Genomic DNA, 112,943 nt, shown 5'->3' on the forward strand with positions numbered 1-112,943 from the left:
CCGCGAGCGTGCCGTCCCGCAGCATGGCTTCCATCGCGGCCACCAACTGGGCGCGATGGACGACCTTGACCTCGGGGTCGAGCACTGGCTTGGGCAGCTGGTCGAGGCCGGTGGTGAGGGCCAACATGCGGCCCCGTTCGGTCTGTTCCGCTGCCGGGGCCGGTGCCGATCCCTCGGGCTGCTCGGCCGCCGTGCCCCGGTCGGACAGCTCCTCCAGGGCCTGGGCGAAGGCGTTCGCCCGCCGGTGCGCCGATACGTTCGCGATCACTGGCGGCACCTCCTCTCGTCATGACGGTCGACTCCCCAGGGGGTCCTGAGGGTTGCACGTCCCCGACCGTGCCACACGATCGAGTGATCGGTGTCGGCCAGGCGCGACCACAGGGAGCCTGTATCCCGCACAACGAGCGGCGCGGCACTTGGGTTACGGACGGCGGATGATCGGACGAGGAAGTCAACAGACTTCGACGCAGGGTGAGTTGAGCGTCGCGGAACGTATGTGATCGATGCGCTCGGCGAGCCGGTGGCTCAGCTGTGGTGGTCCCGGTGGGCGGGGCCTCAGCGGGCGTCGTCCGGGAGGAGGCGGGCGAGGGTGCGGACCGCGCGGTACTGGAGGGTCTTGATCGCGCCCTCGTTCTTGCCCATGACCCGGGCGGTCTCGGCGACGGAGAGGCCCTGGAGGAAGCGGAGGGTGACGCACTCCTGCTGCTGCGGGTTGAGCCGGCGTACGGCTTCCAGCAGGGCGGCGTTGGAGAGGGACTCCAGGACGGAGTCCTCGGGGGAGCGCTCGACCTCGTTGGCGTCGAGCATCTCGCCGGTGGTGACCTCCAGCCGGAACCGGCTGGACTTGAAGTGGTCGGCCACCAGGTTGCGGGCGATGGTGACCAGCCAGGCGCCGAAGTCGCGGCCCTGCCAGGTGAACGTGCCGATGCGGCGCAGGGCGCGCAGGAAGGTCTCGCTGGTGAGGTCCTCGGCGGTCGCCTTGCCGCCGACGCGGTAGTAGATGTAGCGGTAGACGGTGTCGCTGTACTGGTCGTACAGGCGGCCGAAGGCGTCGGCCTCGCCGGACTGGGCGCGTTCGACGAGGTCCATCATGCGGGCGCTGTCGCTGTCCGCTGCGGGACGGCGGGTGGTCGTGGCGGTGGATTCCGAACGGCCTCGTCTGCCCGCCCGCCCGTCCCCCGTCCGCCGCCCCTCGACGACAGCGCTTCGCGCCGGCCCCTGCTCGACGCCGTCGGCCAGTGCGTAGCACGGGCCGACGGGCGCGGCGGAGGTGGCGAGGGCGGGGACGGCGTACGCGGTGGGGACGAAGCCGCGCAACAGTTGGTTGACCGTCGCGCGCAGCGTAGCCAGGCCCGAGGCGTCAACCCCGACGTGTGGGTACACGGGACTCCCAGAGGCAGAGCTTCCATCACGTGCAGTGCGGAACCTTTCACCCGTCGTAGCGACGGAGGGGCACCGGTTTGCGTTTGAGGAGAATAACGCTTCGTGCAGGCACTGCTACACCCAGTTGCTCAAATCATCGATTACGTCGCTTCTGTTACCGATTGACGGCTGCTCAAGTACTGCCGCGTGATCGGTTGTTGATCGATTGAGTTCGTGTTCCGTCTGGGTGCGGGGCGTGTTGTGGTCGGGTGCGGACGGTGTGACTGAGGGGGGCGCGGTGGGGGTATGACGGCCCGAATGCCGGGGTGACGGGGGCGGACGCGTCCGGACGCGCGAACGCCGGAGGGGCTGGGAGACCCAGCCCCTCCGGCGTTCGAGGAACGATCAGCCGTTCAGCGGCGGCGGCGGTGCAGCGCGATCGCGGCCGCCGTGCCGCCGGCCACGGCGCCGACGCCCGCGGCCGCGGGGAGGCCGACCTTGGCGGCCTTGCGGGCGGTGCGGTAGTCGCGCAGCCGCCAGTCCATGTCGCGGGCGTGCTTGCGGAGTTTGCTGTCGGGGTTGATGGCGTACGGGTGACCCACCAGCGACAGCATCGGGATGTCGTTGTGGGAGTCGCTGTACGCGGCGCAGCGCGAGAGGTCCAGCCCCTCGGCGGCGGCCAGGGCACGGACGGCCTCGGCCTTGGCCGGACCGTGCAGCGGTTCGCCGACCAGCTTGCCGGTGTAGACGCCGTCGACGGACTCGGCGACCGTGCCCAACGCGCCGGTCAGGCCGAGTCGGCGGGCGATGACCTGGGCGATCTCGACGGGCGCGGCCGTGACGAGCCAGACCTTCTGGCCGGCGTCGAGGTGGGCCTGGGCCAGGGCGCGGGTGCCGGGCCAGATGCGCTCGGCCATGTACTCGTCGTAGATCTCCTCGCCGATGATCGTCAGTTCGGCGACACGGTGGCCCTGGACGATGGAGAGCGCGGAGTTCTGGGCGTCCTGCATGTGCTCGGGGTCCTCGGAGCCCGCCAGCCTGAACCACGCCTGCTGCCAGGCGAATCGGGCGAGGTCCCGGGTCTCGAAGAACTTCCGTTTGTACAGGCCGCGGCCGAAGTGGAAGAGCGAGGCGCCCTGCATGACGGTGTTGTCGAGGTCGAAGAACGCGGCGGCCTTGTCGTCACCGAGAACCGGGAACTCCGGTTCCTTGACGGCGTCGGGCGCGGGGGAGATGTCCTCCAACTCCTGGGAGGACTTGCGCGCTGCCTCCGCAGAGGCCTCGCCTGCCAAAACGCTCCGCGCCGTGGCGGAGCGCCTACGGGGAGTGAGCCATCCGAGAGCGGCCATGTCGTGAGCATAGCCAGTCTGTTCGGTACTTCCGGAGTCGAGAGGTTTGCGGGCTGTGAACTCTCCGCGGCCGTGTCGTTAAAGAAGGGGTCCCGGTGGTGTGTCCGCGTGCGGAAGACGGCGGAACCGGTGAGGAAAAGGGCAGGTCGTGCGCTTGGTGGTGAGGAAGAGGTGTGGACATCCCGTGCGGAGCGACAATGGCCGCCATGAGTGCCTTGTTCCGGCGGACGCCGAAGAACCCCGGTGAGCGAATCGTCACACTGATCGGCAAGCCGGGGTGCCATCTGTGCGACGACGCGGAGGCGGTGATCAGGAAGGTCTGCGGTGAGCTGGGCGTTCCCTGGGAGAAGAAGGACATCACCGAGGACGAGGAGTTGCACCGGCAGTACTGGGAGCAGATCCCCGTGGTGCTCGTGGACGGCGCGCAGCACACCTTCTGGCGTGTGAACGAGGAGCGCCTTCGCAAAGCGCTCTCGTAGAGGTGCTCGAGATGTGACCTGACCGACCAGTCCAAGTGGTCCCAAAAGTCGCTTAGGATCGATGGGCTGGTTGGTCTCGGGGGCGGGATTCGTGAGGAGAGTGTGCGGTTTTGCCCCCGTCGTGCAAGGCGTCAGCCGAGGAACGAAGGTACGCGTGTGCCGGTTCCATGTGCGTGCGGCGAGTGTGCGTGACCCCGGTCACGTTGGCCGGGCAAATCGGACACCATCTTTGTGCACGCGTTCACAAAGACATAGCCTGCTGTCGACGGGGCGGTCTGGGGACGCATGACCGCCCGCAGCCCCGCTCTACCCGCAGGAGCACCGTGGCAACTGGCCGAACTCACCGACCGGCGACCCGTAGCCGAGGGATTCCCGAGGCCACCGTCGCCAGGCTTCCGCTGTACCTCCGTGCCCTGACCGCGCTGTCGGAGCGCTCGGTACCCACCGTTTCATCCGAGGAACTGGCGGCCGCGGCGGGGGTCAACTCCGCCAAGCTGCGCAAGGACTTCTCGTACCTGGGCTCGTACGGGACGCGGGGCGTGGGCTACGACGTCGAGTACCTCGTCTACCAGATCTCGCGTGAGCTGGGGCTGACCCAGGACTGGCCGGTCGTGATCGTCGGTATCGGTAACCTCGGCGCCGCGCTCGCCAATTACGGCGGGTTCGCCTCGCGCGGGTTCCGGGTGGCGGCGTTGATAGACGCCGATCCGGCGATGGCGGGCAAGCCCGTCGCGGGGATCCCGGTCCAGCACACGGACGAGCTGGAGAAGATCATCGATGACAACGGCGTCTCCATCGGGGTGATCGCCACCCCCGCCGGTGCCGCCCAGCAGGTGTGCGACCGGCTGGTCGCCGCCGGGGTCACCTCCATCCTGAACTTCGCGCCCACCGTCCTGTCCGTGCCGGACGGTGTCGACGTGCGCAAGGTGGACCTCTCCATCGAGCTGCAGATCCTCGCGTTCCACGAGCAGCGCAAGGCCGGCGAGGAGGCCGCCGCCGAGGCCGGTGCCGTACCGATGGCTCCGAAGGAGTCCGGGAAAGGGCCCGACGGGGATGTCCCCGCCGTGATGCCGGCATGAGTCTTCTGGTCGTCGGGCTGAGTCACCGCAGCGCTCCGGTGAGCGTGCTGGAGCGGGCCGCGCTGTCCCTGGACGCGCAGATCAAGTTGCTTCAGGACACGGTCGCCGCCGAGCCGGCCGCGGAGGCCGCCCTCCTCGCCACGTGCAACCGCATCGAGCTGTACGCCGACGTGGACAAGTTCCACGCGGGCGTCGCCGAGCTGTCCACGCTGCTCGCCCAGCACAGCGGGGTGGGCCTCGACGAGATCACTCCCTATCTGTACGTGCACTACGAGGACCGGGCCGTCCACCACCTGTTCTCCGTGGCCTGCGGACTCGACTCCATGGTCGTCGGCGAGGGGCAGATCCTCGGGCAGATCAAGGACTCGCTGGCCCGCGCGCAGGAGCTGCACACCGCCGGGCGGCTGCTGAACGACCTGTTCCAGCAGAGCCTCAGGGTCGGCAAGCGGGCCCACTCCGAGACCGGGATCGACCGGGCCGGACAGTCGCTGGTGACCTTCGGCCTGGAGCAGTTCACCGCCGGTACGGACGTCGCGACCTGGGCCCGGGGCAAGCGGGCCGTCGTGATCGGCGCCGGATCGATGTCCTCGCTGGCCGCCGCGACCCTCGCACGGGCCGGCGTCGGCGAGATCGTGATCGCCAACCGGACGCACGACCGGGCCGAGCGCCTCGCGCACCTGCTCGAAGAGCAGTACGGACAGGGCACGACGGATGTGCTGGCCCGCGCGGTCCCGATGGAATCGGTGCCGGACGAGCTGACACGTGCGGACGTCGCCATCTCCTGCACGGGCGCCACGGGCCTGGTCCTGACCGCCGAGATGGTCGCCGCGGCCGTCGAGGGCCGGGTGCCCGAGGGCACGCTCCCCGCGGGGGCCGGGCCGCGCACCGACGACGTACGGCCGGTGCTGCCGCCGACCTCCATCGGCAGCGACGACGACTGCCCCCTCGACCTGCCCGCCGTGCAGGGCGGCGGCTTCTCCGTGCTCGGGGAGGCCGCGGTGGCCGGGATGGACGCGGCCACCCTGGAACAGCACGCGGCCTGGGTCGACAACGCCACCGTGGACCGGCGCGCGAGCCGCCGTACGCCGGAGCGTGAGACCGCGCGTACGCCCGACGCCGAGGCCGAGCTGATCGCCGCGCTCGTCGCGACCGTCGCCGTCACCGGGCGCATCACCGAGCTGCGCCGGCCCGAGCCCGTCGTCGACGTGCCCCGGCCCGCGCCCGTGCTCGCGTTGCTGGACCTGGCGATGCCCCGGGACATCGACGCCGCCGCGCACCGGCTGGCCGGCGTACGGCTGGTCGACATCGAGTCGCTCGCCGAGGTCTCCGCCGACGCGCCGATGGCCTCCGACGTCGACATGGTGCGGAGGATCGTTTCGGACGAGGTGGCCGCCTTCGGCGCCGCTCAGCGGGCCGCGCACATCACACCGACCGTCGTCGCGCTGCGCGCCATGGCCGCCGATGTCGTCGCGACCGAGATCGCCCGCCTGGAGGGCCGGCTGCCGGGCCTCGACGACAAGCACCGCGGCGAGATCACGCAGACCGTGCGGCGCGTCGTCGACAAGCTGCTGCACGCCCCGACCGTACGGGTCAAGCAGCTCGCGGCCGAGCCGGGCGGCGCCGGGTACGCGGACGCGCTGCGCACCCTGTTCGACCTGGACCAGGAGACGGTCGCGGCCGTGTCCCGGGCCGAGGACAGCAGCAGTTCCAGAACGACGCCGAGAACCGAGGGCGATCATGAGTGACCAGGCACTGAGGCTGGGGACCAGGCGGAGCAAACTCGCCATGGCCCAGTCCGGGCAGGTGGCGGAGGCGGTCCGCCGGCTGACCGGGCGGCCCGTCGAACTCGTGGAGATCACGACGTACGGCGACGTCTCCCGGGAGCAGCTGGCGCAGATCGGCGGCACGGGCGTGTTCGTCACCGCGCTGCGCGAGGCGCTGCTGCGCGGTGAGGTCGACTTCGCGGTGCACTCGCTCAAGGACCTGCCCACCACGCACCCGGACGACCTGGCGCTGGCCGCCGTGCCGGTGCGCGAGGACGTCCGCGACGTCCTGGTCGCCCGGGACGGGCTCACCTTCGAGCAGTTGCCCGCGGGCGCCCGCGTCGGCACCGGTTCGCCCCGGCGCATGTCCCAGCTGAACGCGTACGCGCGCAGCCACGGGCTCACGATCGAGACGGTGCCGATCCGCGGGAACGTCGACACGCGGATCGGATACGTACGGAAGGGCGAGCTGGACGCAGTGGTCCTGGCCGCCGCCGGACTGAACCGGATCGGACGGAGCGACGAAGTGACCGACTTCCTCTCGGTCGACACTGTTTTGCCCGCCCCCGGCCAGGGGGCACTGGCGATCGAATGCAGGGCGGGGCACACCGCCCAAGACGCTGCGCTGATCGCCGCGCTCGGTGGGCTCGACGACCCGCACACCCGGGTCGCCGTGACCGCCGAACGGTCCCTGCTCGCCGCCCTGGAGGCCGGTTGCAGCGCACCTGTGGGTGCGTTCGCCGACCTTCTGGCCGACGGGCAGATTGTCAAGGAGATGCGCCTGCGCGGCGTCGTCGGTACGACCGACGGCTCGACGCTGGTGCAGCTGTCCACCACCGGTCCCGTGCCCGAGACGTACGACCAAGCAATGGCGCTCGGCCGTGAACTCGCCGCCGAGATGCTCGCTAAGGGCGCGGCCGGTCTGATGGGGGAGCGAGCACATTGAGCCCCACCACCCTTCCCGCCGGTCCGGACCACGGTCACGTCACCTTCCTCGGTGCCGGACCCGGGGATCCGGGACTGCTGACACTGCGCGCCGTCGAAGCGCTGGCGAACGCGGACGTTCTCATCGCCGAGCACGATGTGCTCGACGTGGTGCGTACGCATGCCCGCGCCGGCGTCGCCCTACTGGACACCGACTCGAGCCCGCCGCCTGCCCTGGCTGCGGCGTCCTCTGCCTCTTCCGCGGCTACTTCAGCGGATACGTTTCCGGGCACAGGCACGCCTCAGCTGACGGTTGTTGACGGCGCGTCAACAACCGTTGGTGCACCCGCTGTGCGGGATGCGGCACATCTTGTCATGGAGGCCGCGCGGGGCGGCAAGCGGGTCGTGCGTGCGGTGTCCGGGGACCCCGGGCTCGACACGTACGCCACCGAGGAGATGCTGGCGTGCGCCGCCGCGGGCGTGCCGTTCGAGGTGGTCCCGGGCGTGGCGGCGGCCGTGGGCGTGCCCGCGTACGCCGGTGTGCCGCTGCGCGACGCGCAGGGCGCGGACGTCCGGTTCGTCGACGCGCGCACGGCGTCCGACCGCTGCTGGGCGGAGGTCGGGGCGTCCGACGGGACGGTCGTGGTCTCGGCGACGCTGGAGACCGTGGCCGCGGCGGCGGGTGAACTGGTCGCCGCCGGCCGGAAGCCGGACACCCCCATGACCGTGACCGTCGCGGGTACGACGACGCGGCAGCGGACCTGGACCGCGACGCTCGGCGGAATCGCGCAGACGCTGAAGCAGGCCAAGGTGCTGCCCTCGCCGGAGGGCGGGCGGCCGGTGATAGCCGTGGTCGGTGAGCGTTCCGCCGCGGCCCAGCGCGACCAGCTGTCGTGGTTCGAGAGCAAGCCGCTCTTCGGGTGGCGGGTCCTCGTGCCGCGCACGAAGGAGCAGGCCGCCTCGCTCTCCGACCAACTGCGCTCGTACGGGGCCGTACCGCACGAGGTGCCGACGATCGCGGTCGAACCGCCGCGTACGCCGCAGCAGATGGAACGGGCCGTGAAGGGCCTGGTCACCGGCCGCTACGAGTGGATCGCGTTCACCTCGGTCAACGCCGTCAAGGCGGTGCGGGAGAAGTTCGAGGAGTACGGGCTCGACGCCCGTGCCTTTGCCGGGATCAAGGTCGCTGCGGTCGGCGAGCAGACCGCCAAGGCGCTCATCGCGTTCGGGGTGAAGCCGGACCTGGTGCCGAGCGGTGAGCAGAGTGCCGCCGGGCTGCTGGAGGACTGGCCGCCGTACGACCCGGTCTTCGACCCGATCGACCGGGTGTTCCTGCCCCGGGCCGACATCGCCACGGAGACGCTGGTCGCCGGGCTGATCGAGCTCGGGTGGGAGGTGGACGACGTCACGGCGTACCGGACCGTGCGCGCGTCGCCGCCGCCGGCGGAGACCCGTGAGGCCATCAAGGGCGGCGGTTTCGACGCCGTGCTGTTCACCTCGTCCTCCACCGTGCGGAACCTGGTGGGCATCGCGGGGAAGCCGCACAACGTGACGGTGATCGCCTGTATCGGGCCCGCGACGGCCAAGACCGCCGAGGAACACGGGCTGCGGGTGGACGTGATGGCCCCGGAGCCGTCCGTGCACAAGCTGGCCGAGGCGCTGGCGGACTTCGGCATGCGGCGGCGGGCTGCCGCCGTGGAGGCCGGGGATCCCGTGACACGGCCGAGCGAGCGGCGGCCGGGGGCGCGGCGGAGGCGGACGACGACGTAGGCGGTGGGCCGACGTGAGGGGCGGTGCCCCTCGACCCCCTGAGTGCCTTCGCGCTCGGGGGGTTCTGTCGTGGTGCGGGTGCGGGTGCGGGTGCGCGTGGTGGTGGTTGCTCGCGCAGTTTCCCGCGCCCCTTAAAGGAAGGCCTGCGGCCCTTTCAGCAGTGCGGTCCGCGCCGACGGATCGTCGGCAAAGGGACTGTCGGGCCGGGCGTAGCGTAGGTGTATGTCGAAGTACGGATCGTTTCCCGGTACGCGGCCCCGCCGGCTTCGTACGACGCCTGTGATGCGACGGATGGTCGCGGAGACCCGGCTGCACCCGGCCGACTTCATCCTGCCCGCGTTCGTGCGGGAGGGAGTAAGCGAGCCGGTGCCGATCACGGCGATGCCGGGGGTCGTGCAGCACACGCGGGACAGTCTGAAGAAGGCCGCCGTGGAGGCCGTGGAGGCCGGGGTCTCCGGGATCATGCTCTTCGGTGTGCCGGAGGACGCGAAGAAGGACGCGCTCGGTACCCCAGGGACCGATCCCGACGGGATTCTGCAGGTCGCGCTGCGGGACGTGCGGGCCGAGGTCGGGGACGAGCTGCTCGTCATGTCCGATCTGTGTCTCGACGAGACCACCGACCACGGGCACTGCGGGGTCCTCGACGACCAGGGCCGCGTCGACAACGACGCGACCCTGGAGCGGTATGCCGAGATGGCCCAGGTGCAGGCCGACGCCGGCGCTCATGTGGTCGGGCCCAGCGGAATGATGGACGGTCAGATCGGGGTCGTCAGGGACGCCCTCGACCAGATCGGGCGTGAGGACGTCGCGATCCTCGCCTACACCGCCAAGTACGCGTCCGCCTTCTACGGCCCCTTCCGGGAGGCCGTCGGTTCCTCGCTGCGGGGGGACCGGAAGACCTACCAGCAGGACCCCGCCAACGCCCGCGAGTCGCTGCGCGAGCTCGCCCTCGATCTGGAGGAGGGTGCCGACCTGGTGATGGTCAAGCCGGCCGGGCCCTACCTGGACATCCTCGCCCGGGTCGCGGACAGCGTCGACGTGCCGGTGGTCGCCTACCAGATCTCCGGCGAGTACTCGATGGTCGAGGCCGCCGCCGAGAAGGGCTGGATCGACCGGGACCGGGCCATCCTGGAGACGCTGACGGGGATCAAGCGGGCCGGTGCGCAGAACATCCTGACGTACTGGGCCGTCGAGGCCGCTCGCATGCTGCGCTGATACCTGTGGGGCCCTGGCCCCGGTGGCGCTCGGCTCAGTACTGCAGGGCGTCCTCCATGGTCGACTGCCAGTACGTGACGGCCACGGAGTTGTCGACGTGGACGCCCTTGGCCGGGAGCGCGGGGGACGCGGGGGAGCCGGCGTCGCTGCCGGCCTCGGCGCCCTGGAAGTGGATGACGACCTTCTTCTCCGTGGTGCCCTTGCCGCCGCTGCCGTCGGCGGCGGAGAGGACGACACCGGCGTAGCCGGACTCGCCGGGGGCCAGGGTCACCACGGCCTGCGGCTGCGACTCCTCGATCACACGCGGCGCCGACTGGGCCTCGCCGAACCGGACCGTCGGGTTGAAGAAGAGGTCGCAGTACTTCGAACCGGTGTTCTTGACCGTGATCAGCATGTGGTTGAGCGGGCGTGACACCGGCTGCGCGGTGACGGTGGTGTTGGAGCCGTTGCAGGTGGCACGGTTCTCGGGATCGGAGGGGTCCGAGGTCCCGCCCTTGGAGGAGGCCTTGTCGGCCGCGGTGCCGCCGGTGGCCGCCGATCCGCCGCCGCTGCTCGTGCCCGTGGAGCCCCCGGTCGTCGAGCCGCCCGTGCTCGTGGAACCTCCGGTGGTCGAGCCGCCGGTCGTGCCGGTGCCGCCCGTGCTCCGGGCGGACGTGGAACCGCCCGCCGCACCCTCGTCCCTCGTACCCGTGCCGCTGTCGCACGCGGTGAGGGCGAGGGCGGCGAGCGCCGCACCCGTCACGGCGAGCAGACGGGCGGGGCGGGCGGTACGGGCGGAGCGAGCAGTGCGAAGCGTGCGCATGAGAGGTCCCTTTCGGACAAAGCAAGTGGAGAAGGCTGAGAACAAGTGCTCGAAGCCGTGCCGCTCGACCGGTCTGCCGGGAGCGGCGTGCTTGGATGACCCAAGCTTGTGGGGTGATTCGTCCCGGCCGCCACAGCCGACGGACGATCAGGGACGCTGGAACGCTCGCGAGGGCGCTGACCTGCGAGAACGCCCCTTCCCTGGAACGCGGAACGGGACGCGCGGGACATGAGGGGACGGAGGAAGACGTGTCGGGGAGCGGTACCGCGGGCGGCCTGGGGGCCGATTTCGCCGAGCTGCTGCGGGAGTTGAAGGAGCGCTCCGGGCTGAGTTACGGGGTGCTCGCCAAGCGGCTCCACATGAGTACGTCGACGCTGCACCGCTACTGCAACGGGGACGCCGTACCGACGGACTACGCCCCCGTCGAGCGTTTGGCCCGTCTCTGCAAGGCGTCCCCGGAGGAGTTGGTCGAGCTCCACCGGAGGTGGGTGCTCGCGGACGCGACGCGTCGGCGCAAGGGGGGTGACTCCGTCGGGGCGGCGGCGGAGGAGGAGCGTGCGCGTGATGCGGGCGCCAGTTCCGCTCCGGAGGGGTCCGGTTCGGCGGTCGAGGAGCCCGGGGGCGCCGACGCGGAGACGGTGATCGGGGGTGCCGTTTCCGGTGGGCCCCGCGAACGAGGGCCGGCCCGGCGGCGTACGCGGGTCGCTCTGGTCGCCGGGGTGGCCGTGGCCGCCGTGCTCGGGGCGGTGACGCTCGCCCTGAGTCTGCCCTCCGAGGGGAAGGAGGACGGGGCCGGGCGTACGGCCGGGGCCGCGTCCGTCGGCAGCGGCGGTGCGGAGGAGGCCGACGGCGGCTCCGCCTCGCCGAGCGGAGCCTCGCCCTCCGGGGCCTCGAGTCAGCCGGACGGCAAGAAGGGCAAAGAGGCTGGCAAAGGGGCGGGGGCCTCGGCCACCGAGACTCCGACGGGCGGTGCGGGCGCGGGCGGGGCGGACGCGTCCCTTCCGGCACCGCTGAACGTGAAGGTCGAGCCGTACACCTGGGAGGACCCCTGCTCGCAGCGGTACCTGGCCGACCGAGAGCCGGCGGAGGTGGGGCCGCCGCCGCTGGAGCAGGACGCGCCGGCCTGGGTGTCCTCGGAGGGCGCTGTGGCCTCGGGGCAGCAGTTCCTGACGCTGACCGTGCAGGGCACCGGCGAGGAGACCGTCGTCGTACGGAGTCTCAAGGTCCGGATGACCGACAAGCGGTCGCCCCTCGCCTGGAACGACTACGCCATGGGCTACCCGGGTGTCGGCTGCGGGGCCGGTGTCCCGACCCGCTCGTTCACGATCGCCCTCGACGCCGCGCGTCCCGACGTGAAGCCCAAGGCGGGCAGCAAGAACTTCCCCTACTCGGTCAGTCAGTCCGATCCGGAGGTGTACTACATCACCGCCGACGCCTCCGCGTACTACGTCAGCTGGTACCTGGAGCTGGAGTGGACCGCCGGATCCCGCAGCGGCATCCTGACCCTGAACGACGACGGGCGGCCGTTCCGTACGAGCGGCAACAACGCGCGACCGGCGTACGAGTACCCGCTCGGCGGCCCGAAGTGGGTCCCGGAGGGGACGACGCTGGGGGAGAGCGAGGACGAGGGCGGGGGTGAATGAGGACGAGGGCGCTAACTGATTGACGAGTTCTCATCAATCGGCATAGGTTCTGCGCCTGCCCCCGATTCCCGGGGTGGACCTATGCCGATTTTCGGGGGAAGCCATGAACTGGTTCGTCGAGGTGCTCAAGAAGTACGCGGTCTTCAGCGGGCGTGCGCGTCGCCAGGAGTACTGGATGTTCACGCTGATCAGCTCGCTCATCTATGTCGCTCTGTACGTCCTCGGTCTCGCCCTGGACTCGCAGGCGCCCCAGCTCCTCCTCAGCCTCGCCTTCTTCCTGCCGTCCCTGGCGGTCAGCGTCCGGCGGCTGCACGACACCGGCAAGAGCGGCTGGTGGGTCCTCATAGGGCTCGTTCCCTGTGTCGGATTCATCTTCATGATCGTCTTCATGGCCACCGAGGGCCAGCGGGGCGACAACCAGTACGGTCCCGACCCGAAGGCCTATCCGGTGCAAGCCTGACGCGGCAACTCCCCTGGGGCGTTAGGTTGTTGGTCATTCAATGACCAACCCCCAGGGAGAGCCCGATGGCCGGTGACGCACTCAGCCAGGACCCCGCCGCGTTGCGGAAGAGGATCGACACCACCCATGCGCACCCGGCGCGGGTCTACGACGTCTTCCTGGGCGGCAAGGACCACTACCCGGTGGACCGGGATGCGGCCGGCGCGGCGCTGGCCGCCAATCCGCGCGGCTATCTGGACGTCCGGCACAACCGTGACTTCATGCGCCGCGCGGTGACCACGCTCGCCCGGGACGAGGGCATCCGGCAGTTCCTCGACATCGGCACCGGCCTGCCGACCGCCGAGAACGTCCACCAGATCGCCCAGGCGGTCGTCCCCGATTCACGGGTCGTGTACGTCGACAACGACCCGGTGGTGCTCGCGCACGCGCGCGCGTTGCTCACGAGCGGGCCCGAGGGGGCCACGGACTACATCGACGCCGACCTCAAGTCGCCGGCGAGCATCCTCGAAGAGGCCGCGAAGACACTCGACTTCGACCAGCCGGTCGCGCTGTGCCTGGTGGCGATCCTGCACTTCGTGGAGGACGACGAGGCCTACCCGGTGGTGCGGGAGCTGGTGGAGGCGCTGCCCGCCGGGAGCCGGCTGGTGCTCAGCCATCTGACCGAGGACCTCAACCCCGCGAAGATCCGCGCGGTCCAGGAGACCTACACCAAGCGCGGGTTCACCTTCGTGCTGCGTTCCAAGAGCGAGGTGGCACGGTTCTTCGAGGAGAGCGGGCTCGTGGTGGAAGAGCCCGGGGTGGTGCCGGCGCACCACTGGCGGTTCTCCGAGGGTGCGCCGGTGCCGCCGGAGGTGGAGCCGCATGTGTTGGCCGGGATGGACGACATCGAGCGGGTCCGGTATCGAGACATCAATGATGTGACCGACGCGGACATCAATGTGTATGCGGCGATGGGGCGTAAGGGGTAGGGGGTTCTGGGTTCGTCGTCTGATGCGGATGGGGGGCTTGTCGCGCAGTTCCCCGCGCCCCTGAAGGACGGGGCTGCGCCCCCTGTCCTTCATCCCCCCGTTCCGAACCACGTCTCCGCCAGCGAGTCCAGTGTCTTGCTGGGTGGGGCCGGCAGCATCCGCAGGTACCAGTTCAGGTCGCTGTAGACGTGCAGGAGCGTGTAGGCCATCAGTTCGCGGGGGTCGAACGGGGGTTGGCCGTAGGCCTCGTAGAAGAGTTTCAGGAGGGCGGGGTCGGCCCGGGTGAGGTAGAGGCCGACGCTGACGAAGTCGTAGGCGGGGTCGCCGACCATGGCCGGCTCGAAGTCGAAGAGGCCCGTCAGGCGCCAGCCGTCGTGGGGGTCCACGGTGAGGTGCTCACGCATGAACTCCGTGTGCAGCAGCACCGGGCGGCGCGCGGCGGTCAGGGGCACCGAGCGCAGGAAGTCCGGGATCTGTTCGAGCCACGGCTCCGTGAGGCCGCCGCTCCGATGCTGCTCGACCGCCTCCGCGCGCTGGGCGGCGATGAACCGGCCCCAGTCCGGCGGCCCGGTGAGCGGGACGACCGGCGAGGCGTCCAGGGCGTGCAGGGCGGCCAGTCCCTCGGCGGCCTCGGCGACGATACGTTCCTGGTCGGGCCGGGGGATCCGGGGCCAGACCTCGTTGAGGTCCTCGCCGGGCAGCCGGGACATCAGCACATAGCGCCAGCCGTTCTTGTACTGGTCCGCCGAGTGCAACCTCGGTGTGGGGATGGGGAGTTTGCCCCACAGTATCGACAACAGGCGGGCCTCGCGGACCGCTTGCGCGGCTTCGAAACCCGGATACAGCTTGAGGACGAGGGAGTCGCCGACGGCGTACACCGGCAGCGAGCCCTCGGGAAACCGTACGATCCGCGCGCCTGCGAGGCCGAGCGAGCCGCAGAGATCCTGGGCAGCCGGACGCAGCAGCGCCTCGTCACCGACGACTTCTTGCAACTCGTCGTTTGTGTCCACGCTGGGCAGCATGCGCGCAGCCTAGGGGGTGAGGGGGGCCGTCCGCATCGCGAAAATGGTGGATGTAGGGGGCATGTACCTGGCTAGGGTGCGGGCAGGGGCGGGACCGTGCCGTCCCGGAGTGGCGAAGGAGCCGTGGGATGGGTGCCGTGGATGCCGAGCGGGCCGCGTATGACGTGGGGTTTGTCGCGAAGACGGGGGCCGAGGACGGTTTTGGGGACGAGAGCGGGGCGGGCGCCGGTGCGGACGTGCCCGGCTTGGCCCGGCGGGTCGCGGTCGTCGGGGGTTCCCCCGTTCGTGACATCCTCGCCGTCACCTCGCGTCCCGAAGTCGTCAACTTCGCGGGTGGGCTGCCCGCGCCCGAGCTGTTCGACACGGAGGGGATAGCGGCCGCGTACCGCGATGTGCTCGCCGAGTCCGCGGGGCGCGCCCTGCAGTACGCGACGACCGAGGGCGAGCCGGTGCTCCGGGAGGCGCTCGCGGCGCGGTACGGGGCGCGCGGACTGCCGACCGGCGCGGACGGAGTGCTCGTCACCACGGGGTCGCAGCAGGGGCTGTCGCTGCTCGCCACCGCGCTGCTGGAGCCGGGGGACGTCGTCCTGGTCGAGGACCCTTGCTATCTCGCGGCCCTTCAGGCGTTCCGGTTCGCGGGGGCGCGGGTGGTGGCCGTGCAGGGCGACGCGCACGGGGTGGATCCGGTGGCGCTGGAGGAGTCGGTGGTACGGCACCGGCCCAAGCTCTTCTACACCGTGCCCACGTTCCAGAACCCCACCGGGCGCACACTCCCCGCCGAGCGGCGGGCGGCCGTCGCCTCCGTCGCCGCCCGGCGCGGCCTGTGGATCGTCGAGGACGACCCGTACGGCGAACTCCGCTTCGAGGGCGACCGGGTGCCGTGGATCGCCTCGTACCCGGGCGCCGAGGACCGTACGGCGCTGCTGGGTTCCTTCTCCAAGGTCATGGCCCCCGGGATGCGGCTGGGCTGGCTGCGCGCGCCGGCGGGGCTGCGGCGGGCGTGCGCGGTGGCCAAGCAGGCGGCCGATCTGCACACGCCGACCGTCAACCAGCTCGCGGCGGCGCGGTATCTGGCCGACCGTGATCTGGACGCCCACGTCGCCCGGGTCGCCGGCGCGTACCGGGAGCGGCGCGACGCGATGCTCACGGGTCTCGCCGAAGCGCTCCCGGAGGGCTCCACCTGGAACCGCCCCGAGGGCGGCATGTTCCTGTGGGCCCGCCTCCCCTCCTCCCACGACACCGGCGCGCTGCTCCCGCGCGTCGTCGCGCGGAACGTGGCGTACGTGCCCGGGGCTCCCTTCTACGCCGGTGAGCCCGACCGGTCGACGCTGCGGCTGTGCTTCGTGACGCAGACACCGGAGGAGATCCGGGAGGGGCTGCGGCGGTTGGGAGCGGGGTTGCGGGGGTGAGGAGAAGGAGGACCGGCCCGCCCCTGCTCGTCAGGGACGCGGGGCCTTCTCGCCGTGCACGGCTGTGTATTCGGCCGCGAGCCACGGGCCGAGGTCGTCGATGAGCGTCCCGAGGACCGCCGGGTCGGGTGAGGGCGCGCGCCCGGCGGACGCGGCGACACGCATCTGCTCGGCGTGCTCCGGGTAGTAGCTGCCGAAGATCGCGGCGGACCGGTCGAGGTCGCTGGTCCAGCCGCCCCAACGGGGCATGACCAGGGTGAAGCCGGTGCGGACGAGGCGGCGGCCGACGAGACGGCCGAGGAGCCGGAGATCGGCGTCCGTGGTGGCTTCGGCTGCTTTGGCACGCCAGCGGGGAAGCACGCGGGCGAGGTCACCGTTGGTCTCCCGCGCGAGCAGGGATGTGGGGCGGTAGCGGGGCAGCTGTGCCGCGAGGTCGGGGCCGAGCAACGGGGTGCAGAGGCAGGCGATGAAGAAGCCGCCGTCGTGACGTTCGACGTCGCTGAGGAGAACCCGGGTGCTCGTCAGCAGGATCCCGACGCCGTCGATCTGAGGGAACGCGCGGTCGAGCGCGGCCTCGATCGCTGCGGCGTCGGCCCGGTCGGCTTCGGTGGGCTCGTGGTGGAGGGCGAGTTGGAGGTCGAGGTCGGAGACACCGGGGGTGGCGGTGCCTCGGGGGACGCTGCCGTAGAGGTAGGCGCTGTGCAGGCGAGGTCCGCCGAACGTCTCGGTGAGGTGCGCGCGGGCGGCATCGACGACGGGGACGAACGCCGCCGGCACGCGGTCCAGCGCGCCTTCGCGTGCGATCGTTCCGTCGCGGTCCAGCCCTCGCTCATCCATGCTCACCATGGGGCCACTGTGCCTTGTACGGCTCTTGCGTGGCGGTGTGTGTCCGTACGGCCCTTGCGTGGCGGTGTGTGTCCGTACGGCCTCAGTCCCACCAGAAGGACCAGACGGGCTCGCCGAGGAGGGTGCGGGCGTAGGAGGCGCGGGTGCCGTCGGGTGTGCCCTGCCAGATGTTGTCGGGGCAGAAGGCGAAGTGTTCGGCGGCCACGGCTTCGGCCTCGGCCTCGGTGGTGGGCGGGGCGGCGACCGAGAGGACGAGCTGGTCGAAGGTCAGGGCGACGACGCGTATGCCGAAGCGGTCCTCCCAGGAGCGCAGCACCGCGCAGAGCCTCGCCACGTCGTTCTCGTGGTTCGTCGGGCCGGTCCAGCCGATGGCCGCCGGGATGTCGGCGCTGCGGCGGGCGAAGACAAGGGCGAGGCGCAGGTCCTTCAGCCGGGAGGGGTCCTTGACGAGGGCGTCGGCCGTCTCGACGGCCAGGGCGTCGGGGTCGGGCGCCGTGTCCGGGGCGGTGTCCGGGGCTTCGGCGAGGCCCGGCCAGTCGGGGTCCTCGGCGGTGGCGGACTCGTCCCAGAACTCGGCCAGGACCTCGTCGGCGTCGTGGTCCCCGGGGTAGGACATCTCGCCCGGACGCAACTCCCATTCCTCCGGCCCGCCCTGGCCGTCCCCGACGTCCAGGAGCACCGGGAGGAGGCCGGCGCTGCGACGGGCGGGCTGGACGGCTGCCCAGGCGCCCGGCGCGGCCGTCTCGTCCGCGCACCACAGCAGTGGCTCGTGCCACGGGCCGTCGTCCGTCGTGTCGATCAACCTCCCCTGCGGGAGCGGGATCTCAAGCCCGAGCACACGCCCGCTCGGGTCGGCCGCCAGCTGGGGCAGCGGGTTGGGAAGTGTCGCCATGGGGGCGACTGTAGGCGCCGCCTCTGACAACGGCCCGACCGGTGGTGACGCGACGGACATCGCCGCCTCCCGGACGGCTGAGCGGTACCGCGAACGGAACAGAGAGCGGGCCGCCGGTGTACGGCGGCCCGCTCTCCCCGTTCTCGCGCTCTTGCCGGTCGAGGTCAGAGCTTGTCGGGCGTCCTGATGCCCAGCAGGGCCATGCCCCGGTGCAGGGTGCGGGCCGTCAGGTCGACCAGGAACAGACGGTTCTCCACCTGCGCCGGGGTGTCGGCCTTCAGGACCGGGCACTGGTCGTAGAACGCGGTCAGCAGGGTCGCCAGCTTGAAGAGGTACGCGGCCAGCTTGTGCGGCTCGTACGACTCCGCGACCTCGGCCACGGTCTCGCCGAACTGGTCCAGGTGCAGGCCCAGCGCACGCTCGGCCGGGGCCAGTTCGAGCTCCGGGTGGGCGGCCGGGCGGGCCTCGCCCGCCTTGCGGAGGATCGACTGGATCCGGGCGTACGCGTACTGCAGGTAGACGGACGTGTCGCCGTTCAGCGAGACCATCTGGTCCAGGTCGAACTTGTAGTCCCGGACGGCGGAGGTGGAGAGGTCCGCGTACTTGACGGCGCCGACACCGACGTAGCGGCCGTTCTCGACGATCTCCTGCTCGGTCAGGCCCACCTTCTCGGCCTTCTCCCGGACGACGGTCGTGGCACGGTCGATCGCCTCGTCGAGCAGGTCGACCAGGCGGACCGTCTCGCCCTCACGGGTCTTGAACGGCTTGCCGTCCTTGCCGAGGACCGTGCCGAAGGCGAGCTGGAACGCCTTGACGTCCTCGTCGTTGAGCCAGCCCGCCCTGCGCGCGGTCTCGAAGACCATCTTGAAGTGCAGGGACTGGCGGGCGTCGACGACGTACAGCAGGGAGTTGGCCTTCAGGTTGAAGACGCGGTCCCTGATGGCGGACAGGTCGGTGGCCGCGTAGCCGTAGCCGCCGTCGGACTTCTGCACGATCAGGGGGACCGGGTTGCCGTCCGGACCCTTGATGTCGTCGAAGAAGACGCACAGCGCGCCCTCCGAGCGGCCGGCCACACCCTGCTCCTCCAGCAGGCGGCAGGTCTCCGCGAGCATGTCGTTGTAACCCGACTCGCCGACGATGTCGGCGTCCCGGATGTCCATGTCGAGCTTCTCGAAGACGGAGAAGAAGTAGATCTTCGACTCGTCCACGAACTTCTGCCAGGTGGCGAGGGTGTGCGGGTCGCCGGCCTGGAGGTCCACGACCCTGCGCCGGGCCCGCGTCTTGAACTCCTCGTCGGAGTCGAAGAGCTTCCTGGCCGTCTTGTACAGCCGGTCCAGGTTGGACATCGCGGCCTCGCCGGACGCCTGGAGGTCGCCGTCGGACTCCTTGTGGTCCAGCTCGTGCGGGTGCTCGTCCAGATACTGGATGAGCATGCCGAACTGGGTGCCCCAGTCGCCGATGTGGTGCCTGCGGACCACGTTCTCGCCGGTGAACTCCAGGATCTGCACGACCGCGTCACCGATCACGGCGGACCGGAGGTGACCGACGTGCATCTCCTTCGCCACGTTCGGCTGGGCGTAGTCGATGACCGTGGTGCCGGGGCGCTCCGCCGTGGGGACGCCGAGCCGGCCGGTGTCGTCCGCGTACCGCGCGGCGAGGTTCTCGGTGATCGCGCCGTCGGTGAGGGTGATGTTGAGGAAGCCGGGGCCGGAGACCTCGATCTCCTCGATCAGCTCGCCGGACTCCACCTGGGCGACGACCTGGGTCGCCAGCTCCCTGGGGTTGGCCTTGGCCTTCTTGGCCAGTGCGAGGATCCCGTTCGCCTGGTAGTCCGCCCGGTCGCTGCGTCGCAGCAGCGGGTCCGCGTCCGCGGTCGGCAGGGTGGCCGAGAGGGCGGTCGCGAGGCGCTGGTGGACGGAGGCGGTGAGGGACGTGACCGAAGCCATCAGGGGGAGCCGTTCTCCTCGGGGTACGGGTGGATGTCGTTCAGTATCCCACGGGGGTAAAGGGGTTTTTCTGTGGTGCCTCGGGGGGAGGGAGTGCGGGTCTCGTCGGCGGGCGCGGGTGCGTGGGGCGTCTCGCGCAGTTCCCCGCGCCCCTGAAGGATCAGCCCCACCGGAGCCACACCCGCCCACGCACCCGTACCCCCGAGTTATTGGGCGCCCGGTTCGACCCACGGAGTGAAAGGCTGGGAGAATGGCGCGGTCGCCCGGGACCGTAACCGGCGGCCATGGAAACTCCAGGAAAAAGAGGACGTGCCGATCGTGGCTCAGAGCACCGAGACCACCGACTGGGTCTCCCGTTTCGCGGATGAGGTCATCGAGGAGTCGGAGCGTCGGGCCCCGGGCAAACCCGTCGTCGTCGCGTCCGGGCTGTCGCCGTCCGGCCCGATCCACCTCGGCAACCTCCGCGAGGTCATGACCCCGCACCTCGTCGCCGACGAGATCCGCCGCCGCGGCCACCAGGTCCGGCACCTCATCTCCTGGGACGACTACGACCGCTACCGCAAGGTCCCGAACGGCGTCGAAGGCGTCGACGAATCCTGGGCCGAGCACATCGGCAAGCCGCTCACCTCCGTGCCCGCCCCCCGGGGCTCCGCCCACCCCAACTGGGCCGAGCACTTCAAGGCGGCGATGGTCGACGCGCTCGCCGAGATGGGCGTCGAGTTCGACGGGATCAGCCAGACCGCGCAGTACACCTCCGGGGTCTACCGCGAGCAGATCCTGCACGCCATGAAGCACCGCGGGGACATCGACGCGATCCTCGACCAGTACCGCACCAAGAAGGCCCCGGCGGGCTCGGCGAAGAAGCAGTCGCAGAAGCCGGTCGACGAGGCCGAGCTGGAGGCCGCGGAGGGTTCCGGCGCCGCCGGCGAGGACGACGGCAGCTCCGGCACCGCCGGGTACTTCCCGTACAAGCCCTACTGCGGCGAGTGCGGCAAGGACCTGACCACCGTCACCGCCTACGACGACGACACCACCGAGCTGACCTACACCTGCACCGCCTGCGGCTTCTCCGAGACCGTCGCGCTGAACGAGTTCAACCGCGGCAAGCTGGTCTGGAAGGTCGACTGGCCGATGCGGTGGGCGTACGAGGGCGTCGTCTTCGAGCCCAGCGGCGTCGACCACTCGTCCCCGGGTTCGTCCTTCCAGGTCGGCGGGCAGATCGTCGGGATCTTCGGCGGCGAGCAGCCCATCGGGCCGATGTACGCCTTCGTCGGCATCAGCGGCATGGCCAAGATGTCGTCGTCCAAGGGCGGCGTGCCCACGCCCGCCGACGCGCTGAAGATCATGGAGCCGCAGCTGCTGCGCTGGCTCTACGCCCGCCGCCGGCCCAACCAGTCCTTCAAGATCGCCTTCGACCAGGAGATCCAGCGGCTCTACGACGAGTGGGACAAGCTCGACGCCAAGGTCGCGGACGGGTCCGCCCTGCCGGCCGACGTCGCCGCGCACTCCCGCGCGGTGCGCACGGCCGCCGGTGAGCTGCCTCGCACGCCCCGCCCGATGCCGTACCGGACCCTCGCGTCCGTCGCCGACATCACCGCGGGCGCCGAGGACCAGACGCTGCGCATCCTCAGCGAACTCGACCCCACCGACCCGCTCGCCGGCCTCGACGAGGTGCGGCCGCGGCTCGACAGGGCCGAGGCCTGGATCAACACCCAGGTGCCCGCCGACCAGCGGACCATCGTGCGCGAGGAGGCCGACGCCGAGCTGCTGAAGTCGCTCGACGAGGCGTCCCAGCAGTCGCTGCGGCTGCTGCTCGACGGGCTCGCCGAGCACTGGTCGCTGGACGGGCTGACGCACCTCGTCTACGGCGTGCCCAAGGTGCAGGCCGGGTTCTCCGCGGACGCCACGCCCAAGGAGCTGCCGCCGGAGATCAAGACCGCCCAGCGGTCGTTCTTCGCCCTGCTGTACCACCTGCTCGTCGGGCGGGACACGGGGCCGCGACTGCCCACGCTGCTGCTGGCGGTGGGGCAGGAGCGGGTGCGGGCCCTGCTCGGCGGATAAGGCCGCGTCGCGCACACGCACACGAGGGAGGGGCCCCGGTGATCATCACCGGGGCCCCTCCCTCGTGTACGCGGGTAAGTACGCCGGTTACGCGATGTGCTCGTCGGTCAGTTCCGCGTTGAGGCGGTTGGAGAAGCGATTCACCATGCGCTTGGCCTCGGCCTCTTCGAGCGTGACGCCGTACGTCGACTCGATGTCGCCGATGAGGGCGCGGGGGGTGGGGGCTCCGTTGCCGCCCTTCGTGATCTCGCGGAAGACCTGGTAGTAGTCCTCCTCCGTCGGCTCCGGGGCGCCGCCGCCCTCGCCCAGTTCACGGGTGCGGTTCGGGCCGGAGGGGACGGGGAAGCTGCCGGTCTCCTCCGACTCCGAGGAGGGGCCGGGGGAGGGGGCGGCGGGGCCCTGGAAGTCGGGGCCCTGGAGTTCCGGTGCCTCGAACTGCTGCTGCTGGAAGCGGGGGTCCCGGGGGTCCGGCTGGAAGCGGCGGTACTGCTCGTCCTGCGCGTACTGCTCGTACTGCTGCGGGTCCTGCTCCTGCTCCTCGTACCACTCCCCGTACTGTTCCTCCGGCTCGTACGACGGGTCGTAGCCGCCCTGGTAGGGGACTTCCATGGGGTGGCGGGCGTGGAGCCAGGGGCTTTCGTCGACCGGGGGTGCTTGGTCGGCGTAGCTCTGTTCCTGCTGCCCGGTGTTTTCCGGCCGCTGCTGGGTGGGGGTGCTCTCCAGCTGGGGGCGCTGCTCGCTGGGAGGTGCCACTGCGCCCACCTGTGCCGGCCCCGCGGCACGACTGCCCGCGGCTGAGGTGATCTCCGCCGGTGGCAGGACCGCCGGTTCTATGCCTGCCGCGGCCAGGCCCGCCGGGGCCGTTTCCGCGAGGGGGACGCCGTAGCGGGCCAGGCGCAGCGGCATCAGGGACTCGACCGGGGCCTTGCGGCGCCAGGCGCGGCCGAAGCGGGAGCGCAGGCGGGCCTGGTAGACGAGACGTTCCTGCTCCAGCTTGATGACCTGGTCGTAGGAGCGGAGCTCCCACAGCTTCATCCGGCGCCAGAGCAGGAAGGTGGGGACCGGGGAGAGCAGCCAGCGGGTGAGGCGGACGCCCTCCATGTGCTTGTCGGCGGTGATGTCGGCGATCCGGCCGACCGCGTGCCGGGCCGCCTCGACCGCGACGACGAACAGGATCGGGATCACCGAGTGCATGCCGACGCCCAGCGGGTCCGGCCAGGCCGCCGCGCCGTTGAACGCGATCGTCGCCGCCGTCAGCAGCCACGCCGTCTGGCGCAGCAGCGGGAAGGGGATGCGGATCCAGGTCAGCAGGAGGTCCAGGGCGAGCAGGACACAGATGCCCGCGTCGATACCGATCGGGAAGACGTAGGAGAAGTTCCCGAAGCCCTTCTTGACCGCCAGTTCCCGGACCGCCGCGTACGAACCCGCGAAGCCGATCCCGGCGATGATGACAGCGCCGAACACGACCACGCCGATGAGAACGCGGTGCATTCGAGTCAGCTGCATTGGCGCGGCCACCCGTACTCCCCTCCCCTTGCGTGTTGTTGCGCGCAACAGAGTGGCACATGTGTACGGCAAACGGGTTGCCGGATGGCAACGAGCCCGGCCCCCGAGGGGACCGGGCTCCGGCGAACAACCAGGTGAACGGCGGCTACGACTTGCTCTTCCGGCTGCCGGAGGTGGACGAACCCGAGTCCGAATCGGAATCCGAGCCACCGCCCCCGTCCGAACTGATGTCCGCTCCGGAACCGCCCGACGACGACGCCTTCGTCGCCTCGCCCGACGGTGCCTTGGAAGCGCTCTTCGACGGCGACGACGACGGCGACGACGAGGCGTCCGAACCGTCGTTCGCGTCCTCGACCGCCTCCACGACGTCCTCGGCGGCGGACTTCGCGGACTTCAGCAGCGCGGCCGCGTCCGGTGTCTTCTCACCGGCCAGACCGGCGCCGTTGTAGTCGAGCGTGATGACCACGTTCTCCGTGCGCACCACGACCGTCTGCTGCTTGAAGGTGTCGCCGTCCTTCTTCAGGTCGTACTTGACCACCGTCGCCTGGTCGCCCAGGCCCGTCGCCGGCTCCGTCTTGACGTTCTTCGCCCCGTCCACGGCCTTCGCCGCGGTCACCTTGGATTCCAGCGCCTTGGCCGCGCGGTCCTCACCCGGGCCGTTCGCCTCGTCCGAGGCCAGCAGGTGCAGGGAGACGCTCAGCCAGCGGTACTGGGAGCCGTCCACGCCGTTGTTGTCGAGGCTGATCCAGCGGCAGTCGCCGCTCACGTTCGCCTCGGCCTTGTTGATCGCCTTGCCGGACTTCACGCCCTGCGGCACCAACGACTTCAGCGTCTTGGCGGGGAACACCTCGCACGCGTCCGGCAGCGTCGCGTACTTCGCCGCGACGACCTCCGGCGTGGCGCTCTCCTCCACCGACTGCTTCGCGCCCGCCGGCGTCTCGTCACCGGAGGCGCCGTCGGAGCCGGAGTCCGACGAACAGCCGACCGCCAGCAGCATCACCGGCACGACCGCCGCGCCCGCGAGGACCCGGGCCCGGCCGGGACGCCCACGCCGTCCGACTCGCGTCACCCGCACCGAAGGCGCGACGCGCGGCGACTGATGCTGATCTGACTCTGCGGCTCGTTGCATGGTTCCTTCACAATCGGACACATTCGGACACCTTCGGAGTGGTTCTCCGAGAGGCCACCGTACGCGGTGAAGAAGAAGTGCGGTTCTGGTTCGGGTGGTTCACGTGTGGGCCCGAACCACCCCCGAACGCCGCTCAGTCGTCGAACGCCTCCGCCAGCCGCTCCGCCAGATTCCGGGCCCTGTCCTGCAATTCCTCACTGTCCGGCACCGTCGTCGTGGTCGCCGGCTGCTCCTCGTACTCCACCGTCACGATCACGTTCGACGTGCGGAACACCACAGTCACCGTCCGCTGCCCACTCGTGCCGAGCGCGTCGTCGAGGAAGGCCTCGTCGCCGAGACCGTCCAGCGTGCGTGGCTGGAGGGAGGCGGGGGTCCCGGAGGGGGAGGGGGTGGTGGATCCGGTGGTTCCGGATGAACCCGGCGAACCCGACGAACCGGCGGTGTTCGATGTGTTCGAGGATCCGGCGGAAGGGGACGCCGAGCGGGACACGGAGGCCGAGGGGTTCGCCGACGCCTTCTCGGCGTCGTCCCCCGTGGTCCCCGTCTCCTCCGGCTCGTCCGTCTCCTCGTCGGTCCCGTCGTCGTCCCCGGCCGAGACGGTCGGCGTCGGCTCCGGCAGGTCGGCCGCCTCGACCTTCCCGCCGTACACCTCCTGCGCCTTGCTGTCGTCGCTGACCGTGTTCTGGTACGACCCGATCCGCTCGAAGTCGACGAAGAGATAGTGGGTGGCGTCCGCGGACTCCACCTTCCAGCGGCAGCCGGCCTTGCGGTCCGTGTCGTACGTCTGGGTCGCGTCGCCCTCGTACGCCTGCTCGCGCTGGGCGGCGTCGGGGAGTTGCCCGATGCCGGGCAGGAGGGTGTCGAGGGTGTCCTGGTCGACCGAGCCGCAGGGTTCGGGGAGCGTGTCGTAGCGGCCGGGCTGGGCGACGGTGGCCGAGGTGGTGGCCTCGCCCGGGCGGGGGTCGTCGGGGGAGGCGTCGTCGCTCGATCCCGTGCACGCGGCCAGCACTGCCGCGAGGAGCACGGCGACGCCGGGTACGTACGCCTTCCGCTGCACGGTGGGGCTCCTCTCGACGGGGTCCCTCGGGACGCCTGCGCAGTTCTGCCTGTGGTTATTCACTTGCCGCCCGGGGGTGACCCCCGGGCACCATGTGTATCGCACGCACTGCTGTGAACGCCGGTCCGGCATCCCTTTCGTAGACCTTGGCGACGGTTTTGCGTTCCGCGAACTTGAATGGCTTTCCGGGGGAATGAGGGCGAAATGTCGTACGTCGAGATACCGGGTGCGAAGGTGCCCATCCGTATGTGGACCGACCCCGCGTCGGTGGAGGAGGGTGCGCTCCAGCAGCTGCGGAACGTCGCCACGCTCCCCTGGATCAAGGGCCTCGCCGTCATGCCGGACGTGCACTACGGCAAGGGCGCGACGGTCGGGTCCGTCATCGCCATGCGGGGGGCCGTGTGTCCGGCGGCGGTGGGGGTCGACATCGGCTGCGGGATGTCGGCGGTGAAGACGTCGCTGACGGCGAACGACCTGCCGGGCGACCTGTCCCGACTGCGGTCGAAGATCGAGCAGGCGATCCCGGTGGGCCGGGGGATGCACGACGACCCCGTCGATCCGGGCGACCTGCACGGCTTCGCCGTCGGGGGATGGGACGGGTTCTGGGGGCGGTTCGACGGGGTGGCGGAAGCGGTCAAGTTCCGTCATGACCGTGCGGAGAAGCAGATGGGAACGTTGGGTGGAGGAAACCACTTTGTCGAAGTCTGCACAGATTCGACTGGTTCTGTCTGGCTGATGCTGCACTCCGGCTCCCGGAACATCGGCAAGGAGCTGGCGGAGCATCACATCGGCATCGCCCACAAGCTTCCGCACAACCAGGGCCTGGTCGACCGTGACCTCGCCGTCTTCGTCGCGGACACCCCGCAGATGGCGGCGTACCGCAACGACCTGTTCTGGGCGCAGGAGTACGCGAGGTACAACCGCTCCATCATGATGGCGCTCCTCAAGAACGTCGTCCGCAAGGAGTTCAAGAAGGCGAGGCCGACCTTCGAGCCCGAGATCAGCGCCCACCACAACTACGTGGCCGAGGAGCGCTACGACGGCATGGACCTGCTGGTGACCCGTAAGGGCGCGATCCGCGCGGGCTCCGGCGAGTACGGGATCATCCCGGGCTCGATGGGCACCGGTTCGTACATCGTGAAGGGCCTCGGCAACGAGAAGGCGTTCAACTCGGCCTCGCACGGCGCAGGTCGGCGGATGAGCCGGATGGCGGCGAAGCGGCGCTTCTCGACCAAGGACCTGGAGGAGCAGACGCGGGGCGTGGAGTGCCGCAAGGACTCCGGTGTCGTCGACGAGATCCCGGGCGCCTACAAGCCGATCGAGCAGGTCATCGACCAGCAGCGGGATCTGGTGCAGGTGGTGGCGAAGCTGAAGCAGGTCGTGTGCGTGAAGGGCTGACTCGGAGCGCGGCGGTGGTCCGGATCCGCTGAGCGCCTTCGCCGCGCGGCGCGGCGCACGCGCCGTGCGACGCTGGCCGCATGGTGATCGTGCGGTCCGTCGTGCTGTTCGTGCTTGCCGCGTTGTTCGAGATCGGTGGGGCCTGGCTGGTGTGGCAAGGGGTGCGGGAGCACCGGGGGTGGGTGTGGGTCGGGGCCGGGGCCGTGGCGCTGGGGGCGTACGGGTTCGTGGCGACGTTCCAGCCGGACGCGCACTTCGGGCGGATCCTCGCCGCGTACGGGGGGATCTTCGTCGCCGGGTCGATCGCCTGGGGGATGGTCGCGGACGGCTACCGGCCCGACCGCTGGGACGTGACGGGCGCGCTGATCTGCCTCGCGGGCATGGCCGTGATCATGTACGCGCCGCGCGGGGGGTGACGGCGGCCGCCGGCTGCGACGGCTGTCGCCCCGGGACGGCTGCCGGCTACGACGGCTGTGCCGGCTCCTCCGGCAGGAGGCCGAGCTGGTTCAGGAAGTCCAGCTGGTCGAAGTAGAGCCGGTAGCTGGTGATCTGTCCGTCCCGGACGGTGGCGAAGTCCACGCCGCGCATCCTGACGTTCCTGTGGGTGGCGGGGACGGACGTGCCGTCGGGGAACGCCAGCGGGCCGGTGTTGGTGCCGCTGAAGATGCCCTCGTCGATGGCGGTGTCGCCGACCTCGAAGGAGGAGAGCGACTCGTACCTCGCCTCGGGCATGGCGTCCGTCATCTGCCGCCAGTACTCGGCGATGGCGTCCCGGCCGTGGAGTTCTCCACCGTCGGGCGTGTGGGCGACCGCGTCCTCCGCGAAGAGGTTCGCGACGGTCTTGGGGTCCTGATGTGTGGTGAGCGCCTCGGTGAGCTGGTCCATCAGCTCGCGCGCCTGTCCCATGATCCACCTCCTGTACCGGGGATCACCTCTCTCATTGTCCCACCGCCCGCCTATCCTGGCCGGGCAGAACCGACGTCCGATTCGCACCGCCCAGGAGCAGCTCATGGCCACCGCCGTACCGTCCGCCGCCTCCCGCATCGCCGTCGTCACCGGGGCGAGCAGCGGGATCGGCGCCGCCACGGCCCGGCAGCTCGCGGCGGCCGGGTACCGGGTCGTGCTCACCGCGCGGCGCAAGGACCGCATCGAGGCGCTGGCCGAGGAGATCAACCGGGGCGGCGGGCAGGCCACGGCGTACGCCCTGGACGTCACGGACCGCGCGGCGGTGGACGAGTTCGCGACCGCGTTCAAGACGATCGGCGTGCTGGTCAACAACGCGGGTGGCGCGCTCGGCGCCGACCCGGTGGCCACCGGTGACCCGGCCGACTGGCGCACGATGTACGAGACGAACGTCATCGGCACCCTCCATGTCACCCAGGCCCTGCTGCCCGCGCTCACCGCGAGCGGTGACGGCACGGTGGTCGTGGTGTCGTCGACGGCGGGGCACGGGACGTACGAGGGCGGTGCGGGCTATGTCGCCGCCAAGCACGGCGCGCACGTCCTCGCGGAGACGCTGCGGCTGGAGATCGTGGGGACGCCGGTGCGGGTGATCGAGATCGCGCCCGGCATGGTCAAGACGGACGAGTTCGCGCTGACCCGCTTCGGCGGCGACGAGGCGAAGGCGGCGCGCGTCTACGAGGGCGTCGCCGAGCCCCTGACCGCCGACGACGTCGCCGACACGATCACCTGGGCGGTCACCCGGCCCAGCCATGTCAATGTCGACCTGCTCGTCCTGCGCCCGCGCGCGCAGGCCTCCAACACCAAGGTCCACCGGGAGCTGTGATGGCGATCGAGGGTGCCCCGACTCCCGACGGCGACCTGACGCCCGAGAAGCGCCGGCTCGCCGAGGAGAAGAAGAACGAGCGGTACGTGTGGTGGTACCTCGCGTACTTCCTCTTCGGCATCCACCTCGTCGCCTTCGTGATGATCTACGCGGTCATGCACGCCAAGTAGCGACAGGACCGCCACCGACAGCGCGGGAATAGAGGAGAGAGGGCCCTCGTTCACGGGTATAGTTGAATCGTAAACAACCTGGAGAGGGTGGCAGCGATGATGCAGTTCGGGATCTTCAGCGTCGGTGACGTGACGCCGGACCCCACCACGGGCCGGACGCCGACCGAGCGCGAGCGCATCAAGGCGATGGTCGAGATCGCGCTGAAGGCGGAGGAGGTCGGCCTCGACGTCTTCGCCACCGGTGAGCACCACAACCCGCCGTTCGTGCCGTCCTCGCCGACCACGATGCTCGGCTATGTCGCCGCGCGCACCGAGAACCTGATCCTCTCCACCTCCACGACCCTCATCACCACCAACGACCCGGTGAAGATCGCCGAGGACTTCGCGATGCTCCAGCACCTGGCCGACGGGCGCGTGGACCTGATGATGGGGCGCGGGAACACCGGGCCGGTCTACCCGTGGTTCGGACAGGACATCCGGCAGGGCATCAACCTCGCCGTCGAGAACTACGCGCTGCTGCGCCGACTGTGGCGCGAGGACGTCGTCACCTGGGAGGGCAAGTTCCGCACGCCGCTCCAGGGCTTCACCTCCACGCCCCGCCCGCTGGACGACGTACCGCCGTTCGTCTGGCACGGCTCCATCCGCTCGCCCGAGATCGCCGAGCAGGCCGCGTACTACGGCGACGGCTTCTTCCACAACAACATCTTCTGGCCGGCCGACCACACCAAGCGGATGGTCGAGCTGTACCGGCAGCGGTACGCCCACTACGGGCACGGCACGCCCGAGCAGGCGATCGTCGGTCTCGGCGGACACATCTTCATGCGGAAGAACTCGCAGGACGCGGTACGGGAGTTCCGGCCGTACTTCGACGTCGCGCCGGTCTACGGCAACGGGCCCTCCCTGGAGGACTTCGCCGACCAGACGCCGCTCACCGTCGGCTCGCCGCAGCAGGTGATCGAGAAGACGCTGGCGTTCCGCGAGTACGCCGGTGACTACCAGCGGCAGCTGTTCCTGATCGACCACGCGGGGCTGCCCCTGAAGACGGTCCTGGAGCAGCTCGACATGCTCGGCGAGGAGGTCGTGCCGGTGCTGCGGGAGGAGTTCGCGAAGGGGCGGCCGGCGGACGTGCCGGACGCGCCGACCCACGGGTCGCTGCTGGCCGCGGCGGGGAAGCGGGACGCCGACCGGCGGGACGCGGAGAACAAGGACGCGGAGAAGAAGGAGAGTGTGTCGTGAAGCTCGTCGTCGTCTCGGCGGGGCTGAGCGTGCCCTCGTCCACGCGGCTGTTGGGCGACCGGCTCGCCGCCGCCGTGGTCGGGCAGGACGCGTCCGTCGAGGTCCAGGTCGTCGAACTGCGGGACCTCGCGGTCGAGATCGCCCACAACTTCACCAACGGGTTCCCGGGCCGGAAGCTCGCCGCCGCGTCGGACGCGGTGGCGGGGGCGGACGGGCTCGTGGTGGTGACGCCGGTGTTCTCGGCGTCGTACAGCGGGCTGTTCAAGTCCTTCTTCGATGTGCTGGATCGCGACGCGCTGGCCGGGAAGCCGGTGCTGATCGCCGCGACCGGGGGGTCGGCCCGGCATTCGCTGGTGCTGGAGCACGCGTTGCGGCCGTTGTTCGCGTATCTGCGGGCCGTCGTGGTCCCGACCGGGGTGTACGCCGCGTCCGAGGACTGGGGCGCGCAGGGGTTGGCCGGGCGGATCGAGCGGGCGGCGTCCGAGCTGGCCGGGTTGATGGCTGGGCTCTCCCGGCGGGGGGCTCCGCCGGTCGAGCGTGGGACCGGCCCCGCCGAGACCGAGGGGTTCGTTGTTGTTCCCTTCGAGGAGCAGTTGGCGGCGCTTCGGGGCTGAGATGCGCCGTGGGGGTGCTGTGAGAGTCAGGCCGCGCGTTGTGTGCGGTTGCTCGCGCAGTTCCCCGCGCCCCTGAGGGGCGCGAGTACCCGGCGGCGCAGCCAGCCCTTCGCCCTCGTCGATTCCCGTTCCCAGGTGCGCCGGAGCTTCGTTTCGCGTAGCTCTGCGAACAGGTATTCGTACTTGGTGACGATGGGAGCCGGGTCGTAGCGGTGGGCGCTCGCCAACGCTGCTCGGCCCATGGCGCGGCGCAGGGACGGGTCCGCGGCGAGGTCGAGGATGGCTTCGGCCAGGGCGTGCGGGTCGTCGACCGGGACGAGGCGGCCGTCGACGCCGTCGGTGATGATCTCGGCGGGGCCCAGCGGGCAGTCGGTGCTGACGACCGGGACCCCGCAGCGCATGGCCTCGACGAGCGTCATGCCGAAGGACTCCGCGTCGGAGGCGCTGACCACGATGGAGGCCCGCGCGAACTCCTCCTCGATGGGGGTGTGCGGGCCCATCAGATGGGCCCGGTCGGTGAGGTGGAGCTCCTGGACGAGGCTCTCCAGCCGCTCCTGCTGCTTGCCGCCGCCGTAGATGCGCAGCTGCCAGTCCGGTTCCTTCGCGGCGACCCTCGCGAACGCCTCCAGCAGCAGGTCGAAGCGTTTGCCGCGGGCGAGGCGGCCGGCGGCCGCGATGACGGGGGCCGTGACGTCCGACGGGGCGACCTGGGCCTCCGGGACGATGTTGGGCACCGACATCACCCGTACGCCGGGCAGTTTCATCCGTGCGCGGTACACCGCCGCGTCCGCCCGCGTGGTCGTGACGACCGCGTCCAGGGTGCGGTAGTGGCGGGCGAGGACCTTGCGGAGCTGCTTGGTGTGGGCGTCGTGGCGCAGGTGTTCCTGGGCGATGCGCAGGGCGCGGCGGGGCGCGAAACGGGAGACGTAGACGTTGATCCCGGGACGGGTGCCGATGACGACGTCCGCGTCGCAGCGCGCCAGGTACTCGCGGACCCGGAGGTCGGTGAGGCGGCTGTACTGGCGGTGCCGCTTGTCCTCGGCCGGGAAGTCCGTCGCGGGCTGTGCCTGGGCCGGATCGCGCAGGTCGGGGCTGTAGGGGCGGATGTCCACCAGGGGGACGAGCGTGACCCGCGGATCGACCGTGAAGCGGGGCTCCTCCAAGTGGCGGGCCATCGAGGCGATCTCCACGTCGTGGTGGTCGGCGAGCGCCGACGCCACGTTCAGCGTCGTACGGACGGTGCCGCCGATGGCGTACGCGTTGTGCAGCAGGAACACGATCTTCATGCGGCGGCTCAAGGCCCTACCTTCCCGACGGAGTGAGCGGTGCGGTGATGCAGTTGTGCAGAGATGGTGTTGTTATCCGATGTTGTGGTTGGTGGTGCTTGTTTGAGTGGTTCGGACCCTTTGTACTCCATCTGCTCGCTCTGCCCGGGTTCCCGTGCGGCGGGGTGTCACACGGACACGCTGCTCCCGGGGAGTAAGCCGGACGCGCGGGCGGGGTGAGAGGCCGGTAAGAAGGGCGGTCCGGCGCCTGCGACGAGGTGGTGGGGGCCCGTGACCTTGGCAGACTGGTGGGGTGCCCCAGAACGTGCTGCTCGCCGAGGACGACCGCGCCATCCGTCATGCCCTGGAACGCGCGCTGACCCTGGAGGGGTACGAGGTCACGGCGGTCGCCGACGGCGTCGAGGCGCTCGCCCAGGCGCACCGCAACCGGCCCGACGTGCTCGTGCTCGATGTGATGATGCCCGGCATAGACGGCCTCCAGGTCTGCCGGGTGCTGCGCGCGGAGGGGGACAGGACGCCGATCCTGATGCTCACCGCGCTCGTGGAGACCGCCGACCGGATCGCCGGCCTCGACGCCGGGGCGGACGACTACGTCGTCAAACCGTTCGACGTGGAAGAGGTGTTCGCGCGGTTGCGGGCGCTGCTGCGGCGGACGGGCGGTTCGGACGGGTTCGCGGCTGCGGCCCCGTCATCGACGGCGGCGGGCCAGGCCCCTGCCGCGGCCCCGGACTCCGGCGGGCTCCTCACGGCCGCCGGGCTGCGCATGGACGTGCAGGCGCGGCGGGCGTGGCGCGGGGCGCGGGAACTGGAGCTGACCCGGACCGAGTTCGACCTGCTCGAACTGCTGGTCCGCAACGTCGGCATCGTCCTCGACCACGCGACCATCTACGACCGGATCTGGGGCTACGACTTCGGTCCCGGTTCCAAGAACCTCGCCGTCTACGTCGGTTATCTGCGCCGCAAGCTCGACGAGCCCGGGGCGCCGGCGCTGATCCACACCGTGCGGGGTGTGGGGTACGCGCTGCGGGAAGACTGAGGACGGCGCGCGATGTCGCCGCCCCGTGGCGTCCGGCTGTCCCGGCTGCTCTCCCGGCTGCGTCCGGTCCCCTCGCTGCGGGCCACGTTCACCGTGTCGTTCGTGGCGGTGGCGTGTGTCGTCACCGTCCTCGTCGGGATCCTCAGCTACAGCGCGGCGGCGCGGCTGGTGCGGGTGGACGAGCAGACCGTGTTCGCCGAGGTCGTACGGGATCTGCGGGAGCTGGTGGAGCAGGACCCGCTGACGCCGGAGGACTTCGCGCCGAGCGACAGCGGCGGTCCGCGCGACGACCTGATCCGCTCCGGGCGGACGGACGTCCAGGTGCTCGGCCCGCACGGGGAGATCCTCGACGAGGGCGCCCCCGGCCTGCCCGTCCGTGACGCCGACCGTCGTACGGCCGACGCGGACCTGGCGGGGGTGACGGTGGAGCACGGCGAGGTCGAGGTCGGCAACGACCGCTACCGGGTGGTGACCGTCGCCCTCGGCGGCGGGCGGGGCGCGGTGCAGGTCGCGCAGGAGTTCAGCGACACGGAGGACCTGCTCCGGGAGTTGCAGCAGCGGACCCTGCTGTTCGTCTCCGGTGTCGTCGTCTCGGCCGGGCTGTTCGGGTGGTGGCTGGCGCGGCGGCAGACCCGGCGGCTGGTGCAGCTGGCGGGGGCGGCGGAGGACGTGGCCCGGACCGGGCACCTCGGCATCCAGGTGCCGGTCGCGGGCCGGGACGAGGTGGGGCGGCTGGGCCGCTCCTTCGACCGCATGCTGGTTCGGCTCGCGCAGTCGGAGGAGGACCAGCGGCGCCTGGTCCAGGACGCGGGACACGAACTGCGCACCCCCCTCACCTCCCTGCGCACCAACATCTCCCTGCTCCGGCGCATCGACGAGCTGCCGCCGCGGGTGCGGGAGGAACTCGTCGACGACCTCTCCCAGGAAGCCCTGGAACTGACGGACCTGGTCAACGAGTTGGTCGACCTCGCGGCCGGGCAGTCGAGCACCGAGCCGGTGCAGCGGGTGCAGTTGGCCGACCTGGCGGAGGACGTCGCCGGGACCGCGCGGCGGCGCACCGGGCGCGAGATCGTCGTCCGGGTGGCCGGGGACACGACCGTCGAGGGCAGGGCCGGGGCGCTGCAGAGGGCCATCTCCAACCTGGTGGAGAACGCGGCCAAGTTCGACCGCGGCGGCTCGGGGGCGATCGAGGTCGTGGTCGCCCGGGGGGCGGCGGACCGTGGCGAGCTGGGCGGACCGGGTGAGCGGGGGGACCACGGCGACCTGGGCGGGCTCGCCGGTCCGGGCGGACCCGGCCACGACCTGGACGTGGTCCGCGTCGAGGTCCTCGACCGGGGCCCCGGTGTCCCCGACTGCGACCTCGAACGCATCTTCGACCGCTTCTACCGGGCCCCGGACGCCCGCAGCCTGCCCGGTTCGGGCCTCGGCCTGTCGATCGTCCGAGCCGTCTCCTCCGCACACGAGGGCGCCCCGTTCGCCTTCCGTCGCGAGGGCGGGGGTCTGGTGACCGGCTTCACGGTACGGGGGGTCGCCGACGGCGGAGGGGCCGACGGCGGAGGGGCCGACGGCGGCGCCGGGCGACGGGGCGGTTGACGGTACGTGCCGGTGTGCGACGGTCGATGAGGTGGACGAGGTCGACGAGGTGGACGGGGCGCGCGCGGCTCGGGCGGAGTGGGTGGGTCAGGGCGTCGGGCGGGTCGCCCCCGCGCTCCAGCGGCCGAGCACCGGCTCGCTGAGGGTGCGGGCCGTCCAGCACAGGGTCTGGCCGTGGCGGGTGAAGAGTTCGTCGCGGTCGTCGAAGTGGCCGAGGTCGGCGACGACCCGGGCGGAGAGGTCGCAGGCGGGACCGGATCCGGTGCCGGCCTCGGTGCCACAGGCGTCCCAGTTGACGCCCGTACGGGCCACCGCGTCGAAGAGGGTCTCCCCGCCCTTGTTGGCGAAGCCCGGGCTGTCGCCGCCCGGGGCGGGAGAGCCGAAGAGTTCGCCGATGGGGACCCAGGCGCCGCTGATCCTGAACTCCGGCCAGGCCAGCAGAACCTGCTCCGGCACGAACGGCTTCAGCCGAGGGAACCGCGGATACCAGAAGGTCCCGTCCACCAGCAGCCCGCGCACCCGCGTCCGTACCCGGACCGCCCGTGCGACCGCCTCCAGCGCCGCCATCCGCTGACTGCACGAGCCGCGCCGCAACCGCAGCGTCCGCGACACCCGCCGGCGGTCCTCCACCGAGTACACGGGCCGTACGTCCCGGGCGATGATCCGGTGCGCGGCCCGCAGCGCGTCACGCGGAGTGGCCTCGCTCAGCACCCGGCGCGCGACCGCCGCGACCAGCGGATCGTCGTGGTCCAGGATCTGCGTGGCCCGGGTGGAGCCGAGCACGCCCGCGGGCTCCCGCACCGTCATCGCTGACCGTTCGACCTGGGCGTTGTACGACATGAGCAACCGACTGGTCATGACAGTTCCGTCCCCGTACCCGTTGTGTTCGCGCCCCTCGGAGGAACGCCGCCCGCCCCCTGCGGGCACCCTCCCGCCCATCATCACACGCCCCTCCGGCCGGCTCGCGAACCACTCAGGGTGAGGGTCGGGCCGGGGCTCCCGGGCCTAGGGCGACGCGCTTTCGTAGTACTTCCACCGACCCCATTGCGGCGGCGTGAACGGGCCGACTACGGTCATTCCTGCGCTCACGGAGAGTGCTCGAAAGATTACTCATCTGTGGCGCAGGGTTACTTACTTGTGTCGCCAGTCGTCAGCGCACCCCGGGCCGTCGACACCCGAGGAGGAGCCAGAGACGCGGTAGGGAGGCGAGCAATCCCTTCTCGTCGCAATGGAGTTGATCACCCGTGACCGAAACCGCCCGTAGTCATCGCGCCCCGTTCCCCAGTGCCACCCCCTGGCTCTCGCCCGCGGCGACCACCTACACCCTGTTCTGTCCGTCCCTCGACACCTCCCCGCTCATCGCCCGCGACTTCGTCGCCACCGTCCTGCGCGCCCTCGGCCTCGACACCCTCGTCGACACGGCCGCCCTGTGCACGTCCGAGCTGGTCACGAACGCCTGTGTGCACGCCAAGGGTGGAGGATCGGTTCTCTGGGTGTCGGTGGAGACCTGGCGTGTGCGCGTGATCGTCTTCGACGGGGACGAGAGTCCGCCGGTCATGCGGGAGTTGACGCCGGGCGGCTGGGAGGAGGGCGGACGCGGGCTCTACCTCGTGGACGCCCTCACCGAAGGGCACTGGGGCACCGCCGCCGCGCTCCCGGACGGCGGCAACCTCGTCCACCCCGACGGCAAGGCGGTCTGGTTCGACCTGGCGGCACCGAGAGCGTCCCTGGCCAGATGAGCGCCCGCACGGGCCCACATCCGTTTGTGACCGGTCCCGTTCGCGTATTCCATGCCGGCCGCGGGATCCGGCAGTCTGCCCCCGCTATGAACCCGGCCCTCCCGAGTGATGGCCGCCCCTCCGTGACGGTGGGCGGCGCTCACGTCCGGTCGATGTGGACGTTCGTGGACTTCACCCGGGCCGTGGCCTCCATGCCGACCTCCAGGCCCAGTTCCTCCACGGCCTCCCGGGTGAGCAGGGAGACCAGGCGGTGCGGACCCGCCTGGATCTCGACCTGGGCCGCCACGTCACCGAGCTTCACGGCGGTGACGATGCCGGAGAAGGCGTTGCGCGCCGACGTGTACGGGACCTCGGCCTCGTCGGCCGCGTCCCGGGCCAGGCGGACGGAGAAGGCCGCGAGGTCCTTCCCGTCGATGAGCCGACGCCCGCTCTCGTCGCGTCGCGTTGCCACCCGGCCCGCGTCCGCCCAGCGCCGCGCGGTGTCGGGGCTGACCCCGAGCAGCCGCGCGGCCTGCCCGATCGTGTAGGACTGCATGGGCGCCAAGATACGGGCCGGCGCGGGCACGCCGCCTCAGCGCGCCCCGGCGCCGCCCGCCACCGGTGTCGTACGCCGTCGGCCCGCCCGGCCGACGAACACCGCCACCACGACCAGCAGCAGCCCGACCGCCGCCGCGCCGCCCCCGATCGTCACCAGCTCCGAGTCCAGCTCGGGGTGCTTGGTCTTCGACGTGCCGTCCGGGGTGCCGAGGTGCTCCTCGCCCTTGTACGCCACCGGCGCCGTGCGGTCCTCAGGCGGCTTCCCCGCGGCCTCGACGGCGGCGGGCGCGTCGACGATGCCGTACCCGTCCAGCGGGCTGTGCCCCTGGGCGGCGTGCCCGGCGGTCGTGGTCAGGATCGTCCTGACCTGGGCCGGGGTCAGCTTGTCGTTGCGGGAGAGCATCAGGGCGACGACACCGGAGGCGAGCGCCGTGGCGGGCGAGGTGCCGTCGATCGTCGCGTAGCCGCCGCCGTTGCTCGCGCTCATGATGTCCACGCCGGGTGCCGCGACCGCGTTGTACGTCCGCACGGTGGAGAACGCGGCCCGGGTGCCGTCCTGCTGGAGCGCGGCGACCGCGATCACACCCGGGTAACCCGCCGGGTACTGGGCGTCGTTGAAGAGGTCGCCGTTGTTGCCCGCCGAGGCGAGGACCGGCACGCCCGCCAGGGCCGCGCGGCCCAGGGCGTCGGTCTCGTCCTCGTCGTAGCTGTTGCCGAGCATCTGGTCGCCGATCGACATGGAGATCACGTCGGCGCCGTGCTCGATCGCGTAGTCGATCCCCTGTGCGATGGGGTTGCCGCCCTTGGTGTACCCCGGCTCGCCGCTCCCGTCGGTCACCCGCAGGGAGAGGATCTTCGCCTTCGGGGCGACCTTGAGGACGTCCGAGGCCATCGCCGTGCCGTGCCGGCCCTCGTTGTCCGCCTCCTCGGAGTCGGAGCCCTCCCCGAGGTAGTCGGGGCCCGTGGTCACCTTCCCCTTCAGCGCGGGATGGTCGGCGTCCACGCCGGTGTCGAGGACCGCGACGGTGACGCCCTCGCCCTGGGCGACCTGCTGTGCCGCGCCCAGCTTCAGCGCCTGGTACTCCCAGGACCGAGGGGTCGCCTCGGCCGCGCTCGCCGTGCCCGTGGTCGCCGTGGCGAGCAGCAGCGCCGCCGTGGACGCGAGGACTCCGGTCCGCCGTAGGGTCGTGCCGCTCATGAGGTCTCCAGCAACAGGTCACCGAGGTGGTAGCTGACGTCTTCGCACAGGGCCTTCGCCGCGCCCCGCCACGGGGCGCGGTCGTCGCCCGCGTCCCAGTTGTGGCTGCCGTACTCGCCCGGCAGACGGCCCGCCTCGCGGCCGTCGACCGCGCCGGTGGAGGCCACGACGACATACGGCAACGACGATTCCGGAACGGCGACCCCCGCCCCGCCGTTGCTGCGCGCGTCGCTCCACTTCGCCGCGATGGTGCCGGGCACGGTGAACGCCTTCACCCCGACCTCGGGGTCGAGCTTGTCCTCGTCCTTCTCGAAGAACGCGGTCATCTCCGCCTTCGCGGACTCCCCGGCCGGCAGCACGATCAGCGCGACCGTGCCGACGGTGTTCCCCGTGGGGTCCACGTACGTGGCGCGCAGCACCGCCTCGCAGTCGAGCTTCGCGACGGCGGCCGAGGTGACCTTGTTCAGGCCCTTCGTGCAGTCGGTTTCCTCGGATATGCCGATCCGGTGCCAGGTGGCCCGCGAGCCGTCCGGCTTCGTGGTCGTCGCGCTCACCCGGGGGGCCAGGGCCTCGGGGAAGAGCTGGTCCGCCGGCTCGTTGCGCCACATGGTCGGGCCGTAGCCGTCGCGGTTGGGAATGTCCTGGGCGGCGTTCGAGTACGCGTGCCCGACCAGGAGGCCGCCGCCGAGCATACCGAGCAGCCCGAAGAACCCGAGGGCGCCGGCGAGACACCCACGGGCCGCGCCGCCCTTGGCCGGGGGAGGGGCCGGGGCCGGGGCCGGGGCGGGGTGGGGCGGTGTGTGACCTGGATACTGCGGCGCCTGGCCCGGCTGGGGTGCCTGCGCGGGGGCCTGCTGGGGCCAGGCCGCCTGCTGGGGCGGTTGACCGTACGGTTGGGCCGGTTGTCCGTGCTGCCCGTGCTGCCCGTAGGGGTTGGGCGGTTGTCCATGGCCTGCGGCAGGGCCGGGCCGCTGGGGCGGTGTCGGATAGGACATGGCCCCTCTCCTCGTCGTCGGTGTCATCGGAAGGACGCGCGACGCACGGGGGAACGGGCGGCGCCGACGCCGCGACGCGGAGCGAACACGGCAACACATGGCGAACACGCCGACGTTGCACCCGCACATGCCCCCGTACATGCGAACGCCGATCATATAGAGCCACGGTGACGGGTAGTCGACCGCCGTCGACAATGGCGTCGGCCCCACCGGGATGCCGACCCCGGCCGCCCCCGATTAACCCCGCGACCGGCCTACCCCAGTGCCAGGGGCCGTGCCTCAGCGCAGCGTCGTCATGAACTTCCCCAACCGGGCGATCCCCTCCCGCAGTTCGTCCGTCGAGGCCGCGTAGGAGAGGCGGACATGGGTGTCGGCGGTGTGCGTGCCGAAGTCCCGGCCGGGCGTCAGGGCCACGTGCGCCTCCCGCAGGGCCCGCTCGCAGAACTCCCAGGAGGTCAGGCCGGTCCCGCTGACGTCGAAGTACACGTAGAACGCCCCGTCGGGCGGCACCGGGACCGGCAGCCCGATCCGCGCCAGCCCGTCCAGGACCAGCGCGCGCCGCTCGCCGAACTCCACCCGGCGCGCCTCGCACACCGTGAGCGACTCGGGGGTGAAACAGGCGAGGGCCGCGTGCTGGGCCGGGGCGGAGGCGCAGAGGAAGTAGTTCTGCGCCAGCCGCTCCAGGGCCGGTACGAGGGACTCCGGGACGACGCACCAGCCGAGCCGCCAGCCGGTCATCCCGAAGTACTTCGAGAAGCTGTTGATCACGACGGCTCCGGGGTCGTACGACAGCGCGCTGCGCGGCGGCCGGCCCCGCTCGTCGTGGTCGCCGAGGTCGAGGTAGATCTCGTCGACCAGACGCCACGCGTCCCGCTCACGGGCCAGCTCGCACAGCGCGGCGAGCTCGCCGGCCGGGACGGAGGTGCCGGTCGGGTTGGACGGGGTGGCGACCATGAGCCCGCGCGTACGGTCCGTCCAGTGCGCCCGCACCGCCGCCGTGTCCAGCTGGAACCGGCTCGCGGCGGTGGTGGGCACCAGCGTGACGTCGGCGCCGAAGCTCTCCACGATCTGCCGGTTGCACGGGTAGGACGGGTCGCCGATGAGCACCTCGTCACCGGGGTCGACGAGCGCGGCGGTGGCCAGCACGAGCGCGGCCGAGGCGCCGGCCGTGACGACGACCCGGCCCGGGTCGACCTCGACGCCGTGCCGGTCGCCGTAGAAGCCGGCGATGGCCTCCCGCAGGGCGGGCAGTCCGAGCGCCGCCGTGTACGTCATCGGCCGCCCGTCCATGACCTCCCGCATCGCCTCCACGACGGCCGGGGGTGCGCCGAAGTCCGGTTCCCCGAGGCTGAGTTTGACGACGTCATGGCCCTGGGCGGTCAGCGCGGCGGCCTGCTTGGCGAACTCCATGGCATAGAAGGGAGCGACGGCCCGGGCCCGCCGCGAGACACGCATGCCGCTGTCGCCGTTCACGTCGTTCACATTGCTCATGCCGCTCATGCTGCGGCCTGGAGGGGGCCGGAGGCCAGCGGCGACCGGGGTGCGGACAGGCGGGTGGAGCGGGGCCGGGGCGAGGGGGGATCACCGCTGGTTCGCCCCTACCCCCGGGCCTTCCTCGCCTCCAGCCCGTTCCCCGTGCCGTCAGGCCGTGAGTGCCCCCGCCACCAGGCCCGCCGCCCTCGCCACCAGTGGGTTGTCCGTGGGGCCCGCCGGGTCGAGTTTCGTCGACAGGACGGACAGGACGAGGGGCGGGCGGCCGGGGGGCCAGACGACGCCGACGTCGTTCGCGACCCCGTACGCCGCCCCGCCGCCTGTCTTGTCCGCGAGCGTCCAGTCGGCGGGCAGGCCGGCCCGGAACCGCTGGACGTTCGTCGAGTTGGCGATCAGCCAGTCGGTCAGCAGTTCCCGGTCCGCGTCCGGCAGGGCCCGGCCGAGGAGGAGCCGCGCGTACGTCCCGCCGATCGCCCGAGGCGTGGTGGTGTCCGTCGTCCGCCACGGTTCCGCCGTGTTCAACTCCGGCTCCCAGCGGTCGAGCCGGGTCGTCCGGTCGCCCAGCGAGCGGCAGAAGCGGGTGATCGCGCTCGGCCCGCCCAGCTCGCGCAGCAGCAGGTTCCCCGCCCCGTTGTCGCTGTGCGAGACCGTCGCGGAACACAGCTCCCCGACCGTCATACCGGCCTCGACGTTCGCTGCCGTGCCCGTGATCGGGCTGTAGCCCGCCGCCTCGACGTACTCCTTCGTGTAGTGGATCCGCCGGGCGAGGTACTCGCCGTCACGGTCGAGGTCCCGTAACACCGCCCCGGCGGCGAGCGTCTTGAACACCGAGCAGAGGGGGAACCGTTCGTCCGCGCGGTACGCCACCGAGCGCCCGGTCGCCGTGTCATGGGCGTAGACCCCGAGCCGCGCGGAGTACTCCCGCTCCAGCTTCGCCAGCTGCCGGGAGAGCCCCGCACCGGCACCGCCCGAGGCGTGGGCCGTCCCTGCTCCGAGCGTGCCGAGCGCGCCGACGGCACCCAGCCCCGCCACTCCACCGAGCCCGAGGCCGAGCACCCTTCGACGGTGGGGCGGGGGGAGAGGGAGGGGACGGGGGTGCCTTCTCGTGGTCGCCAAGATCGTCTCCGTATCGGTCGTCGTCGTGATCTCTGATTCCTGATCTCTGTCCGACCCGAAGGACGTCTCTGCCGTCACAGCGGTTTCCCGGCATCCCCGGCAGACGAGGCTCCCGCACACGGTTCGGCCAACCGGCCTGAGCACCGCATTAACGGTCGTCTCAGGTTCGCTCCGTAGGAACTAGGCATCCAGATAAGCGATGCAACCCTATGGAGGAGGCCAGTGATGGCAGTCGACGCAGCGCCGTCCGGGCAAGCGCCGGCCGGTCGGTTGGCAGGCCGGTGGGTGCCGTGGTTGGTGATCGGGCTGTGGCTGGTGCTGGCGGCGGGCATGGTGCCGCTGAGCGGAAAGCTGAGCTCGGTCACCACCGACAGCGCCGTGGACACCCTGCCGGCCAGTGCCGAGTCCACCAAGGTGGCGGTGCTGGAAGACAGTCTCCCCGACGGTGACGACAACACGTTCGTCTTCGTGTACCACCGCGCCGGCGGCATGACCGACGCCGACCGCGCGACGGTCGAGCGCCACTACGACACCCTTGCCGAGCGGTACCCGCCGAAGGCGACGGCGGCGGCCGGCGAGGACGACGAGGGCTCACCGACGAGCCCCTCCACCAACGGCGAGGCGATGATGTTCACCCTCCAGGTGAGCACCGCCTACGGCGCACCGGAGGACATCGTCGGCCCCTTACGTGACGCCGCGAAGGACCGCCCCTCCGGCCTGGAACTCGACGTGACCGGGCCGGGTGCGATCGACGGCGACATGGACGCCGTCTTCGACGGCATCGACGTGCAGGTCCTCCTCACCACCATCGTCGTCGTCACGCTCCTGCTCATCCTCACCTACCGCAGCCCGGTGTTGTGGATCATCCCGCTGGTGGCCGTCGGCGCGGCCGCACTGACCTCGATGGGAACCGTCTACCTGCTCGTCAAAGGCTTCGGCATCGTGGTCAACGACCAGAACTCGGCGCTGCTGACGATCCTGGTGTTCGGCGTCGGCACGGACTACGCGCTGCTGCTCATCGCTCGATACCGGGAGGCACTGCACCACCATGAGAACGTCCGGGTCGCGATGGTCCACGCGCTGCGCGGCGCGGCGCCGGCCATCGTCGCGTCCGCCGCCACCGTGGTCGCCGGCCTGCTCTGCCTGCTCGTCGCGGACCTGAACAGCACCAGCGGGCTGGGCCCGATCGGTGCGGCCGGCATCCTGTGCGCGCTGGTGGCCATGCTGACGCTGTTCCCGGCGGTGCTCGTGGTGCTCGGCCGGCGGATCTTCTGGCCGGTCGTCCCGCGGTTCAGCACGGCCGTGGAGGAGAAGCCGGGGCTGTGGGGACGGCTCGGCACCGCCATCAGCCGCCGCCGGTGGGTGGCGACGCTCGGCTCGCTCGGAGTCCTCGGCGTCCTCGCCATCGGGCTGGCGGGCAACACCGGCGCCCTGCGGGAGCAGGACCAGTTCCTGTCCGCGCCGGAGTCGGTCACCGGCTTCACCGTTCTGCGCGAGCACTTCCCGGAGCTCGGCGGCCAGCCGATGACGGTCTTCACGCGCCCGGCGCACCAGGAGCGGGTGCTCGACGTCGTCAAGGACACTCGCGGTGTGGCCCTGGCCGTCCCGGAGCAGACCAGCGGTGGCTGGGCCAACATCTCCGTGTTCCCGAAGGACGCGCCGGACACCGTCGCGGAGTACGACACGATTCTGCGGGTGCGCACCGCCGTGCACGCGGTGAGCGGGGCGGAGGCGATCGTCGGCGGGCCGAGTGCGGAGAACCTCGACACCGAGGTGACCACCAGCCGCGACGAGAAGCTGGTGATCCCGTTGGTGCTCGCGGTCGTCCTGATCGTCCTCGGGCTGCTGCTGCGCGCGATCCTGGCCCCGCTGGTCCTGATGGCCACCGTGATCGTCTCGTTCGCCGCGGCCTTCGGCGGCAGCGTGTTCGTCTTCGACACGATCCTCGGGTTCAAGGGTGTCGACCACTCGGTGCCGCTGCTGGCATTCCTGTTCCTGGTGGCGCTCGGCGTCGACTACAACATCTTCCTGGCCAGCCGGGCCCGGGAGGAGACGGTGCGTCTCGGCACCCGAGAGGGCATGCTCAAAGCCCTCTCGGCCACCGGTGGCGTCATCACCTCGGCAGGCCTGGTCCTGGCGGCCACGTTCGCGGTCCTCGTCACACTTCCGCTGGTGATGCTGATCGAGGTCGGGTTCCTGGTGGCCTTCGGCGTGCTGCTGGACGCCCTGCTGGTGCGGTCGGTCCTGGTGCCCGCCCTCACCTTGCTGATCGGCCGGCGGATGTGGTGGCCGAGCCGGCTGGCCCGGCCGGCGGCGGAGCTGCCGGACGGTCAACAGCCGCTCGCCGCTGACGAGGAGCCCGCGCTGCAACGGTGAGCGCGGCGACACGGACGAGATCCGGGGCGGGCCCAGGCCCGTCCCGGACCCCTTTTCTTCCTGGGTCCGACGGCCGCCGCCCCTTGGTCCTGCCGTCCCGTGTCCTGCGCCGCGCCGCCGGGGCGGGTCAGGACGCCGCGGTGTCATCCCCGGCGGTGAACCGGGCGATCGGGGCGGGCGGGGCCGCGGCCGGAAGGTCGACCCGAAGCAGCGCGCCGCCGCGTGCGGAGCGGGCGACGGTGGCCCGGCCGCCGTGGGCGTCGACGACCCGCTGCACGATCGACAGCCCCAGACCGGATCCCGGCAACGCGCGGGCGCTGTCGGCACGGTAGAACCGGTCGAACACCCGCGGTACGTCGGCGGCGTCGATGCCCGGCCCGGCGTCGTCGACCTCGAGCACCGCCGACGCGCCCTCGGCACGGAGCCGGACCTGGACCGGCTGATCCGCGGGGGACCACTTGCCGGCGTTGTCGATGAGGTTGAGCACCGCCCGCTGGAGCGCGGCGGGACGCCCGCTCACCCACACGGACGTCACGTCTAGCGCGACCTCGATGTCGGGCACGCGGGAACGTGCCCGGGTCGCGGCGGCCACCACCACGTCACCGAGGTCGAGCAGCTCGGTGTTCTCGTCGCTGACGTCACCACGCGCCAGGTCGGTCAGCTCGGCGGCAAGGGTGCTCAACTCGGCCACCTGGGCGCCGAGATCACTGAGCAGCCGGGTCCGGCTCTCCGCCGGCAGCGCGCTGTCCAGGGTGCCGCGTCGATCGAGCCGGATCAGCAGTTCGACGTTGAGACGCAGACTGGTGAGCGGGGTCTTGAGCTCGTGGGCGGCGTCCTCGGCGAGCAGTCGCTGGGCCCGCCGGGAGTCCCGGAGTGCGGCGAGCATGTCGTTGATCGACTGGATCAGCCGCCGGATCTCCCCACCGCCCTCGTCCGGGATGTCGGCGTCGAGATCCCGGGTGTGCGCGACACGTACCGCGGCGGCGGTCAGCCGGTCGATCGGTGCCAGCCCGGTCCGCGCCACGGTCCGCCCGACGAGGGTGCCGCCGACCACGCAGAGCAGCCCGATCAGCAGCATGCCGAACCCGAACTGGTTGATCGGGCTGTCGTCGGCGACCTGGGCCACCTGGACCGCGCCGTCGCCCGCCCGCAGTGTGTAGACGAGGTAGCCCTCCTCGTCGCTGTCGTTCGACTCCATCAGGTCGGCCGACGCGCCCTGCGCCACGCGCCCGGCGTGCTCGCTGACGGGGGGCAGCACGGGTTGGCCGGCCGGCGTCCGGGTCGAGCCGTCGGGCAGGACGACCCGCACCAGCCGACCGGATCCGGGATACGGCGGTAACCGGACCTGCGCCAGCCCGGCGCGCTGCGCGTTCGTCGCCACGACGCGGGCGTCGGCCCGCAGCTGGTTCGCGACGGTGTCCCGCAGCTCCCGGTCCATCAGCTCGCTGGCCACCTGGAAGGCCACGAACACGCTGACCGCGATGGCCGTCGCCGCGATCACCGTCAGCCTGGTCCGCAGGGACCGCCGGCGCCACCATCGGGTCGGCCCGTGCGGTTCCCGGCCGGCGGGCCTGCTCACGGAGGAGTCTCCCGCAGCACGTAACCCAGGCCGCGCAGCGTGTAGATCAATCGAGGCTCACCCTCTGCCTCCGTCTTGCGGCGCAGGTAGCTCACGTACACCTGGAGGTTGTTGGCGGTGGCGCTCATGTCGAAGCCCCAGATCGCCTCGAACAGCGCGTCGCGGGTCAGGACCCGGGTCGCGTTGCTCATGAGGACCTGCAGGAGGGAGAACTCGGTCCGGGTCAGACGCAGCGGCCGCCCGCCCCGCCACGCCTCGAACCTGTCGGGATCGAGCCGGACGTCGGCGAACGACAGGATCTGCGACTCCTCGTCGGTCGGCGTGCGCCGGCGCAGCAGGGCCCGCACCCGGGCCAGTAACTCCTCGGTGGCGAACGGCTTGGGCAGGTAGTCGTCGGCGCCCGCGTCCAGTCCCGTGACCCGGTCGGAGACCTGGTCACGGGCGGTCAGCATCAGCACCGGCAGATCCCGACCCGAGGCCCGCAACCGTCGGCAGGTCTCCAACCCGCCGAGGCGGGGCATCATCACGTCGAGGATCAGCAGATCCAGCGTGTCGCCGTCAGCCCCACCGACCTCGTCGAGCACGGCGAGACCGTTGGCGACGGTGCTGGTGTCGTAACCCTCGACCTGGAGCACCCGCTCCAGCGAATCCCGGATGGCCGCTTCATCATCCGCGATCATGATCCGCACGCCGGCCCGCCCCTCCCCGTCGATGTTTTTGCCGCTCATCGTCCCCGGCCAACCTGAGGCCGGCATTAGAGCGTTGCTGGGTATCGCGCTCGTACGGATACCCAAGAAAAAGGGCGAGGCCCGAAGACCCCGCCCGACTCCTACAAAACCCCAGCTCAGGGCCACACGAGGCAATAAGGCTGATGCCCAGCCTCATGCAGCCGATGCGAGAAGTCCTGCCACTCGTGGAGCAGTTGGTAGACGTTGAACGCGTCACGCGGCCCGCCGCGGTCCGGGACCGTCGACCAGATGAACGCGGCCGCGCCCACCGCCTCCTCGCCGATGCCGCGCAGCGGGTCGACGACGGTCATGGGGAGCTTCACGACCGCGTAGTCGGGGTGCAGGACGACCAGTTCGAGCGGGGGCACCTTGTGGAGGGGGACGCCCTCGATGCCGGTCAGCACCATCGCGGCCATCGTCTCCGGCTTGATCTTGGTGAACATGCCGTTCATGCCGAGTTCGTCGCCGCCGAGTTCCTCGGGGCGCATCGAGATCGGGACGCGGGCCGCGGTCGCGCCGTCGGGCGCGCCGAAGTATTTGTAGGTCACCCCCACCCGACCACCATTCCCGCTCCCCGCCCGGAGCCGGCCCACCACATGGTCCAGGCCGTCCACCCGGTCCGTGCGGTCCGCGCTCTCGATGCGGTCCGTACGGTCCTTGCGGTCCGCGCGGCTCCTGCGTTCCGCACGCGTCCTGCGATCCACCAGGTCAGGCCGGTCCATCCGGTCCGTCTGATCCATTCCGTCCACACGATTGACACGATCCACATGATCGGCGCGATCCATACGGTCCATACCGTCCATACGGCTGCGCCGCCCGATCCGCTCAGTGCCACCGCCCTGGATCCGGTCGGAAGCGCCCTCGGCGCGGCCGAGTCCGCCCGTGGACCGGTCTGGTCCCTGCGCGGAGCGGTCGGATCCACCCTCGGCCCGGTCGGAACCGGTCGGAATTCCACCCGTGCCGGTCTGCCCGGTGCCGGTCTGGGAACGGTCGGCCTCGCCCTGCGCACCGCGTCGGCGACGCGAGCGGGGCGGAGTCGGCGGAGTCTCCTGCCGCTGGTCCTGCGAACCGCGTGTGTCGCGTGCGTCACGCGCGGCGTGCGGATCGAGTGAGTCGTGTGTGCCGTGTGCACCCTGCGGACCGTACACGCCCGGCTGCCCCTGCGGTGCGTACGGGGGCTGTGACCCCGGTGACCCCGCGGGCGGCGGCGGTACCGAGGGAAGGGGCGGCACGGGCGGCGTCGGCGGTCCCACCGGCCGGGCCGGCGGACCGCTCTGCGGCCCTGGCGACGACGACTGCGGACCCGGCCCGGCAGCCCCGCTCACCTCGCCCGGCGCACTCCGGTCGGTCGACCCGCCCCGCTCCTGCCGTGTCTCCGCGGCCTCCTCCGCCTCGCGCCGGTGCCTGCCCCGCCGGGCACGACGAGGACCGAGGTCACCGGTCCCCTCGCCCAGTCCGCCACCGCGATGCATATCTCCACCCGAACGCATTTCTGGGCCGCGTGACCCCCGCCGCGCAACCCGATCATCGTGTCAGTGACCTCCCCCGCGACCGCTCGCCGAAACGTGCGCGCAAACACCAGTCGGCAGGATCTTCGGAGCCTCTGACACCATGGCCTGTGTGAGCTATCCGTACGAAGCCCCAGCTTCATGTAATTAGGGTACCTTGATTCCGTGAGCCCAACTGCAACGGCGGGGGCCTGGGCCCCGGAGCACGTCGCAACCGTGCTCCGGGTAGCGGCAGGATATACCCGCCAGTCGAAAGCCAAAGCGGACAAGTCGGAAGCAAGTCCGCAAACTCAAGACGAGGCGGCCAGGAAAAAAGCACAAGAACGAGGCTGCTCCTTCAAAGGGAATTACCGGGATATTGGCGTGTCGGGATACGATCCGAACGCCAAGCGTAAAGCGTTCGAGCGGCTGCTCAATGACTGCCGTGACGGACTTGTTCACGAGATCATCGTCTTCAATGTGACGCGGTTCTCCCGCCGGGAGCCGAAGGACGCAATTCCAATCGTCCTGGAACTGTTCAGTCTCGGCGTCACCATCACGTCGGTGTCGGAGGGCTCGTTCTCGCCGGACAACACCATGGAACTGATCATGCTGATCATGCGTCTGGACGCGTCCCATTCGGACAGCAGGATGAAAAGCCAGGCCATTCGTGGCGTGAAGCAAGGGGCGAAGGCGCTCGGTGGATGGACTGGAGGCGCGGTTCCGTACGGCCTTGAGTCCTATCCAGAAGTCGTGGTGCAGGAGATCGACGGGAAGCTCGTGCCTGTCACTATTCGCCGTCTGCGCCCCGCAGCCGTGCAGGAAGACGGGACTGATCAGGCTGGCACATACATGAAGATGGTTGACCGGATCTTCGAGTTCAAGGACAAGCCATGGACGGGAAAGAAGAACGCTCACCCGGCTTCGGTAGGGTCCATCGTGGCATGGCTGAATTCCGAGCGAATCCCCGCACAGAACGGCGGTGCGTGGCGTGAGCGAGCGGTGAAACGGCTTCTGACGGATCCCCGAATGGCGGGAATGGCGGCTGAGCCTGTCTACGCGGTGGACAAGGGCGGAAACCCAACTCGGAACGTCAAGGAGTACCGCATCCTTCGGGGCGAGGGCGAAGAGCCGATCTCGGTGGGGGAGGGGCTGATCTCGCCCGCGAAGTTCTTCGAGCTTCAGGACTGGCTCGCCGGGCGCGGTAGGGGCAGCAAAGGCGGCACGCCCCGTAAGTACCTCCTTACGGGCATGAACCGTTTCTACTGTGAGTGCGGCCGACCAAAGACCGGTTCTCGCGACGTCTACAAGTGCAGTCGGCCGGCGGGAATGGTGGAGGAAGGGACGCACGAGGGCGGATCCACGATCCAACAGAAGGACATGGACGCGTACGTCGGTGCCCGCATCATGGCCGTCATCAGCAACGCCCACGAGGATGACCCGGAGACGACGGACACCATCGTCGAAGCGATGTCCAGGCTTGCCCGGATGACGGAGAACCCGCGGGCGCGAAGCGAGCGTGCGTCACTGCTCGGCGAGCGCGCGCAGATCGTGCGGTCTGTCGAGCAGCTCTACAGCGACTTGAGGATCGGCGTCTATGACGGCGAGATCGGGCGCCGTCAGTTCCTGGCCGACAAGCAGTCGCTCGAAGCCCGTCTGGCCGCAATCGACGAGAAGATCAAGGAAGTGGGCACTCCCGATCTTCCGCCGCTTCCCATCGAGCAGTGGACCGCGTCGGAGGACGGTGACCCGGTCGGGCCGACGTCGTGGTGGGGGAAGGCGTCCGTCGAGGACCGGCGCATGTTGGTTGAACTCTTCGTCGACCGGATCACCGTCCGCAAGGCTGAGTCGCGTGGAGGCTTCGCGCCTGTCTGCAAGATCGAGGACCGCGTCACGGTGCAAATGGCGTCGTCGCGCGCGAACGAGGGCGTGGCCGTGTAGTCCTTCTGCCTACTGAGAGAGCCCCCGTCGGACATCCGGCGGGGCTCTCGTCATGTCTGCGACGGTGTACTCCGCGGGTCGGCTGGAGGCCGCTCCGGTAGCTTCGCCCCTGGCGGCGGCGGCAGTAGTGGGCCACAAAGCGCCGGAGGACCTCTGAGCGGTCTGTGTCGTCGGGCACTGCGTCCCCGAACGCCCCAGTCAAGGCCGGCCGTCACATGTGGACGCTGTGGCGCAGAGCTGCCACAGAAGCCGGGAGCGGGGCGAGTGGGCCGATTCTGCGGCCGTGAACACGGCAAGGCCTACCGACGTCGCCTACGTGCGCCTGTACCGCATCCCCCTCCTCTCAACCCCCGCCGCAGGGGAAGGGCGGAGGCGAGAGCCCTCTGTCCCACGTCGTCGACCTGGGGTGGGCGGGGTTTTCGCATGCCCGTGGCTCGCCAGAGCTGGGCGACACTGGCCTACCCTGGTGACGTCAGCCGTCCGCCTCGATGAGAAACCGCAGGTCATGCCCGAACTGCCCTATAGCTATGAAGCCCCGCTTTCGCAGACTCTTTTCGAGCGCGCGGCGGCCGTCACGCCCGGCGGCGTGAACTCTCCCGTGCGCGCCTTCCGCGCCGTGGGCGGTACGCCCCGGTTCATGGTGTCCGGTACCGGTCCCTATCTCACCGACGCCGACGGCCGCGAGTACGTAGATCTTGTGTGCTCATGGGGTCCGATGATCCTCGGGCACTCCCGGCCCGAGGTCGTCGCCGCCGTCCAGGAGGCCGTCGCGCGCGGCACCTCCTTCGGGACGCCCGGCGAGGGCGAGGTCGCGCTGGCCGAGGAGATGGTCGACCGGGTCGGGCCGTTGGAGCAGGTGCGGCTGGTGTCCAGCGGGACCGAGGCCACCATGTCGGCGATCCGGCTCGCCCGCGGTTTCACCGGCCGCGCCAAGGTGGTGAAGTTCGCCGGGTGTTACCACGGTCACGTCGACTCGCTGCTCGCCGCCGCCGGGTCCGGCCTCGCCACCTTCGCGCTCCCCGACACCCCGGGCGTCACCGGCGCCCAGGCCGGCGACACGATCGTGCTGCCCTACAACGACCTCGACGCCGTGCGCGCCGCCTTCGCCGCCCACCCCGGCGAGATCGCCTGTGTGATCACCGAGGCGTCCCCGGGCAACATGGGCGTCGTCCCGCCGCTGCCGGGCTTCAACCAGGGCCTCAAGGACGCCTGCGCGGAGCACGGCGCCCTCTACATCTCCGACGAGGTGATGACCGGCTTCCGGACCAGCCGGGCCGGGTGGTTCGGCATCGACGGGGTCGTCCCGGACCTGATGACCTTCGGCAAGGTGATGGGCGGCGGCTTCCCCGCCGCGGCCTTCGGGGGGCGCGCCGACGTGATGGCCCGCCTCGCGCCCGCCGGGCCCGTCTACCAGGCCGGCACGCTCTCCGGGAACCCGGTCGCGACGGCCGCCGGGCTCGCGCAGCTGCGGCTGCTGGACGAGGCGGCGTACGACGTCGTCGACGCCGTGTCCCGGCAGATCCAGGGGCTCGTCACGGACGCGCTCAGCAAGGAGGGCGTCGCGCACACGCTGCAGAACGCCTCCAACATGTTCTCCGTGTTCTTCACGGAGACGCCTGTGCGGAACTACGAGGAGGCCAGGGCGCAGGAGTCGTACCGCTTCAACGCCTTCTTCCACTCGATGCTGGCGCAGGGCGTCTACTTGCCGCCGTCGTCGTTCGAGTCGTGGTTCGTCTCGACCGCGCACGACGAGCGTGCGGTTCAGCGGATCGCCGACGCTCTTCCGGCGGCGGCGCGGGCAGCAGCGGAGGCTTCGGCAGCATGAGTGACATCACGGTCGTCCACCTGATGCGGCACGGCGAGGTCGCCAACCCGGAGGGGATCCTCTACGGGCGTCTGGGCGGGTACCACCTCTCCGACCTCGGGCGGCGCATGGCCGACCGGGTCGCCGAGCACCTGGCGCCCCGGGACGTCACGCACGTCGTCGCCTCCCCGCTGGAGCGGGCGCAGGAGACGGCGACGCCGATCGCCAAGGCGCACGGGCTCGACCTCGCCACCGACGGGCGGCTCATCGAGGCGGACAACGTCTTCCAGGGCAAGACCTTCGGGGTCGGCGACGGCGCGCTGAAGCGGCCGGAGAACTGGAAGCACCTGGTCAACCCGTTCAAGCCGTCGTGGGGCGAGCCGTACGTCGACCAGGTCGTGCGGATGATGGGGGCGCTCGACGCGGCGAAGGACGCGGCGCGCGGGCACGAGGCCGTGCTGGTCTCGCACCAGCTGCCGATCTGGATCGTGCGGTCGTACGTCGAGAAGCGGCGGCTGTGGCACGATCCGCGCCGGCGGCAGTGCACGCTCGCGTCGCTGACCACGTTCACGTACCAGGGCGACAGGATCGTTTCCGTGGGGTACAGCGAGCCGGCGCGGGATCTGGTGCCGCCGCATCTGCTGGCGGGCGCAAAGCCGGTAAAGGGCAAGGACAAAGCCTTTGGTGCATAAGGTGGTTGGGGAACTGCGGGTCCGACGTGGCTTGACGCGCAGTTCCCCGTGTCCCCGAGGAATCTGAGTTTCCCGGAGATCAAGAGGAACCGTCGCGTCCTTTCGGCCCTCTCAGACGGTGTGCTTCACGCGAACTGGTGCGTGAACTGACCAAGGGGGACCAAATGCGCGAGATTTCGCGAAGGGGGATGCTCGGTGTCGGCGCGGGAGCGGTCGCCGGACTGGGACTGACCGGATGCGGTACGGGGTTCGGGGGCAAGCCGACCGAGGCCGGCGGGGCCGGTGACGGCGGCAAGGGCCCGGGGAAGAAGAAGCCGGGGAAGACGGCGAAGCCGCTGGGTGACGGGTCGACCTCGTACACCGGCAAGCAGCCGAACCAGCCGGGGAAGCCGCGGCCGCTGGCGCCCGGCGAGACGCCGCCGCAGTTCGTGGTGTTCTCCTGGGACGGGGCCGGAGACGTCGGTAACGGGCTTTTCGAGCGGTTCCTGAAAGCCGGGCGGGACCACGACGCCCATATGACGTTCTTCCTCTCCGGGATCTATCTCCTGCCGGAATCGAAGAAGCGCGTGTACCTTCCGCCGAACAACGCGCCCGGCGCCTCCGACATCGGTTATCTGACGGACGATCACATCAAGTCGACGCTGGGACACCTGCGTACGGCGTGGCTCGACGGGCACGAGATAGGCACCCATTTCAACGGCCATTTCTGCGGCGGCAACGGCTCGGTCGGCAACTGGACGCCGAAGCAGTGGCGCAGCGAGATCGAGCAGGCGAAGTCCTTCGTCAAGGAGTGGCGGACCAACAGCGGCTGGACGGACGTCGAGCCCCTGCCGTTCGACTACGACAAGGAGCTGGTCGGCGGCCGGACGCCGTGTCTGCTGGGGCAGGAGAACCTGCTGCCCACCGCGCGCGAGCTGGGCTGGCGCTACGACTCCTCCTCGCCCGGCGGCCTCCAGGTCTGGCCGAAGAAGAAGCAGGGCCTGTGGGACCTGCCCCTGCAGTCCGTGCCGTTCCCCGGGCGGAGCTTCGAGGTGCTCTCCATGGACTACAACATCATGTACAACCAGTCCCAGAACTCCACTCAGGCCCCACCCGCCAACTACCCGGCCTACCGCACCCAGGCCACTGGCGCGTACGTCGCCGGGTTCCAGCGGGCGTACGAGACGAACCGGGCGCCGCTGTTCATAGGGAACCACTTCGAGGAGTGGAACGGCGGGGTGTACATGGACGCCGTCGAGGAGGCCCTCAAGCACATCGCGCGGGCCAAGGAGAAGGCCAAGGACGGCGAGATACGGATCGTGTCCTTCCGGCAGTTCGTGGACTGGATGGACGCGCAGACCCCGGACGTGCTCGCCAAGCTCCAGACCCTCGGCGTGGGCCAGCGGCCGACCGGTGGGTGGAAGGAGTTCCTGGGAGCCGGATCGGCCGCCTGACCTGCGGAGAAGGGGGCCTTCGACCCCGCCGTAAGCCCCCGAAACGGGCATGCGAAACTTTTCACATGAGTGTCCGTACGAGCCGCAGCCGTGCCGCTTTGCTCTCAGCCGGGGCCGCCGCCCTGGCGCTGACGCTGTCCGCCTGCGCGGGCGGGGGCATCGAGGGCGGTGGCGGTCAGACCGGCTTCATCACCGGCTCCGACGGGATCGCCACGGTGGAGAAGGGGGACCGGGACACCGCGCCCGACCTCTCCGGGAAGACCATCGACGGCAAGCAGCTCGACCTCTCCGCCTACCAGGGCAAGATCATCGTTTTGAACGTGTGGGGCTCCTGGTGTGCGCCCTGCCGCGCCGAGGCCCCCAACCTGGCCAAGGTCTCCGAGGACCTCGCGGACCAGGGGGTGCAGTTCGTCGGCATCAACACCCGCGACACCAGCACCCGGCCCGCGATCGCCTTCGAGAAGCAGTACGAGGTCGAGTACCCGAGCCTGTACGACCCCACGGGCAAGCTGCTGCTGCGCTTCGAGAAGGGCTCGCTCAACCCGCAGCTGATCCCCTCCACCCTGGTCATCGACCGGGACGGAAAGCTCGCGGCGCGCACCCAGCAGGCGCTGAGCGAGGAGAAGCTGCGCAAGATGCTCGACCCGATCCTCGCGGAGAAGTGACGTGACGGTATCGGGAACGGCCGCGCTCACCACGACCGCCGCCGAGCTGAACGAGACCGTCTTCAACGGGGCCCTGCTGCTGGCCCTGCCGATCGCGGTCCTCGGCGGACTCGTCTCCTTCTTCTCCCCCTGTGTCCTGCCGCTGGTGCCCGGCTATCTGTCGTACGTCACCGGAGTCGGCGGCACCGACCTGGTCGACGCCCGCCGCGGCCGGATGGTGGCCGGAGCCGGGCTGTTCGTGCTCGGGTTCACCTTCGTGTTCGTCTCCGGCGGCGCGCTCTTCGGCTACTTCGGCCGGACCCTGCTGGAGCACCAGGACATCCTCACCAAGGTGCTCGGCGTGCTCATGATCGCCATGGGCCTGTTCTTCATGGGGCTGATGCCCTGGTTCACGCAGCGCGAGTTCCGCTTCCACACCAAGCCGGCCACCGGGCTCGTGGGCGCCCCGATACTGGGCGCGCTCTTCGGCATCGGCTGGGTGCCCTGCATCGGCCCGACCCTCACCTCGGTCAACGCGCTCGCCCTCGAACAGGCCAGCGCCGGGCGGGGAGCGCTGCTGATGGTGGCGTACTGTCTGGGGCTGGGCCTGCCCTTCGTGCTCGCCGCGGTGGCCTTCCGCAAGGCGCTCGGCGCCTTCGCCTGGGTCAAGCGGCACTACGCGTGGGTGCTGCGCATCGGCGGCGGCATGATGATCACGATCGGACTGCTCATGCTGACCGGCGCCTGGGACCGCATCATTCAGGAGATGCAGGTCTGGTCCTCCGGCTTCACCCCTGGGATCTGAGCCATGACGACGACCGACTCCGGCAACCGCGAGAACACCGCCCGTCGCGGTGGCGGAGCCCCCGAAGACAACGACCTCGGTGCCGCCGGCTCGCAGCTGTCCACCGCTCCGCAGGAGGACGCGCCGAACCTGCCCGCGCTGGGGGCGATCGGGTGGGCCCGCTGGTTCTGGCGGCAGCTGACCTCGATGCGGGTCGCGCTGATCCTGCTGTTCATGCTGTCGCTCGCGGCGATCCCCGGCTCGCTGATCCCGCAGTCGGGACAGGACGAGACCCGGGTCGCCGACTTCATGGAGCGGCACGACACCCTGGGGCCGATCTACGAGAAGCTCGGGCTGTTCCACGTCTACAGCTCGGTGTGGTTCTCGGCGATCTACATCCTGCTGTTCATCTCTCTCATCGGCTGCATCGTGCCCCGCACCTGGCAGTTCGTGGGCCAGCTGCGCGGCCGCCCCCCGGGTGCGCCCAGGCGGCTGACCCGGCTGCCCGCCTACGCCACCTGGCGCACCGAGGCGACGCCCGAGCAGGTGCGCGAGGCCGCGCTGAAGGCGCTGCAGAAGCGCCGGTTCCGCGCACACCTCGCCGGGGACGCGGTCGCCGCCGAGAAGGGCTATCTGCGGGAGGCGGGCAACCTCGCCTTCCACATCGCCCTGATCGTGATGCTCGTCGCCTTCGCCTGGGGCCAGCTCTACCGCTCCGAGGGCAACAAGCTGATCGTCGAGGGCGACGGCTTCTCCAACGTCCTCACCCAGTACGACGACTTCAAGTCCGGCAGCCTCTTCACCGCCGAGGACCTCAACCCCTTCAGCTTCGACCTCAAGAACTTCCGGGGCACCTACGAGGTGAGCGGGCCGAACAAGGGCACCCCCCGGATCTACGAGGCGTACATCGACTACGCGGTCGGCGCGGACGGCAAGGAGAAGTCGACCAAGATCGAGGTCAACAAGCCGCTGGAGATCGGCGACTCCAAGGTCTACCTGGTCAGCCACGGATACGCCCCCGTGATCACCGTGCGGGACGGCAAGGGCAAGGTCGTCTTCAGCGACGCCGCGCCGCTGTTGCCGCTGGACTCCAACGTGACCTCCTCCGGCGCGATCAAGGTCATGGACGGCTACACCAATGCCCAGGGCAAGCGGGAACAGCTCGGCTTCCAGGCGTTCTTCCTGCCGTCGTACGGCGGCAAGAACACGGCCGTGGTCTCCCAGTTCCCCGCGCTGCTGAACCCCGTGCTCAACCTGGAGCCCTACCACGGTGACCTCGGGGTCGACTCGGGTGTGCCGCAGAGCGTGTACCGCCTGGAGAAGCGGAAGCTGAAGGCGTACGAGGACGACAAGGGCGCGCAGGTGCGGGAGAACCTGAAGCCCGGCGAGACCATGACGCTGCCCGGGGGGAACGGCACGGTCACCTTCGACGGGGTGAAGGAGTGGGCCGGCTTCCAGGTCACCCAGCAGCCCGGCAGCGGGTGGGCCCTCGCCGGAGCGATCACCGCCATCCTGGGGCTCGCCGCGTCCCTCTTCGTGCAGCGCCGCCGGGTGTGGGTGCGGGCGGTGACCGGGGCCGACGGGGTCACGGTCGTGGAGATGGCGGGGCTCGGGCGCAGTGAGTCGGCGAAGGTGCCGGAGGAGCTGGGTGACTTGGCCGCAGTGGTGCATGACGAGGCTCCTACTGTCGCTGAGCGTGGTTCCGATGGTGAGCCGTCCGTTGCCGCCGAGGCCGACGGCGGTGACGCTGACCGGCGCTCGCCGGGTGCCGCCGCGCCCACCCTCCCCCACTCTCGACTTCGCTCGAGCGGGGGGACCCCCATCGCCCCAGCGGCACGATTGCCCGCAGACAGCGCGGGCCCTGACACCCCCCAACCCCCAGCCGTACCGTCCGAAGGGGCAGAGCAGTGATTCTCGCCGCCGCCACCAACGAAAACCTCGCGAGCATCAGCAACACGCTGATCTACTCCGCGATGGCCGTGTACACCCTGGCCTTCTTCGCCTACATCGCCGAGTGGCTCTTCGGGAGCCGGAGCAAGGTGGGCCGTACGGCCGCCGCGCTGACCGCCGGGGGCGGTGCCGCCGCCAAGAAGGCGGACGCGCCCGCGGTGACGGTGAAGTCGGCCGGCGGGACCTCCGTGCTGGAGCGGCCGAAGGTGGTCGTGCGGGCCGCCACCGGCTCCCGGGACGTGCCGGACGGGCCCGGTGCCCACGGCGGGGACGAGCAGGGCGACCTCTACGGCCGTATCGCCGTGTCCCTCACCGTGGTCGCGTTCCTCGTCGAGTTCGGCGGGGTGCTCGCGCGGGCGCTCTCGGTGCAGCGGGCGCCGTGGGGCAACATGTACGAGTTCAACATCACCTTCTCCACCGTGGCCGTCGGCGTGTACCTCTCGCTGCTCGCGCTGAGGAAGAACGTCCGCTGGCTCGGGCTGCCGCTCATCACGACCGTCCTCCTCGATCTCGGTCTCGCCGTCACTGTCTTGTACACCGCCAGCGACCAGTTGGTTCCCGCCCTGCACTCGTACTGGCTGTACATCCACGTCTCGACGGCGATCTTCTGCGGCGCCGTGTTCTACGTCGGCGCGGTCGGCACGATCCTGTACCTGTTCAAGGACTCCTACGAGAGCAAGCTCGCGAGCGGCGGCCGGCCGGGCCGGTTCGCGAGCTCGGTCATGGAGCGGCTGCCCGCCTCGGCCTCGCTCGACAAGTTCTCGTACCGCGTCAACGCCGCCGTCTTCCCGCTGTGGACGTTCACGATCATCGCGGGCGCCATCTGGGCGGGCGACGCGTGGGGCCGCTACTGGGGCTGGGACCCCAAGGAGACCTGGTCGTTCATCACCTGGGTGTTCTACGCCGCCTATCTGCATGCCCGCGCCACGGCCGGCTGGAAGGGCCGCAAGGCCGCGTACATCGCGCTCGCCGCGTTCGTCTGCTGGCTGTGGAACTACTACGGCGTGAACATCCTCGTCTCCGGCAAGCACTCCTACGCGGATGTGAGCCTGGCCGTACTGCGGTCCGTCGGAGTCTGACGGTCCCGACTCCCGCCTCCCGTACAACCTCCGTACGCCGAAGGCCGGTTCCCTTGTGACATGGGTCACGGGAACTGGCCTTCGCTGTATGGACAGAGGAAGGACGTGGAGACGAATAACGGGGACACGGGGGACCGGCGCGTGTTGCGCGCGCGGATCAGGGACGGGGACACGGCGGCGTTCGGGGAGGTCTTCGACGCGTACGCGCGGTCCGTCTACAACCATGCCTTCCGGCTGACGGGGGACTGGTCGACGGCCGAGGACGTCGTGTCGCTGACCTTCCTGGAGGCGTGGCGGCTACGGGGACGGCTGGACGCGGAGGGCGGTTCACCGCGCCCCTGGCTGCTCGGCATCGCCACCAACGTGGCCCGCAACACCCGGCGGGCCGGCCGGCGCCATGCCGCCGCCGTCGCGCGGTTGCCGAGGCCCGAGTCCGTGCGGGACTTCGCCGACGAGGTCGTCGGCAACCTCGACGACCAGGCGTACCTGCGGGCCGTGCGCACGGCGGTGGACCGGCTGCGGCGGCCCGAGCGCGAGGTGCTCGCGCTGTGCGCGTGGGGTGGCCTCGACTACGCGGCCGCGGCGGAGGCGCTCGGCATCCCCGTCGGCACCGTGCGCTCCCGCCTCTCCCGCGCGCGGGCCAAGCTCGCCGCGCAGTTGGAAGCCGGGGAGGAGCGAGCCGACAAGCTGAGGGCCGAGGAGCGGGGTGCCCGGGAACCCGGTGCCCGTCGCGGACAGACAAGAGGCGGCCACACCTCCGTGGCCGGGCCCATCCAGGAGGGGAACCCGTGAACGACAACCCGTCCCCCCGGGACGAGCCGGCCGGTGCCGGCGTCCCGGCCGCCGTCGAGCGGGACCTTCCTCCGGGCCGTCACCGTGTCCTCAGGGAGCAGCTGATGCGTGAGATCGAGAACAGCGGCGAGACCCCGGTCGTACGGCCGCTCTGGCGGCGGCCCGCCTTCGTGGGGCCCGCCGTGGCCGCCGCGTTGACCGCCGCGATCGTGGTGGGCGCCGCGGTGACCCAGCAGGTGGCCGTGCCGCTGACGACCCATGCGGACGGCTCCGGCGACCGGCGTGCGGGCGAGGCGACGCGCAGCGACCGGAGCGCGGCCGAACTGCTGGAGCGGGTCGCGGAGGCGGCCGGGAAGCGGAGCTCCCCCAGGGTGAGGGACGACCAGTTCGTCTACACCGAACGGGACGACTACCACTGGAAGATGGATTCCGAGAAGAACGACATGCCCTGCCCCATGACCCTGGAGGCGTACCCCTACGGCGTGCGCGAGTTCTGGTCGTCGGTGGACGGGGAGCACACCGGGCTGTACCGGGGGCGTGGGGTGGACGGCGAGGTGGAGGAGTGGCCCGTTCCCAGGCAGCCCGCCGAGAAAGGCGTCAACTTCTTCCGGGAGGTCGAGGACGAACTGCCGGCCGACGCCGACGGTATGTACCGCTACCTCTACGGATTGAAGGGAGACGAGCGGGCGTCCGGCGCGAAGTCGGCCGACCGGAAGGCCTTCGAGAAGGCGTCCACGCTGCTCGCCGAGCAGTTGCTGCCGCCGAAGACCGAGGCCGCGCTGTACCGGGCCGTCGCGCGGATCCCGGGACTGACCGTGTACGAGGGGTCCGTCGACGCGGCGGGCCGTACGGGGGTCTCCGTCGGCCTTGACGGCGACTGGCCCGAAGACCGGGGCCACGGGCCCACCCGGCACGAACTCCTCTTCGACACGCGGACGTTGGCCTTCCTCGCCGCGGACACCGTCAAGCTCGACCCTCCGGCCGATTCCTGCGACACCCTCGAAGCGGGTGACCTCGTCTCGTCGGTGGCGATCCTGGAACGCGCGGTGGTCGACCGGGTCAGCGAACGACCCTAGCGGGAACCGTGATCGGCGGCGTGGCGCCGGGAAAACCGGTGGAGCCGCGCCGCCGTACGCCGTTACCGTGCCTGCGACCCGAGTCGTCGAGGCGAGGACGTGCCGTTGTACACCGTGTGAGACCCCCCGAGAGCTGATCTGTCGCGCGTCGCGCTCTGCGTGCCGTGCTGCTTCCTGCTGCGGACTTCTCACTGAAACCGGTGTACTTCTGTGCTCCATGACTGGGTGGTCATGCCCACCTGCCTGCCTCTCGTTCTCCGCCGTTGCCACACCTGCGCGTCCGAGCGTTTCCGCGCGAACGGCAAGTTCCGTGTCAACGCCCATCACAAGCTCATCGATGTCTGGCTCCTCGTGCTCTGTACCGGGTGCGGGGAGACGGCCAAGCTCACGGTTCTGGAGCGGACGAACGTGCGCTCCGTACGACCGGAGCTGCTGGACCGACTGCACGACAACGACCCCGGTCTGGCGGCCGAACTCCTCCTTGATCCGGTTCTGCGGCGCCGTAATCGCATCGCCCTCGACTGGGCGGGCGCCTGGCGCCTCGACACCGGCGAAGCGGATCACCTCCACAGTGAGGTGATCGACGTCTCGGTCCGTTTCGCGGCGCCGATCCCGGTCCGGCCGGTGCGGCTGATCGCCGAGGGGTGCGGTCTGGCGCGGGCCGAGGTCGAGAGGCTGGTCGCGGAGGGGAAGGTCGTCTCGGCGGTCCGGCTGAACGGCAAGCTCTCCGACGACTTCACCTTCACGCTCAAGCGCTGAGCCCGTCGGGGCCAGGGGGAAGTGCCGGCCCCCTGGCCCCCGCCGTCTACGGGGCCGCTTCCGGCAGGAGGGATGCCACGGCTCGGCGGAGGTGTGCGGATGCCTCGGGGGCTGGTGGGGAGAACGGATCCGTCGTCCGGCGGGCCGCGTGGAGCACGCGGCGTACGCGCAGCCGGAGGTCGGGGGCCGTACCGGTCGCGTCGAGGGCGGTGGGGACGCGGGTGTCGTCGGGGGTGTGGTGCGGGGCCGAGGCGATGAAGGTGAGGGCGGCGAGCCAGGCCCGGGGTTCGACGGACTCGTACGTGTCGTGGAGGTGGTCCACCGCGAAGTCCGGGTTGCCGAGCGCGAGTTCGTGGTGCGCGCGGTGCAGGGGGTGGGCGTCGCCGTAGTGGGCCGCCAGGGTGCGGTGGGCTTCCCGCCAAGCCGGGCGGGCCGCCCGGCCCTGCGCCGAGCCGGCGGTGTGCCCGTGGCGCAGGTGCAGCAGGAGCAGGGCCCGGAGGAAGGGGTCGCTCACGAAGTGGTCCGGGGCGGGGGCATGGCCCTGTGCCGCCAACCGGCTCGACAGGGCCCGTACGCCCGACTCGCCGAAGCCGACCGGCAGGTGCGACTCGGCCAGGACGACCGCAGAGGCGTGGTCGTGGGCGAGGGACAGGACGGCCAGCTCGTCGAGGTGGTCCTCGTCCGGGAGGAGGCGGTCCAGCACGGTCGCGTAGGCGCGGCGTCCGGCGTCCTCCGCCAGCAGCAGGTCGGCCGGTGTGCCGAGCCCTCGCGGGAGGTTCCGGCCGGCCGACGCGGCGAGGAGCGCCGTGCCGAGGGGGTTGCCGCCGGTCAGCCGGTGAACGGCGACGGGCAGTGCGGGCGGGACCGACAGCCCGGGACAGGCCGCTTCCACGGCCTGCCGGGTGTCGTCGGGGGAGAGCGGCGGCAGCGACACCAGCAGCGCGTGCGACGACGGCGTACCGCCCGGTGCCCAGTCGGTCCCCCGGGTCGCCTCCGCGAGCGTGCGGCGGGCCGCGTTCCGCAGGGCGGGGTGGCCCTGCCCCCGCAGCCCCGCGAAGAACGCCACCTGGTCCGCCCGGCCGTCCGCCCGTGCCCGCAGCACGGATTCCATCAGCCGCCGCCCCGCCGCCTCCTGCACGTTGTCCAGCAGCACCACCGGCCGCCCGGCCCGCTGCGTGCGCGGTACGACCCCCGCGACTCCCGCGTACGCGTCGTCGAGGTCCGCCAGCAGCGCCCGTACGAGATGGTGCTCGGCGTGGGTCCGGGCGTCGCCGCCCGCGTGGAAGTGCCGGGAGAGCAGGACCATGCCCAGCTTGGGGTTCCCGGCCGCGTGCGGATGGTCGCGGTACCAGACGGCCCCCCGGCGCAGCCGTCGGTGCGAGGACGACATCCCCTCGCTGAACGCCTCCAGCGCGGCCTCGACGATCGCCTCGACCACCGGTCCCTGGTCCGACAGCGACGACACCAGCCGGGCCACGGTCCTCCCGACCCACCGCCCCGCCAGCCACCCACCCGTGTCGCTCAGCAACAGGGCCCGCTCCGCCTCCGCGCAGACCCGCGACAGCCCGCGATCCCCCCACCCGCCGGCCGCGACGGCGAGCAGCCCGCACGCCAGCCGGGGGAACGTGATCCGTCCGGCCCCGCCCAGTGGCTCCGCCAGCTGCTCGGCGACCACCGTCAGCGCCTCGTACGCCGGTGACCACGACGCCGGGGGCCGGCCCGGGGGCGGTCGGTCGAACCGGGTCTCCTCCCCGTCGATCAACGCGACGGGGCTGCGCCCCCGGTAGGCCGCGCGCAACTCCCGCAGCACGGTGCTCCTGCCGAGGCCGCGGGCTCCCGCCAGCACCACGAACGGGGGGCCCTGCGGGGGGTGGAACGCCTGGGGTATGTCGAGGAGGGCGTGGGGCTGGATGGTTGCCGTAGTCATAGCTGCTGGTGTTATCAACAGCTGTGGAGGGAGGGGCAGTTGTTTCGGAGTACGGCGAAGGCTGCCCGTTCGCTTACGACTCCGACCGAACGGCGGCTATGAAGGAGAGCCAGGCGGGACGGTTGATGACCAGGATGGGGCCGTTCGGGTTCTTGCTGTCACGAACGGGGACGACGGCGGGGATATCGGGGGCCACTTCGACGCAGTCGCCGCCGTTGTCGTCGCTGTAGCTGCTCTTGATCCAGGTCGCCGTGCTCAGCTGGTACTCGTCCATGATCCCCGTACCCCTCCATCACTTCGCTGATCAGCGCGACGGACTCGCGAGCTGACGGAGCGTCGGCCCTGAGCACATCATAGGTCTGGCTATGTCGTACGAAGACGGCCGGATCGTCGCTGAAGTAGCCGCGATCCAAGGTCTCCGAGTAGACCCACTTGTGCCCGTCCGGCAGCGTGATCAGCGACATCGAGCCGCTGGGGCGGATGAGCCCGGGGAGGGCGGCCGGGGCCACCTGGATGTGGATGTTGGCTTGCTCAGCGACGCTCAGTAGATGCGCGCACTGGCCCCGCATGACCGATGGGCTGCCGACGAGGTTGCGCAGACAGCTCTCGTCGAGCACCACGGCGTAGAAGGGGCCGTCGGGTTCCAGGAAGCGCTGCTGCCGACTCAGCCGCGCTCGTACCCGCTCCTCCACCTCCTCGGCACTCCTGCGGCGGCGGCTGAACAGCGCTTCCATGTAGTCCACGGTCTGCAACAGGCCCGGGACGACTCGCTCGTGGTACGCCCGCAGATCGACGACCTGAGTGTCCATCTCGGCCCGGCGCTTGAACCAGTCCGGATGCTCCACCTGCGGATACCAGTCCACCTTGGCCCACATCCGCGCCAACACCCCACCCGTGCCCAACACTTCGTCGCACCGCTTCGCGAACTGGTCGCTCGGGACCCTCGTGCCCGACTCGATCTTCGCCACCTGCGACCGGTCGCACGGGATCTGCCGAGCCAGCGCCTCCTGGGTCAGCAGCGCGCCCTCGCGGTAGTGCCGCAGCACCTCGCCGAACAGCACCGCACTCCCGGCGCCGACCGCCCCGTCCGCGTTCCGCCTCGTCATGACGACCCCCTCGTGCGGTGTGGCAATGGTCCAGTGCCACACGTCCCGCGTTGATATCGACCGTTCCCGTGGGCGACGCTGGATACACCCAGAGTGACGAACAGGGCTGTGGAGTGCGCGTGGAACCAGAGGGGCAGCTTGTCTACGATCCGCGGACGCGGCGCGTGGGGGAGTACCGGGACAGGGTCGGGCCGTACGCGTTGCTGCGTCCGGTGGGCGGCGGCCGGGAGTGGGAGGCGGATCCGGCGACGTTGCGGCCGGCGACTCCGGCGGAGCGGCTCGGGGCGCAGGTCAGGGCCGCCAACCGCCGTACGAAGAGGAGGGTGTGACGTTGCGTCAACTTGAGCCCTTGGGTCCGCCCCCCGTTCCGGTGAACGGATGTGCGGCGTGCGCGGAGCTGGCCGTACGGCGGGACGAGGCGCGGGCCCGGTACGACCGGAGCGCGGAGACGGACGCGAACGTGCTGCTCCGTCACCATCAGCGACGGGAGCACACCGCTGCCCCCCGCCCCCGTAGCCGCCGTGTCTTCCGCTACGTGCCCTACGTCATCGCGCAGGACGCGACGGCGGAGCCGGAGTACGAGGCGCGGTGTGTGTCGGGAGACGAGACGGAGTGCGGCGCGGAGTCGGGCGTGCACAGTGATCCGGCGGCCGTGGAGGAGTGGCAGCGCAGGCACACACAGGAGACCCGGCACCTGCGCTACCGCCGGAGCTTCGGGGACTACTCGGTGCTGGAGCCGCTGGAGGAGGTTCCCTCCTGAGGGCGGCCGTGGCACAGCTCTTGCCCTCGCTGATCGGTTCGACAGAATGATTGAATGGTGAACGGTGAGATCGATGAGGGCAGTGGGCGCGACGCGGGCGACGGGGCGTCGTATCTAGGTCTCGGGCTTGCCGTGGGCATGTTGATCGGCATCGCCGTCGGGACCGCGCTGGGAGTGGCGGTCTTCGACAACCTGGCGATGGGAGTGGCGCTCGGCAGCGGCGTGGGCGGAGTCCTCGGCGCCACCTTCAGGAGAGCACGGCTCTAGCAGGACTCCGTTGGGTAGTTCTGGTTCTCAGGTGCTGGCTGCCGGCCCGACGGGCGGCTGCCCGAGTTCTCCGTCGCCTCCGCGACGGGCGGCTGGTTCTGCTCATCGACGACGGTGGACGCGTGAAGGATTCCGGGCACGGTCAGCCTGTCTGCCCGCCGCGCCCGCGCCCGATCGAGGCAGCCGCAGGGTGAAGACGGATCCGGCTCCGGGTGTGCTGGTGACGTCGGCCGTTCCGCCATGGGCGCGTACGAGCTGGAGGACGATGGCAAGCCCCAGGCCGCTGCCTCCCGCGTGGCGGCCGCGTGACTTCTCGGCACGCCAGAACCGCTCGAAGAGCATGGGCAGGTCGTCGGCGTCGATGCCGGTGCCGGTGTCGGCCACCTCGACGACGACATCCTCACCGTCCACGTACGACGAGATGGTGACGCTGCCGCCCCGCCCTGTGTGGCGTACAGCGTTGGACACCAGGTTGCCGACGGCCTGGCGCAGTCGCGCGGGGTCGGCGATGAGCTGGACGCCGTCGTCGCCGCCGACCGTCAGCCGGATTCCCGCGGCGTCCGACGCGACCCGGTGCGCGGCGGCCACGTGATGCAGAATGTCGCCGAGCCGTACGGCTTCGGGACGGATGCTCAGCTTGCCGGCGTCGGCCGCCGCCAGGTCCTGGAGGTCGTCGATGATGTGCTGCAGCAGCAGTGCCTCCTCCAACAGGGAGGAGACCAGAGCCGGGTTCAGCGTGGCGATGCCGTCCTCGGTGGCCTCCAGCCCGTTGCGGATGTTGGTGAGTGGGGTGCGCAGTTCGTGGGCGACATCGCTGACCATGACCTTGCGCTGCTCCTCAAGGCGCTCCCGGCGTTCGGACATCTCGTTGAACGCCTGCGCGAGGTAGCCGACCTCGTCCTTCGTGCTCACCGGCACCTGCCGGTGCGGTCCGCTCGGGTTGCGCGCGGCGTCCGTCAGCGCCCGCAGCGGGCGTACGAGCCGGGAGGCGATCACAGCGGTCACCGCGACGGTGAGTACCAGTACCAGGCCGGTGACGCCGATGATGCGGGTGCGGTTTCGCGCGGAGAGGTCGAACAGCGGTGCGTCGGAGCCGCCGGGAGTGGAGAGGTACAGCAGAGCGGCCGGTGCCACGTAGGCGCGCAGCTGCGCGCGGCGGCTTTCGGCGACGCAGTCTTCTGTGGCGTCGGTGTACCTGTCCGGCAGTTTCGTGGTCAAGGAGAAACCCGGCTCGACCCTGACCGCGTGCTGGGGAGGCAGCGGCAGGTCAGGGTGCCGGGCGGCCAGGCAGGCAGCGGTCATGGTGTTGAGGCGGGCGAGGGGTTCGCGTTCGGTGGCGGTGGGCTGTTCGAGCGGGAGGTAGCACGCGTCGGACCCGGCGAGTGCGGCGAGGTTGAACCTGACGGCCGGACGACCACTTGGGCTGTCGACGCGTTGCGCGTTGATCCCCCGGTCGCGCAGGCAACGGATCTGTTTGTCCGCCTGCCGGCGCAGTGTGGAGCGCTCCGCTCCGGGCAGCTGATAGGGGCCCGTGGCACGGGGATCGATACCGTCGCCGCCGACCGGGGCGACGCTGCCGTGCAGCAGCCCCTGGCCCGTGCGCAGCGGGTCGATGACCGCGGAGGCCGTCGAGGGCGGTGGTGCGGCGGAGGCGGCGGAGTCCGCTATCGGGCCACGGTTCAGTGAGGTCAGGACGACACGGCGTCCGGTCCGCTCCGCCAGGTCGCGGACAAGTGGCTCCACCCCGTCCCAGTCGCGGTGAACGGCCGCGTATCCCAGCAGTCGGTCGTACACACTGGCGTCGTCGGCAAGGACCTGGCCCTGTTCCTGCTGGATCGCCCGGGTGGTGGTCTGCACCGCCAGCCAGGCGGTGGCGCCGATGGAACACACGGCGACCAGCACCGAGGTGGCCATCAGCCGTGCGAGCACGCTCTTGCGCAGCGGCACCCCGCGGCGGGGGAGCCGTGGCCCCTTACGGCGAGACACGGCCGCCGCTCTCCGCGTGGCGCGTCCGGCCGTCCGTCAGCTTGTATCCGACGCCGAAGACGGTCAGCAGGTGGACCGGCCTCCGCGGAACCGGTTCGATCTTCTTGCGGAGGTTTCCCACATGCACATCGATGATGCGGCCGCTGATGTAGCGGTCGGAGCCTCGGGTCATTTCCAGGAGTTGCTCCCGCCGGAACACCCGGCCGGGCTGACCGGCCATCACGGCCATGAGAGCGAACTCGCCGGGGGTGCAGACAACCGGCTGCCCTGCCATGAAGACCTCGTGGCGGACCGGGTCCACGGTCAGCGGGCCGACGCTCAGGATGTGTCGGTCCGCCGACGTGGCCTGGCGGGGTCTGCGTAACAGGGTCCGGATCCGGGCCATCAGCTCGCGGGGACTGTACGGCTTGGTCATGTAGTCGTCGGCACCGAGATCGAGGCCGCGCAGGAGGTCCTCCTCGGTGGAGCGGGCGGTCAGCATCAGCACCGGAAGATCCGTCTCGTACCGGAGAATGCGACAGACCTGCAGTCCGTCGAGGAGCGGCAGCATCACGTCCAGGACCAGCAGGTCAGGCGGCCGACGGCGGACTTCGTCGAGCGTGGCGAACCCGTCATGGACCTCGGTGGCCGTGTGACCGGCGTGCTCCAGATACTGGCGGATCACCTCGGCCTGTTTCTTGTCGTCTTCGGCGATCAAGACGTGTGCGCACATGGGTCGACCATAAGCCGCGCTCAAACCGATCAGTCAGGATCCTGTTGTCGGCCTGTCCAGATCTTCATATCTGCCGTTCACAGTTGCGGCCATGCCGAACTTCATCTCCGGGCTGTGGACAGCCCGGCCGCCGCGCCTGCCCGCTCTCGCCCTCTCCGCCTCGGTTGCCGCTCTCGCCCTGATCACCGGTTGTGGTGGCGCGGGGGCGGGCGACGACAGTGGCGACAAGCCCGGCGTCGCCTCGCTCGACGACCCTGGCGACAAGCAGGGGAAGACCGGTTCAGCGGACGAGAAGGAAACCGCTTCCGGTTCGGAGGAGGGTGTTCAGCTCCGGCTGGACAGCTCACAGGACGAACAGCGACTCGTCAACAACGCCTACTCGGCCTGCCTGAAGAAGAACGGTGTGCCCACGTACTCGAAGACGGGAAACCTTGAGGACCCCGGACACGCATGGGTATATCCCGAGACCAAGTCGCCCGCCATGCGCGATGCCGCGGAGGCCTGCAAGGCCAAGAAGCCTCTTCTGCCGCCGGAGCTGATGAAGGAAAAGAACCCGCACTACATGGACGACTTCCGCGAGCAGATCAAGTGCTTGAACAAGCGAGGAGTCAAGGTCGAGGGCCTCCCGGACGGAAGCGGCTACAACTACGACGGCTCACCGCCTCCCAACTATGTCCAGATCGAGAACGAGTGCAAGCTGGAGGCGTTCAGTGACAAGAAGTAGCCGGGCAAGCAGGCGAGCACGTGGGGGAGTTGCCTCGGAATCCGGCGAAGGTACGCCCGCGAGGGGCCCGCGGCGGTGGGTACTCGCCCTTTCCGCCGTCGCTGTGGCCGCGGCAGGTGTCGGTGCCGCGGGGTGGGCCGCCCGGGACAGCGGGGCGGACACCGGGGCCAAGAAGACGACGAACGTACATGCCGTCGCCGTGGCCAGAACGGATCTGTCCCAGGAGATGGAGCTGAGCGGCACCCTGGGGTACGGAACCCCGCTCGGCGTGCAGGGATCCGCGAGCGGCAGCGTTACCTGGCTGCCCGCCCCAGGCGCCAAGATCGAGCGGAACGAGCAGCTCTACCGCGTGGACGACCGGCCGGTACTCGTGTTCTACGGCCGGACGCCCATGTTCCGCCGGCTGGACACACGTGGCCTGGTGGGCCGCGACATCAAGGTGGTCGCCGACAACCTTCGGGCGCTCGGATACGACATCGGCTCCCAGCCGGGCGTGGGCAGCACGGTCAGAAGGGCCGCCGCACCCACATCCACAGCCGAGTCCAAGCCGTCGCCCCCCAAGGATGCGCCGACGGCGTCCGAAGCACAGGCCGGCGATGCCCCCGGCGGGCCGCAGGACGAGCCCGACGCGCAGCCATCAGCGGCCTCCGCCCCCGAGGAAACGAAGGTGAAAGAAGGGGACGGCGTGCTCACCGCGTCTCTCATGAACGCGATCAGGCGCTGGCAGACCGCCAGGGGCGTGGCAGCGACCGGCGTGCTCGACGCGGGCGACATCGTGGTGACACAGGGCGCCGTTCGCGTCAGCTCCGTCAAAGCCAAGCTCGGGGCCGACGCCACCGCCGGCGACTTGCTGGCTCTCACCGCGACCACCAAGTCCGTGACCGTGCCGGTGGACGCCACCGACGTCGGCTCGGTCGAACAGGGCGCCACGGTGACGATCAAGCTGCCCGACGGCTCTACGGCCCCCGGCAAGGTGTCGGGTGTCGCCACCGTCGTCCAGTCCGAGGAAGGACCTGAGGGAGCCAACGGGCCGGCCAGGGTGACGGTGACCGTCTCGCTGGACAGGGCGGGCGCCGACAAGGTGGCGGACATCGACTCCGCCGCGGTCCAGGTGCAGTTCAACGGGCAGACCAAGAAGGACGTGCTGGCTGTTCCGGTAGCCGCCCTGCTGGCTCTGTCCGAGGGCGGCTACGCGGTACAGGTCGAGAACGGACCGCTCCGGCCCGTGGAGTTGGGGATGTTCGCCAAGGGCATGGTCGAGATCACCGGAACAAGTGTCGAAGAGGGCACCAAGGTGGTGACGGCCTCGTGAGTCCTCCCGCGGCCCCGCCGGTACTGGCCGTACACAACGTGAGCATGGCCTACCCCGGCGGAGTCACCGCACTGGACGAGGTCTCACTCATCATCGGCGAAGGCGAACTGGTCGCCATCGTGGGCCCCTCGGGGTCGGGGAAATCGACCCTCCTCAACGTCATGGGCACGCTGGACCGGCCGACCCACGGCACCGTGGAAATCGTCGGCCACGACATCGCCGCGTTCTCCGACCGGCAGCTGTCCGCCCTGCGTGGCCGCTGGCTCGGCTTCGTCTTTCAGCAGTTCCATCTCACCGATGGGCTCAGCGCCGCCGAGAACGTGGCCACCGGGCTGCTCTACGCCGGGGTGAGCCGCCGCCGGCGGCGTCCGCTGGCCGTCGAGGCACTCGGCCGGGTCGGGCTCGCGCACCGGGTCGGCCACCTGCCCCACCAGCTCTCCGGTGGAGAGCGGCAGCGGGTCGCCATCGCCCGCGCCCTCGTCAACGAACCGTCCCTGGTCCTGGCCGACGAGCCCACCGGAGCCCTGGACACCGCCAACGGCAGGGCGGTCCTGGAGCTGCTGACCAGGCTGAACGAAGAGGGGACCACCATCGCGATCATCACCCACGACCGGGACATCGCCGCACAGTTGCCCCGTCGAGTGGAGATCCTCGACGGCCGGATCGTGGCCGACACACTGATGCGGAGCGACGCATGAGTGAAGCACCGACGCAGCGCACCACCCGGGAAGGCGAGGGAAGCCGCCGCCAGTCCCGAGGCGGGTCCTCCGGCCGGCGGTCCCGCCGCGGGGCCGACACGGCGGGTGGTGGAAACCGGATCGTCTCAGGTACCAGGCCGGTACGGCTGGCACCGCGCGACCTGCTGGGCCTCGGACTTCTCGGCATCCGTACCCGCAAGGTCAGGGCGGCGCTGTCCGCCCTGGGCATCTCGATCGGCATCGCCACCATGATCGTCGTGACCGGGATTCCCGCCTCCAGCCAGAAGGCGCTGATGGAGGAACTCGCGGCGCTGGGAACCAACACTCTGCAGGCCGTGCCGACGCCGGGAGCCGAGCCGCCGGTGCTCCTCCCCGAGGAGTCGGTGAACATGGTCAGCCGCATCGGACCTGTCACCGTCAGCAGCGCCGTCGCCAACACCCACGCCGTCGTACACCGCTCCGACCGCGTCGACGCCGGCGACTTCAGCGGCCTGACCGTCCTTGCCACCAAGCGCAATCTGCTGCAGTCGGTCAACGGCGCAGTCGGATCAGGACAGTTCCTGAACGCCGCCACCGAGAAGCTCCCCACTGCCGTCCTGGGCTCCGTGGCCGCCTCCCGGCTCGGATTCTCCGAGTTGAACCCGGACGAGCCCGCCCCACAGATCTACATCGACAAGCGCTGGTTCACGGTGATCGGGATCCTGGATCCGGTGACGCTGGCGGCCGACATCGACCGTTCGGTGATGGTCGGCTGGGAGGCGGCCGGTGACCAGCTCCGGTTCGACGGACACCCCACGGTGATCTACGTCAAGGCCAGGGAGGAGGCGATCGAGGACGTCCGCAAGGTACTGCCCGCCACCATCAATCCGCAGCTGCCCGGTGTCGTGCAGGTCAGCCGCCCCTCCGATGCCCTGGCCGCGAAGCGGGCCACCGAGAACACCTTCTCGGCGCTGTTCCTGGGACTCGCGGGAGTCGCTCTGCTGGTGGGCGGTATCGGGGTGGCCAACACCATGTTCATATCCGTCCTCGAACGCCGCCGCGAGATAGGGCTGCGTCGAGCCCTGGGCGCCAACCGGGGCCAGATCAGAGGCCAGTTCCTCACCGAGTCCGTCGCCCTCTCCTCCCTGGGCGGGCTGGCAGGGTCGCTGCTGGGCAGCCTGGCCGTTCTCGGTTACGCCGGCTACCAGGGCTGGCCGCCGGTCATTCCCCTGAACGCGGTCGGCGGCGGATTCGCAGGTGCGGTGCTGGTCGGCATGGCCGCCGGCGTCTACCCGTCGATCCGCGCCTCCCGGCTGACCCCCACCGAGGCACTGGCAACCACCTGAGCTGAGCCGGCCCACGCCCACGTGCACGCCTGTTGGTCAGGGCCGGTCCGGGCCCAGGGCGTCGCGGACGGCGGTCAGGATGGCTTCGGTGTCGGCGCCCAGGGCGCGGGCGGAGGCGGTGAAGTCGCGTGCCAGGGTGGCCAGTTGGTGGGCGTGCGGGCGGGTCGGTCCGGTCCGGGGCGCCGCCACGCGGGTGCCCGCGCCGCGGCGGGTGCGGATCAGCTCGGCGGCCTCCAGCTCGCGGTAGGCGCGGGCCACGGTGCCCGGCGCCAGACCGAGGTCCGTGGCCAACTGGCGTACGGTCGGCAGCCGTTCGCCCTCGGCCAGCCGACCGGTGACGATCAGCGCGGCGAGCTGCGCCCGGATCTGCTCGTACGGCGGGACCTGGCTGGTGGTGTCGACGCGGACGGCGGGGTCACTCATCGTCGGGTGCCCCGTCCTCGGCGCTCTCGTTCTCGACCGCGCGGGGCGCGACCACGGTGACCAGGGACCAGACGACGGTGAAGAGGTTCAGCAGGGCCAGGGGGTAGAAGACCCAGAAGGTGATCGCGCCCAGCGTGCCGGCGCAGCCCGTCTCCGTCAGCGCGACGGAGATCATCAGGACGGCGTACAGCTGCTGGCTCGACACCAGCAGGCCCCAGGCCCCGGTGACCGCCCACGCGCGGTCGCGGCGCTGCTGCTCCTCGCCCGGCCCGTGCGCGATGTGGCGCAGGGCCCAGACGCAGGTGGGGGTGGCTATGGCGAGCGCGCCGAACATCGGGAGGCTGTAGTACAGGCCGGGCCACGGGCCGAGGGTGGCGCGCATTCCGTTGCAGGTGATGTCGACGACCTTGCCGGTGATGAACATCCGGTCGCCGTCCACGGACGCCGTGGCGCCTGTGATCACCAGCAGGACGACGAGGGAGAGGCCCTGGAGGACGATCAGCGGACCCATGCGCGGTGGCACATGGTCTCTGACCAGGCGCGGGGCGAGGCTCGCGGTGCGTACGGCCTCCTGCGGGCGCAGGGTCAGGGCGTCGGCGAGGAGGACACCGGCCACCGCGCACAGGCCGAAGGCCGTGAGGCAGAACACCACTCGCTGCTCGAACTCGATGTGCCCGAGCGTGGACAGCGCCTGCGCGACGACCAGGCCGATGGCCAGGCCGGACCAGCGGGCGTAGTGGTCGGCGTGGTCGAGAAGCCGGTCCTGGAGCGGGGCGGTGTCGAGCATGGAGAGATCCCCCCGGATCATCTTGTATCAAGCGGTGAGTACAAGATGCCGTGGGTCGGGATCTTGTGTCAAACACTCGATACAAGGTGACGCGGAGGAGGACGGGATGAGGGGCGTACGGGTTCCCTGAGGGGCGGTGGATGCCGGTGGGGTCGAGGTCAGTCGACGGTGATCGAGTCCAGTTGCGCCCGCAGGTATACGTGCGAGTCCACCGGCGGGTACGCCACCCGTCCGACCGGCGCGGGTACGGACTCCACGATCGTGCCGGGCGTGCACTCGCCGAAGTAGACCAGCGACATCAGCTCCTCGGCGGGCTCGTCGGCCGGGGGCGGCAGGACGCGATGGCGCCCGGAACGCCAGCGGTCACCGGTCCAACGGGCCATCAGATCGCCGATGTTGATGGTGAAGGCGTCCGGGTCGTACGGGGCGTCCTCCCAGCCGCCCTCGTCCGTGTACACCTGGAGTCCGCCCTTTCCGGCCTGCCGGTCGAGGATGGTCACCGTGCCGAAGTCGGTGTGCGGGCCGATCCGGAACTGGCCCGGCACGGGGTCGCCGATGACGTCCGTGCCCGGGTACCAGTTGATGTTGAAGCCGTAGGTGGGGTGGCTCATGTGGCGGGAGAAGAAGTCCGGCTCCAGCCCGAGAGCCTCCCCGAGGAGCGAGAGCAGCAGGTTCTCCAACTCGCCCATCCGCGCCAGGTACTCCTCGCAGAGCGCCCGCAGCTCCGGCACCTCCGCCGGCCACACGTTCGGCGCGTACCACTCCGCGTTGACGAGCGGGTCGTCGAACGGCTCGTGCGTCGCGAACGTCAGCGACTCCTTGAGGTCCGGCGGGGTCTGCGTACCCTCGGCGTACCCGTTCGCCTCGGCGCCGGGCCCCAGCCAGCCGCGCCCGCCGACCTTCACCTCGTACGCCTGCTTGGCCTCGGCGGGCAGGACGAAGAATCTCCGGGCGGCTTCCCGGATACGCGCCCGCAGCGCCGGGTCGACCCCATGGCCGGTGACGAGCAGGAAACCGGCGCTCTGGAGCGCATCGTCGACGGTTCGGGCGATCCGGGCGCGGTCCTCGGGACCGCCGTCGAGCCAGGGGCGCAGATCGATGGTGGGCACCCGGGGCGGCCTACCGCCCGGCGTCACTGATGTCGTTGGCGTCACTCGCGTCACCGATGTCCTCGTTCCATAGAGCCGGGTGGTGCTCGACGAAGTCCCGCATCAGGGCCACGCACTCCGGGTCGTCCAGCACCACGACCTCCACGCCGTGCTCGGCGAGCCAGTCGTGGCCGCCGTGGAAGGTGGTGGCCTCCCCGACCACCACCCGCGAGATCCCGAACTGCCGCACCAGACCGGAGCAGTACCAGCACGGCGAGAGCGTCGTCACCATCGTCGTACCGCGATACGTCCGCTGCCGGCCCGCCGCGCGGAACGCCGCCGTCTCGGCGTGCGTCGACGGATCGCCGTCCTGGACGCGGCGGTTGTGCCCGCGCCCGAGCAGGCGGCCGTCCGGTCCGTAGAGCGCGGCCCCGATCGGGATGCCGCCCTCGGCCAGCCCCGCCCGCGCCTCCTCGACGGCGGTGGCGAGCCATGCGCGTTCCTGGTCCTGGTCCATGACCTCACTCTGCCCGCGACGGGCGGCGCTCACGTGCGCGACGCGGATCACGGCGGCGGGAGGAGGGTGCCCAGGGGGCCGAGGTCGAGGTTGAGGTCGTCGAGGGTGAGGTCGTAGCGGTCGCAGAGTTCCGTCATGCGCTCGTGCAGGACCATCAGGGTCATGCCGAGGCGCTCCTCCTGCTCCTCGGTCAGCCCGCCCTGGTCCACGCGGTGCAGGGCCTGGCGCTCCATCAACTGGCGGAGCAGTTCGACGATGGTGAGGACGAGACGGACGAGGTCCCGCTCGACCGTGTCGGGGTCGGTGCGCAACCGGCGTGCCACGGCTTCGCCCCGGGCCGGGGGCGGCGGGGCGACCTCCTCCGGCCGGGCGGGCAGCAGGGAGAACGCGCGGGACGCGGCCGCGGACACCTCACGGAGGCGGTCGACATGGGGGCCGCCGCGGTCAGGCAGGGGGCTCGCCATGGTCGTCTCCTCCTTCCAACCCTGCCGAGGGCGTCCGCTCGGGAAGGGGGAGCGCCCACTGTTCGTCCATCTGTTCGCGGACGGCGACGATCACCGCGCGCAGCGACACCCGCACCAGGTCGATGTCGGCGATGCTCAGGACGAGGTCACCGGTGAGGACGACACCGCCGCTCAGGAGGCGGTCGAGCAGGTCGATCAGCGCGACCTGCCGCCCGCTGATCGGGCGGTCGTAGTCGCCGGGATCTTCCTCAGCCACGGCCCTCCTCGTCCTCCTCGTCGACCTCGTCGACGATGTCGGCCTCGTACGTGTCGTCCGCGTCGTCGGCGGTCACCGGCTTGCGCCGTTTACGCCGGGGCTCCGCCGCACGGGCCTCCGCCCGGGGCTTCGCCCGGGGCTCCTTGCGGCGGGCCGCCCTGCGGGGGCGCTCGGCCGACTCGCTCGCCGACAGCTCCGCCGGGGGCTCCTCGACGCGTCGGCGCAGCTCCTTCACCTCGGTGCGCAGGCGCTCGTTCTCGTCGGCGAGGGAGCGGCGGCCGTCGGAGCGGGACGCCCGGGAGGAGAGGGCGGGATCGTGCTCCCACCAGTCGATACCGATCTCCTTGGCCTTGTCGACCGAGGCCACCAGCAGGCGCAGCTTGATCGTGAGCAACTCGATGTCGAGGAGGTTGATCTTGATGTCGCCGACGATGACGATGCCCTTGTCGAGCACCCGTTCGAGGATGTCGGCGAGGTTGGCGCTGGAGCCCTGACCGCCGCTGTAGGGGTACGCGCTCCGCGACGGAGACGGAGAGGGGACGGGGGAGCCGGACTGGGTCACGGTTCACGACCTCCTCGACCGCGACTTCGGCCGCCGGTCCGCGTCCGCGTCCTTTTCCGTGTCCTGGATCTCGCCGCGCCAGTGCCGGTTGGACTTGGCGGCCTTGCCCGTGGCGCCCTTCGCCTTGTCGGCCAGCGCGTCCTTGGCGTGGGAAGCGGTCGCCGTCAGTGCCCCCGTGCTCATGTCGCCCAGCTTGCGGGCGCCCTCGTCGAGCCCATGGCCCATGCTGCCCTGGAGCATCAGGGACAGCCGGGCCTCGATGTGGTCCTCCAGCCTTTCCTTCAGCCGGGTCGTGCCCGTGTTCTCGCCGGACTCCTCACCCTTCCTGCTGAGGGTGCCGATGCCGACGGCCGAGCCGCCCTTCGTCGATCCGCGCTCAGCCATCGTCCTGCCTCCTCGACCGTGTGCCGCTGGCGCTCTTGGCGCGGCTCGCGGCGGCGGTCTTCTTCTTCGGGCGTGCGGTGCTCCTCGACTGCGACGCGCTCCTGCGGCCCGAGCGCGACCCCGAACCGCCCGACTTCCCGGCCTTGGCCTCGCCCTGGTTCTCGGCGTCGGCGTCGGCGTCGGCGTCGGTGTCGGCGTCGGTGTCGGTGTCGGTCGTGTCCTCGGGCTCGTCATCGGCCTCGTCGTCGTGCGCGCCGTTGCCCTCGGCCCGCTCCCGCAGGCCCGCCGTGCGTTCGTGCAGGGCGTCGGCCAGGTTGTCGGCCTTCGACGACAGCACGGAGGTGGCGGCGGCCTTGCCCGCGCCCGCCAGCTCGGACCGCACCTGGCGGGTGAGATCGCTCAGGAAGGGGGCGTCGAGCGCCTTGCCCAGCTGGCCCGGCCGGACCCGGGACCCGGCCAGCAGCGCACCGATCCCGAGGGCGAGCTTGGCCTTCTTCGTCCGCCCCAGCAGATAACCGCCGAGGACGGCCGCGCCCATCGTGGCGTTGTTCATGACTCCGTCCCCCTCTGCTGCTGGAGCCGGTAGGCGCTGATCTCCTCCAGCCGCCCCAGCAACTCCTCCTCGCGCCGCGCGAACTCCTCCTCGTCGATCCGCCCCTCGGTCCGCGCGCGCTCCAGGTTCACCAGCTCCTCCTGGACGGGCCCCGGGTCGTAGTACTCGTCCTCGGCGGCCTGCCGCACCTTGTCGATCACCCACCCGACGCCCCGCACGGGAGCGACCGGCAACGTCAGAATGGTCCCGACCAGTCCCACCACGTCGCCTCCAAAGCCCGACTCGATGGCCGTACGACGGTCATCTGTGAAGCCGTACGACGGTCATCTGTGAAGCCGTACGACCGTCATCGGTGAAGTCGTACGACGGTCATACGAAGCTGTACGGCGGCAGCGGTCCGCGCAGCCGCAGTTCCACCCCCTCTCCCAGGGCCTCGGCCAACTCCCCGCCGGCCTCGGCGAACTCGTCCGACCGTTCGCCCTCGACCAGGAAGGAGACGTTCACGAAGTACTGCTGGGAGGCCGGGGCGAGCCGCTCGTCGAGGGCGTACGGCCGCAGCGCGGCGAGGGCCTCCTCGCCGAGCGCCTCCTGTCGGCCCTGGACCTCCTGGGCCACGAGTTCGCCGAGCGCGAGGCGGTCCTCGTACGTGCCGCCGCCCTCACGGATCGCGTCGTTCAGCTCGCGCGCCCGCGCGGACTCCGTCAGCACGGCGCGCAGCAGCGTGTCCTCGTCCACCACGCCCTTGACGTTGAACTCCGCGCGCCCCGTGAGTTCGTCCAGACGCCGGGAGAAGGTCTCCGCCCGCTCCTGGAGCAGCGCCTCCACGGCGGCGTCGTCCTGCGCGACGAAACCGAAGCTCAGCGGCAGGATCGTCCCGTCGGCCCACAGCTGCTGCTGGACCTCCTGGTGCGCCTCCACGTCCCGACGGCTGACCGACAGATCCGCGGGGGCCTCGCTGACGACGGCGCTCAGTTCGCCGTTGCTCACGGCGTGCAGTGCGGTGGGGCCCTCGCCGACGCCCTTGACGTCGTCCAGGCCCAGCGGGTGCTCGGCTTTGGTGATCGCGTAGACGTAGACGGACATCGGCTCGCTCACTCCTCACGGTCCCTGGAGGGACGGCGGCTCGCCCCGCTCCGCCCGGAGCTCACGCGCTGCTTGTCGCGCCTCGGCGCGTGCTCCACCTCCTCCTCGTCGTCACCGCCACGCTTCTTCTGGAGCGAGTCGGTGACGGCCTCGACCGCCCCGGTGAGCGCACCCTTGCTCTTGCCCCGGGCGCCCGACTCGGTGGTGTCCCCGACGATGTCCGTCAGCTGGGAGGGGGCCTTGCGTCCCGATTCCAGGTCCAGCCGGTTGCACGCCTCCGCGAAACGCAGATACGTGTCGACGCTGGCCACGACCACCCGGGCGTCGATCTTCAGGATCTCGATGCCCACCAGGGAGACACGGACGAACGCGTCGATGACCAGGCCCCGGTCGAGGACGAGTTCCAGTACGTCGTAGAGGTTCCCCGAGCCGCCGCCACCGCCACGGGGGGCGAGGGCGCCGCCCTCGCTCTGCGGCACCACAGTCACGATCTCTTCCCTCCGGGTACGGGAAGCCGTCCGGCGCGGGCCGCGGGCCATGGCCCGGACGGCGGCCGCCGGGTTCATCGGCGGCGGCCGTGGCTCAGCGGCTCAGCGGGTGCCCCGGTCGATCTGCGCGCGCGTGTACCGGCGTCCGCGCTCGTACGCCAGCAGGTTGCCCGCGGGGTCCAGAGTCACCCGGTAGGCGGCCATCACGCTGGTCGTCTGCGGGATGCGCTCCAGCTCCATGACCTCGACCTGGGCCTCCCAGCCCTCGTCGGTCGGCTTCAGCGCGGAAACGGACTCGGGAGCGCGTCCGAGCAACTGGGAGAGCTGCTCGATCGCGCTCCGCATGGCCTCGGGCGCGGAGACCCGCTCCTCGGCGGGCGCCTGCCGCGACGAGGAACGGCGCTTCTCCGGCTCCCGACCGTTCGTAATCATCACCTTCTTACCCTTTGTCCATCATCGACCCTGGGCAGGGCGTATGCCACCCCAACGGCACCCGCTCCGCGTGCAGCGCCGCGTGCGCCTCGTCCACCAGCGCCGACGCCCCCGGAGAGACGTCGAGTGGAAGGCTGAGGCAGTTTCGGCGTGCGGGTGGGGGAGTGGTGAGGCGGATTCCTGTGTGACCGGGGTCACAGGGACGGTCAGGGGCGGGCGGACAGGGGAAGGCGTGGAGCATTCTTTACGGGCACGCGTACGGGACGGCGATCCGGAGGCGTTCAGCGCGCTCTTCCGGGAGCACGCGCAGGCGGTCTACGGCCATGCCGCGCGGCTGACGGCCGACCGGAACACGGCGGAGGACGTCGTCTCCCTGACCTTCCTGGAAGCCTGGCGGCTGCGCGGGAAGCTGCTGTCGGACGCGGAGTTGGCCGGGGGCGGCACCGAGGGCGGCGAGGGCGGTCCCGAGGGTGGCGGGGGCGGCCTCGGTGGTGGCGGAGGCGGCCCCGGTGGCTCCGGTGGCGAGGCCGACGGTGAGGGCGGCGGTGACGGCAGTCTGCGGGCCTGGCTGTTCGGGATCGCCACGAACGTGCTGCGCAACACGCGCCGCGCCGCCCGCCGGCACAGCGCCGCCCTCGCCCGGCTGCCGGAACGCCACGCCGAGCGCGAGACCGTCCCCGACTTCGCCGACGCCCTGGTCGGCCGGATGGAGGACGCCGACCGGCTCGCCGCCGCCCACGCGGCCCTCGCCACACTCCGCCGCCGCGAGCGCGAGGTGTTCGCGCTGTGCGTGTGGTCGGGGCTGAGCTACGCGGCCGCCGCCGAAGCCCTCGGGGTGCCCGTCAGCACCGTACGGTCGCGGCTGGCCCGCGCCCGGCAGCGGCTGCGGGGTCTCGCCGAGGCGGAACTCGCGCGGCGGCCGGCCCGGCGGCCCGAACGGCACGGAAGAACGAGACCCCTGCCGAGCGGCGGACAGGTACCTGTCGACCACACCGAGCCGGCCCGGTCGACACAGCCGCAGGCACAGGCACAGGCCCAGGCCCAGGAGAGACGCCGATGAATGCCGTGAACCCCATGAGCCCCATGAACCCCATGAACCCCATGAACCCCATGAACCCGATGAACCCGATGAACCCGATGAATGCCATGGATGACGTGAGCGCCGTCGAACGTGACGAACTGGCTCGGCTGTTGCCGAGCCCGGGCAACCCGCGCCTCTCCGACGACCGGCTGACACGGCTGGAGGATCACCTCATGCAGGAGCTGACCGGCGAGGCCACCGTCCGGATCACCGGCACGCGCGAACCGGCGGCGGCCCGCGCGCGCACACGCCGCCGGTTCGCCGTCGTCGGGCTCCCGCTCGGCGTGGCCGCCGCCGTCCTCGCCACCGTGGTCGCGACCGGGGTGGTGGGCCGGGGACCCGCCGACCAGGAGGACGCGGCCGGGCTGCTGCAGCGCGTGGCCGGGGCCGCGACGGACGGCGAACCCACGTCCGTGCGCGACGACCAGTTCCTGTACATCAGGACCCAGGGGGTGTCGCGGGTCTCCGCGGCCTCGGCGGACGGCGGCAAGAGCGCGGAGGACGCGAAGAAGGCCAGGGAGGAAGTGGGGAAGACCGGCTATCCCTACCGGCGGACCGACTGGATCTCCGTCGACGGCAGTGAGAACGGACTCGCCCGGACCACTTGGCTGGAGGGGCAGCCGGCCCCCCGGGACATGAACGGGGAGACCATCGACGACCCGCTGGCGCGGTCGATGGACGACGTCGAGGACATGACACTCTCCGCCGACCCGGACCACAGCTACTACGACGAGCTGAAGGCGCTGCCCACGGACCCCGACAAGCTGTACGACGAGGTGTGGGCCCGCACCCGCGGCCAGGGCCCCACCCACGAGGAGGCCGCCCTGGAATACATCACGACGATGCTCAACGGGGCGCGACTGCTGCCCGAGCTGAACGGCGCGCTCTTCCGTGTCGCCGCTGAGATCCCCGGGGTGCGGGTCGTCGAGAACGCGGAGGACGCGGCCGGCCGCAAGGGAATCGGCCTGGCCTTCGGCAAGGGCGACGACAGGGCCGCGTGGATCTTCGACAAGAAGACCCTCAAGTACCTGGGCTCGGACGAGGAGGCCCTGCTGGAGGTCGGCGTCGTGGACGAGAAGGGGCAGGAACCGACCGACTGACCCTCGCACGCGGGCCCTTCCGGGCCGAAAAAGCAGGGGCGCAGCCCCGCTTTTTCAGGGGCGCGGGGAACGGCGCGCCCAGCCCCCACCCGGCGACAGCTGACCACTGACCGCCGACCACTGACCGCCGACCACTGACCGCCGACCACTGACCGCCGACCACTGACCGCCGACCACTGACCGCCGACCACTGACCGCCGACCACTGACCGCCGACCACTGACCGCCGGCCGCCGCCGCCCTACGCCTCCTCCCCGTCCTTCCTGTCCCGCTTCCCGCCGGTCTCGCCCGTCTCGCCCCTCGCGCCGCCCTCCGGCTCCTGCCGCTCCTGCCGCTTCAGTTCCTCCTCGCGGCGGCGCAGGTCGGCCTCCCAGCTCTTGAGCAGCGACTCGTCCTTCTTGTTGTCCTCGGCGAGCGACTTCAGGAACTCGGGGTTGTCGTCGGGCGCGACGTACTGCGTGCGGTGGTTGCGGTGCCACTCGGAGGGCGTGCGGCCGCCGGCCGGCGCGTTGCGGAGCTTGCCCGCGGCGAGCCAGGCGATCGGGCCGACGATCCAGAAGAGCAGGATGATGAAGACCCACGCGATCTTCGGCAGGTGCTTCGCCTCGTCCTCGGGCGTGTTGAGGCAGTCGATGAACGCGTAGATGGTCAGCGCCAACGGCACGAGGTACATCAACAGCCTGAGCATGGAACGGCCCCCTGGAAGCGGTGGAAGTGACATCGGGGCCGTGCTCGGGCCCCGTGACGGGGTCAGGGTAGCCCCTCGGGGATACTGGACCCCATGGCTTACGACGATCTTCGCTCCCTGCTCCGCGCACTGGAGCGCGAGGGCGATCTCAAGCGCATCAAGGCCGAAGTCGACCCCTACCTGGAGGTCGGGGAGATCGTCGACCGGGTCAACAAGGCCGGCGGCCCCGCCCTGCTCTTCGAGAACGTGAAGGGCTCCTCGATGCCCCTCGCGATGAACGTCTTCGGCACCGACCGCCGCCTGCTGAAAGCGCTCGGTCTGAAGTCGTACGGCGAGATCAGCGAGAAGATCGGCGGCCTGCTCAAGCCCGAACTGCCCCAGGGCTTCGTGGGCGTGCGCGAGGCGTTCGGCAAGCTCGGCGCGATGGCGCACGTCCCGCCGAAGAAGGTGAAGGCCGACAGCGCGCCCGTGCAGGAGGTGGTCCTCCAGGGCGACGAGGTGGACCTGGACCGGCTGCCCGCGCTGTTCACCTGGCCCAAGGACGGCGGCTCCTTCTTCAACCTGGGGCTCACCCACACCAAGCACCCCGAGACCGGCGTGCGCAACCTCGGCCTCTACCGCCTCCAGCGCCACGACAAGCGCACCATCGGCATGCACTGGCAGATCCACAAGGACAGCCGCAACCACTACCAGGTGGCCGCCAAGCGCGGCGAACGTCTGCCGGTCGCCATCGCCTTCGGCTGCCCGCCCGCCGTGACCTACGCCTCCACCGCCCCGCTCCCCGGTGACATCGACGAGTACCTGTTCGCCGGGTTCGTCGCGGGCAAGCGGATCGAGATGGTCGACTGCAAGACGGTGCCGCTCCAGGTGCCGGCGAACGCCGAGGTCGTGATCGAGGGCTGGCTGGAGCCCGGCGAGATGCTCCCCGAGGGCCCGTTCGGCGACCACACCGGCTTCTACACCCCGCAGGAACCGTTCCCCGCGCTGAAGATCGACTGCGTGACGATGCGGAAGCGGCCGTTGCTCCAGTCGATCGTGGTCGGCCGGCCGCCCACCGAGGACGGACCGCTGGGACGGGCGACGGAACGCTTCTTCCTCCCCCTCCTCAAGATCATCGTCCCGGACATCGTCGACTACCACCTCCCCGAGGCGGGCGGCTTCCACAACTGCGCGATCATCTCGATCGACAAGAAGTACCCCAAGCACGCGCAGAAGGTCATGCACGCGATCTGGGGCGCCCACATGATGTCCCTGACCAAGCTGATCGTGGTGGTCGACTCCGACTGCGACGTGCACGACCTGCACGAGGTCGCCTGGCGGGCGCTGGGCAACACGGACTACTCCCGTGACCTGTCGATCGTCGAGGGCCCTGTGGACCATCTGGACCACGCCTCCTACCAGCAGTTCTGGGGAGGCAAGGCGGGCATCGACGCCACCAAGAAGTGGATCGAGGAGGGCTACACGCGGGACGGCGGCTGGCCCGACATGGTCGAGTCCGACCCGGCCACGGCGGCGCTCGTCGACCGCCGCTGGAAGGAGTACGGCCTGTGACCAGCGCGTCGGCGGCCATTCCGCAGCAACCGGGCCGCACCAAGGCCTTCCTCCGCCTCGTGATGATCGAACACTCGATCTTCGCGCTGCCCTTCGCGTACATCGCCGCGCTCACGGCCATGTTCCGGCTGGACGGCAACATCCACTGGGTCCGGCTGCTCCTGGTCACCATCTGCATGGTGGGCCTGCGGACGTTCGCGATGGCGGTCAACCGGATCATCGACCGCGAGATCGACGCGCGGAACCCGCGCACGGCGCACCGCGAGCTGGTGACCGGCGCGATGTCGGTCAAGCACGCGTGGACCGGCGCCCTGATCGCGGTCGTGATCTTCCTCGGCTCGGCGGCGTTGCTGAACCCGCTCTGCCTCGCGCTGGCCCCCGTCGCGGTGATCCCGATGGTGGTCTACCCGTACGGCAAACGCTTCACGAACTACCCCCAGGCCATCCTCGGTCTCGCCCAGGCCATGGGCCCGGTCGGCGGCTGGCTCGCCATCACGGGGGAGTGGTCCTGGGAGGCGGTCGTCCTCGGTCTGGCCGTCGGTGTCTGGATCGGCGGCTTCGACCTCATCTACGCCTGCCAGGACGTCGACTCCGACCGTGAGTCCGGCGTGCTGTCGGTCCCGGCCCGCTTCGGCATCCCGGCGGCGGTCTGGGCGGCACGGGTCTGCCACGCGCTGACGACGGCCCTGTTCGTCTGGTACGCGGTCCTCACCGACGCGGGCGCGTTCCTGTGGCTGGGCCTTGCGATCGTCGCGGGTGCGTTCGTGTACGAACACACGATCGTGCGCCCGCACGACCTGTCCCGCCTGAACCGCGCGTTCTTCTCCGTCAACGGGTTCATCGGCATTGCCCTGTTCGTGTGCGCGCTGCTGGATCTTCTGGTTCGAGGTCTGACCCTCTGAATACGGTGCGGCCTACCATCGAGGGCAGGACCCAAGGGAGGCCACAGTGACCGTCTCGGACCTTGACCGCCTGCACTCGCAGCTCAGCAAGCTGGAGGACATGTTCCCCGGCTATCTGACGGAGATTGTCGAGGGCAGCATCGTGATGAACCCGGTCAAGCCGTTCCACGGGAAGACGATCCAGCGGTTGTGGGCCCTTGTGGAGGATCAGCTGCCGCCCGGCTGGGCGCTGGTGAGCGATGTGGCCTTCCCGTTCGACGACGACAACGAGTTCTGCCCCGACCTTGCGGTCATTCCCGCCGAGGCGGAGGACGAGAACCGCAGTGAGTACGCGCCCGACCTGATCGAGTTTGTGGCCGAGGTGGTTTCGCCCAGCAGCGTCCGACGCGACTACGAGGTCAAACCCCGCTGGTACGCCTCCCGGGGCATCGCCAACTACCTGATTCTCGACCCGCTCCAAGGCCACTGTGTCACGATGTGGAACCCCGGCCCCGACGGCTACCGGGGCCGGGACACCATCCCGTACGGCACCGACCTCACCGTGGACTCCCCGCTGGGCAAGCTGACGTTCGCCACCGGTCGTCTCCCCGTGGACCCGAAGGCGCGCCCTACGCGCTGAGTGCCCCGCGGGGTTCTCGCCGCCGGAACAAGAACGCCGCCACCACGCCCGTCACCAGCCCGATCAGATGGCCCTGCCAGCTGATCCCGGTCGCGTTCGGGGCGATGCCGCCGAGGATCGCGCCGCCCCAGACGGCCGCCACCAGGACACCCACCGCGACCCCGAGCAGCCGGCGCTCGACGAAGCCCGTGACGACGAGGAAACCGAAGAGCCCGAAGACGACGCCGGAGGCACCGGCGGTGTTGGTGTTGTCCGGGGATATCAGCCAGACCCCCAGCCCGTCCGCGACGATGATCAGCGCGCAGACGGCGGCGAAGCGGCGCAGTCCGCCCAGCGCCGCGAGGAACCCCAGCACCAGTAGCGGCACGCTGTTCGCCGCGACATGGCCGAAGCCGAAGTGGATGAACGAGGCGGGCACCACGTCGACCAGCTCGGGCACCGAGCGCGGCACGATCCCGAAGTCGTCCAGGGCGTGGCCGGTCGCCATGTCGACGACCTCCAGGATCCACAGCAGCGCTACCCAGCCCACCATCAGCTTGGCCGCCGCCTTCGCACGGTCCCCGCGCGACCATTGCCGCTCGGGCCCCAGTGTCCCGCGCACTCCACCCGCCATGTCGAACCCCCGTCCCGACCTCACCCGTCCTTCGTGGAAACGGCCGGGCCCCCTTGGCCGGTTCCCACCGCGCGGCGCCGGATAGGCTCGGTGTCGTGAACCCAGTCAAGCCAGGGAAGACGCCGCGTACGCCTTGGATCGTAGGGGTGTCCGGCGCATCCGGCACCCCATACGCCGCGGCCGTGCTGCGCGCGCTCCTCGCCGCGGGCGAGAGTGTCGACCTCGTGGTGTCCCGGGCCTCGCGGCTGACCCTGCTCGACGAGACGGGCATCGCCTTCCGGGACGCGCACTGGCACGACGACCTGCGGGAATGGCTGTCCCGTGGCGCGGACGGCAAGCCCGGCACGTTCGCCGTGGACCTCGACGGTGACCACGGCGACCGGGTCCGGTACTGGAACCCCGGTGACCTGGCCGCCGGACCGTCCTCGGGCTCGTACCCCGTCAAGGGGATGTTGATCGTCCCCGCGTCGACGGCGTGCGTCGCGGGCGTGGCCCTCGGACTCTCCAAGGACCTGTTGCAGCGGGCGGCGAGCGTCACCCTCAAGGAGGGCCGCCGGCTCGTGGTCGCCGTACGCGAGACCCCGTTGAACGGGCAGACCCTGCGGCACCTGGTGACCCTGGACGAGGCGGGCGCGACCGTACTGCCCGCGTCGCCGGCGTTCTACGCGGGGGCCACACACATCCAGGACCTGGTGGACTTCGTCGCCGGACGGGCGCTGGACGCGGCGGGCGTCCCGCACACCCTGTACCGGCGCTGGGAGGGCGAGGTCGGCCGGGCACGCGAGTCCCACAGGTGACCTCGACCGCACCGCTCGCGTCTCGTCATACATGACCGGGCATCACCGAACACCCAACACCCACAACGCAATTCTTAGGCGGAAGGCAACCGATCGCATGGACGCGGTGGACAGGCAGCTCATCCAGGCCCTGAGGGAGAACGGCCGGGCCTCCTACGCGGAGCTGGGACGCCTCGTCGGACTGTCGGGACCCAGTGTCACCGACCGCATCAACCGGCTGGAGGCGGCCGGCGTCATCACCGGCTATCGCGCCACCGTGAACGCGGCCTCCCTCGGCCTCGGCGTGACCGCGCTCATCGGCATCTCGCTCTCCGATGCCGCCGACCACGAGGACGTGGCGGACCGGCTGCGGGAACTGGCCGAGATCGAGGACTGCTGGTTCATCGCGGGCGACGACTCGTACATGCTCAAGGTGCGCGCCCCCGACGTCGACGGTCTGGAGAAGACCATCCGCCGGCTCTCCGGCACCAAGGGCGTCTCCCGCACCCGTACGACGATCATCCTCTCCACGAAGTGGGAGAACCGGGTGGGTGAGCTGCCGGAGGAGGAGCAGTAGAGGAGTGGACGTAGGGTTGACGAGGTCGTTCGGTCGGTCGGTGAAAGGTGTGGGCATGGACGTCGGGCTCAAGCGCGAGCTGGAGGAGAAGGTCCGCTCCGGTGAGCGGCTGACCCGCGAGGACGGCATCGCGCTGTACGAGTCGGACGACCTGGCCTGGCTGGGCGGTCTGGCGCACGAGGTGCGGACGCGGAAGAACGGTGACGTCGTCCACTTCAACGTCAACCGCCACCTCAACATGACCAACGTGTGCACCGCCTCCTGCGCGTACTGCTCCTTCCAGCGCAAGCCGGGGGAGAAGGACGCGTACACGATGCGCATCGAGGAGGCGGTGAAGCTCGCCAAGGCGATGGAGGGCGAGAACCTCACCGAGCTGCACATCGTCAACGGCCTGCACCCGAACCTCCCGTGGCGCTACTACCCGCGCTCCCTGAAGGAGCTGAAGGCCGCCCTCCCGAACGTCTCGCTGAAGGCCTTCACGGCCACGGAGATCCACCACTTCGAGACGATCAGCGGTCTGACGGCGTCGGAGATCCTGGACGAACTGATCGACGCGGGGCTCGAATCCCTCACCGGCGGCGGCGCGGAGATCTTCGACTGGGAGGTCCGGCAGCACATCGTGGACCACCGCACCCACTGGGAGGACTGGTCGCGGATCCACCGCCTGGCGCACGAGAAGGGCCTCAAGACCCCGTGCACCATGCTGTACGGCCACATCGAGGAGCCCCGCCACCGGGTCGACCACGTCCTGCGCCTGCGTGAGCTCCAGGACGAGACGAACGGCTTCCAGGTCTTCATCCCCCTGCGCTACCAGCACGACTTCGTGGACGTGAAGGACGGCAAGGTCCGCAACAGGCTGCAGGCCCGTACCCAGATGGCGACCGGCGCGGAGGCGCTGAAGACCTTCGCGGTGTCGAGGCTGTTGTTCGACAACGTCCCCCACGTCAAGGTCTTCTGGGTCATGCACGGCGTCCAGACCGCGCAACTGGCGCTCCAGCACGGCGCGGACGACATGGACGGCTCGGTCGTCGAGTACAAGATCACCCACGACGCGGACAACTACGGCACGCCGAACAAGCTGACCCGCGAGGACCTGCTGGACCTCATCCGCGACGCAGGCTTCCGCCCCGTGGAACGCAACACGAGGTACGAGATCATCCGCGAGTACGAGGGCCCGGACCCGGCCCGCCGGGAGTCCCCGCAGCCGATGCGGGTCTGAGGGGGCCGGTTCGTGGGCGGGTGCGGGTGCGTGGGGCTTCTCGCGCAGTTCCCCGCGCCCCTGAAAAGCAGGGGCTGCGCCCCGTGCTTTTCGCCCCTGAGTGGCCGTAGGCCCTCAAGGGGCGCGGGGAACTGCGCGACCAGCCCCCACCGGACGGACGTCTGGGGGTCGAAGGGGCGCAGCCCCTTGTGAGGATGGGACGGGTAGGGGCGGCGGGGGCGGAGAACCCTCTTGAGACGAGTCCCACGTAATGACTACGGTCGCCTCATGCCCCTTACGTTCCACCTCGACCCACCCCTCACCCCCACCCTCCACGACGGCATCCTCACCCTCTGGACAGACGTCACCAACACCGGCGGAGCCGTCGGCTTCGTCCCCCCGACCACCCGCGAAGCGATCCGCCCGGAACTCCTCAAGCACCTGACCGCCATGGCGGAGGGCAGACACCGCCTCCTCCTCGGCCTCGACGACACCGGCACCCCCGCCGCCACCGCCTTCTTCAGCTTCAACACCCACCGCCTGATGACCCACTGGGTCTGGCTCTACACGGTGATGGTCCACCCCTCCCACCAGGGCAAGGGCTACGGCCGCGACCTCATGGGGGCGGCCGAGACCGCGGCCCGCGGCTTCGACGGCATCGACGCCATCCGCCTCACCTGCCGCGGCGGCCTCGGCCTGGAGCACTTCTACGCTTCCTGCGGCTACAAGGAGGTCGGCAGGGTCCCCGGCGCCATACGGGTGGCCCCCGACGACCACCGCGACGACATCACGATGCTTCTGCCCCTGACGTGAGCCGGGCCAACACCCCCGTGCAAGATCGCCCCCCGATCGTGCTTCACTGGACGACGGTCTTCGAGAACGTCCGGAACGGAAACGGAAGAGTGGATTGAGATGCTCCGCTACACACTGATGCGCCTCGGTATCTTCGTGGGCTGCTTCGTGGTCGTCTGGGCCCTCGTCTACTCCGGCGTCGCCCCGCGCGGCCTCGGCGCGTCCAACGGCATGTGGATGGTCGTCCTCGCGCTCCTGGTCTCCGCGCCGATCAGCTTCGTCGCCCTCCGCAAGGAGCGCGACCGCGCCTCCGCGCAGATCGCCCCCCGTCTCGACCGTTCCATCGGCCGCGTCAAGTCCAACCTCGCGGCCAACCGCAGCCAGGAGGACGAGATCGACGACGCGGCCCGGAGCCCGCGCGCGAAGGCCACCGCCGAGACCGCCGCAGAGGCCGACACGGCTGCCGGGGCCGACGAGGCCCGCGAGTCCGGCGACACGGCCGCCGTCCAGTCGGGATCCGGCAAGGCCTCGTAGCGGCGTCGTAGAGACTCGTCACAGGGATCAACCGCCCGACGCCCAGGTCCGTCCCCGGCGTCGGAACCGTACGCTTGCCCGCATGGGTGCGGTGAAGAGCAAACGGATGCCTCGTGCGGTACGGGAACAGCAAATGCTGGACGCGGCGGTGCGGACGTTCGGCCAGCGGGGGTACCGGGCGGCCTCGATGGACGAGATCGCCGAACTGGCGGGCGTGTCCAAGCCGTTGGTGTACCTGTACCTGAACTCCAAGGAAGACCTCTTCACGGCCTGCATCCGCCGCGAGGCCAAGGCGCTCACCACGGCCGTACGGGCGAGTGTCGACCCCGAACTGCCCGCCGACCGCCAACTCTGGGACGGGCTGGGGGCGTTCTTCACGCACACCGCGCGCAACCCCGACGCCTGGGCCGTCCTGCACCTCCAGGCCCGTACGCACGGGGAGCCGTTCGCCGCCGAAGTGGCGGCGATGCGGGAGGAGATGGTCGCGTTCGTGACCGGGCTGATCCTGGTCGCCGCGCGGGAGGCGCGCCGGGACCCGTCCCTGCCGGAGCGGGAGGTCGCCGGTCTCGCCGAGGGCCTCGTCGGCGCCGCCGAGGCCCTCGCCGCCTGGGCCAACGCCACCCCCGGCGTCACCGCACGCCAGGCCGCCACGACGCTGATGAACTTCGCGTGGGCGGGCCTGGGAGACCTGATGGAGGGGCGTCCGTGGACACCGCCGGCTGCGGTGTGAGCGGGGGAGGTGGGGGCGGGTGCCCTGGGGTGGGTGAGCGAGGGTGCCGTGGGGTGGCGCCGGGGTGAAAAGCATGGGGCGCAGCCCCTGCTTTTCAGGGGCGCGGGGAACTGCGCGAAAAGCCCCACGGGACCCGCACCCGGCACCGCACCCGCACCCGGCACCGCACCCGCACCCGGCACCGCACCCGCGCCCGGCACCGCACCCGCACCCGGCACCGCACCCGCACCCGGCACCGCACCCGCACCTGGCAAGGCACCCGGCAAGGCACCCGGCAAGGCACCCGGCACCGCACCCGCACCCGGCACCGCACCCGCACCCGGCAAGGCACCCGGCACCGCACCCGCACCCGGCAAACGCACCCACGTTCACCCACACGCTCAGCCCACCAGCGGATACACCTGCCCCCTCACGTGAACCCGCCCGCCGCCCGTACCCCCAGGCCCACCTGATCCGGGGGTCTCGCCCGGCCCAGCGGCAGCGCTACCGCGCAGCTCGAACCCACCCCAGGCCTGCCCGTCCGCCGTGTACGTCACCGTGCCCGGCAACGGCACCGGCGCCCGGAACTCCGCCCGGACGAGGGTCGCCGGAGGCGCACCGTGCTCGGCGAGGCAGCGGGCCACGGTCCACATGCCGTGTGCGATGGCCCGGGGGAAGCCGAACAGCCGGGCGCCGAGCGGATGCAGATGGATCGGGTTCCGGTCACCGGACACCGCCCCGTACCGCCGCCCCACATCCCCACCCAACCGCCACTCGACGGCAACAGGCACCCCCTGCCGCGCACCCCCCGCCGGCCCGCTCTCGCCCGCTCCCGCCGGCCCGCTCTCGCTCGCCCCCGCCCGCCCGGCTCCCCGCTCACCAGGCTCCTCCCGCTCGCGCCGGTGCCGGGCGAGGTACGTGCTGCGGGACTCCCACGCGATCCCGGCCCTGCCTTCCGCCTCCGCGCCGTCCCGCAGCTCCGTGACGACCGCCGCCTCGGTGCCGCGTCGGTGGGGCGTCAACTCGGCGACGTACACGGTGATCTCGTACACCCCCGTGGCGGGCAGCCGTCGGCGTCGGGTGATCTCGATCGACGTGTGCACGAGCCCGAGCAGGGGCAACGGGAAGTCCCGCCCGGCCATGATCCGCATGGTCGCCGGAAACCCGAGGACATGCGGATACGTCAGCGGAACGGCGTCCTCCCCGGTGGGGAACCCGCAGACCCGCTCGTACGCGGCGAGCCGCGCGAGGTCGATGCGGACGCCGGGCAGGACCAGCCGGGGGAACCGGGACGGGGAGACGAACCCGGTGGCCGCCGCGCGCGGGAGCCTGCGGCTCCTGCCCGGCGAGAGAAGGGCGCCCCTGGCGAGCAGCGGGCCGAGGGAGGGCGGTCGTGTGAGGGTGACGGTGTGCATCGGACGGTCTCCCTTTCCCCGCGCCGGGCTCCGCTCCCGCGCCGGATTCCGGTTCCTTGCTCCACTTCCTTACTCCACAGTCAGGTTACCCGAGGTAAGGGCCGGTCGGACCTCCCGCGCACCCCGGGAACTGGGCGACCCTCAGGTAACTTGGCACGCCCTTGACCTGCGGTGCAGCCATGGCCGGGCGGTCCGCGACACTGCACATCCCCGGCCCGGTTCCATCTCCGGACCATCGCCACACTCACACGAACCTCACACACCAACCCCGTACGATCCGGACACACCGAACGCCCAGGAGCCGCCCGTGTCCAACCTCGAAAGCGCCGAACCCGCCCCGGTGGAACCCGAGTTGAAGCGGCTGGACGGCATCGTGCGGGAGGCGTACGTCCCCGCGCTCGCCGAGCCCGTGACCTACGGCTCGCTCGCGGACATCCCGTTCGACAACGCGACGCACGCCCCCGACTCGGTCGTCCTCAGCCGGAAGCACGGCGGGGCGGACGGAGAGGACGACGGCCGGTGGCGGGATGTCACGGCCGCCGCCTTCGCCGCCGAGGTGCTCGCGCTGGCGAAGGGCCTGATCGCCGAGGGCCTCATGCCGGGCGACCGGATCGCGATCATGGCGCGGACGACGTACGAGTGGACCCTCCTGGACTTCGCGGCATGGGCGGCCGGCCTGGTCACGGTCCCCGTCTACCCCACCTCCTCCGTCTTCCAGACCCGCTGGATCCTCCAGGACTCGGGCGCGGTGGCCCTCGCCGTCGAGACGGCCGCCCAGGCCGCCGCCCTCGGCCCCGAACTCGACCGCATCCCCGACCTGCGCCATATGTGGGTCTTCGAGAAGGAGCACCTGGACCGGCTCGCCGAGCTGGGCCGTGACGTGTCGGACCAGGAAGTGGCCGTACGGCGTGGGGTGTTGGGTCCCGACACCCTGGCGACCCTGATCTACACCTCCGGCACGACCGGCCGCCCCAAGGGCTGTGCGCTCACCCACGGCAACTTCTGCGCCGAGGTCGACAACGCGATCGACCTGCTCTACCCCATCTTCCGCGCGAGGACGGACGAGGAGGCCTCCACCCTCCTCTTCCTCCCGCTCGCCCATGTGTTCGGCCGCATGGTCGCGATCGGCTGTATGCGGGCGAGGGTGCGCCTCGGCCATTCGCCGAGTTTCCGCACGGAGGACCTCCTCGCCGACCTCAAGTCCTTCCGCCCGACGTTCCTGCTGGTCATCCCCTATGTGCTGGAGAAGGTCTACAACACGGCCCGCGCCTCCGCCGAACGCATGGGCCGCGCCTCCTCGTACGACCGCGCCTCCGCCGTGGCCCGCCGCTACGGCGAGGCCCTGGAAGCCGAGCAGCACGGCAGCGGGCCCGGCCCGTCCGCCTTCCTGAAGGCGGCCCGCACCTTCTACGACCCGCTGGTCTACCGGCGCATCCGCAAGGCGCTGGGCGGCCGGGTCCGTTACGTCATCTGCGGCGGCAGCCCGCTCGGCCGCCGGCTGGCCGCCTTCTACGCGGGCGCGGGCATCGACGTCTTCGAGGGCTACGGCATGACGGAGACGACCGCCGCCGTCACCGTGACCCCGCCGGACCGGCCCCGTCTGGGCACGGTCGGCCGTCCCCTCCCCGGCACCCGGGTCCGGATAGCCGCCGACGGCGAGATCCTGCTGCACGGCGGCCAGATCTTCCGCGGCTACTGGGACCCGCAGGCCGGCGGCGTCGTCCCCGCGGGGCCCGACGGCTGGTTCGCCACCGGCGACATCGGTCACCTGGACGACGGGGGTTACCTCACGATCACCGGCCGCAAGAAGGAGATCCTGGTCACCGACAGCGGCAAGAACGTGGCCCCGGCGCCGCTGGAGAACTGGCTGCGCTCCCACCCCCTCATCGCCCACGCCATGGTGATCGGTGACCGCCGCCCGTACGTCACCGCGCTGCTGACCCTGGACCCCGAGGGCATCAGCCACTGGACCCAGATGAACGCCAAGCAGGACATGCCCGTCGACCGGCTGGCCGAGGACCCGGATCTGCGGGCCGTCCTGCAACGCGCGGTGGACGAGGCCAACCGCCTGGTCTCGCGTCCCGAGTCCATCCGCCGCTTCAGAATCGTCCCCGACGGTTTCAGCGAGGAGGCGGGCCACCTCACGCCGTCGATGAAACTACGCCGGGAGGTCGTGGAGAAGGCCTTCGCGACGGAGATCGAGGGGCTGTACGAGAACTAGGGGTCCCTGGCCCCCTACATCCCCGCGGCCGGGTCGCCCTCTCCCAGCCCGACCCACCAGTACCCGTCGTCCTTGACCAGGAGCAACTCCTGCTCCTGCCCGGTCCGGTCGTACGTCAGCCGCACGGGGTTGAAGTAGTCGACGTCGCCCTCCAGCACGGTGACATCGACAGGGCCGCGCGCGCCCTCGCCGAACTCCCGCACCTGCTCGTAGGCGGCACCCCGGGCCCCCTCGTACGCGGGCCCGGCCAGCTCCATCAGCCCTTCCACGTCACCGGCCTTGAGCCGCTGGACATAGACCCGCACCAGGGTGTCGACTTCCTCGGCGGTCTCCCGCGTATAGGGATACTCGGACTTCGCGGCCCGCACGGTCACCTGGACCGAGGGCGAGTCGGCGAGCGCGTACGGCGCCCGGAACCAGCCCCACCACACGCCCACACCCACCCCGAGCAGGACCACCAGCCCACCCCAGCCCAGCAGAACGCCCCGCTTCGTCATCGTCCCCCGCCTTTCCCGCACAATCGAGGCCGTTACTGTACGACCACATGATCCGAAGACGCGTCGCGCACCTGCACTCCTCGCCCTGGGGCAGGCTCTACACCGCCTGCACACTCCTGACCGTCGCCGCGGGGGGCTGGTCCACGGTGCGGACCTTCACCTCCTCGGGACGGGACGACGACGTCACCGATCACCTCTTCACCGCCTCGGTGGCCATGTGCCTCGTCGGCTTCCTGCTCCTCGGCCTCCACGAGCGGCATCTGAGAGCGCGCCGAGGTGAGGCGGAACCCCTCGACGTACGACGGGTGGTGGCCGACCTCCGTTCCCTTCCCGCCTCGGCCAACGGGAAGGTCGCCCTGGCCTTCGCCGCCCTCGGGGCGGCCGGGTGGGCGTACGCATGGGTGTGCGTGCGGTGGCTGGGCTGGGACGTACCGGGGGTGCCGGACGCCGACGGTGGAGAGCTCTTCGTCCGGGCCGGAACACTCAGCTGCGTGATCGGGGCCCTCTTCGTCGGTGTGCATTTCAAAGAACGCCGCTGAGTCCGCCGCCCCCGACGGCACGTTTCTGCGGTCGTGGGCGGAACCTCGGTTCTGGCGTGACGCCGTCGGGGTGATCCGTGTCGAAAAGGCCAACGAAAGGACGGCGCCGGAAAATCGGGGCCGAGCCTTCTTCGTCACCTGCTCAGGACGGCCACATTCCGTCCGTGAATTCTCTGCCTCCGGTTCGTCATCTCTCCCTTCCGTCTCTGGTGGAACTCCGGCCCCGGTGAGTAAAGGTGAGCAAGCCGAAAATCCGTCAAGAAAGGCGATCGGTGTTTTCCGGACTTTGCTCGTGCGGGCATCAGTGAAATCGTTTCGGCATATCTACGATTTCGAACCATGACCGACCATCCACGGGCGACGGCGCACGAGGTCCCGTCCCGAGGCACGGAAGGAACAGGTAATGGCTGATCTCAACGTCCTGATCGCGTTCGACGCGGCCACGCTCGTCGAGCGGTATCCCAACGCGTCGAGGAATCCCGACGCGCCGACCTACGCCGACGAGAGCCTCATCTACATGACCACCCGCCACGACCACATCGTCGGCACGTCGGGGGCCGAGCTGAATCTCCGCGCCGAACCCGGGGACACCATCAGGTGGCGGGAGACGACCCTGTCGCTCGGCAGCGAATACAAGGCGTTACTGTACAAATACGTGAGCAGCGACCCCGGTCACCAGCTCATCCGGACACCGGAGATCGAAGTGATCGACGGCGTCTACCCGCTGCCGAAGGAAGGCTCCGAGGGCAGGCCGGAATTCGTGACGCAGAACTACCAGGACCATTACTGGCGGACGACCGTCAAGAGGGTCGGCAAGGTCGTCTACCACTTCGCCTTCCAGATCCTGGACCGGCACCGCCAGTTGCAGGGCTACTTCCAGTGGGACCCCTTCATCACCATCGAGAATCCCTGACGGTCCCTGACGACGGACGGGGCGTGGCGGTCGGCAATTCGGCGACCGCGACGCCCCGCCACCGCGTCAGACCAGCAGATCCTTGTAGTAGAAGCTGGCCTTCTTGTCCGTCGCCGTCAGGGATTCCTCGGAGCCGAAACCGAGGTGGAGTCGGGCCGCCGCCGGGTTGGAGGTGTCGGGGATCTGGATGGCCATCCCCTCCGGCTCCCGGTAGAAGAGGCTCTCGCCCGCTTTGCTGAGGCTGCGTTGGACGACGGATCCGGTGTTCCAGTCGATGCAGGTGACGTAGGTGTTGCTGTCGCTGGTCCGGTTGCCGGACGAGTCGTAGGTGTAGGCGGTGCCGTCCATGGTGTAGAGGTACTGGCCGAGCGTCGTGTAGCCCTGGAAGGTGACGCCGGTGAGGACGGAGGGTTGGGTGATGGAGGCCAGCGGGGTGAAGGTGCCGGACCTGAACGTGGCCAGGTCGTAGAGGTTGATCTTCCAGGTGCCGCCGATGCGGTGACGGACCGCGAGGCGGCTGTTGACGGGGTCGACGGCGACGGTGTTGTGGTCGGAGCCCGGTGCGGGGGTGTACGTCGTCACCCGGTGCGATTCCGGGGTGAGGACGACACCGTTGGCGAACTTGAAGCGGGCGATCTTCGTGCCGTAGCCCACGTTCGCGCCGTCCGGTATGGAGGCGGTTTCGGTCCACAGGTAGGCGCCGTTGCCGGAGGGTTCGGCGGCGATGGACACACCGTGGCCGAAGCCCTTGAGGTACATGCGGCCGATGATGTAGCCCCGCCAGTCGAGGCGGGTGATGCACAGATCGCCGTTCGTCTCGCGTTCCGTGCCCGTGTAGGTCCGTGTCTCGCCCGGGAGTTGGCGTCCGGCCTGCACCAACTGCGCCGTGTAGAGGTGCTTGTTGGTGTTGTCGAAGGAGAAGGACTGCAGGATCCGGACCTCCTGCAACACAATCTCGCGGAACCATTCGTCGGAGCCGTCGGTGAGGTCGAAGCGCTTGGAGGTGGCCACGGCCGCTGCCGCGGTACCGGCGCCGGAGAGGACCGCCGAGCCGAGCAGCGCCGCGCCGGTGAGGCCGGCGGCGCGCATGAGTATCTGCCGTCGGTTCGGTCCGTGGCTGGATCTGCCCATGTCCGCGTTCATGTGCTGGAAGCCCTCCCCCTTGGTTGTGTGCAAACAGCCGCTGGATTCAACCATCCCGACGCCCGCGGCACCAGCCTCGTCGTCGCTGGTCAGGTGGTTGATGGCGATCCAGTTCCCGAAGGTGAGGGAAGTCACATCTGTAAAGGTGCTGTGAAGTGAGGGTTCATATGGATCATCCGATTATGTGGGACTACCTCATCTGATGGACGACCATTTAGCGTCCACCGATGGCCTGATCGCATCGCTGGCGACGAACGACGCGTTCGCTCCCGGTGCGACGGGTCCTGTTCGTGGTTGTGCCGGGGCTTCCCGGCCCGGTGGGTGGGGGATGGTCCGTGCGACTGACGCGCAGACATGGCAGCAGCAGGCGTGGCATACGGGCCTCGTTCGGACTGGTCGCGGTGTTGACCGCGTCGCTTCTCGTGGCGCCGACCGTGGAGAGCGCGGCGTCCGCCGCGGAGGCCTCGAAGGCCAACCGTAAGCAGCCGGCGAACGTCCCGGCCCAGGCCGCCGGGAGCGTGCCGCGCGACCGCGCGGAGACCACCCCGACCAAGCCGGCCCGCACTGTCTGGCCCAAGTCGGCAAAGGCGCGCGTGTCGTTGGCCGGGCTGAGGACCGGAAAGAGGGTCCCCGTCGTCCCCGACGGCGCGAGCAAGGGGGCCGTCTCGGTGGGCCCCGCCCCGGCGACCGCCAAGTTCCGCGCCCAGTCCTCGAAGACGTCCGTCCCCGCCGAGGTGGACGTGAAGGTGCTGGACCACGGGCGCCTGTCGCCGGTGGGCGGCATCGGACTCGGCGTCGAGGTCACCCGGCGGGACGGCACGGCCACCGCCGGCCCGGTGCAGGTCACGTTCGACTACTCCGGCTTCAAGTACGCCTACGGCGGCAACTTCGCCTCCCGCCTGCGGCTGGTCTCCCTGCCGGCGTGCGCGCTGACCACGCCGAAGGCGAAGGGCTGTGCGCCAGGCAAGGCGAAGTCGATACCCGTCTCCAACGACGTGGCCAAGGGCGTCCTCAGCGCGACGGTGCAGGCCGACGGCGACCCGGCCGCCGAGCGTTCCCCCCTCGACGAGGGCTCGGAGCTGTCCCGGTCGACCCTGGCGACCACCGCGTCCTCGGCGACGGTGTACGCCCTGGCCTCCGGCTCCTCCTCCGACGCGGGCGACTACCGCGCCTCGTCCCTGAAGCCCTCAGGGTCGTGGAACGTCTCCGCGGGCTCCGGCGCGTTCACCTACGACCTGCCGATCGATGCCCCGAAGCCGCCCACCGGCAGCGCGCCGTCGCTGTCGCTGGAGTACAACTCGCAGTCGGTGGACAGCCTGACCTCCGCCCAGAACACCCAGGCCAACTGGGCCGGTCTGGGTTGGGAACTGGGCGGTGTCGGCTTCATCGAGCGACGCTACCGTGGCTGCCAGGACGACGGAACCGGCTCCGGCTGGGTCGGCGACCTGTGCTGGGCCTCACCGAACGCGGCCAACGAGGTCGACGGCGCGATGTACGTCATGAGCTTCAACGGCGTCACCTCCCCCCTCGTCCAGGACGGCAACGGCACCGGTTCGTACCACGTCCAGGACGACCCGGGCTGGCGCGTCCAGCACCTGACCGGCGGGCACGGCTCCGACGACGAGTACTGGGTCGTCTCCACCCAGGACGGCATGCGCTACTACTTCGGCTGGGGCCGCTCCGAACGCACTGGCGGCGCCACCGACTCGGTGCTGACGGTGCCCGTGTTCGGCAACGACGCGGGCGAGCCCGGCTACGACGGCGGCATCGGCGTCCGGACCCAGGCCTACCGCTGGCAGCTCGACCGGGTCGTCGACCGCAACGAGGTGGAGAACGCCTACTTCTACGAGAAGGAGAAGAACCACTACCGGTCCGTGCTCCTCACCGACCAGGCCCGTGCGTACGACTCCGCCGCCTACCCCGTGCGCATCGAGTACGGCTGGGCCTCGCAGATCTCCGGCGCGCAGCTCCCGGCCAAGGTCGATCTGCGCTACGTGGGCCGCTGTGTCGAGCGCATGGGGGACAAGGACCCGCTGGCGAGCGAGCCCGCGGCCTGCCCGGCGATCTCCTCCAACGCCGCTTCGTACCCGGACGTCCCCACCGACCTGATGTGCGACGGCACGGCCGCCGACGGCGGCTGCAAGACCATCACCGGCGAGACGTACTCGCCCACCTTCTTCGCCACGAAGATGCTGTGGGATGTCAAGACCTTCGTCCGTGACGACAACTCGTCGCCGTGGGACCCGGCGATGCAGTACCAGATGAAGTACGGCCTGCCGAATCCCGAGGGCACCGTCGACAACACGCTCTGGCTGGACTACGTACAGCGCAAGGGCTACGGCGACGGCGACGACATCACCCTGCCCACCATCAACATCAACGGTGAGTGGCGGGACAACCAGCTCGGCGGCGGTGTCCTCAACTTCCGCCGCGTCACCCAGATCCACGGCGACCTCGGCTCGTTCGTCAACGTCACCTACCGCCACTACGACGACCAGGACACCTGCGACATCGACGACCCGCCCTCGGAGTCGAACAACACCCAGGCCTGCTTCAAGCAGAGATGGGTGCCGGAGGGCGCCACCGAGGAGAGGACGGGCTGGTTCAAGAAGTACGTGGTCTCCGAGGTCAGCGTCGACCCGGGCCCCGGCTCGGGCTCCGGCAACGACGGCGACCCGGTGATGACCACCACGTACGACTATGTGGGCAAACCCGCCTGGGCGTACCCCAACGACCCGCTGACCAAGGACGAGGACGAGTCCTGGACCGAGTGGCGCGGCTACCAGCAGGTCGAGGTCCACACCGGCACCAAGTCCAACGCGGCCTCCACGTACCTCTGGCTGTACCGCGGCATGGACGGCGACCGCACCTCCAAGACCGACCCGTCGGCCAAGCGCAGCGTCACCGTCGACGACGGCGACAGCGGCAATCCGGCGGTCACCGACTCGGCCTGGCTCGCGGGCAGGACCCTGGAGTCCAGCAAGCGCGACGGCTCCGGCCAGTCCCACCAGCGGGTCTGGCACGAGTACTGGGCGTACGTCACCGCCCAGTACGAGGGCGTGCCCGACGCCCGTTTCGTCCGTGAGTCGAAGACGACGACGCACGAGAAGACCTCCACCGGCTGGCGCGAGCACGTCGTCAAGGACGAGTACGACACCGCCGACGCGGTCAGCACCAAGTACGGCCTCCCCCTGCGCACCAACGACTGGGGTCTGTCCGCCACCGACGACAACCGCTGCACCACCTACGGCCGCGCCTACAACACCGACTACTTCCCCGACTCCCAGGTCCAGCGCTGGATGGTCCTGCCGGACGAGACCCGGCACTACGCCGCCGACTGCGCGGCCCGCTCCTCGTCCAACCAGGACGCCTACACGGTGACCCTGTACGACGGCGCCACCTCGGTCGCCACCAACAAGCCGGGCGACGGCAACGTCACCGCGGTGCGCAAGTACACCGACGCGAGCACCTACCGGGAGAGCACGGCCACGTACGACGGGGCCGGCCGGACGCTCACCACGACGGACGGCAGGCAGAAGACCACCACGACCACGTACTCCCCGGCCACGTCCTGGCCGGTGAACGGCGTCAAGGTCACCACCCCCGACCCGGACGGCACCACCGCGGGGACCGGACCGCAGTCGACCACGACCTGGTACTCCCGGCTGTGGGGGAGCCCGTACCGGGTCCAGGACGTCAACAACCAGACGACGCGCATCGTGCACGACTCGGTGGGCCGCATGGTCCAGGTCTTCAAGCCCTCACGAATCTCCGCGTACCCCGACGGCACGCCGTCCCTCCAGTACACCTACACGGTCACCACGGCGGACAACAGCGAGGGCGTGCCCGACCTGGTCTCCAGCGTTCCGCCGAAGGTGACCACGAAGACCCTGCTGGAATCGAGTGGGAAGACCGCGACCTCGTACCAGTACCTCGACGGTCTGGGCCGCACTCGCGAGACGCAGAGTCCGGCGCCGACCGGTACCGGCCGGACCGTCGTCTCCACCCGCTACGACACCTCTGGCAATGTCACCGGCACCAGCTCCGCCTTCTACAACTCGGACGCCGCGGGTTCGGGAATGGTCCTGCCGACCGTGGAGGGCCTGCCCTCCTACACCGACCTGCTCATCGACTTCGCGGGCCGCACCACCGAGTCCCGCGTCCTGGTGAACGGCAAGGCCCAGACCCAGGGCCAGACGCGCACCAACTACCACGGCGACTACACGACCACGATGCCCGCTGTCGGTGAGCGCACGAACACGTACACCAACGTGTTCGGAGAGATCGACAGAGTCGTCGAGTTCGGCCCGTCCACGTACACCACTTACTACGAGTACACCCGAAGCGGTCTGCTCTCGAAGATCACCGACTCCAAGGGCAACCTCACCACCCACACCTACAACTGGCTCGGCGAGCGCACCGGTGGCAAGGACCTCGACAGCGACCCGAACGGCGTCGGCGCCACGACGTACGACGGCAACGGCAATGTCGAGACCGTCAAGGACGGTAACGGCACTGTCGTGACCTACACCTACGACGCTCTGAACCGTCCGCTCACCGTGCAGAACGGGTCGACGGTGCTGACCCGCAACACGTATGACACGGCTCAGGGCGGCGTCGGAGCGCTCGCGACGTCCACCGCGTACGTGGGAAGCCACGCGTACACCAACACGGTCAACGCCTACGACGCCGACGGCAACATCACCGAGTCGCAGACGACGATACCCACCGACGGAAGCGGCCTGCAGGGCACCTACAAGACGGTCTCCACGTTCAACACGGCAGGCCAGCAGACCGGCGTGACCCATCCAGCTGTCGGGGGCCTGCCGCAGGAGACCGTCACCACGCAGTACGACGCCTACGGCAACCCGGAGAAGGTCACCAGCGATCTGAACAACACGGTCTACGTCGACTCCACCGGCTTCGACAGACTGGGTCGCCTCACCGACCGTACCTACGGCACCACGGCCACGACCGGCACCACTGCCCGTCGCTCCTACACCTACGACGACGCCACCGGCACCGGCTGGCTGAAGAACATCACCACGACCACCAGCGCGAAGGGCACCGTCCAAAACGACGACTACCTCCGCGACAACGCGGGCCAGACCACGGACCTCGCCGACCGGATCAGCGGCCAGCACCAGTGCTACACCTACGACGAGCTGAACCGTCTCTCCCGTGCCTGGACCTCGGCGGCGGCGACCGGCTGCGCCGGTCCCTTCGCCACCGACCTGGCCACCGGCCAGGATCCCTACCAGCTCGACTACACCTACGACGGCATCGGTAACCTGCAGAAGGTCACCAACACCACCGCCACCGGCGCCGAGGTCTACGACTACGTCTACCCCGGCTACTCCGCCGACCAGTCGACGTACACCGCGGGCGCCGCACAGCCGCACGCTGTCGCCACGGTGAAGACGCCCACAGGTACCGACAGTTACACGTACGACGTCGTCGGCCAGCTGAAGAGCCGCACCGTGAAGGGCGCCACGACCGAGCTGGCCTGGAACGCCCTGCACCAGGTCACCGCCACCAGCGGGGCCACCACCACCGGCTATGTCTACGACGCCGCCGGCGTGCTCCTGCTGCGCACCTCACCGACCGACAACGTCCTGTACCTCTCGGGCCACGAGGTCCACAAGGCACCCGGCGCCGCCGCGAAGGCCACGCGCTTCTACGGTGCCGATGGGGTGGTCGTCGCCTCGCGCACCGCGGTGGACTCGACCACGAGCAAACTGAGCTGGATCATGTCCGATGGCCAGGCGTCGACTCAGCTCACCGTCGACGCGGCCGCGGGCACCGCACAACGGCGTCGCTACCTGCCCTTCGGAGCCCAGAACGGCGACACGGACCTGCCGGCGAGCACCGACCGAGGCTTCCTGGGCAAGCCTGAGGACGACACCACGGGCCTGTCCGTCCTGGGCGCCCGGATGTACGACGCGACCCTCGGCCGGTTCCTCAGCCCGGACGCGCTGAGCACTCCCTATCAGCCGCAGAATCTCAACGCCTACTCGTACTCGGTCAACAACCCGATCGGCTACAGCGACCCCAGCGGGCTGTTCCCCATGGACTCCGACGGCAACCCCGTGGTGAAGCCGATCGACGACGTGCCGCAGCCCCCCGGGGGCAAGTCGGCGCTCGTGGACACGGGCAGCGTCGGCGGAGGCTACAGCGAGGAGAAGTACTACGGCGACAAGGATCTGGCCAAGCAGCTCTCCGAGGCGAGGCTCGCCCACATGCGCCAGGGAGCGTTCGGGATCGCGGCCGAGATCGACATGGCCGGCGACGCCGTGATGTTCACATGCATGGCTCGTATGGACGGAGGAACCTCGTTCTGTAAAGGCAAGGAGGACTTCACCGAGCTGAAACTGTGGAAGGACGTGGCGGACGCCGCGTACGACATCGACGAATCGTGGGCGGACGAGGGAACGCGGAAAAAGCAGAACGGCTTCGGTTTCTCGGACAAGGAGTACGAGACGGCGATCTTCCTCGCTGTCCGGGGAGCGAAGGTGATGTCCCGTGACGACACCGACGGGCGTGGCGACGCATGGGTCAGCGGAAAGCGGTCCGAGTTCAAGGCGCCGACCAGCCGCAACGCGGTTCAGGTGCGCCTCAAGAAGGCGCACAAGCAGGGGGTCGACTCGGTGTTCCTGGATGTGCGGGGCACTGATCTCGACCGGGACACCGTCACCAGAGCAGTGCGGGGCCAGGTGAGTTCCTTCTCCAACGGCCCGAATTTCCAGAGGGTCTGGGCAGTCGGTGGAAAGACCGGCGGCATCATGTCCTTCGGGGCCTGGGGGCGCTGGGACGGAGACGTGTATGGAAAGTAGGCGCTGTCCTGTGCTGGACTGGCCGCATGTCGGACTTTGAGATCTACGCCGCCCCGTTGACCGGCGAGAGCGACACGGCGTGGGAGAGGCGGATTGCCGGTGATGTCGCGGCGATTCTTGGCGCGCCATCGCCGGTGAGGGGGGCGGGCGAGTTCTCACACATCGGGATCGAGGAAGCGGCCGTCAACGTCATGCTGCTTCCGCCGGGAGGGGAGTGGGTGTGGCCGGTGTTCGAGGCCCACCCCCTGCTGCTCGACATTCGCTTCCGGGCAGAACATCCGGAATGGAAGAGCCCCGAGGATTTTGCTCGGTACGTTTTCCATCGCCTTGACGGGCTCTCGAAGTACGAACTTCTACTCGTTCATGACCTGGAAGAGTACGTGGAATCCAACTTTGACTTTCCCGAACAGATGGACATGCTCGTGTACCGGCGGCCCGGCCAGGAGGCGGACCAGGAGTAGGGAGCGTCCAGCACGAGGTGGTGATGGATCACGCGGCGGACTCCTGACCGCGAGCGAAGGCGTCCCGGAGCTGGTGCCTCATGGCCGCGCTCCCCTCGTCCGTAACCGCCGCACCGAAGTGCTCCGCGAGATACACCCGGGTCCGTCGGCCCGCTCCTGCGGCGGGACAGATGACCAACGCGGCCCCCGGGCAACGTGATCGAGATGTCAGACATCTCGATCAACAGCTCGGAGGCCGCGCTCGTTGTGCTTCGTCAGCCGTCACCTGATCGGTAGCCAGCTCGAAGAAGCTCATTCATCCCGAAGAACCGGAACTCCGCGTCGTCGCTCGTCGCGGCGACGCCGACCGTGGAGATCCGTTCGGCCGAGGCCTGATCGGCGGTAGCGTCTGCGTGCCGAAGCCGGCCAGGACGACGACGCCGAGCGCCGCCGCCAGCAAGGACTTCAAGGAAACTCGATCGCATAGCGGTACCGTGCCGGTCGCCGGTGACCGCCCACATGAGTACCCGTACTCGACCACCAGGCTCAATCCACCAGGTCGGCCGCCGTGAGCAGCCGGGTCAGGTCCGTCCGGGAGCGGACGTGCAACTTGCGGTAGATCCGGGTGAGATGGGCCTCCACCGTCTTCCGGGAGACGAACAACGAGGCCGCCGCCTCCGTGTTGTTGAGGCCACGGGCGATCGCCCGCGACACCTGGAACTCCTGCGGGGTCAGCTGGTTCAGGGCGCCGCCCATGCCGCCGGTACCACTGCCGGCGGACCGGGCCGTGCCGAGGACGCCGCCCGCCGCCGCGAGTTCACCGGCGGCCCGCCGGGCCCACGGCACCGCGCCCAGCCGTTCGAAGCAGGCCAGGGCGGAGGCCAGCGGGGCGCGCGCGGCCCCCGGGCGGCGGTAGCGGCGCAGGACCTCCGCCTCGCACAGCAGGGTCCGCGCCCAGTCGAAGGGGCCCGTCGTCCGCTGGTGGGCCTTGAGCGCCGCGCCGAAGAACGCCTCCGCCTCCTCCGGTGTCCCCGCGAGCAGCCCCCGGACCCGGGCAGCCGCCGCCTCCGCCGACGCCAGGCCCGTCTCCCGGGCCCGCTCCTCCAGCCAGGACACGACCTCGGCGGCACGCGTCGCGTTCCCCGCCCGTACGTGCGCCTCGGCCAGGTCCGCCGCGAAGGGCACCACCTCGGGGTTCCCGATGCCCTGCTCGACCGCCAGTGACAACGTTTGCTCCAACTGGTCGACGGCCGCGTCGTGGTCGCCGTGGGCCAGGGCCGACAGCCCGAGCACCGCCGTCATGTGGAACTCCTGGCAGCCGATGCCGTACGCCCCGCACTCCCGCCGCGCCCGCGCCACATGCTCCTCGCACTCGACCCGCTCACCGCGCAGGGCCTCGAGCCGGGCGAGGCAGTACAGCGAGTAGCTCACGCACGTCAGCTGGCCCAGTTCCTCCGCCCAGCGCAGGGACTCCGTCAAGTCGCCCCGCGCGGACGCCCATTGACCGATCCGGGTCTCCAGTTCCCCGCGTACGGCGAGGGTGAAGCCCAGCACGCCCACCGCGCTGTGCCGCCTGGCGGACTCCACGGCCGTGTTGAGCAGCCGGCGCCCCCGGACGAACTCCTCCGCCCGGCTCCAGGCCTGCCCGGCGATCGCGTACACCTGCTGGTCGCGGACGGGGTCACCGCCGCCGTGCCGGTCGGCGGCCTCCAGCATCTCGCGCCCCCGCGCCGTACGGCCGGACATGATCAGGGCCCCGCCCAGCATCGACAGGCTGTACCAGCGTTCGGGCCCGGTCTCGGAGGCGAGGGCGAGGGACTCCTCCGCGACCCGGACCGCCGCCGGAACGTGTCCGTCCAGGCGCGCGGCGGCCGTCGCCTCCGCCAGCAGCAGACAGGCCCGGGTGCGGTCCGAGCCGCGCACGGCGTCGGCGGCGTTCATGAGCAGGGCGTACGCCTGGGCCGTCTCGCCCTTCCAGGTGTGCATTCGGCCCAACAGGCCCTGGATGGCGGCGCGGACGGCCGGGTCGGGGGTGATGCGCAGGGCCTCCTCGCACCACTGCGGGCCCGCCGGGGACCCGCTGAGCAGGGCGTCGGAGGCGGCGTGGTGGAGGCGGTCGGCGCGCGGCGCGGGGTCCGGGGTGAGCTCGGCGGCGCGCCGCCAGGCCAGCGCCGACTCGCCGAAGGCGCTGCGCCGACGGGCCTCCCGGGCGGCGTCGGCGAGCGCCGCCGCGGCCTCCTCGTCGGGGCCGGGGGTCGCGGACGCCCGGTACCAGGCGTGCAGCGAGCCGGTGCTCACCTCGGCCAGCGCCTGGAAGGCGGCGTACCGGTGCGCGAGGGGGGCGCGGCCCAGCACCAGCGCGCGCAGTACCGGGTGGTGGAAGTCCAGCCCGTCGGCCGTGGCCGTGATCAGGCCGTCCTCCTCGGCGGGCGAGAGCGCGTCGAGGGAGAGCCCGGCCGCCTCCAGGGCCTTGCGCAACGGGCCCGCCGCCGTCGAGCGACTGGCGGCCAGCACGACCAGGGCCCGGCGGGCGGTGTCCGGCAGCCCGTCGATCCGGGCCGCCCAGGCGCGCTCCAAGTGACTTCCGAGGGAGGGGGATCGAGCAACGGCCGCTCCCCGCGCGCCTGTTCGTCCGTCAGCGCGCCCGCGATCTCCCGCAGGGCGAGCGGATTTCCGCCGCTGACGCGTACGAGGTCGGCGAGCACGTTCGGGGTCACGCGGCCCTCCAGCAGGGCGGCGCACTCCTCCGGCGCCAGCCCGCCCACCTGCACGGTGGGGATGCTGCGGCGCGGCCCCGACTCGCCGTGGTCCTCGCGGGAGCCCAGGGCCAGGGCGACGCGTTCGCTGGAGAGACGGCGGGCGACGAAGAGCAGGACGCGCTGGGAGGAGGGATCCACCCAGTGCAGGTCGTCGACGAGGACCACGACCGGGCGCTCGTCGCCGAGCGCCGCGAGCACGTTGAGGGCGCCCATGCAGGCGGCGTAGGGGTTGCCCGGCGGGTCCGCCGGGTCGCCGCTCAGGGCCAGACAGGACTCCAGGGCCGAGCGCTGGACGCCGGGGAGTTCCCTGAAAAGGGACGAATGGGGCATCAGTAGGTCGCCGAGGGTGGCGAAGGGGAGCACGGTCTCGGTCTCGATGCCCCGGGCGCGCAGGACCGTGGCCGGGGCCGCGCCGGAGCCGCCGGCCGCCGCCCGCTCCGCCGCGTAGTCGAGCAGGGCGGTCTTCCCGATACCGGGTTCGCCCCACAACAGCAGTGCCGCCCCACCCGCCCCACCCGCCACGAGCAGGTCGTCCATCAGTCGGCGTTCCCGCTCCCGACCGACGAGTCCCCGTAACAATGCGCCACCCCCTGGTGCCCGCCGTGCCCGGCCCCGCCCGTCCATCATCCCCCAGGGGGAGTTGTCAGGGGAGATGTAGGGACTTCCCGGAAGCGACGGGAGCCTCCCCGGGCCTTCAATGGAGAACGAAAGAACAGCAGGAACCGAAGGAACAGAACGAACCGAAGGAACAGAACGAACCGAAGGAACAGAAGGAACCAAGGGAAACAGGGGAAATGAACCAGGTCGCGGAACTAGGGGGACGGCCCATGCCGGCATCCGGGGGACGCGGGGATCTCACCTCGGAATCCGACCGGCTCGACTCGGTCGAGATCAAGGTGACGTTCTCGGGCGCGGGCACGGCCGCCGCGACTTGGGCGCTGGCGCCGGACACCGGGGGAGCCCGGCGCCGCGTCTACTTCTGTGAGGCCCTCGCCCGCTCCACGGCGCCAGGTCACCTGCCGCTTCTGGATGCGGGGCTGATCCTGCGCCTACGGGCGGGGAGCGGGCGGGGCGGGGCCGCGACCGCGGAATTGCGGCCCTGTCGCCGGTCCCGGCTCTCGGAACGTTGGCTGCGCTTCCGTGAGCAGGGACCGGACTCCTTCCACCTGGCGGGCGCCTGGTCGGGCGACCGCCGGGTGCTCTCCGCCGCTCTCGTCTCCGACTGCGAACGTACGGCCGTGGACGCCGCCGTGCTCGGTGCCGAGCCGCTGGACCTCGTCTTCTCCGACCGTCAGCGTGCCTTCCTCGCCGACTGCGCCGACATCGACGTCGGCCTCGGCTCGCTCGACGTCCTCGGTCCCGTCCACACGGTCCGCTGGCGCGGGGTGCGTCTGGACCACCACGAAGTGACCGTGGAGCACTGCACGGTGGGAGCGGACCAGCCTCTGGAGTGGCTGGAGGTCTCCAAGCGGGTCGCCCCCGAGGGCGCGGAGGTCGTCCAGGCGTCCCTGACCGCGCTCCTGAGGGGGAAGGGGCTCGAACCGGACCTGGGGCGGGGCGTCCGACTGCGGCGGGTCATGGAGTCGCTGGTCGCGGAGGGGGCCGCCTGAGGGCGGGCCGGGGGAGGGCAGGGAGGGGAGGGGGCCTTGAGGTCGGTCGCCGGCCGTCGTTCGTCGGGGCTTGTCGCGCAGTTCCCCGTGCCCCTTTTCGGGCGCGCTGTCGCCGGGCCGCGGCTGTGATCGCTACCCGACCCCCAGCGCCCGCAGCCCCGCCGTGGTCGCCGCCGCTCCCAGGACCACCACCGCGAACGGGGCCCTGAGCCAGGCCAGCACCCCGCCCGCCAGCACTCCGGCGGGCCGTGCCCACCCCGCGAAAGCACCGCCCTCCGTCAGGGCGCCCGTGGCCAGCAGTGCCACCAGCAGCACCACGGCTGCCGCGGCCAGCAACTCCCGCACCCGTACGGGGATCTCCACCCGCCCGTGCAGTACGGGCCCGGTGAGCCGCAAGGCGTACGTCCCCACGGCGAGCGCGAGCATCGCGCCGATGACCCCGTCGCTCATGACGCCCTCCCGTGCGCCGCGCTTTTTCCCTCCGGCGACGCCCGCCACACCAGCAGCCCGGCCAGTGCCAGCAGTACGGGAACTCCCGTGGGCGTGACCGCGGTCGCCGCCAGCGCGACCAGCGCCCCGAGTGACGCGGCCCGCCGTACGGGCGGCCGCTCCCGCAGGGCGGGCAGGACCAGCGCGGCGAGCACGGCCGGGAAGGCGGCGTCGAGGCCGTACGAGGCGGTGTCGCCCAGCGCGGTGCCGGCCAGGGCCCCGGCCAGGACGCACACGTTCCAGACGGTGAAGAGGCCGAGCCCCGAGACCCAGAACGCAACCCGACGCCGTACCGGATCGCTCTGCGCCAGGGCGAAGGCCACCGTCTCGTCGGTGACGAGATGCGCGCCCACGAACCGTGCGGTCCTCCCCGGCCCCAGGAGGTCGGCGACCGCCAGGCTGAACGCGGCGTTGCGGGTGTTGAGCAGCAGCCCGGTGGCCGCCGCAGCGAACGGTCCGCCTCCGGCCAACAGGATCCCGACCGCGCTGAACTGCGCCGCCCCCGCGTACACGATCAGCGACATCACCACCGGCACCCACACGGGCAGCCCGCCCGCCACGGAGATCGCCCCGAAGGAGACGCCTACGACACCCCCGGCGGCGCAGACGAGGGAGACGTCCCGGAACAACGCGGGGTCACGGACCTGGGGTGTTCGGAGTAGCGAACGCATGTTCTCTACAATGAACAGGAGCCCTCTTGTTCGTCAAGGCGAACGATCGTACTTCTGGAGCGAACGACATGTCCGACGCAGCCCCCTCGGGAGCGAAGCCCCCGTCCCGGCTCCCGCTCGACTGGATCGCCGCCGCCCTCCGCCGGGAGCGCACCCGCGCCGGCCTTTCCCTCTCCGAGCTGGCCAAACGCGCCGGGATCGCGAAGTCGACGCTGTCCCAGCTGGAGGCGGCGAGCGGCAATCCGAGCATGGAGACGCTGTGGGCGCTGGGCGTGGCGCTCGGGGTGCCGTTCAGCGCCCTGATCGAACCGCCGATGCCGGCGGTGCAGGTGATCCGGGCGGGGGAGGGGCCCACCGTCCACTCGGAGCACTCGAGCTATACGGCGGTCCTGCTGTCCGCCAGTCCGCCGGGCGCGCGCCGTGACATCTACCGGACCCGGCTCGAACCGGGGTCGGTGCGGGAGTCGGAGCCGCACATCCCGGGAACGGTCGAGCACCTCACCGTGAGCACGGGCCGGGTGAAGGCGGGCCCGAGGGGCGAGGAGGTCGAACTCGGCCCCGGTGACTACATGGCGTTCCGCGGCGACGTGCCGCACTCGTACGAGGCGCTGGCTCCGGGGACGACGTTCGTCCTGGTGATGCAGCACATGTAGGAGCGGGCGGGGGGAGGGAGTGCGCCGGGGAAAGGAGTCGGCCGCGAAAAGGCAGGAGCCCCTGCGCCGAAACGGCGAGGGGCTCCTTGGGTGGTGCTCTCAGACGTCGTCAGAGGGGCATCCCTCGGATCGAACGGTTCAGACGGGGGTGACGTTCTCCGCCTGCGGACCCTTCGGGCCCTGCGTCACGTCGAAGGAGACCTGCTGGTTCTCCTCCAGCGAACGGAAGCCGCTCGCGTTGATGGCGGAGTAGTGGACGAAGACGTCCGGGCCGCCACCCTCCTGGGCGATGAAGCCAAAGCCCTTTTCGGCGTTGAACCACTTCACGGTTCCGGTAGCCATAAGCCCTCCTTGGGCCCAAAGGGTTGCCCTGCTCCAGAACCCTGCAAGTGTGAAAACAAGATGCCGCACAACTGCATACGTCTGAAAAGACGAGAGCCCGCGGTCACATGCTCCGCAGGCTCTGTACTGCAAGGGAAACCAAACTGCAACTTGCGGGCGAGCCTAGCACGCGGGCAGGGGAATGCAATAGAGGGCAAGATCACGTCACCCGGATGTTTGAACCGCTCGGGTTCCGGCTTGACGGGTCGCCTCTACTTCCTCATCTGTCCCACCGGCGACACGCCGTCGACAGTGTTGACACAGGGTGTACGGCCGGTTTCGGGAGCACCCTCCGGGCCCCCGGAGCCCGCACCGTACCCCATGAGGGCTAGCCTCGCGATGTGGACAAATCTCGCAACCGGCCGCGCGTCGGCCACATCCAGTTCCTGAACTGCCTGCCCCTGTACTGGGGGCTCGCGAGAACGGGCACGCTCCTCGACTTCGAGCTCACCAAGGACACCCCCGAGAAGCTCAGCGAGCAGCTGGTGCGCGGGGACCTCGACATCGGGCCCATCACCCTGGTCGAGTTCCTGCGCAACGCGGACGACCTGGTCGCCTTCCCCGACATCGCCGTCGGCTGCGACGGCCCGGTGATGTCGTGCGTGATCGTCTCCCAGGTGCCACTCGAACGCCTGGACGGCGCACGCGTCGCCCTGGGTTCGACCTCGCGCACCTCCGTACGCCTCGCGCAGCTGCTGCTGGCCGAGAGCGTCGGCGTGCGGCCGTCGTACTACACCTGCCCGCCCGACCTCTCGCTGATGATGCAGGAGGCGGAGGCGGCCGTGCTCATCGGTGACGCGGCGCTGCGCGCGAACCTGCTCGACGGGCCGAACTTCGGCCTGGAGGTGCACGACCTGGGCGCCATGTGGAAGGCGTGGACGGGGCTGCCGTTCGTCTTCGCGGTGTGGGCGGCGCGGCGTGAGTACCTGGAGCGGGAGCCCGAGGTCACCCGCAAGGTGCACGAGGCGTTCCTCGCCTCCCGCGACCTGTCCCTGACCGAGGTGGCCAAGGTCGCCGAGCAGGCGGCCCGCTGGGAGGCCTTCGACGAGCGGATCCTGGAGCGGTACTTCACGACCCTGGACTTCCGCTTCGGCGGTCCGCAGCTGTCCGCGGTCGCCGAGTTCGCGCGGCGGGTCGGCCCCACCACCGGATTTCCGGCGGACGTGAAGGTCGACCTGCTTTCCTGAACCCCTTTTCCGCGAAGTCCCGATGAACTTCCCGGAATTCCGGTTGACGAATTCGCTGTTCTGTGGGATCGGTTGCGAATCCGTCGCCGACGCTCGCATTTCCCTTCGGGCGTACGGCACTACGCTGGAAGCACGGGGAGTGCGGGGGAGATGCGGGGGAGGTGTCGTCCATGCGACCGCTCGATGTCGACGAACCCACGGTCGTGGGGCCCTACCGGCTGCTCGGCCGGCTCGGGGCGGGTGGGATGGGCCGCGTCTATCTGGGGCGGAGCGCGGGCGGCCGTACCGTCGCCGTCAAGGTGGTGCACCCGCACTTCGCCCTCGACGAGGAGTTCCGCGCCCGCTTCCGACGGGAGGTCGACGCGGCCCGCCGGGTGGGCGGGGCCTGGACCGCCCCCGTCCTGGACGCGGACCCGGAGGCGTCGGTCCCCTGGGTGGCGACGGGCTACGCGGCCGGTCCCTCATTGGCGACGGCGGTGACGGACGGCGGCGCCCTGCCTCCCCACTCCGTACGGGTCCTGGGCGCGGGCCTGGCGGAAGCGCTGTCGGCGGTGCACGCGCTGGACCTGGTCCACCGGGACGTGAAGCCGTCGAACGTCCTGCTCACGGTCGACGGCCCCCTCCTCATCGACTTCGGCATCGCCCGCGCCACGGACGGCACGGCGTCCCTGACCTCGACGGGCGTCTCGATCGGCTCCCCCGGCTACATGTCCCCCGAGCAGATCCTCGGCAAGGGCATCACCGGCGCGGCGGACGTCTTCTCCCTCGGCGCGGTCCTCGCGTACGCCGCGACCGGCCAGTCCCCCTTCCCCGACGACTCCTCGGCCGCCCTCCTCTACAAGGTCGTCCACGAGGAACCCCGGCTCGACGGCGTGGAGGGCGACCTGCGCGCCCTCGTGGAGCGCTGCCTGTCCAAGGACCCCTCCGCGCGCCCGGCCCCCGACGAGATCGCCCGCACGTTGGCCCCCCAGGGCGCGGCCCCGCTGGTGGCGGCGGGCTGGCTGCCGGGCCCCCTGGTGGAACAGGTCGGCCGCAGCGCGGTGCAACTCCTGAACCTGGACGCGGCGGAGCAAGTCCCGTCAGGACCGGTGGGGTTCAGCAGCCCGTCGGTGGGCTCGGACCTCCTGGCCCCCTCGGCCTCCCAGCACGCTTCGGCCTCCTCCGCCGATGTGCAGGTCGAAGACGAAGTCCCGGCCAC

General features: G+C 70.6%; 109 protein-coding genes (2 of these 109 only partly in view). 58 read left to right on the forward strand and 51 right to left on the reverse strand.

What is annotated here, in order from left to right; all coding sequences use genetic code 11:
• From GWK25_RS02970 to GWK25_RS02980, 3 genes are all read right to left on the reverse strand, one after another.
• Positions 1-268 carry the start of a DUF5667 domain-containing protein gene (locus GWK25_RS02970; RefSeq protein WP_215448363.1) on the reverse strand. 971 nt of this gene lie to the left of the window's left edge, so 268 of the gene's 1,239 nt are visible here — the first part of the coding sequence; its start codon is at positions 266-268; its stop codon lies off the left edge, out of view.
• A 287-nt stretch (positions 269-555) separates the two neighbouring features.
• Positions 556-1,383, reverse strand: coding sequence for an ECF subfamily RNA polymerase sigma factor, BldN family (locus GWK25_RS02975; RefSeq protein ID WP_215448364.1), 828 nt, complete (start codon positions 1,381-1,383; stop codon positions 556-558).
• Between the two features lie 392 nt (positions 1,384-1,775).
• Positions 1,776-2,711 (reverse strand): HAD family phosphatase, encoded by a 936-nt coding sequence (locus GWK25_RS02980; protein ID WP_215448365.1) that lies wholly within the window; start codon positions 2,709-2,711, stop codon positions 1,776-1,778.
• Positions 2,712-2,908: 197 nt separating this feature from the next.
• On the opposite strand from GWK25_RS02980, the gene GWK25_RS02985 reads away from it, so the two are divergent.
• The 6 genes from GWK25_RS02985 to hemB all read left to right on the forward strand — a co-directional run bounded on the left by GWK25_RS02985 (position 2,909) and on the right by hemB (position 9,941).
• Positions 2,909-3,190 (forward strand): glutaredoxin family protein, encoded by a 282-nt coding sequence (locus GWK25_RS02985; RefSeq protein ID WP_215448366.1) that lies wholly within the window; start codon positions 2,909-2,911, stop codon positions 3,188-3,190.
• 323 nt (positions 3,191-3,513) lie between these two features.
• The gene (locus GWK25_RS02990; RefSeq protein WP_215448367.1) at positions 3,514-4,269 is read left to right on the forward strand and encodes a redox-sensing transcriptional repressor Rex; all 756 of its coding nucleotides are present in this window, start codon (positions 3,514-3,516) and stop codon (positions 4,267-4,269) included.
• Entirely contained in the window at positions 4,266-6,014 is a 1,749-nt protein-coding gene (locus GWK25_RS02995; protein ID WP_215448368.1) for a glutamyl-tRNA reductase, read from the forward strand. Before GWK25_RS02990 ends, GWK25_RS02995 begins: the two co-directional genes overlap by 4 nt.
• A complete protein-coding gene (hemC, locus tag GWK25_RS03000) occupies positions 6,007-6,978 on the forward strand; it encodes a hydroxymethylbilane synthase (protein ID WP_215448369.1) in 972 nt (323 codons plus the stop codon). The genes GWK25_RS02995 and hemC overlap by 8 nt, the downstream gene beginning before the upstream one ends.
• The gene (locus GWK25_RS03005; protein ID WP_215448370.1) at positions 6,975-8,726 is read left to right on the forward strand and encodes a uroporphyrinogen-III synthase; all 1,752 of its coding nucleotides are present in this window, start codon (positions 6,975-6,977) and stop codon (positions 8,724-8,726) included. The genes hemC and GWK25_RS03005 overlap by 4 nt, the downstream gene beginning before the upstream one ends.
• Positions 8,727-8,948: 222 nt before the next feature.
• Entirely contained in the window at positions 8,949-9,941 is a 993-nt protein-coding gene (hemB, locus tag GWK25_RS03010) for a porphobilinogen synthase (RefSeq protein ID WP_215448371.1), read from the forward strand.
• Positions 9,942-9,975: 34 nt separating this feature from the next.
• Here the strand turns inward: hemB and GWK25_RS03015 are convergent, their stop codons facing one another.
• Positions 9,976-10,743: a DUF4232 domain-containing protein gene (locus tag GWK25_RS03015; protein ID WP_215448372.1), complete on the reverse strand. Its 768-nt coding sequence runs from the start codon at positions 10,741-10,743 to the stop codon at positions 9,976-9,978.
• Positions 10,744-10,991: 248 nt separating this feature from the next.
• On the opposite strand from GWK25_RS03015, the gene GWK25_RS03020 reads away from it, so the two are divergent.
• From GWK25_RS03020 to GWK25_RS03030, 3 genes are all read left to right on the forward strand, one after another.
• Positions 10,992-12,386 carry a helix-turn-helix transcriptional regulator gene (locus GWK25_RS03020; RefSeq protein ID WP_308404162.1) on the forward strand — a complete coding sequence of 465 codons (1,395 nt, stop codon included), beginning with the start codon at positions 10,992-10,994 and terminating at the stop codon, positions 12,384-12,386.
• A gap of 103 nt (positions 12,387-12,489) precedes the next feature.
• Positions 12,490-12,846, forward strand: coding sequence for a DUF805 domain-containing protein (locus GWK25_RS03025; protein WP_215448374.1), 357 nt, complete (start codon positions 12,490-12,492; stop codon positions 12,844-12,846).
• A gap of 65 nt (positions 12,847-12,911) precedes the next feature.
• On the forward strand, positions 12,912-13,814 hold the full coding sequence (locus GWK25_RS03030) for an SAM-dependent methyltransferase (RefSeq protein WP_215448375.1): 903 nt from the start codon (positions 12,912-12,914) through the stop codon (positions 13,812-13,814).
• An 89-nt stretch (positions 13,815-13,903) separates the two neighbouring features.
• Here the strand turns inward: GWK25_RS03030 and GWK25_RS03035 are convergent, their stop codons facing one another.
• Positions 13,904-14,836: a phosphotransferase family protein gene (locus GWK25_RS03035; protein WP_215448376.1), complete on the reverse strand. Its 933-nt coding sequence runs from the start codon at positions 14,834-14,836 to the stop codon at positions 13,904-13,906.
• A 128-nt stretch (positions 14,837-14,964) separates the two neighbouring features.
• On the opposite strand from GWK25_RS03035, the gene GWK25_RS03040 reads away from it, so the two are divergent.
• Positions 14,965-16,245 (forward strand): PLP-dependent aminotransferase family protein, encoded by a 1,281-nt coding sequence (locus tag GWK25_RS03040; protein WP_251828684.1) that lies wholly within the window; start codon positions 14,965-14,967, stop codon positions 16,243-16,245.
• A 30-nt stretch (positions 16,246-16,275) separates the two neighbouring features.
• Here GWK25_RS03040 and GWK25_RS03045 read toward each other — a convergent pair whose 3' ends face one another.
• The 3 genes from GWK25_RS03045 to argS all read right to left on the reverse strand — a co-directional run bounded on the left by GWK25_RS03045 (position 16,276) and on the right by argS (position 19,929).
• Positions 16,276-17,082, reverse strand: a complete 807-nt coding sequence (locus tag GWK25_RS03045) for a nucleotidyltransferase domain-containing protein (RefSeq protein WP_215457164.1) — start codon at positions 17,080-17,082, stop codon at positions 16,276-16,278.
• A 91-nt stretch (positions 17,083-17,173) separates the two neighbouring features.
• Positions 17,174-17,983, reverse strand: a complete 810-nt coding sequence (locus GWK25_RS03050) for a DUF4253 domain-containing protein (protein WP_215448377.1) — start codon at positions 17,981-17,983, stop codon at positions 17,174-17,176.
• Positions 17,984-18,147: 164 nt separating this feature from the next.
• Positions 18,148-19,929: an arginine--tRNA ligase gene (argS, locus tag GWK25_RS03055; protein ID WP_215448378.1), complete on the reverse strand. Its 1,782-nt coding sequence runs from the start codon at positions 19,927-19,929 to the stop codon at positions 18,148-18,150.
• Between the two features lie 309 nt (positions 19,930-20,238).
• Between argS and lysS the strand changes: the two genes are divergently transcribed.
• Positions 20,239-21,990, forward strand: coding sequence for a lysine--tRNA ligase (lysS, locus tag GWK25_RS03060; RefSeq protein ID WP_215448379.1), 1,752 nt, complete (start codon positions 20,239-20,241; stop codon positions 21,988-21,990).
• Between the two features lie 87 nt (positions 21,991-22,077).
• Here the strand turns inward: lysS and GWK25_RS03065 are convergent, their stop codons facing one another.
• From GWK25_RS03065 to GWK25_RS03075, 3 genes are all read right to left on the reverse strand, one after another.
• Entirely contained in the window at positions 22,078-23,508 is a 1,431-nt protein-coding gene (locus GWK25_RS03065) for a DUF2637 domain-containing protein (protein WP_215448380.1), read from the reverse strand.
• Between the two features lie 133 nt (positions 23,509-23,641).
• Positions 23,642-24,625 carry a hypothetical protein gene (locus tag GWK25_RS03070; protein ID WP_215448381.1) on the reverse strand — a complete coding sequence of 328 codons (984 nt, stop codon included), beginning with the start codon at positions 24,623-24,625 and terminating at the stop codon, positions 23,642-23,644.
• Positions 24,626-24,758: 133 nt separating this feature from the next.
• The gene (locus GWK25_RS03075) at positions 24,759-25,682 is read right to left on the reverse strand and encodes a DUF3558 domain-containing protein (protein ID WP_215448382.1); all 924 of its coding nucleotides are present in this window, start codon (positions 25,680-25,682) and stop codon (positions 24,759-24,761) included.
• Positions 25,683-25,886: 204 nt separating this feature from the next.
• On the opposite strand from GWK25_RS03075, the gene GWK25_RS03080 reads away from it, so the two are divergent.
• Positions 25,887-27,080 (forward strand): RtcB family protein, encoded by a 1,194-nt coding sequence (locus GWK25_RS03080; RefSeq protein WP_215448383.1) that lies wholly within the window; start codon positions 25,887-25,889, stop codon positions 27,078-27,080.
• A gap of 80 nt (positions 27,081-27,160) precedes the next feature.
• Positions 27,161-27,496, forward strand: coding sequence for a YnfA family protein (locus tag GWK25_RS03085; protein ID WP_215448384.1), 336 nt, complete (start codon positions 27,161-27,163; stop codon positions 27,494-27,496).
• Between the two features lie 46 nt (positions 27,497-27,542).
• On the opposite strand, the gene GWK25_RS03090 is transcribed toward GWK25_RS03085, so the two are convergent.
• Entirely contained in the window at positions 27,543-27,986 is a 444-nt protein-coding gene (locus GWK25_RS03090; protein ID WP_215448385.1) for an ester cyclase, read from the reverse strand.
• Between the two features lie 103 nt (positions 27,987-28,089).
• Here GWK25_RS03090 and GWK25_RS03095 point away from each other — a divergent pair, with 103 nt between their 5' ends.
• The 4 genes from GWK25_RS03095 to GWK25_RS03110 all read left to right on the forward strand — a co-directional run bounded on the left by GWK25_RS03095 (position 28,090) and on the right by GWK25_RS03110 (position 30,886).
• Complete coding sequence (locus tag GWK25_RS03095) at positions 28,090-28,866, forward strand: SDR family NAD(P)-dependent oxidoreductase (protein ID WP_215448386.1); 777 nt, start codon at positions 28,090-28,092, stop codon at positions 28,864-28,866.
• Positions 28,866-29,036 carry a hypothetical protein gene (locus GWK25_RS03100; protein ID WP_215448387.1) on the forward strand — a complete coding sequence of 57 codons (171 nt, stop codon included), beginning with the start codon at positions 28,866-28,868 and terminating at the stop codon, positions 29,034-29,036. Before GWK25_RS03095 ends, GWK25_RS03100 begins: the two co-directional genes overlap by 1 nt.
• A gap of 99 nt (positions 29,037-29,135) precedes the next feature.
• Positions 29,136-30,272 (forward strand): LLM class flavin-dependent oxidoreductase, encoded by a 1,137-nt coding sequence (locus tag GWK25_RS03105; protein WP_215457165.1) that lies wholly within the window; start codon positions 29,136-29,138, stop codon positions 30,270-30,272.
• A complete protein-coding gene (locus tag GWK25_RS03110) occupies positions 30,269-30,886 on the forward strand; it encodes an FMN reductase (RefSeq protein WP_215448388.1) in 618 nt (205 codons plus the stop codon). Before GWK25_RS03105 ends, GWK25_RS03110 begins: the two co-directional genes overlap by 4 nt.
• 26 nt (positions 30,887-30,912) lie before the next feature.
• On the opposite strand, the gene GWK25_RS03115 is transcribed toward GWK25_RS03110, so the two are convergent.
• Complete coding sequence (locus GWK25_RS03115) at positions 30,913-32,172, reverse strand: glycosyltransferase family 4 protein (protein ID WP_215457166.1); 1,260 nt, start codon at positions 32,170-32,172, stop codon at positions 30,913-30,915.
• Positions 32,173-32,464: 292 nt separating this feature from the next.
• Here GWK25_RS03115 and GWK25_RS03120 point away from each other — a divergent pair, with 292 nt between their 5' ends.
• Together GWK25_RS03120 and GWK25_RS03125 are read left to right on the forward strand one after the other, a co-directional pair.
• Entirely contained in the window at positions 32,465-33,208 is a 744-nt protein-coding gene (locus tag GWK25_RS03120; RefSeq protein ID WP_215448389.1) for a response regulator transcription factor, read from the forward strand.
• Between the two features lie 12 nt (positions 33,209-33,220).
• Positions 33,221-34,801, forward strand: coding sequence for a HAMP domain-containing sensor histidine kinase (locus GWK25_RS03125; RefSeq protein WP_215448390.1), 1,581 nt, complete (start codon positions 33,221-33,223; stop codon positions 34,799-34,801).
• 87 nt (positions 34,802-34,888) lie between these two features.
• On the opposite strand, the gene GWK25_RS03130 is transcribed toward GWK25_RS03125, so the two are convergent.
• The gene (locus tag GWK25_RS03130; RefSeq protein WP_215448391.1) at positions 34,889-35,659 is read right to left on the reverse strand and encodes a transglutaminase domain-containing protein; all 771 of its coding nucleotides are present in this window, start codon (positions 35,657-35,659) and stop codon (positions 34,889-34,891) included.
• Between the two features lie 386 nt (positions 35,660-36,045).
• On the opposite strand from GWK25_RS03130, the gene GWK25_RS03135 reads away from it, so the two are divergent.
• Entirely contained in the window at positions 36,046-36,540 is a 495-nt protein-coding gene (locus tag GWK25_RS03135) for an ATP-binding protein (RefSeq protein WP_215448392.1), read from the forward strand.
• Positions 36,541-36,679: 139 nt separating this feature from the next.
• Here the strand turns inward: GWK25_RS03135 and GWK25_RS03140 are convergent, their stop codons facing one another.
• The 5 genes from GWK25_RS03140 to bla form a co-directional block, all read right to left on the reverse strand.
• A complete protein-coding gene (locus GWK25_RS03140; protein ID WP_215448393.1) occupies positions 36,680-37,075 on the reverse strand; it encodes a molybdopterin-binding protein in 396 nt (131 codons plus the stop codon).
• Between the two features lie 36 nt (positions 37,076-37,111).
• Positions 37,112-38,275, reverse strand: a complete 1,164-nt coding sequence (locus tag GWK25_RS03145) for a S8 family serine peptidase (RefSeq protein WP_215448394.1) — start codon at positions 38,273-38,275, stop codon at positions 37,112-37,114.
• Positions 38,272-39,270, reverse strand: a complete 999-nt coding sequence (locus GWK25_RS03150) for a hypothetical protein (RefSeq protein WP_251828687.1) — start codon at positions 39,268-39,270, stop codon at positions 38,272-38,274. Before GWK25_RS03150 ends, GWK25_RS03145 begins: the two co-directional genes overlap by 4 nt.
• A 279-nt stretch (positions 39,271-39,549) precedes the next feature.
• Positions 39,550-40,761 carry a pyridoxal phosphate-dependent aminotransferase gene (locus tag GWK25_RS03155; protein WP_251828688.1) on the reverse strand — a complete coding sequence of 404 codons (1,212 nt, stop codon included), beginning with the start codon at positions 40,759-40,761 and terminating at the stop codon, positions 39,550-39,552.
• Between the two features lie 150 nt (positions 40,762-40,911).
• Positions 40,912-41,817 carry a class A beta-lactamase gene (gene bla / locus GWK25_RS03160; protein ID WP_215448395.1) on the reverse strand — a complete coding sequence of 302 codons (906 nt, stop codon included), beginning with the start codon at positions 41,815-41,817 and terminating at the stop codon, positions 40,912-40,914.
• 285 nt (positions 41,818-42,102) lie between these two features.
• Here bla and GWK25_RS03165 point away from each other — a divergent pair, with 285 nt between their 5' ends.
• Positions 42,103-44,253, forward strand: coding sequence for an MMPL family transporter (locus tag GWK25_RS03165; protein ID WP_215448396.1), 2,151 nt, complete (start codon positions 42,103-42,105; stop codon positions 44,251-44,253).
• Between the two features lie 127 nt (positions 44,254-44,380).
• Here GWK25_RS03165 and GWK25_RS03170 read toward each other — a convergent pair whose 3' ends face one another.
• From GWK25_RS03170 to GWK25_RS03180, 3 genes are all read right to left on the reverse strand, one after another.
• Positions 44,381-45,832, reverse strand: a complete 1,452-nt coding sequence (locus GWK25_RS03170) for a HAMP domain-containing sensor histidine kinase (protein WP_215448397.1) — start codon at positions 45,830-45,832, stop codon at positions 44,381-44,383.
• Complete coding sequence (locus GWK25_RS03175; protein ID WP_308404468.1) at positions 45,829-46,521, reverse strand: response regulator transcription factor; 693 nt, start codon at positions 46,519-46,521, stop codon at positions 45,829-45,831. The genes GWK25_RS03170 and GWK25_RS03175 overlap by 4 nt, the downstream gene beginning before the upstream one ends.
• Before the next feature lie 155 nt (positions 46,522-46,676).
• Entirely contained in the window at positions 46,677-47,114 is a 438-nt protein-coding gene (locus GWK25_RS03180) for a hypothetical protein (protein WP_003974483.1), read from the reverse strand.
• A 1,119-nt stretch (positions 47,115-48,233) separates the two neighbouring features.
• On the opposite strand from GWK25_RS03180, the gene GWK25_RS44460 reads away from it, so the two are divergent.
• From GWK25_RS44460 to GWK25_RS03235, 11 genes are all read left to right on the forward strand, one after another.
• Positions 48,234-49,988 (forward strand): recombinase family protein, encoded by a 1,755-nt coding sequence (locus tag GWK25_RS44460; protein WP_308404164.1) that lies wholly within the window; start codon positions 48,234-48,236, stop codon positions 49,986-49,988.
• Between the two features lie 505 nt (positions 49,989-50,493).
• Positions 50,494-51,813 (forward strand): glutamate-1-semialdehyde 2,1-aminomutase, encoded by a 1,320-nt coding sequence (gene hemL, locus GWK25_RS03190; RefSeq protein WP_215457170.1) that lies wholly within the window; start codon positions 50,494-50,496, stop codon positions 51,811-51,813.
• The gene (locus tag GWK25_RS03195; protein WP_215448399.1) at positions 51,810-52,484 is read left to right on the forward strand and encodes a histidine phosphatase family protein; all 675 of its coding nucleotides are present in this window, start codon (positions 51,810-51,812) and stop codon (positions 52,482-52,484) included. Before hemL ends, GWK25_RS03195 begins: the two co-directional genes overlap by 4 nt.
• A gap of 164 nt (positions 52,485-52,648) precedes the next feature.
• Positions 52,649-53,917, forward strand: coding sequence for a hypothetical protein (locus tag GWK25_RS03200; RefSeq protein ID WP_215448400.1), 1,269 nt, complete (start codon positions 52,649-52,651; stop codon positions 53,915-53,917).
• 65 nt (positions 53,918-53,982) lie between these two features.
• Entirely contained in the window at positions 53,983-54,582 is a 600-nt protein-coding gene (locus tag GWK25_RS03205; RefSeq protein WP_215448401.1) for a TlpA disulfide reductase family protein, read from the forward strand.
• A gap of 1 nt (position 54,583) precedes the next feature.
• A complete protein-coding gene (locus tag GWK25_RS03210) occupies positions 54,584-55,366 on the forward strand; it encodes a cytochrome c biogenesis CcdA family protein (RefSeq protein ID WP_215448402.1) in 783 nt (260 codons plus the stop codon).
• A 3-nt stretch (positions 55,367-55,369) separates the two neighbouring features.
• Positions 55,370-57,256, forward strand: a complete 1,887-nt coding sequence (locus GWK25_RS03215) for a cytochrome c biogenesis protein ResB (RefSeq protein WP_215448403.1) — start codon at positions 55,370-55,372, stop codon at positions 57,254-57,256.
• Complete coding sequence (gene ccsB / locus GWK25_RS03220; RefSeq protein ID WP_215448404.1) at positions 57,253-58,374, forward strand: c-type cytochrome biogenesis protein CcsB; 1,122 nt, start codon at positions 57,253-57,255, stop codon at positions 58,372-58,374. The genes GWK25_RS03215 and ccsB overlap by 4 nt, the downstream gene beginning before the upstream one ends.
• Before the next feature lie 105 nt (positions 58,375-58,479).
• Positions 58,480-59,166 (forward strand): RNA polymerase sigma factor, encoded by a 687-nt coding sequence (locus GWK25_RS03225; protein WP_308010941.1) that lies wholly within the window; start codon positions 58,480-58,482, stop codon positions 59,164-59,166.
• The gene (locus GWK25_RS03230) at positions 59,163-60,242 is read left to right on the forward strand and encodes a CU044_5270 family protein (protein ID WP_215448406.1); all 1,080 of its coding nucleotides are present in this window, start codon (positions 59,163-59,165) and stop codon (positions 60,240-60,242) included. Before GWK25_RS03225 ends, GWK25_RS03230 begins: the two co-directional genes overlap by 4 nt.
• Before the next feature lie 210 nt (positions 60,243-60,452).
• Complete coding sequence (locus GWK25_RS03235; protein ID WP_215448407.1) at positions 60,453-61,001, forward strand: DUF1062 domain-containing protein; 549 nt, start codon at positions 60,453-60,455, stop codon at positions 60,999-61,001.
• 46 nt (positions 61,002-61,047) lie between these two features.
• On the opposite strand, the gene GWK25_RS03240 is transcribed toward GWK25_RS03235, so the two are convergent.
• The 4 genes from GWK25_RS03240 to GWK25_RS03250 form a co-directional block, all read right to left on the reverse strand.
• Positions 61,048-62,928, reverse strand: a complete 1,881-nt coding sequence (locus GWK25_RS03240) for a hypothetical protein (RefSeq protein WP_215448408.1) — start codon at positions 62,926-62,928, stop codon at positions 61,048-61,050.
• A gap of 73 nt (positions 62,929-63,001) precedes the next feature.
• Entirely contained in the window at positions 63,002-63,124 is a 123-nt protein-coding gene (locus GWK25_RS43195; RefSeq protein WP_308010940.1) for a DUF397 domain-containing protein, read from the reverse strand.
• Positions 63,087-64,034: a helix-turn-helix transcriptional regulator gene (locus GWK25_RS03245; protein ID WP_215448409.1), complete on the reverse strand. Its 948-nt coding sequence runs from the start codon at positions 64,032-64,034 to the stop codon at positions 63,087-63,089. The genes GWK25_RS43195 and GWK25_RS03245 overlap by 38 nt, the downstream gene beginning before the upstream one ends.
• Before the next feature lie 142 nt (positions 64,035-64,176).
• Entirely contained in the window at positions 64,177-64,374 is a 198-nt protein-coding gene (locus GWK25_RS03250; RefSeq protein WP_215448410.1) for a hypothetical protein, read from the reverse strand.
• A 30-nt stretch (positions 64,375-64,404) separates the two neighbouring features.
• Between GWK25_RS03250 and GWK25_RS03255 the strand changes: the two genes are divergently transcribed.
• Positions 64,405-64,794 carry a hypothetical protein gene (locus GWK25_RS03255; RefSeq protein WP_308404165.1) on the forward strand — a complete coding sequence of 130 codons (390 nt, stop codon included), beginning with the start codon at positions 64,405-64,407 and terminating at the stop codon, positions 64,792-64,794.
• 54 nt (positions 64,795-64,848) lie between these two features.
• Positions 64,849-65,061 carry a hypothetical protein gene (locus GWK25_RS03260; protein ID WP_215448412.1) on the forward strand — a complete coding sequence of 71 codons (213 nt, stop codon included), beginning with the start codon at positions 64,849-64,851 and terminating at the stop codon, positions 65,059-65,061.
• 102 nt (positions 65,062-65,163) lie between these two features.
• Here the strand turns inward: GWK25_RS03260 and GWK25_RS03265 are convergent, their stop codons facing one another.
• Entirely contained in the window at positions 65,164-66,975 is a 1,812-nt protein-coding gene (locus GWK25_RS03265) for a HAMP domain-containing sensor histidine kinase (RefSeq protein WP_215457171.1), read from the reverse strand.
• A 58-nt stretch (positions 66,976-67,033) separates the two neighbouring features.
• Positions 67,034-67,759 carry a response regulator transcription factor gene (locus GWK25_RS03270; RefSeq protein ID WP_215448413.1) on the reverse strand — a complete coding sequence of 242 codons (726 nt, stop codon included), beginning with the start codon at positions 67,757-67,759 and terminating at the stop codon, positions 67,034-67,036.
• A 91-nt stretch (positions 67,760-67,850) separates the two neighbouring features.
• On the opposite strand from GWK25_RS03270, the gene GWK25_RS03275 reads away from it, so the two are divergent.
• The 4 genes from GWK25_RS03275 (at position 67,851) to GWK25_RS03290 (ending at position 71,818) form a co-directional block, all read left to right on the forward strand.
• Positions 67,851-68,483, forward strand: coding sequence for a hypothetical protein (locus tag GWK25_RS03275; RefSeq protein ID WP_215448414.1), 633 nt, complete (start codon positions 67,851-67,853; stop codon positions 68,481-68,483).
• A 103-nt stretch (positions 68,484-68,586) separates the two neighbouring features.
• Positions 68,587-69,795 carry an HlyD family efflux transporter periplasmic adaptor subunit gene (locus GWK25_RS03280; RefSeq protein ID WP_308010937.1) on the forward strand — a complete coding sequence of 403 codons (1,209 nt, stop codon included), beginning with the start codon at positions 68,587-68,589 and terminating at the stop codon, positions 69,793-69,795.
• 44 nt (positions 69,796-69,839) lie between these two features.
• A complete protein-coding gene (locus tag GWK25_RS03285; protein ID WP_215457173.1) occupies positions 69,840-70,493 on the forward strand; it encodes an ABC transporter ATP-binding protein in 654 nt (217 codons plus the stop codon).
• A complete protein-coding gene (locus GWK25_RS03290) occupies positions 70,490-71,818 on the forward strand; it encodes an ABC transporter permease (protein WP_215448415.1) in 1,329 nt (442 codons plus the stop codon). The genes GWK25_RS03285 and GWK25_RS03290 overlap by 4 nt, the downstream gene beginning before the upstream one ends.
• A gap of 36 nt (positions 71,819-71,854) precedes the next feature.
• Here the strand turns inward: GWK25_RS03290 and GWK25_RS03295 are convergent, their stop codons facing one another.
• From GWK25_RS03295 to GWK25_RS03355, 13 genes are all read right to left on the reverse strand, one after another.
• Complete coding sequence (locus GWK25_RS03295) at positions 71,855-72,241, reverse strand: GntR family transcriptional regulator (RefSeq protein ID WP_215448416.1); 387 nt, start codon at positions 72,239-72,241, stop codon at positions 71,855-71,857.
• Positions 72,234-73,028 (reverse strand): hypothetical protein, encoded by a 795-nt coding sequence (locus GWK25_RS03300; RefSeq protein ID WP_251828691.1) that lies wholly within the window; start codon positions 73,026-73,028, stop codon positions 72,234-72,236. The genes GWK25_RS03295 and GWK25_RS03300 overlap by 8 nt, the downstream gene beginning before the upstream one ends.
• Positions 73,029-73,186: 158 nt before the next feature.
• Positions 73,187-74,182, reverse strand: coding sequence for an isopenicillin N synthase family dioxygenase (locus tag GWK25_RS03305; protein WP_374200589.1), 996 nt, complete (start codon positions 74,180-74,182; stop codon positions 73,187-73,189).
• The gene (locus GWK25_RS03310) at positions 74,148-74,633 is read right to left on the reverse strand and encodes a nucleoside deaminase (RefSeq protein WP_215448419.1); all 486 of its coding nucleotides are present in this window, start codon (positions 74,631-74,633) and stop codon (positions 74,148-74,150) included. The genes GWK25_RS03305 and GWK25_RS03310 overlap by 35 nt, the downstream gene beginning before the upstream one ends.
• Before the next feature lie 47 nt (positions 74,634-74,680).
• Positions 74,681-75,097 carry a gas vesicle protein K gene (locus GWK25_RS03315; protein ID WP_215448420.1) on the reverse strand — a complete coding sequence of 139 codons (417 nt, stop codon included), beginning with the start codon at positions 75,095-75,097 and terminating at the stop codon, positions 74,681-74,683.
• Positions 75,078-75,353: a gas vesicle protein gene (locus tag GWK25_RS03320; RefSeq protein ID WP_215448421.1), complete on the reverse strand. Its 276-nt coding sequence runs from the start codon at positions 75,351-75,353 to the stop codon at positions 75,078-75,080. The genes GWK25_RS03315 and GWK25_RS03320 overlap by 20 nt, the downstream gene beginning before the upstream one ends.
• Positions 75,346-75,915 carry a gas vesicle protein gene (locus tag GWK25_RS03325; RefSeq protein ID WP_215448422.1) on the reverse strand — a complete coding sequence of 190 codons (570 nt, stop codon included), beginning with the start codon at positions 75,913-75,915 and terminating at the stop codon, positions 75,346-75,348. The genes GWK25_RS03320 and GWK25_RS03325 overlap by 8 nt, the downstream gene beginning before the upstream one ends.
• 3 nt (positions 75,916-75,918) lie before the next feature.
• Positions 75,919-76,299, reverse strand: coding sequence for a hypothetical protein (locus GWK25_RS03330; protein ID WP_251828692.1), 381 nt, complete (start codon positions 76,297-76,299; stop codon positions 75,919-75,921).
• Complete coding sequence (locus GWK25_RS03335; RefSeq protein ID WP_215448423.1) at positions 76,292-76,852, reverse strand: ABC transporter substrate-binding protein; 561 nt, start codon at positions 76,850-76,852, stop codon at positions 76,292-76,294. The genes GWK25_RS03330 and GWK25_RS03335 overlap by 8 nt, the downstream gene beginning before the upstream one ends.
• Positions 76,849-77,085 carry a gas vesicle protein GvpG gene (locus GWK25_RS03340; RefSeq protein WP_251828693.1) on the reverse strand — a complete coding sequence of 79 codons (237 nt, stop codon included), beginning with the start codon at positions 77,083-77,085 and terminating at the stop codon, positions 76,849-76,851. The genes GWK25_RS03335 and GWK25_RS03340 overlap by 4 nt, the downstream gene beginning before the upstream one ends.
• A 136-nt stretch (positions 77,086-77,221) precedes the next feature.
• Positions 77,222-77,935, reverse strand: a complete 714-nt coding sequence (locus tag GWK25_RS03345; protein WP_215448424.1) for a GvpL/GvpF family gas vesicle protein — start codon at positions 77,933-77,935, stop codon at positions 77,222-77,224.
• A gap of 8 nt (positions 77,936-77,943) precedes the next feature.
• Positions 77,944-78,423, reverse strand: a complete 480-nt coding sequence (locus GWK25_RS03350) for a gas vesicle structural protein GvpA (protein ID WP_308404166.1) — start codon at positions 78,421-78,423, stop codon at positions 77,944-77,946.
• 102 nt (positions 78,424-78,525) lie between these two features.
• Complete coding sequence (locus tag GWK25_RS03355) at positions 78,526-78,852, reverse strand: gas vesicle protein (RefSeq protein WP_215457176.1); 327 nt, start codon at positions 78,850-78,852, stop codon at positions 78,526-78,528.
• Between the two features lie 235 nt (positions 78,853-79,087).
• Here GWK25_RS03355 and GWK25_RS03360 point away from each other — a divergent pair, with 235 nt between their 5' ends.
• Both GWK25_RS03360 and GWK25_RS03365 read left to right on the forward strand, forming a co-directional pair.
• Entirely contained in the window at positions 79,088-79,915 is an 828-nt protein-coding gene (locus GWK25_RS03360; RefSeq protein ID WP_308404167.1) for an RNA polymerase sigma factor, read from the forward strand.
• A 14-nt stretch (positions 79,916-79,929) separates the two neighbouring features.
• Positions 79,930-81,036: a CU044_5270 family protein gene (locus GWK25_RS03365; RefSeq protein ID WP_215448425.1), complete on the forward strand. Its 1,107-nt coding sequence runs from the start codon at positions 79,930-79,932 to the stop codon at positions 81,034-81,036.
• Positions 81,037-81,276: 240 nt separating this feature from the next.
• Here the strand turns inward: GWK25_RS03365 and GWK25_RS03370 are convergent, their stop codons facing one another.
• A complete protein-coding gene (locus GWK25_RS03370; protein WP_215448426.1) occupies positions 81,277-81,723 on the reverse strand; it encodes a PLD nuclease N-terminal domain-containing protein in 447 nt (148 codons plus the stop codon).
• Positions 81,724-81,816: 93 nt separating this feature from the next.
• On the opposite strand from GWK25_RS03370, the gene GWK25_RS03375 reads away from it, so the two are divergent.
• The 3 genes from GWK25_RS03375 to GWK25_RS03385 are packed head-to-tail and all read left to right on the forward strand — an operon-like array spanning position 81,817 to position 84,795.
• Positions 81,817-83,274, forward strand: coding sequence for a menaquinone biosynthesis decarboxylase (locus GWK25_RS03375; protein WP_184904864.1), 1,458 nt, complete (start codon positions 81,817-81,819; stop codon positions 83,272-83,274).
• Positions 83,271-84,176 carry a menaquinone biosynthesis prenyltransferase MqnP gene (mqnP, locus tag GWK25_RS03380; protein ID WP_215448427.1) on the forward strand — a complete coding sequence of 302 codons (906 nt, stop codon included), beginning with the start codon at positions 83,271-83,273 and terminating at the stop codon, positions 84,174-84,176. Before GWK25_RS03375 ends, mqnP begins: the two co-directional genes overlap by 4 nt.
• Before the next feature lie 46 nt (positions 84,177-84,222).
• Positions 84,223-84,795, forward strand: a complete 573-nt coding sequence (locus GWK25_RS03385) for a Uma2 family endonuclease (RefSeq protein WP_215448428.1) — start codon at positions 84,223-84,225, stop codon at positions 84,793-84,795.
• Here the strand turns inward: GWK25_RS03385 and GWK25_RS03390 are convergent.
• Entirely contained in the window at positions 84,785-85,408 is a 624-nt protein-coding gene (locus GWK25_RS03390; RefSeq protein WP_215448429.1) for a rhomboid family intramembrane serine protease, read from the reverse strand. The genes GWK25_RS03385 and GWK25_RS03390 overlap by 11 nt on opposite strands.
• A 95-nt stretch (positions 85,409-85,503) precedes the next feature.
• On the opposite strand from GWK25_RS03390, the gene GWK25_RS03395 reads away from it, so the two are divergent.
• The 6 genes from GWK25_RS03395 to GWK25_RS03420 all read left to right on the forward strand — a co-directional run bounded on the left by GWK25_RS03395 (position 85,504) and on the right by GWK25_RS03420 (position 90,015).
• Entirely contained in the window at positions 85,504-86,205 is a 702-nt protein-coding gene (locus GWK25_RS03395) for a UbiX family flavin prenyltransferase (protein WP_215448430.1), read from the forward strand.
• Positions 86,206-86,302: 97 nt separating this feature from the next.
• A complete protein-coding gene (locus GWK25_RS03400) occupies positions 86,303-86,761 on the forward strand; it encodes an Lrp/AsnC family transcriptional regulator (protein WP_215448431.1) in 459 nt (152 codons plus the stop codon).
• Positions 86,762-86,816: 55 nt separating this feature from the next.
• Positions 86,817-87,980, forward strand: coding sequence for an aminofutalosine synthase MqnE (gene mqnE, locus GWK25_RS03405; protein ID WP_215448432.1), 1,164 nt, complete (start codon positions 86,817-86,819; stop codon positions 87,978-87,980).
• 267 nt (positions 87,981-88,247) lie between these two features.
• Positions 88,248-88,772: a GNAT family N-acetyltransferase gene (locus GWK25_RS03410; RefSeq protein ID WP_215448433.1), complete on the forward strand. Its 525-nt coding sequence runs from the start codon at positions 88,248-88,250 to the stop codon at positions 88,770-88,772.
• Positions 88,773-88,871: 99 nt separating this feature from the next.
• A complete protein-coding gene (locus GWK25_RS03415) occupies positions 88,872-89,285 on the forward strand; it encodes a DUF4229 domain-containing protein (RefSeq protein WP_215448434.1) in 414 nt (137 codons plus the stop codon).
• A gap of 82 nt (positions 89,286-89,367) precedes the next feature.
• Positions 89,368-90,015, forward strand: a complete 648-nt coding sequence (locus tag GWK25_RS03420; RefSeq protein WP_215448435.1) for a TetR/AcrR family transcriptional regulator — start codon at positions 89,368-89,370, stop codon at positions 90,013-90,015.
• 380 nt (positions 90,016-90,395) lie between these two features.
• On the opposite strand, the gene GWK25_RS03425 is transcribed toward GWK25_RS03420, so the two are convergent.
• On the reverse strand, positions 90,396-91,409 hold the full coding sequence (locus GWK25_RS03425; protein ID WP_215448436.1) for a MaoC/PaaZ C-terminal domain-containing protein: 1,014 nt from the start codon (positions 91,407-91,409) through the stop codon (positions 90,396-90,398).
• A 307-nt stretch (positions 91,410-91,716) separates the two neighbouring features.
• Here GWK25_RS03425 and GWK25_RS03430 point away from each other — a divergent pair, with 307 nt between their 5' ends.
• Positions 91,717-93,630 carry a long-chain fatty acid--CoA ligase gene (locus GWK25_RS03430; protein WP_215448437.1) on the forward strand — a complete coding sequence of 638 codons (1,914 nt, stop codon included), beginning with the start codon at positions 91,717-91,719 and terminating at the stop codon, positions 93,628-93,630.
• 14 nt (positions 93,631-93,644) lie between these two features.
• Here the strand turns inward: GWK25_RS03430 and GWK25_RS03435 are convergent, their stop codons facing one another.
• Complete coding sequence (locus GWK25_RS03435; protein WP_251828696.1) at positions 93,645-94,127, reverse strand: hypothetical protein; 483 nt, start codon at positions 94,125-94,127, stop codon at positions 93,645-93,647.
• A gap of 47 nt (positions 94,128-94,174) precedes the next feature.
• Between GWK25_RS03435 and GWK25_RS03440 the strand changes: the two genes are divergently transcribed.
• Positions 94,175-94,666: a hypothetical protein gene (locus GWK25_RS03440; protein ID WP_215448438.1), complete on the forward strand. Its 492-nt coding sequence runs from the start codon at positions 94,175-94,177 to the stop codon at positions 94,664-94,666.
• A gap of 403 nt (positions 94,667-95,069) precedes the next feature.
• Positions 95,070-95,579, forward strand: coding sequence for an inclusion body family protein (locus GWK25_RS03445; protein WP_215448439.1), 510 nt, complete (start codon positions 95,070-95,072; stop codon positions 95,577-95,579).
• 66 nt (positions 95,580-95,645) lie between these two features.
• Here GWK25_RS03445 and GWK25_RS03450 read toward each other — a convergent pair whose 3' ends face one another.
• On the reverse strand, positions 95,646-96,857 hold the full coding sequence (locus GWK25_RS03450; protein WP_308404168.1) for a Tat pathway signal sequence domain protein: 1,212 nt from the start codon (positions 96,855-96,857) through the stop codon (positions 95,646-95,648).
• Between the two features lie 200 nt (positions 96,858-97,057).
• On the opposite strand from GWK25_RS03450, the gene GWK25_RS03455 reads away from it, so the two are divergent.
• Both GWK25_RS03455 and GWK25_RS03460 read left to right on the forward strand, forming a co-directional pair.
• Positions 97,058-103,555, forward strand: coding sequence for an RHS repeat-associated core domain-containing protein (locus tag GWK25_RS03455; RefSeq protein ID WP_308404169.1), 6,498 nt, complete (start codon positions 97,058-97,060; stop codon positions 103,553-103,555).
• Between the two features lie 26 nt (positions 103,556-103,581).
• Positions 103,582-104,016 carry a hypothetical protein gene (locus GWK25_RS03460; RefSeq protein WP_215448440.1) on the forward strand — a complete coding sequence of 145 codons (435 nt, stop codon included), beginning with the start codon at positions 103,582-103,584 and terminating at the stop codon, positions 104,014-104,016.
• A gap of 525 nt (positions 104,017-104,541) precedes the next feature.
• Here the strand turns inward: GWK25_RS03460 and GWK25_RS44465 are convergent.
• Positions 104,542-105,981: a LuxR C-terminal-related transcriptional regulator gene (locus GWK25_RS44465; RefSeq protein ID WP_308404469.1), complete on the reverse strand. Its 1,440-nt coding sequence runs from the start codon at positions 105,979-105,981 to the stop codon at positions 104,542-104,544.
• A 422-nt stretch (positions 105,982-106,403) separates the two neighbouring features.
• The gene (locus GWK25_RS43205; protein WP_251828697.1) at positions 106,404-107,291 is read right to left on the reverse strand and encodes an AAA family ATPase; all 888 of its coding nucleotides are present in this window, start codon (positions 107,289-107,291) and stop codon (positions 106,404-106,406) included.
• Positions 107,292-107,581: 290 nt separating this feature from the next.
• Between GWK25_RS43205 and GWK25_RS03470 the strand changes: the two genes are divergently transcribed.
• Entirely contained in the window at positions 107,582-108,364 is a 783-nt protein-coding gene (locus GWK25_RS03470; protein WP_215448441.1) for a hypothetical protein, read from the forward strand.
• Between the two features lie 132 nt (positions 108,365-108,496).
• On the opposite strand, the gene GWK25_RS03475 is transcribed toward GWK25_RS03470, so the two are convergent.
• Together GWK25_RS03475 and GWK25_RS03480 are read right to left on the reverse strand one after the other, a co-directional pair.
• A complete protein-coding gene (locus tag GWK25_RS03475) occupies positions 108,497-108,814 on the reverse strand; it encodes an AzlD domain-containing protein (RefSeq protein WP_215448442.1) in 318 nt (105 codons plus the stop codon).
• On the reverse strand, positions 108,811-109,524 hold the full coding sequence (locus GWK25_RS03480; RefSeq protein ID WP_215448443.1) for an AzlC family ABC transporter permease: 714 nt from the start codon (positions 109,522-109,524) through the stop codon (positions 108,811-108,813). The genes GWK25_RS03475 and GWK25_RS03480 overlap by 4 nt, the downstream gene beginning before the upstream one ends.
• A 68-nt stretch (positions 109,525-109,592) precedes the next feature.
• Here GWK25_RS03480 and GWK25_RS03485 point away from each other — a divergent pair, with 68 nt between their 5' ends.
• The gene (locus GWK25_RS03485; protein WP_215448444.1) at positions 109,593-110,177 is read left to right on the forward strand and encodes a helix-turn-helix domain-containing protein; all 585 of its coding nucleotides are present in this window, start codon (positions 109,593-109,595) and stop codon (positions 110,175-110,177) included.
• A 138-nt stretch (positions 110,178-110,315) separates the two neighbouring features.
• On the opposite strand, the gene GWK25_RS03490 is transcribed toward GWK25_RS03485, so the two are convergent.
• Positions 110,316-110,519, reverse strand: a complete 204-nt coding sequence (locus GWK25_RS03490; RefSeq protein ID WP_003992177.1) for a cold-shock protein — start codon at positions 110,517-110,519, stop codon at positions 110,316-110,318.
• 380 nt (positions 110,520-110,899) lie between these two features.
• Between GWK25_RS03490 and GWK25_RS03495 the strand changes: the two genes are divergently transcribed.
• Positions 110,900-111,745, forward strand: a complete 846-nt coding sequence (locus GWK25_RS03495) for a menaquinone biosynthetic enzyme MqnA/MqnD family protein (protein ID WP_215448445.1) — start codon at positions 110,900-110,902, stop codon at positions 111,743-111,745.
• 170 nt (positions 111,746-111,915) lie between these two features.
• Positions 111,916-112,943 carry the 5' portion of a serine/threonine-protein kinase gene (locus tag GWK25_RS03500; RefSeq protein WP_215448446.1) on the forward strand. 703 nt of this gene lie beyond the right edge of the window, so only the first 1,028 of its 1,731 coding nucleotides appear in the window; it begins with the start codon at positions 111,916-111,918; its stop codon lies off the right edge, out of view.

The sequence above is a fragment of the Streptomyces sp. ATCC 21386 genome (assembly GCF_018728545.1).
Classification (GTDB): domain Bacteria; phylum Actinomycetota; class Actinomycetes; order Streptomycetales; family Streptomycetaceae; genus Streptomyces.

Bases quoted from the DNA above. Each gene is read 5' to 3' on its own strand.
- GWK25_RS03045 (WP_215457164.1), bottom strand. From the start codon at position 17,082: ATGGATGAGCGAGGGCTGGACCGCGACGGAACGATCGCACGCGAAGGC.
- GWK25_RS03165 (WP_215448396.1), top strand. From the start codon at position 42,103: ATGGCAGTCGACGCAGCGCCGTCCGGGCAAGCGCCGGCCGGTCGGTTG.
- GWK25_RS03260 (WP_215448412.1), top strand. From the start codon at position 64,849: ATGGTGAACGGTGAGATCGATGAGGGCAGTGGGCGCGACGCGGGCGAC.
- GWK25_RS03130 (WP_215448391.1), bottom strand. From the start codon at position 35,659: ATGACCAGTCGGTTGCTCATGTCGTACAACGCCCAGGTCGAACGGTCA.
- GWK25_RS03375 (WP_184904864.1), top strand. From the start codon at position 81,817: ATGGCTTACGACGATCTTCGCTCCCTGCTCCGCGCACTGGAGCGCGAG.
- GWK25_RS02995 (WP_215448368.1), top strand. From the start codon at position 4,266: ATGAGTCTTCTGGTCGTCGGGCTGAGTCACCGCAGCGCTCCGGTGAGC.
- GWK25_RS03200 (WP_215448400.1), top strand. From the start codon at position 52,649: ATGCGCGAGATTTCGCGAAGGGGGATGCTCGGTGTCGGCGCGGGAGCG.
- GWK25_RS03415 (WP_215448434.1), top strand. From the start codon at position 88,872: ATGCTCCGCTACACACTGATGCGCCTCGGTATCTTCGTGGGCTGCTTC.
- GWK25_RS03205 (WP_215448401.1), top strand. From the start codon at position 53,983: ATGAGTGTCCGTACGAGCCGCAGCCGTGCCGCTTTGCTCTCAGCCGGG.
- GWK25_RS03095 (WP_215448386.1), top strand. From the start codon at position 28,090: ATGGCCACCGCCGTACCGTCCGCCGCCTCCCGCATCGCCGTCGTCACC.
- mqnE (WP_215448432.1), top strand. From the start codon at position 86,817: ATGGACGTCGGGCTCAAGCGCGAGCTGGAGGAGAAGGTCCGCTCCGGT.
- GWK25_RS02980 (WP_215448365.1), bottom strand. From the start codon at position 2,711: ATGGCCGCTCTCGGATGGCTCACTCCCCGTAGGCGCTCCGCCACGGCG.
- GWK25_RS03145 (WP_215448394.1), bottom strand. From the start codon at position 38,275: ATGAGCGGCACGACCCTACGGCGGACCGGAGTCCTCGCGTCCACGGCG.
- GWK25_RS03295 (WP_215448416.1), bottom strand. From the start codon at position 72,241: ATGAGTGACCCCGCCGTCCGCGTCGACACCACCAGCCAGGTCCCGCCG.
- GWK25_RS03485 (WP_215448444.1), top strand. From the start codon at position 109,593: ATGTCCGACGCAGCCCCCTCGGGAGCGAAGCCCCCGTCCCGGCTCCCG.
- GWK25_RS03125 (WP_215448390.1), top strand. From the start codon at position 33,221: ATGTCGCCGCCCCGTGGCGTCCGGCTGTCCCGGCTGCTCTCCCGGCTG.
- GWK25_RS02985 (WP_215448366.1), top strand. From the start codon at position 2,909: ATGGCCGCCATGAGTGCCTTGTTCCGGCGGACGCCGAAGAACCCCGGT.
- GWK25_RS03445 (WP_215448439.1), top strand. From the start codon at position 95,070: ATGGCTGATCTCAACGTCCTGATCGCGTTCGACGCGGCCACGCTCGTC.
- GWK25_RS03265 (WP_215457171.1), bottom strand. From the start codon at position 66,975: ATGGCCACCTCGGTGCTGGTCGCCGTGTGTTCCATCGGCGCCACCGCC.
- GWK25_RS03480 (WP_215448443.1), bottom strand. From the start codon at position 109,524: ATGCGTTCGCTACTCCGAACACCCCAGGTCCGTGACCCCGCGTTGTTC.
- GWK25_RS03390 (WP_215448429.1), bottom strand. From the start codon at position 85,408: ATGGCGGGTGGAGTGCGCGGGACACTGGGGCCCGAGCGGCAATGGTCG.
- GWK25_RS03275 (WP_215448414.1), top strand. From the start codon at position 67,851: ATGCCGAACTTCATCTCCGGGCTGTGGACAGCCCGGCCGCCGCGCCTG.
- GWK25_RS03290 (WP_215448415.1), top strand. From the start codon at position 70,490: ATGAGTGAAGCACCGACGCAGCGCACCACCCGGGAAGGCGAGGGAAGC.
- GWK25_RS03115 (WP_215457166.1), bottom strand. From the start codon at position 32,172: ATGAAGATCGTGTTCCTGCTGCACAACGCGTACGCCATCGGCGGCACC.
- GWK25_RS03410 (WP_215448433.1), top strand. From the start codon at position 88,248: ATGCCCCTTACGTTCCACCTCGACCCACCCCTCACCCCCACCCTCCAC.
- GWK25_RS03090 (WP_215448385.1), bottom strand. From the start codon at position 27,986: ATGGGACAGGCGCGCGAGCTGATGGACCAGCTCACCGAGGCGCTCACC.
- GWK25_RS03215 (WP_215448403.1), top strand. From the start codon at position 55,370: ATGACGACGACCGACTCCGGCAACCGCGAGAACACCGCCCGTCGCGGT.
- GWK25_RS03030 (WP_215448375.1), top strand. From the start codon at position 12,912: ATGGCCGGTGACGCACTCAGCCAGGACCCCGCCGCGTTGCGGAAGAGG.
- GWK25_RS44465 (WP_308404469.1), bottom strand. From the start codon at position 105,981: ATGCACACCTGGAAGGGCGAGACGGCCCAGGCGTACGCCCTGCTCATG.
- GWK25_RS03155 (WP_251828688.1), bottom strand. From the start codon at position 40,761: ATGAGCAATGTGAACGACGTGAACGGCGACAGCGGCATGCGTGTCTCG.
- GWK25_RS03050 (WP_215448377.1), bottom strand. From the start codon at position 17,983: ATGGCGACACTTCCCAACCCGCTGCCCCAGCTGGCGGCCGACCCGAGC.
- GWK25_RS03285 (WP_215457173.1), top strand. From the start codon at position 69,840: ATGGCCTACCCCGGCGGAGTCACCGCACTGGACGAGGTCTCACTCATC.
- argS (WP_215448378.1), bottom strand. From the start codon at position 19,929: ATGGCTTCGGTCACGTCCCTCACCGCCTCCGTCCACCAGCGCCTCGCG.
- GWK25_RS03100 (WP_215448387.1), top strand. From the start codon at position 28,866: ATGGCGATCGAGGGTGCCCCGACTCCCGACGGCGACCTGACGCCCGAG.
- GWK25_RS03080 (WP_215448383.1), top strand. From the start codon at position 25,887: ATGTCGTACGTCGAGATACCGGGTGCGAAGGTGCCCATCCGTATGTGG.
- GWK25_RS03240 (WP_215448408.1), bottom strand. From the start codon at position 62,928: ATGACTACGGCAACCATCCAGCCCCACGCCCTCCTCGACATACCCCAG.
- GWK25_RS03420 (WP_215448435.1), top strand. From the start codon at position 89,368: ATGGGTGCGGTGAAGAGCAAACGGATGCCTCGTGCGGTACGGGAACAG.
- GWK25_RS03460 (WP_215448440.1), top strand. From the start codon at position 103,582: ATGTCGGACTTTGAGATCTACGCCGCCCCGTTGACCGGCGAGAGCGAC.
- GWK25_RS03310 (WP_215448419.1), bottom strand. From the start codon at position 74,633: ATGGACCAGGACCAGGAACGCGCATGGCTCGCCACCGCCGTCGAGGAG.
- GWK25_RS03150 (WP_251828687.1), bottom strand. From the start codon at position 39,270: ATGTCCTATCCGACACCGCCCCAGCGGCCCGGCCCTGCCGCAGGCCAT.
- hemL (WP_215457170.1), top strand. From the start codon at position 50,494: ATGCCCGAACTGCCCTATAGCTATGAAGCCCCGCTTTCGCAGACTCTT.
- GWK25_RS03015 (WP_215448372.1), bottom strand. From the start codon at position 10,743: ATGCGCACGCTTCGCACTGCTCGCTCCGCCCGTACCGCCCGCCCCGCC.
- GWK25_RS03335 (WP_215448423.1), bottom strand. From the start codon at position 76,852: ATGAACAACGCCACGATGGGCGCGGCCGTCCTCGGCGGTTATCTGCTG.
- GWK25_RS03425 (WP_215448436.1), bottom strand. From the start codon at position 91,409: ATGCACACCGTCACCCTCACACGACCGCCCTCCCTCGGCCCGCTGCTC.
- GWK25_RS03105 (WP_215457165.1), top strand. From the start codon at position 29,136: ATGCAGTTCGGGATCTTCAGCGTCGGTGACGTGACGCCGGACCCCACC.
- GWK25_RS03300 (WP_251828691.1), bottom strand. From the start codon at position 73,028: ATGCTCGACACCGCCCCGCTCCAGGACCGGCTTCTCGACCACGCCGAC.
- GWK25_RS03070 (WP_215448381.1), bottom strand. From the start codon at position 24,625: ATGCAACGAGCCGCAGAGTCAGATCAGCATCAGTCGCCGCGCGTCGCG.
- GWK25_RS03470 (WP_215448441.1), top strand. From the start codon at position 107,582: ATGCCGGCATCCGGGGGACGCGGGGATCTCACCTCGGAATCCGACCGG.
- GWK25_RS03330 (WP_251828692.1), bottom strand. From the start codon at position 76,299: ATGGCTGAGCGCGGATCGACGAAGGGCGGCTCGGCCGTCGGCATCGGC.
- hemC (WP_215448369.1), top strand. From the start codon at position 6,007: ATGAGTGACCAGGCACTGAGGCTGGGGACCAGGCGGAGCAAACTCGCC.
- GWK25_RS03035 (WP_215448376.1), bottom strand. From the start codon at position 14,836: ATGCTGCCCAGCGTGGACACAAACGACGAGTTGCAAGAAGTCGTCGGT.
- GWK25_RS43205 (WP_251828697.1), bottom strand. From the start codon at position 107,291: ATGGACGACCTGCTCGTGGCGGGTGGGGCGGGTGGGGCGGCACTGCTG.
- GWK25_RS03040 (WP_251828684.1), top strand. From the start codon at position 14,965: ATGGGTGCCGTGGATGCCGAGCGGGCCGCGTATGACGTGGGGTTTGTC.
- GWK25_RS03085 (WP_215448384.1), top strand. From the start codon at position 27,161: ATGGTGATCGTGCGGTCCGTCGTGCTGTTCGTGCTTGCCGCGTTGTTC.
- GWK25_RS03345 (WP_215448424.1), bottom strand. From the start codon at position 77,935: ATGTCCGTCTACGTCTACGCGATCACCAAAGCCGAGCACCCGCTGGGC.
- GWK25_RS03025 (WP_215448374.1), top strand. From the start codon at position 12,490: ATGAACTGGTTCGTCGAGGTGCTCAAGAAGTACGCGGTCTTCAGCGGG.
- GWK25_RS03475 (WP_215448442.1), bottom strand. From the start codon at position 108,814: ATGAGCGACGGGGTCATCGGCGCGATGCTCGCGCTCGCCGTGGGGACG.
- GWK25_RS03440 (WP_215448438.1), top strand. From the start codon at position 94,175: ATGATCCGAAGACGCGTCGCGCACCTGCACTCCTCGCCCTGGGGCAGG.
- hemB (WP_215448371.1), top strand. From the start codon at position 8,949: ATGTCGAAGTACGGATCGTTTCCCGGTACGCGGCCCCGCCGGCTTCGT.
- GWK25_RS03140 (WP_215448393.1), bottom strand. From the start codon at position 37,075: ATGCAGTCCTACACGATCGGGCAGGCCGCGCGGCTGCTCGGGGTCAGC.
- GWK25_RS03315 (WP_215448420.1), bottom strand. From the start codon at position 75,097: ATGGCGAGCCCCCTGCCTGACCGCGGCGGCCCCCATGTCGACCGCCTC.
- GWK25_RS03365 (WP_215448425.1), top strand. From the start codon at position 79,930: ATGAGCCCCATGAACCCCATGAACCCCATGAACCCCATGAACCCGATG.
- GWK25_RS03270 (WP_215448413.1), bottom strand. From the start codon at position 67,759: ATGTGCGCACACGTCTTGATCGCCGAAGACGACAAGAAACAGGCCGAG.
- GWK25_RS03490 (WP_003992177.1), bottom strand. From the start codon at position 110,519: ATGGCTACCGGAACCGTGAAGTGGTTCAACGCCGAAAAGGGCTTTGGC.
- GWK25_RS03435 (WP_251828696.1), bottom strand. From the start codon at position 94,127: ATGACGAAGCGGGGCGTTCTGCTGGGCTGGGGTGGGCTGGTGGTCCTG.
- GWK25_RS03400 (WP_215448431.1), top strand. From the start codon at position 86,303: ATGGACGCGGTGGACAGGCAGCTCATCCAGGCCCTGAGGGAGAACGGC.
- GWK25_RS03370 (WP_215448426.1), bottom strand. From the start codon at position 81,723: ATGCTCAGGCTGTTGATGTACCTCGTGCCGTTGGCGCTGACCATCTAC.
- GWK25_RS03245 (WP_215448409.1), bottom strand. From the start codon at position 64,034: ATGACGAGGCGGAACGCGGACGGGGCGGTCGGCGCCGGGAGTGCGGTG.
- GWK25_RS03195 (WP_215448399.1), top strand. From the start codon at position 51,810: ATGAGTGACATCACGGTCGTCCACCTGATGCGGCACGGCGAGGTCGCC.